This is a genomic window from Bradyrhizobium sp. NBAIM08 (assembly GCF_020193935.1).
In the GTDB taxonomy this organism is placed as follows: domain Bacteria; phylum Pseudomonadota; class Alphaproteobacteria; order Rhizobiales; family Xanthobacteraceae; genus Bradyrhizobium; species Bradyrhizobium yuanmingense.
In genome coordinates this window covers 282634-394857 of record NZ_JADYVR010000005.1, presented here as the reverse complement: position 1 = coordinate 394857, position 112224 = coordinate 282634, and the positions used below count along the sequence as shown (strand labels likewise).

The 112224-nt window shown below is 64.1% G+C and carries 111 protein-coding genes and 3 pseudogenes (1 of these 114 only partly in view); 70 read left to right on the top strand and 44 right to left on the bottom strand.

Annotated features, from left to right (window positions below):
• Positions 1 to 88: 88 nt before the first annotated feature.
• The 3 genes from I6F37_RS19855 to I6F37_RS19845 all read left to right on the top strand — a co-directional run bounded on the left by I6F37_RS19855 (position 89) and on the right by I6F37_RS19845 (position 3065).
• A complete protein-coding gene (locus I6F37_RS19855) occupies positions 89 to 274 on the top strand; it encodes a hypothetical protein (protein ID WP_036007759.1) in 186 nt (61 codons plus the stop codon).
• Positions 275 to 425: 151 nt separating this feature from the next.
• Positions 426 to 1712: an NRAMP family divalent metal transporter gene (locus I6F37_RS19850; RefSeq protein WP_225152380.1), complete on the top strand. Its 1287-nt coding sequence runs from the start codon at positions 426 to 428 to the stop codon at positions 1710 to 1712.
• A gap of 138 nt (positions 1713 to 1850) precedes the next feature.
• A complete protein-coding gene (locus I6F37_RS19845) occupies positions 1851 to 3065 on the top strand; it encodes a mandelate racemase/muconate lactonizing enzyme family protein (RefSeq protein ID WP_225152378.1) in 1215 nt (404 codons plus the stop codon).
• A gap of 94 nt (positions 3066 to 3159) precedes the next feature.
• Here the strand turns inward: I6F37_RS19845 and I6F37_RS19840 are convergent, their stop codons facing one another.
• Together I6F37_RS19840 and I6F37_RS19835 are read right to left on the bottom strand one after the other, a co-directional pair.
• Positions 3160 to 3438, bottom strand: a complete 279-nt coding sequence (locus I6F37_RS19840) for a hypothetical protein (RefSeq protein ID WP_036007648.1) — start codon at positions 3436 to 3438, stop codon at positions 3160 to 3162.
• Positions 3439 to 3733: 295 nt separating this feature from the next.
• Positions 3734 to 3943 (bottom strand): hypothetical protein, encoded by a 210-nt coding sequence (locus I6F37_RS19835; RefSeq protein WP_036007651.1) that lies wholly within the window; start codon positions 3941 to 3943, stop codon positions 3734 to 3736.
• Between the two features lie 333 nt (positions 3944 to 4276).
• Here I6F37_RS19835 and I6F37_RS19830 point away from each other — a divergent pair, with 333 nt between their 5' ends.
• On the top strand, positions 4277 to 4693 hold the full coding sequence (locus tag I6F37_RS19830; RefSeq protein ID WP_036007763.1) for a hypothetical protein: 417 nt from the start codon (positions 4277 to 4279) through the stop codon (positions 4691 to 4693).
• 72 nt (positions 4694 to 4765) lie between these two features.
• Here the strand turns inward: I6F37_RS19830 and rocF are convergent, their stop codons facing one another.
• On the bottom strand, positions 4766 to 5743 hold the full coding sequence (rocF, locus tag I6F37_RS19825; RefSeq protein ID WP_036028853.1) for an arginase: 978 nt from the start codon (positions 5741 to 5743) through the stop codon (positions 4766 to 4768).
• 262 nt (positions 5744 to 6005) lie between these two features.
• On the opposite strand from rocF, the gene I6F37_RS19820 reads away from it, so the two are divergent.
• From I6F37_RS19820 to I6F37_RS19815, 3 genes are all read left to right on the top strand, one after another.
• Positions 6006 to 6266, top strand: coding sequence for a hypothetical protein (locus I6F37_RS19820; protein ID WP_036007657.1), 261 nt, complete (start codon positions 6006 to 6008; stop codon positions 6264 to 6266).
• Between the two features lie 328 nt (positions 6267 to 6594).
• Positions 6595 to 6729, top strand: a complete 135-nt coding sequence (locus I6F37_RS45565; RefSeq protein WP_276573782.1) for a hypothetical protein — start codon at positions 6595 to 6597, stop codon at positions 6727 to 6729.
• A 767-nt stretch (positions 6730 to 7496) separates the two neighbouring features.
• Positions 7497 to 7712 (top strand): hypothetical protein, encoded by a 216-nt coding sequence (locus tag I6F37_RS19815; RefSeq protein ID WP_036028847.1) that lies wholly within the window; start codon positions 7497 to 7499, stop codon positions 7710 to 7712.
• A 613-nt stretch (positions 7713 to 8325) separates the two neighbouring features.
• On the opposite strand, the gene I6F37_RS19810 is transcribed toward I6F37_RS19815, so the two are convergent.
• Positions 8326 to 8514 (bottom strand): hypothetical protein, encoded by a 189-nt coding sequence (locus I6F37_RS19810; RefSeq protein ID WP_225130304.1) that lies wholly within the window; start codon positions 8512 to 8514, stop codon positions 8326 to 8328.
• A gap of 186 nt (positions 8515 to 8700) precedes the next feature.
• Here I6F37_RS19810 and I6F37_RS19805 point away from each other — a divergent pair, with 186 nt between their 5' ends.
• Positions 8701 to 9534: a metal-dependent hydrolase gene (locus I6F37_RS19805; RefSeq protein ID WP_050992072.1), complete on the top strand. Its 834-nt coding sequence runs from the start codon at positions 8701 to 8703 to the stop codon at positions 9532 to 9534.
• A 5-nt stretch (positions 9535 to 9539) separates the two neighbouring features.
• Here I6F37_RS19805 and I6F37_RS19800 read toward each other — a convergent pair whose 3' ends face one another.
• From I6F37_RS19800 to I6F37_RS19780, 5 genes are all read right to left on the bottom strand, one after another.
• Positions 9540 to 11477, bottom strand: coding sequence for an adenylate/guanylate cyclase domain-containing protein (locus I6F37_RS19800; RefSeq protein WP_225152376.1), 1938 nt, complete (start codon positions 11475 to 11477; stop codon positions 9540 to 9542).
• A gap of 457 nt (positions 11478 to 11934) precedes the next feature.
• On the bottom strand, positions 11935 to 13275 hold the full coding sequence (locus tag I6F37_RS19795) for an adenylate/guanylate cyclase domain-containing protein (protein WP_036046399.1): 1341 nt from the start codon (positions 13273 to 13275) through the stop codon (positions 11935 to 11937).
• A 237-nt stretch (positions 13276 to 13512) separates the two neighbouring features.
• Complete coding sequence (locus tag I6F37_RS19790) at positions 13513 to 14493, bottom strand: ABC transporter substrate-binding protein (protein WP_225150506.1); 981 nt, start codon at positions 14491 to 14493, stop codon at positions 13513 to 13515.
• A 341-nt stretch (positions 14494 to 14834) separates the two neighbouring features.
• Positions 14835 to 17576, bottom strand: coding sequence for an EAL domain-containing protein (locus tag I6F37_RS19785; RefSeq protein ID WP_225152374.1), 2742 nt, complete (start codon positions 17574 to 17576; stop codon positions 14835 to 14837).
• 47 nt (positions 17577 to 17623) lie between these two features.
• Positions 17624 to 18865, bottom strand: a complete 1242-nt coding sequence (locus I6F37_RS19780) for a FecR domain-containing protein (protein ID WP_225142906.1) — start codon at positions 18863 to 18865, stop codon at positions 17624 to 17626.
• Positions 18866 to 18996: 131 nt separating this feature from the next.
• Here I6F37_RS19780 and I6F37_RS19775 point away from each other — a divergent pair, with 131 nt between their 5' ends.
• Complete coding sequence (locus I6F37_RS19775) at positions 18997 to 20793, top strand: ShlB/FhaC/HecB family hemolysin secretion/activation protein (RefSeq protein WP_225152372.1); 1797 nt, start codon at positions 18997 to 18999, stop codon at positions 20791 to 20793.
• Between the two features lie 143 nt (positions 20794 to 20936).
• Here I6F37_RS19775 and I6F37_RS45930 read toward each other — a convergent pair whose 3' ends face one another.
• Positions 20937 to 21023, bottom strand: coding sequence for a hypothetical protein (locus I6F37_RS45930; protein ID WP_368736791.1), 87 nt, complete (start codon positions 21021 to 21023; stop codon positions 20937 to 20939).
• Positions 21024 to 21324: 301 nt separating this feature from the next.
• Here I6F37_RS45930 and I6F37_RS19770 point away from each other — a divergent pair, with 301 nt between their 5' ends.
• Positions 21325 to 21642, top strand: a complete 318-nt coding sequence (locus tag I6F37_RS19770) for a cytochrome c (protein WP_036007678.1) — start codon at positions 21325 to 21327, stop codon at positions 21640 to 21642.
• Positions 21643 to 21929: 287 nt separating this feature from the next.
• Here the strand turns inward: I6F37_RS19770 and I6F37_RS19765 are convergent, their stop codons facing one another.
• Both I6F37_RS19765 and I6F37_RS19760 read right to left on the bottom strand, forming a co-directional pair.
• Complete coding sequence (locus I6F37_RS19765; protein WP_036007681.1) at positions 21930 to 22271, bottom strand: phasin; 342 nt, start codon at positions 22269 to 22271, stop codon at positions 21930 to 21932.
• Positions 22272 to 22404: 133 nt separating this feature from the next.
• Positions 22405 to 22590: a hypothetical protein gene (locus tag I6F37_RS19760; RefSeq protein ID WP_036007684.1), complete on the bottom strand. Its 186-nt coding sequence runs from the start codon at positions 22588 to 22590 to the stop codon at positions 22405 to 22407.
• Positions 22591 to 23160: 570 nt separating this feature from the next.
• On the opposite strand from I6F37_RS19760, the gene I6F37_RS19755 reads away from it, so the two are divergent.
• Positions 23161 to 23517, top strand: a complete 357-nt coding sequence (locus I6F37_RS19755; RefSeq protein WP_225152370.1) for a hypothetical protein — start codon at positions 23161 to 23163, stop codon at positions 23515 to 23517.
• 45 nt (positions 23518 to 23562) lie between these two features.
• Here I6F37_RS19755 and I6F37_RS19750 read toward each other — a convergent pair whose 3' ends face one another.
• A complete protein-coding gene (locus I6F37_RS19750; protein ID WP_225152368.1) occupies positions 23563 to 24138 on the bottom strand; it encodes a hypothetical protein in 576 nt (191 codons plus the stop codon).
• A gap of 45 nt (positions 24139 to 24183) precedes the next feature.
• A complete protein-coding gene (locus I6F37_RS19745) occupies positions 24184 to 24720 on the bottom strand; it encodes a GcrA family cell cycle regulator (RefSeq protein ID WP_036007691.1) in 537 nt (178 codons plus the stop codon).
• A gap of 155 nt (positions 24721 to 24875) precedes the next feature.
• Between I6F37_RS19745 and I6F37_RS19740 the strand changes: the two genes are divergently transcribed.
• Together I6F37_RS19740 and I6F37_RS19735 are read left to right on the top strand one after the other, a co-directional pair.
• Positions 24876 to 25484 carry a S24 family peptidase gene (locus I6F37_RS19740; protein ID WP_036045323.1) on the top strand — a complete coding sequence of 203 codons (609 nt, stop codon included), beginning with the start codon at positions 24876 to 24878 and terminating at the stop codon, positions 25482 to 25484.
• 100 nt (positions 25485 to 25584) lie between these two features.
• Complete coding sequence (locus tag I6F37_RS19735; protein WP_036007697.1) at positions 25585 to 25860, top strand: hypothetical protein; 276 nt, start codon at positions 25585 to 25587, stop codon at positions 25858 to 25860.
• A gap of 159 nt (positions 25861 to 26019) precedes the next feature.
• Here the strand turns inward: I6F37_RS19735 and I6F37_RS19730 are convergent, their stop codons facing one another.
• Entirely contained in the window at positions 26020 to 26994 is a 975-nt protein-coding gene (locus I6F37_RS19730; RefSeq protein WP_225152366.1) for a quinone oxidoreductase, read from the bottom strand.
• Positions 26995 to 27217: 223 nt separating this feature from the next.
• On the opposite strand from I6F37_RS19730, the gene I6F37_RS19725 reads away from it, so the two are divergent.
• The 3 genes from I6F37_RS19725 to I6F37_RS19715 all read left to right on the top strand — a co-directional run bounded on the left by I6F37_RS19725 (position 27218) and on the right by I6F37_RS19715 (position 29898).
• Positions 27218 to 27418 (top strand): hypothetical protein, encoded by a 201-nt coding sequence (locus I6F37_RS19725; protein WP_036007702.1) that lies wholly within the window; start codon positions 27218 to 27220, stop codon positions 27416 to 27418.
• A 147-nt stretch (positions 27419 to 27565) separates the two neighbouring features.
• Complete coding sequence (locus I6F37_RS19720) at positions 27566 to 28513, top strand: MoxR family ATPase (RefSeq protein ID WP_036007771.1); 948 nt, start codon at positions 27566 to 27568, stop codon at positions 28511 to 28513.
• Between the two features lie 5 nt (positions 28514 to 28518).
• Positions 28519 to 29898: a VWA domain-containing protein gene (locus I6F37_RS19715; protein ID WP_036007773.1), complete on the top strand. Its 1380-nt coding sequence runs from the start codon at positions 28519 to 28521 to the stop codon at positions 29896 to 29898.
• A gap of 19 nt (positions 29899 to 29917) precedes the next feature.
• Here the strand turns inward: I6F37_RS19715 and I6F37_RS19710 are convergent, their stop codons facing one another.
• Complete coding sequence (locus I6F37_RS19710; RefSeq protein ID WP_192893126.1) at positions 29918 to 30094, bottom strand: hypothetical protein; 177 nt, start codon at positions 30092 to 30094, stop codon at positions 29918 to 29920.
• Between the two features lie 351 nt (positions 30095 to 30445).
• Between I6F37_RS19710 and I6F37_RS19705 the strand changes: the two genes are divergently transcribed.
• The 3 genes and pseudogenes from I6F37_RS19705 to I6F37_RS45760 form a co-directional block, all read left to right on the top strand.
• Entirely contained in the window at positions 30446 to 30667 is a 222-nt protein-coding gene (locus I6F37_RS19705) for a hypothetical protein (RefSeq protein WP_225152364.1), read from the top strand.
• Between the two features lie 135 nt (positions 30668 to 30802).
• Positions 30803 to 31816: a formamidase gene (locus I6F37_RS19700; RefSeq protein WP_225152362.1), complete on the top strand. Its 1014-nt coding sequence runs from the start codon at positions 30803 to 30805 to the stop codon at positions 31814 to 31816.
• Between the two features lie 37 nt (positions 31817 to 31853).
• Positions 31854 to 31990 (top strand): annotated as a pseudogene (locus I6F37_RS45760) (C4-dicarboxylate transporter DctA); the annotation flags it as partial.
• 11 nt (positions 31991 to 32001) lie between these two features.
• On the opposite strand, the gene I6F37_RS19695 reads toward I6F37_RS45760, so the two are convergent.
• Both I6F37_RS19695 and I6F37_RS19690 read right to left on the bottom strand, forming a co-directional pair.
• Positions 32002 to 33375 carry a hypothetical protein gene (locus tag I6F37_RS19695; protein WP_225152360.1) on the bottom strand — a complete coding sequence of 458 codons (1374 nt, stop codon included), beginning with the start codon at positions 33373 to 33375 and terminating at the stop codon, positions 32002 to 32004.
• Positions 33376 to 33482: 107 nt separating this feature from the next.
• A complete protein-coding gene (locus tag I6F37_RS19690; RefSeq protein ID WP_225152358.1) occupies positions 33483 to 34739 on the bottom strand; it encodes an allantoate amidohydrolase in 1257 nt (418 codons plus the stop codon).
• A gap of 395 nt (positions 34740 to 35134) precedes the next feature.
• Between I6F37_RS19690 and I6F37_RS19685 the strand changes: the two genes are divergently transcribed.
• The 10 genes from I6F37_RS19685 (at position 35135) to I6F37_RS19640 (ending at position 46077) form a co-directional block, all read left to right on the top strand.
• Positions 35135 to 36247: a BMP family ABC transporter substrate-binding protein gene (locus I6F37_RS19685; RefSeq protein ID WP_225152356.1), complete on the top strand. Its 1113-nt coding sequence runs from the start codon at positions 35135 to 35137 to the stop codon at positions 36245 to 36247.
• A complete protein-coding gene (locus tag I6F37_RS19680; RefSeq protein WP_225152354.1) occupies positions 36244 to 37356 on the top strand; it encodes an ABC transporter permease in 1113 nt (370 codons plus the stop codon). The genes I6F37_RS19685 and I6F37_RS19680 overlap by 4 nt, the downstream gene beginning before the upstream one ends.
• Before the next feature lies 1 nt (position 37357).
• Entirely contained in the window at positions 37358 to 38284 is a 927-nt protein-coding gene (locus I6F37_RS19675) for an ABC transporter permease (RefSeq protein ID WP_225152352.1), read from the top strand.
• A 17-nt stretch (positions 38285 to 38301) separates the two neighbouring features.
• Complete coding sequence (locus I6F37_RS19670) at positions 38302 to 38985, top strand: cysteine hydrolase family protein (RefSeq protein WP_057028619.1); 684 nt, start codon at positions 38302 to 38304, stop codon at positions 38983 to 38985.
• Positions 38982 to 40514 (top strand): ABC transporter ATP-binding protein, encoded by a 1533-nt coding sequence (locus I6F37_RS19665; RefSeq protein WP_225152350.1) that lies wholly within the window; start codon positions 38982 to 38984, stop codon positions 40512 to 40514. Before I6F37_RS19670 ends, I6F37_RS19665 begins: the two co-directional genes overlap by 4 nt.
• Before the next feature lie 11 nt (positions 40515 to 40525).
• Positions 40526 to 41011, top strand: a complete 486-nt coding sequence (locus I6F37_RS19660) for a nucleoside deaminase (protein WP_225111995.1) — start codon at positions 40526 to 40528, stop codon at positions 41009 to 41011.
• A 359-nt stretch (positions 41012 to 41370) separates the two neighbouring features.
• Positions 41371 to 42942 carry an ABC transporter ATP-binding protein gene (locus I6F37_RS19655; RefSeq protein WP_225152348.1) on the top strand — a complete coding sequence of 524 codons (1572 nt, stop codon included), beginning with the start codon at positions 41371 to 41373 and terminating at the stop codon, positions 42940 to 42942.
• The gene (locus tag I6F37_RS19650; protein WP_225152346.1) at positions 42926 to 44020 is read left to right on the top strand and encodes an ABC transporter permease; all 1095 of its coding nucleotides are present in this window, start codon (positions 42926 to 42928) and stop codon (positions 44018 to 44020) included. Before I6F37_RS19655 ends, I6F37_RS19650 begins: the two co-directional genes overlap by 17 nt.
• Positions 44007 to 44924: an ABC transporter permease gene (locus I6F37_RS19645; protein WP_225152345.1), complete on the top strand. Its 918-nt coding sequence runs from the start codon at positions 44007 to 44009 to the stop codon at positions 44922 to 44924. The genes I6F37_RS19650 and I6F37_RS19645 overlap by 14 nt, the downstream gene beginning before the upstream one ends.
• 76 nt (positions 44925 to 45000) lie before the next feature.
• Entirely contained in the window at positions 45001 to 46077 is a 1077-nt protein-coding gene (locus I6F37_RS19640) for a BMP family ABC transporter substrate-binding protein (protein ID WP_225152343.1), read from the top strand.
• Between the two features lie 110 nt (positions 46078 to 46187).
• Here I6F37_RS19640 and I6F37_RS19635 read toward each other — a convergent pair whose 3' ends face one another.
• Entirely contained in the window at positions 46188 to 47537 is a 1350-nt protein-coding gene (locus I6F37_RS19635) for an 8-oxoguanine deaminase (protein ID WP_225127633.1), read from the bottom strand.
• Positions 47538 to 47683: 146 nt separating this feature from the next.
• Here I6F37_RS19635 and I6F37_RS19630 point away from each other — a divergent pair, with 146 nt between their 5' ends.
• The 3 genes and pseudogenes from I6F37_RS19630 to I6F37_RS19620 all read left to right on the top strand — a co-directional run bounded on the left by I6F37_RS19630 (position 47684) and on the right by I6F37_RS19620 (position 52652).
• Positions 47684 to 48511, top strand: coding sequence for an FAD binding domain-containing protein (locus I6F37_RS19630; protein ID WP_225152342.1), 828 nt, complete (start codon positions 47684 to 47686; stop codon positions 48509 to 48511).
• Positions 48508 to 51231 (top strand): molybdopterin cofactor-binding domain-containing protein, encoded by a 2724-nt coding sequence (locus tag I6F37_RS19625; protein ID WP_225152340.1) that lies wholly within the window; start codon positions 48508 to 48510, stop codon positions 51229 to 51231. The genes I6F37_RS19630 and I6F37_RS19625 overlap by 4 nt, the downstream gene beginning before the upstream one ends.
• A gap of 24 nt (positions 51232 to 51255) precedes the next feature.
• Positions 51256 to 52652 (top strand): annotated as a pseudogene (locus tag I6F37_RS19620) (nucleobase:cation symporter-2 family protein).
• Positions 52653 to 52750: 98 nt separating this feature from the next.
• On the opposite strand, the gene uraD reads toward I6F37_RS19620, so the two are convergent.
• The 4 genes from uraD to I6F37_RS19600 all read right to left on the bottom strand — a co-directional run bounded on the left by uraD (position 52751) and on the right by I6F37_RS19600 (position 56627).
• Positions 52751 to 53638: a 2-oxo-4-hydroxy-4-carboxy-5-ureidoimidazoline decarboxylase gene (gene uraD / locus I6F37_RS19615; protein WP_057028791.1), complete on the bottom strand. Its 888-nt coding sequence runs from the start codon at positions 53636 to 53638 to the stop codon at positions 52751 to 52753.
• A gap of 4 nt (positions 53639 to 53642) precedes the next feature.
• On the bottom strand, positions 53643 to 54578 hold the full coding sequence (gene puuE, locus I6F37_RS19610) for an allantoinase PuuE (protein WP_109142962.1): 936 nt from the start codon (positions 54576 to 54578) through the stop codon (positions 53643 to 53645).
• On the bottom strand, positions 54579 to 54992 hold the full coding sequence (locus I6F37_RS19605) for a DUF3830 family protein (protein WP_036045261.1): 414 nt from the start codon (positions 54990 to 54992) through the stop codon (positions 54579 to 54581).
• A gap of 1224 nt (positions 54993 to 56216) precedes the next feature.
• Positions 56217 to 56627 (bottom strand): hypothetical protein, encoded by a 411-nt coding sequence (locus tag I6F37_RS19600; protein WP_225133400.1) that lies wholly within the window; start codon positions 56625 to 56627, stop codon positions 56217 to 56219.
• Between the two features lie 289 nt (positions 56628 to 56916).
• Between I6F37_RS19600 and I6F37_RS19595 the strand changes: the two genes are divergently transcribed.
• Positions 56917 to 57162: a DUF2798 domain-containing protein gene (locus tag I6F37_RS19595; RefSeq protein WP_225152338.1), complete on the top strand. Its 246-nt coding sequence runs from the start codon at positions 56917 to 56919 to the stop codon at positions 57160 to 57162.
• Between the two features lie 6 nt (positions 57163 to 57168).
• Here I6F37_RS19595 and I6F37_RS19590 read toward each other — a convergent pair whose 3' ends face one another.
• On the bottom strand, positions 57169 to 58956 hold the full coding sequence (locus tag I6F37_RS19590; protein ID WP_109142961.1) for a chloride channel protein: 1788 nt from the start codon (positions 58954 to 58956) through the stop codon (positions 57169 to 57171).
• Positions 58957 to 58969: 13 nt separating this feature from the next.
• Positions 58970 to 59623 (bottom strand): L-fuculose-phosphate aldolase, encoded by a 654-nt coding sequence (locus I6F37_RS19585; protein ID WP_193375084.1) that lies wholly within the window; start codon positions 59621 to 59623, stop codon positions 58970 to 58972.
• Between the two features lie 262 nt (positions 59624 to 59885).
• Here I6F37_RS19585 and I6F37_RS45925 point away from each other — a divergent pair.
• From I6F37_RS45925 to lon, 7 genes and pseudogenes are all read left to right on the top strand, one after another.
• Positions 59886 to 60086, top strand: a pseudogene (locus I6F37_RS45925) (DUF3606 domain-containing protein); the annotation flags it as partial.
• A 6-nt stretch (positions 60087 to 60092) separates the two neighbouring features.
• Entirely contained in the window at positions 60093 to 60911 is an 819-nt protein-coding gene (locus tag I6F37_RS19580) for a gamma-glutamyl-gamma-aminobutyrate hydrolase family protein (protein ID WP_244608944.1), read from the top strand.
• A 3-nt stretch (positions 60912 to 60914) separates the two neighbouring features.
• Positions 60915 to 62102, top strand: a complete 1188-nt coding sequence (locus I6F37_RS19575) for a carboxylate-amine ligase (RefSeq protein ID WP_225152336.1) — start codon at positions 60915 to 60917, stop codon at positions 62100 to 62102.
• A gap of 86 nt (positions 62103 to 62188) precedes the next feature.
• Positions 62189 to 62395: a hypothetical protein gene (locus I6F37_RS19570; protein ID WP_036007833.1), complete on the top strand. Its 207-nt coding sequence runs from the start codon at positions 62189 to 62191 to the stop codon at positions 62393 to 62395.
• A 104-nt stretch (positions 62396 to 62499) separates the two neighbouring features.
• Positions 62500 to 63066 carry a ferritin-like domain-containing protein gene (locus tag I6F37_RS19565; RefSeq protein WP_036042072.1) on the top strand — a complete coding sequence of 189 codons (567 nt, stop codon included), beginning with the start codon at positions 62500 to 62502 and terminating at the stop codon, positions 63064 to 63066.
• 155 nt (positions 63067 to 63221) lie between these two features.
• Positions 63222 to 63605, top strand: coding sequence for an Hsp20/alpha crystallin family protein (locus I6F37_RS19560; RefSeq protein WP_024342525.1), 384 nt, complete (start codon positions 63222 to 63224; stop codon positions 63603 to 63605).
• Between the two features lie 8 nt (positions 63606 to 63613).
• On the top strand, positions 63614 to 65992 hold the full coding sequence (gene lon / locus I6F37_RS19555; protein WP_225152334.1) for an endopeptidase La: 2379 nt from the start codon (positions 63614 to 63616) through the stop codon (positions 65990 to 65992).
• A 231-nt stretch (positions 65993 to 66223) separates the two neighbouring features.
• Here the strand turns inward: lon and I6F37_RS19550 are convergent, their stop codons facing one another.
• The 4 genes from I6F37_RS19550 to I6F37_RS19535 all read right to left on the bottom strand — a co-directional run bounded on the left by I6F37_RS19550 (position 66224) and on the right by I6F37_RS19535 (position 70830).
• Complete coding sequence (locus I6F37_RS19550) at positions 66224 to 66526, bottom strand: HU family DNA-binding protein (RefSeq protein WP_018320691.1); 303 nt, start codon at positions 66524 to 66526, stop codon at positions 66224 to 66226.
• A gap of 345 nt (positions 66527 to 66871) precedes the next feature.
• On the bottom strand, positions 66872 to 68104 hold the full coding sequence (locus I6F37_RS19545) for an acetyl-CoA C-acetyltransferase (RefSeq protein WP_225152333.1): 1233 nt from the start codon (positions 68102 to 68104) through the stop codon (positions 66872 to 66874).
• 236 nt (positions 68105 to 68340) lie between these two features.
• Positions 68341 to 69801, bottom strand: a complete 1461-nt coding sequence (locus tag I6F37_RS19540; RefSeq protein ID WP_225152331.1) for a GH1 family beta-glucosidase — start codon at positions 69799 to 69801, stop codon at positions 68341 to 68343.
• 75 nt (positions 69802 to 69876) lie between these two features.
• Complete coding sequence (locus I6F37_RS19535) at positions 69877 to 70830, bottom strand: LysR family transcriptional regulator (protein ID WP_225152329.1); 954 nt, start codon at positions 70828 to 70830, stop codon at positions 69877 to 69879.
• A 79-nt stretch (positions 70831 to 70909) separates the two neighbouring features.
• Here I6F37_RS19535 and I6F37_RS19530 point away from each other — a divergent pair, with 79 nt between their 5' ends.
• Positions 70910 to 71485, top strand: a complete 576-nt coding sequence (locus tag I6F37_RS19530; protein WP_225152327.1) for a DUF4440 domain-containing protein — start codon at positions 70910 to 70912, stop codon at positions 71483 to 71485.
• Positions 71486 to 71560: 75 nt separating this feature from the next.
• On the opposite strand, the gene I6F37_RS19525 is transcribed toward I6F37_RS19530, so the two are convergent.
• Together I6F37_RS19525 and I6F37_RS19520 are read right to left on the bottom strand one after the other, a co-directional pair.
• A complete protein-coding gene (locus I6F37_RS19525) occupies positions 71561 to 71968 on the bottom strand; it encodes a hypothetical protein (protein WP_036007872.1) in 408 nt (135 codons plus the stop codon).
• Between the two features lie 61 nt (positions 71969 to 72029).
• The gene (locus I6F37_RS19520; RefSeq protein ID WP_192893123.1) at positions 72030 to 72197 is read right to left on the bottom strand and encodes a hypothetical protein; all 168 of its coding nucleotides are present in this window, start codon (positions 72195 to 72197) and stop codon (positions 72030 to 72032) included.
• A 382-nt stretch (positions 72198 to 72579) separates the two neighbouring features.
• Between I6F37_RS19520 and I6F37_RS19515 the strand changes: the two genes are divergently transcribed.
• From I6F37_RS19515 to I6F37_RS19505, 3 genes are read left to right on the top strand one after another with little or no spacing between them, the layout of a single operon-like run.
• Entirely contained in the window at positions 72580 to 73533 is a 954-nt protein-coding gene (locus I6F37_RS19515) for a sugar-binding protein (RefSeq protein WP_036007875.1), read from the top strand.
• A gap of 33 nt (positions 73534 to 73566) precedes the next feature.
• The gene (locus I6F37_RS19510; RefSeq protein WP_225152325.1) at positions 73567 to 75084 is read left to right on the top strand and encodes a sugar ABC transporter ATP-binding protein; all 1518 of its coding nucleotides are present in this window, start codon (positions 73567 to 73569) and stop codon (positions 75082 to 75084) included.
• Positions 75081 to 76106 (top strand): ABC transporter permease, encoded by a 1026-nt coding sequence (locus I6F37_RS19505; RefSeq protein WP_109142951.1) that lies wholly within the window; start codon positions 75081 to 75083, stop codon positions 76104 to 76106. Before I6F37_RS19510 ends, I6F37_RS19505 begins: the two co-directional genes overlap by 4 nt.
• 4 nt (positions 76107 to 76110) lie before the next feature.
• Here I6F37_RS19505 and I6F37_RS19500 read toward each other — a convergent pair whose 3' ends face one another.
• Both I6F37_RS19500 and I6F37_RS19495 read right to left on the bottom strand, forming a co-directional pair.
• Positions 76111 to 78582 (bottom strand): TonB-dependent receptor, encoded by a 2472-nt coding sequence (locus tag I6F37_RS19500; protein WP_225127649.1) that lies wholly within the window; start codon positions 78580 to 78582, stop codon positions 76111 to 76113.
• Between the two features lie 164 nt (positions 78583 to 78746).
• On the bottom strand, positions 78747 to 80099 hold the full coding sequence (locus I6F37_RS19495) for a histidine kinase (protein WP_192893121.1): 1353 nt from the start codon (positions 80097 to 80099) through the stop codon (positions 78747 to 78749).
• A 201-nt stretch (positions 80100 to 80300) separates the two neighbouring features.
• On the opposite strand from I6F37_RS19495, the gene I6F37_RS19490 reads away from it, so the two are divergent.
• Both I6F37_RS19490 and fghA read left to right on the top strand, forming a co-directional pair.
• Entirely contained in the window at positions 80301 to 80921 is a 621-nt protein-coding gene (locus tag I6F37_RS19490) for a response regulator transcription factor (protein WP_036007891.1), read from the top strand.
• A gap of 69 nt (positions 80922 to 80990) precedes the next feature.
• Positions 80991 to 81836 carry an S-formylglutathione hydrolase gene (fghA, locus tag I6F37_RS19485; protein WP_225127650.1) on the top strand — a complete coding sequence of 282 codons (846 nt, stop codon included), beginning with the start codon at positions 80991 to 80993 and terminating at the stop codon, positions 81834 to 81836.
• Positions 81837 to 81995: 159 nt separating this feature from the next.
• On the opposite strand, the gene I6F37_RS19480 is transcribed toward fghA, so the two are convergent.
• On the bottom strand, positions 81996 to 82565 hold the full coding sequence (locus I6F37_RS19480; RefSeq protein WP_225127651.1) for a DUF3280 domain-containing protein: 570 nt from the start codon (positions 82563 to 82565) through the stop codon (positions 81996 to 81998).
• 60 nt (positions 82566 to 82625) lie between these two features.
• Between I6F37_RS19480 and I6F37_RS19475 the strand changes: the two genes are divergently transcribed.
• The 6 genes from I6F37_RS19475 to I6F37_RS19450 all read left to right on the top strand — a co-directional run bounded on the left by I6F37_RS19475 (position 82626) and on the right by I6F37_RS19450 (position 87482).
• Positions 82626 to 83807, top strand: coding sequence for an ABC transporter substrate-binding protein (locus tag I6F37_RS19475; protein ID WP_225127652.1), 1182 nt, complete (start codon positions 82626 to 82628; stop codon positions 83805 to 83807).
• Positions 83808 to 83815: 8 nt separating this feature from the next.
• Positions 83816 to 84784, top strand: a complete 969-nt coding sequence (locus tag I6F37_RS19470; RefSeq protein ID WP_225152522.1) for a YVTN family beta-propeller repeat protein — start codon at positions 83816 to 83818, stop codon at positions 84782 to 84784.
• Positions 84781 to 85587 carry an ABC transporter ATP-binding protein gene (locus I6F37_RS19465; protein ID WP_225131831.1) on the top strand — a complete coding sequence of 269 codons (807 nt, stop codon included), beginning with the start codon at positions 84781 to 84783 and terminating at the stop codon, positions 85585 to 85587. Before I6F37_RS19470 ends, I6F37_RS19465 begins: the two co-directional genes overlap by 4 nt.
• Positions 85584 to 86432, top strand: coding sequence for an ABC transporter permease (locus I6F37_RS19460; RefSeq protein ID WP_225127656.1), 849 nt, complete (start codon positions 85584 to 85586; stop codon positions 86430 to 86432). The genes I6F37_RS19465 and I6F37_RS19460 overlap by 4 nt, the downstream gene beginning before the upstream one ends.
• Positions 86429 to 87043, top strand: coding sequence for a hypothetical protein (locus I6F37_RS19455; protein ID WP_225152323.1), 615 nt, complete (start codon positions 86429 to 86431; stop codon positions 87041 to 87043). The genes I6F37_RS19460 and I6F37_RS19455 overlap by 4 nt, the downstream gene beginning before the upstream one ends.
• Before the next feature lie 136 nt (positions 87044 to 87179).
• Positions 87180 to 87482, top strand: a complete 303-nt coding sequence (locus I6F37_RS19450; RefSeq protein WP_036007909.1) for a copper-binding protein — start codon at positions 87180 to 87182, stop codon at positions 87480 to 87482.
• A 31-nt stretch (positions 87483 to 87513) separates the two neighbouring features.
• Here I6F37_RS19450 and I6F37_RS19445 read toward each other — a convergent pair whose 3' ends face one another.
• Together I6F37_RS19445 and I6F37_RS19440 are read right to left on the bottom strand one after the other, a co-directional pair.
• Positions 87514 to 88074 (bottom strand): PQQ-dependent catabolism-associated CXXCW motif protein, encoded by a 561-nt coding sequence (locus I6F37_RS19445; RefSeq protein ID WP_036029396.1) that lies wholly within the window; start codon positions 88072 to 88074, stop codon positions 87514 to 87516.
• On the bottom strand, positions 88071 to 88955 hold the full coding sequence (locus I6F37_RS19440; protein WP_036007913.1) for a substrate-binding domain-containing protein: 885 nt from the start codon (positions 88953 to 88955) through the stop codon (positions 88071 to 88073). The genes I6F37_RS19445 and I6F37_RS19440 overlap by 4 nt, the downstream gene beginning before the upstream one ends.
• 126 nt (positions 88956 to 89081) lie before the next feature.
• On the opposite strand from I6F37_RS19440, the gene I6F37_RS19435 reads away from it, so the two are divergent.
• Positions 89082 to 90005 carry a quinoprotein relay system zinc metallohydrolase 2 gene (locus I6F37_RS19435; RefSeq protein ID WP_036007915.1) on the top strand — a complete coding sequence of 308 codons (924 nt, stop codon included), beginning with the start codon at positions 89082 to 89084 and terminating at the stop codon, positions 90003 to 90005.
• Positions 90006 to 90059: 54 nt separating this feature from the next.
• A complete protein-coding gene (locus I6F37_RS19430; RefSeq protein WP_036007916.1) occupies positions 90060 to 90875 on the top strand; it encodes a quinoprotein dehydrogenase-associated SoxYZ-like carrier in 816 nt (271 codons plus the stop codon).
• Between the two features lie 203 nt (positions 90876 to 91078).
• Here I6F37_RS19430 and I6F37_RS19425 read toward each other — a convergent pair whose 3' ends face one another.
• Positions 91079 to 91438 (bottom strand): hypothetical protein, encoded by a 360-nt coding sequence (locus tag I6F37_RS19425; RefSeq protein ID WP_036007918.1) that lies wholly within the window; start codon positions 91436 to 91438, stop codon positions 91079 to 91081.
• 87 nt (positions 91439 to 91525) lie between these two features.
• On the opposite strand from I6F37_RS19425, the gene I6F37_RS19420 reads away from it, so the two are divergent.
• The 5 genes from I6F37_RS19420 to I6F37_RS19400 are packed head-to-tail and all read left to right on the top strand — an operon-like array spanning position 91526 to position 95187.
• Positions 91526 to 92500, top strand: a complete 975-nt coding sequence (locus I6F37_RS19420; protein ID WP_036007986.1) for an ABC transporter substrate-binding protein — start codon at positions 91526 to 91528, stop codon at positions 92498 to 92500.
• Between the two features lies 1 nt (position 92501).
• Entirely contained in the window at positions 92502 to 93239 is a 738-nt protein-coding gene (locus I6F37_RS19415; RefSeq protein WP_036007920.1) for an ABC transporter permease, read from the top strand.
• Positions 93229 to 93957 (top strand): ABC transporter ATP-binding protein, encoded by a 729-nt coding sequence (locus I6F37_RS19410; RefSeq protein WP_036007922.1) that lies wholly within the window; start codon positions 93229 to 93231, stop codon positions 93955 to 93957. The genes I6F37_RS19415 and I6F37_RS19410 overlap by 11 nt, the downstream gene beginning before the upstream one ends.
• Before the next feature lie 47 nt (positions 93958 to 94004).
• Positions 94005 to 94814: a pentapeptide repeat-containing protein gene (locus I6F37_RS19405; RefSeq protein WP_036007988.1), complete on the top strand. Its 810-nt coding sequence runs from the start codon at positions 94005 to 94007 to the stop codon at positions 94812 to 94814.
• A 25-nt stretch (positions 94815 to 94839) separates the two neighbouring features.
• On the top strand, positions 94840 to 95187 hold the full coding sequence (locus I6F37_RS19400) for a hypothetical protein (protein WP_085969007.1): 348 nt from the start codon (positions 94840 to 94842) through the stop codon (positions 95185 to 95187).
• A 22-nt stretch (positions 95188 to 95209) separates the two neighbouring features.
• Here the strand turns inward: I6F37_RS19400 and I6F37_RS19395 are convergent, their stop codons facing one another.
• From I6F37_RS19395 to I6F37_RS19375, 5 genes are all read right to left on the bottom strand, one after another.
• Positions 95210 to 95419, bottom strand: coding sequence for a hypothetical protein (locus I6F37_RS19395; protein ID WP_036007926.1), 210 nt, complete (start codon positions 95417 to 95419; stop codon positions 95210 to 95212).
• Between the two features lie 218 nt (positions 95420 to 95637).
• A complete protein-coding gene (locus I6F37_RS19390) occupies positions 95638 to 96507 on the bottom strand; it encodes a hypothetical protein (RefSeq protein ID WP_051056922.1) in 870 nt (289 codons plus the stop codon).
• Between the two features lie 228 nt (positions 96508 to 96735).
• Positions 96736 to 96816: a pyrroloquinoline quinone precursor peptide PqqA gene (gene pqqA / locus I6F37_RS19385; RefSeq protein WP_008562446.1), complete on the bottom strand. Its 81-nt coding sequence runs from the start codon at positions 96814 to 96816 to the stop codon at positions 96736 to 96738.
• A gap of 218 nt (positions 96817 to 97034) precedes the next feature.
• The gene (locus I6F37_RS19380; RefSeq protein WP_225127670.1) at positions 97035 to 97520 is read right to left on the bottom strand and encodes a hypothetical protein; all 486 of its coding nucleotides are present in this window, start codon (positions 97518 to 97520) and stop codon (positions 97035 to 97037) included.
• Positions 97517 to 97909 (bottom strand): EF-hand domain-containing protein, encoded by a 393-nt coding sequence (locus I6F37_RS19375; RefSeq protein ID WP_036007934.1) that lies wholly within the window; start codon positions 97907 to 97909, stop codon positions 97517 to 97519. The genes I6F37_RS19380 and I6F37_RS19375 overlap by 4 nt, the downstream gene beginning before the upstream one ends.
• Before the next feature lie 318 nt (positions 97910 to 98227).
• Here I6F37_RS19375 and I6F37_RS19370 point away from each other — a divergent pair, with 318 nt between their 5' ends.
• The 4 genes from I6F37_RS19370 to I6F37_RS19355 all read left to right on the top strand — a co-directional run bounded on the left by I6F37_RS19370 (position 98228) and on the right by I6F37_RS19355 (position 102284).
• Positions 98228 to 99892 (top strand): methanol/ethanol family PQQ-dependent dehydrogenase, encoded by a 1665-nt coding sequence (locus tag I6F37_RS19370; protein WP_036007936.1) that lies wholly within the window; start codon positions 98228 to 98230, stop codon positions 99890 to 99892.
• 11 nt (positions 99893 to 99903) lie between these two features.
• The gene (locus tag I6F37_RS19365; protein ID WP_036007938.1) at positions 99904 to 100257 is read left to right on the top strand and encodes a cytochrome c; all 354 of its coding nucleotides are present in this window, start codon (positions 99904 to 99906) and stop codon (positions 100255 to 100257) included.
• Positions 100254 to 101183 (top strand): ABC transporter substrate-binding protein, encoded by a 930-nt coding sequence (locus tag I6F37_RS19360; protein WP_036007940.1) that lies wholly within the window; start codon positions 100254 to 100256, stop codon positions 101181 to 101183. Before I6F37_RS19365 ends, I6F37_RS19360 begins: the two co-directional genes overlap by 4 nt.
• Before the next feature lie 111 nt (positions 101184 to 101294).
• Positions 101295 to 102284: a tripartite tricarboxylate transporter substrate binding protein gene (locus tag I6F37_RS19355; protein ID WP_225152320.1), complete on the top strand. Its 990-nt coding sequence runs from the start codon at positions 101295 to 101297 to the stop codon at positions 102282 to 102284.
• Positions 102285 to 102339: 55 nt separating this feature from the next.
• Here I6F37_RS19355 and I6F37_RS19350 read toward each other — a convergent pair whose 3' ends face one another.
• Complete coding sequence (locus I6F37_RS19350) at positions 102340 to 103308, bottom strand: helix-turn-helix domain-containing protein (protein ID WP_025037738.1); 969 nt, start codon at positions 103306 to 103308, stop codon at positions 102340 to 102342.
• A gap of 514 nt (positions 103309 to 103822) precedes the next feature.
• Between I6F37_RS19350 and xoxF5 the strand changes: the two genes are divergently transcribed.
• The 7 genes from xoxF5 to I6F37_RS19315 all read left to right on the top strand — a co-directional run bounded on the left by xoxF5 (position 103823) and on the right by I6F37_RS19315 (position 111742).
• Entirely contained in the window at positions 103823 to 105628 is a 1806-nt protein-coding gene (xoxF5, locus tag I6F37_RS19345; protein ID WP_036029357.1) for a lanthanide-dependent methanol dehydrogenase XoxF5, read from the top strand.
• 113 nt (positions 105629 to 105741) lie between these two features.
• Positions 105742 to 106233: a c-type cytochrome, methanol metabolism-related gene (locus I6F37_RS19340; protein WP_036007993.1), complete on the top strand. Its 492-nt coding sequence runs from the start codon at positions 105742 to 105744 to the stop codon at positions 106231 to 106233.
• A gap of 60 nt (positions 106234 to 106293) precedes the next feature.
• Entirely contained in the window at positions 106294 to 107403 is a 1110-nt protein-coding gene (locus I6F37_RS19335) for an S-(hydroxymethyl)glutathione dehydrogenase/class III alcohol dehydrogenase (protein ID WP_027574628.1), read from the top strand.
• Positions 107404 to 107434: 31 nt separating this feature from the next.
• Positions 107435 to 107998 (top strand): S-(hydroxymethyl)glutathione synthase, encoded by a 564-nt coding sequence (gene gfa, locus I6F37_RS19330; RefSeq protein ID WP_036007953.1) that lies wholly within the window; start codon positions 107435 to 107437, stop codon positions 107996 to 107998.
• A 647-nt stretch (positions 107999 to 108645) separates the two neighbouring features.
• Positions 108646 to 109098: a (2Fe-2S)-binding protein gene (locus I6F37_RS19325; RefSeq protein WP_024342565.1), complete on the top strand. Its 453-nt coding sequence runs from the start codon at positions 108646 to 108648 to the stop codon at positions 109096 to 109098.
• Position 109099: 1 nt separating this feature from the next.
• The gene (locus I6F37_RS19320; RefSeq protein ID WP_225127673.1) at positions 109100 to 111412 is read left to right on the top strand and encodes a molybdopterin cofactor-binding domain-containing protein; all 2313 of its coding nucleotides are present in this window, start codon (positions 109100 to 109102) and stop codon (positions 111410 to 111412) included.
• A gap of 72 nt (positions 111413 to 111484) precedes the next feature.
• On the top strand, positions 111485 to 111742 hold the full coding sequence (locus I6F37_RS19315) for a hypothetical protein (RefSeq protein WP_036041998.1): 258 nt from the start codon (positions 111485 to 111487) through the stop codon (positions 111740 to 111742).
• Positions 111743 to 111836: 94 nt separating this feature from the next.
• Here the strand turns inward: I6F37_RS19315 and I6F37_RS19310 are convergent, their stop codons facing one another.
• Positions 111837 to 112224 carry the 3' portion of a methanol/ethanol family PQQ-dependent dehydrogenase gene (locus I6F37_RS19310; protein WP_225152521.1) on the bottom strand. It continues 1337 nt past the right edge of the window, so the window shows 388 of its 1725 coding nt (coding positions 1338-1725); its start codon lies beyond the right edge, outside the window; it ends in the stop codon at positions 111837 to 111839.

The following is a 112224-nucleotide window of genomic DNA, read 5'->3' as shown; positions in this document are numbered from 1 at the left end:
ATGCCGCAAAGCGGATTGGCCGAAGTGAAATCTCTTCGCCTCATGCTGGGACATGTCGCCTGGACGGGACAAGCCGGAGAGACCTTCGATGTATTACGTCGCCGCTGCATTGCTGGTGCTGTCGGGACTGTTCTATTCCGCCAGCCGTCATGAGCTCGGCCAATTCGGCGCGGACGTGTGCAGGTATGGCGGCACGTTCTGCGACAACCCGGTGGTTCTCTTCACCGGCGCGGCGCTGGCCGCGGCCTGGGGCATGTTCGTCAGCATCAGGTAGGCCGATGATGGCAATATAGCCCTGTTTTGCCCGACGGAGCAAACTCGACTTAGCATTTTCGGAAATCAGCCGCCCGCTTCGGCAGCGGGAACTTATGGTATTCGATTCGCATTTGCTAAAGACGACGTCCCGCACCCGTTCGAGCCCGTTGATGAGCGACAGCGCCCTCACCCCGACGAAATCCGCGCCGACGCTGTTGCAACGGCTGGGCCCCGGCCTCATCACTGGAGCTGCCGACGACGACCCGTCGGGTATCGCCACCTATTCGCAGGCCGGCGCCCAATTCGGCTTCGGTCTCTTGTGGACCGTGTTTCTGACCACGCCGTTCATGATCGCGATCCAGCTCGTCAGCGCGCAGATCGGCCGCGTCACCGGCAAGGGGCTCGCCGCCAACGTCATGCGCGTCGCGCCGCGCTGGGCGGTGCTGGCGCTGGTCTCCATGCTGGTCGCCGCGAACACGTTCAACATCGCCGCCGACATCGCCGCGATGGCCGAGGCGCTCTCGCTCGTCATCGGCGGCCTCAACCACGAGCACGCGCTGAGCTTCGCGGCCGGCTCGACCCTGCTGCAGGTGTTCGTGCCCTATCGCCGCTATTCGCCGGTGCTGAAATTCCTCACGCTGGCGCTGTTCGCCTATGTCGCGACCGCCTTCACGGTGCAGATTCCCTGGAGCACGGCGCTGCTCGCCGCAGTCTGGCCGAAGCCGAATGTCAGCGCCGATTATCTCCTGATGGTGGTCGCCGTGCTCGGCACCACCATCAGCCCCTATCTGTTCTTCTGGCAGGCCTCGCAGGAAGTCGAGGAGATGAACCAGGGCGAGCGCGACAAGCCGCTTCGCCAGCTCAAGCGCGGCGGCGATCACGAGCTCGACCGCATCAAGACGGACACCATCTCGGGCATGCTGCTCTCGAACGGCATCGCCTTCTTCATCATCCTGACCACCGCATCGGTCCTGCACGCAAACGGCATCACCAATATCGGCTCGGCGACGGAAGCGGCCGAAGCGCTGCGGCCGCTGGCCGGCGATTTCACCTTCGCCCTGTTCGCGACCGGCATCATCGGCACGGGCCTGCTCGCCATTCCCGTGCTGGCGGGCTCGGCGGCCTATGGCGTTGCCGAGATTTTCGGCTGGCGCGCCACGCTGGAGGCCAAGCCGGACGAGGCGGCCGGCTTCTACACCATCATCGCCGCGGCAACCCTGATCGGCTTCGGCCTCGGCTTCACCGGCATCGACTCGATCAACATGCTGGTGTGGAGCGCGGTGCTCAACGGCATCGTCGCCGTCCCCATCATGGCGATGATGATGCTGATCGTCTCGAACCGCACCATCATGGGCCGCTTCAGGGCCCGCTCCTGGCTGATCGCGCTGGGCTGGCTCGGCACCGCAGTCATGGCGCTCGCCGTTCTCGCTTTGCTCGGCTCGTCGGTGATCGGCTGACGCAAGGCCTGCTTCGGACGCGCTGCCGCGCCGCATCTCTGCATCTTCCCGCCGCCCCGCGCTTGGCTTAACAATGCGGTCCGGGCCCGGCTCAAGATCGGGCGACAAGAAAAGCCCGGCCGGGCGACAGGGAGCGACATGACCAAATCTTCAAAAGCAACGAGCCTCGAGATCCTCGCCTGCGATGCCGGCTGGAGAAACTATCATTTCGTCAAGCTGACGACCGAGGACGGCATCGTCGGCTGGAGCGAATTCGACGAAGGCTTTGGCTCGCCCGGCGTCGGCGCCGCGATCCAGCGCCTCTCGGCGCGGGTCATCGGGCAGAACGTCTTCCAGCACGAGCGCATCTTTGCCGAATTGTTCGCGGCGACGCGTCCTGCGGCCGGCGGCGTGGTGGCGCAGGCGTTAGGGGCGATCGAGAATGCGCTGCTCGATGCCAAGGCGAAATCGCTCGGCGTCCCCTGCTATGAGCTGCTCGGCGGCAAGATCCGCGACCGCGTCAGGGTCTACTGGTCGCATTGCGCCACGTGGCGCATCAACCACCCGTCCTGGTACAAGCCGGCGATCGAAACTCTCGACGGCGTCAAGGCGATGGGGCGCGAGGTGCGCGAGAAGAAGTTCACCGCGCTCAAGACCAACATCTTTTCCTATGACGAGGGCAAGCCGACCGGCTGGCGTCCCGGATTCGGCTCGCCCTTCGCGCCCGAAATCAACGTCGACCGCAAGATCCTGCGCGACCTGCACATGCATCTGGAAGCGATCCGCGACGGCGCCGGCCCCGACGTCGACATCCTGCTCGACTGCAACTTCAACGCCAAGACCGAAGGCTACTTGAAGATCCTGCGCACCATCGCCGACCTCGACATGTTCTGGGTCGAGATCGACAGCTTCAATCCGGAAGCGCTCGGCTATATCCGCAAGCAGAGCCCGCACCCGATCTCGTCCTGCGAGACGCTGCTCTCCTTGCGTGAATTCCTGCCCTACTTCCACGCGCAGGCCATGGATGTCGCGATCATCGACACGCCCTGGAACGGCGTCTGGCAGTCGATGAAGATCGCCGCGGCGGCCGAAGCCTTCGAGGTCAACGTCGCCCCGCACAATTTCTACGGCCATCTCTGCTCGATGATGAACGCGCATTTCTGCGTCGCGGTGCCGAACCTGCGCATCATGGAGATCGACATCGATCGTCTGTCCTGGGATCGCGAGCTGTTCACGCACGAGCCGGAGATCGAGAACGGCCATCTCATCATCCCGAACCGGCCCGGCTGGGGCACCGAGCCGAACGAGGAAGCCTTGCGGGCCCATCCGCCGAAGACGAGTGGCGGGCTCCTCAACTACGGCCGCAAGAGCTGAGAGGCTGAAGCATGATCCGGAAAAGTGTCTAGCGGTTTTCCGAAAAGATCATGCTCAAACGATAACCTAAAGCGCGATGACGATTCATCGCGCTTTACGGCGTCACGGGATTGACGGTTGGAGACGTCTTCGGCCGCTGCGGCTCGATCGGCGATTTCGGATCGGTCGGGAGCACCAGGGCCCCAGCGGCCCGTGCCGCTTCACCCGTGGTCGCGTACATCGCGACGTGGGCCGGCTGTGTCTTGGCCCGGCTCCACGGGCCGTGGTCGACGATCAGCATGGCCGCAATCGTCACGCCCGCCACGATCAACGCCATCACGCCGGGGTGACGCAGGGCTCTGGACATGGAGTACGCGAAGCGACCGTTTGCCATCGAAGGGTCCGCAATTTTCCTATCGCAGGTTAATTCGGTCGAGCCCCCTCCGGTTCCCCTACTGTTGCGGCTCGTAGCGTTGGGCGATGCCGCGCCGGTCGTGGCCTCGCGCGAGGCGACGGGGTTGCTGGGTGGAGTTCCCGGCTCGGACACTCCGGGCGCAAGCTCTATCCCTCGCACACGACGCGCAAAACCGTCACGATGGTCGCCGAGATGAGACATGAAATCGCAAGCAGGGTCCAACTCGGCCTCGTGCTCGTGCGGGCCACGCGGACAACGAGCATCTTCATGCACGTCAACATTCATCCCTGGGAAGGCGGTGCAGGTAGGCTATCCCGAAAGAGGCGAGCTCTTCGGTATCGCTTGGGTGCTCTTCCCACCTCCTCTGCAGATGGCGTTCCAGCAGACAGCGCCTTGTGTCGTGCGCGGCGACCTCGGGGTGCCGCGCCCGGTACACCGTCCAGGCGGTGTCCGCGGCGTTCTTCAAGACCATGTCGTCGTCCATGCCTGCTCTCCGGAAATCCGAACTCGTGGCGTCCCAACTTAAGGACACGCTCCAAAGTTTCCGGTTTTTCCCGGTGTTCGACCATTTAATGATTCAGGGGCGATTTGATCGGATTCTTTCTCGGCGCGCCGCGCGCCGCTCGGGGCAGTCCCGAACCTCTTGGAGGCATTTGGTCGAACTGATGGGAACTGCAGGCGTCGCCGTCCTAGCCCCGAATTCTCGGTGACGCCGTCCCGACGCCGAGCACCCATTGGCTCTCGCCACCGGCCAGCAGCAACCATTGCTTATTCTTCCCGTTATTCCCTGGGGCAATGCGACGTGAGAGGTATGTTGATGAAGAAGATTGCAATGTCAGCCCTGATGGCCGGCGCTCTAGGCCTGAGCTCGATCGCAGCAACGTCTCCCGCCGAAGCCCATTGGCGAGGTTGGGGACCTGGCATCGCCGGCGGCCTGGTCGCAGGCGCCGTCATCGGTGGCCTTGCCTCCTCCGCCTACGGCTGGGGACCCGGATATGGCTACTATGGCGGTCCCCGCTATTACAGTGCCGGTTACTACGGCGGCCCCTACGCCTACGACTACGGATACGACGAACCCTATCGATGGGGCGGTGGCTACACCACCACTTACTACACGGCGCCTGTATCCTACGGCTATCGCTATCGCCGCGTCGTGCGCCCCGCCTACGCCTATTACGGTGGGTCCTATCCGGTCGTTCGGCACCACTGGCATCGGCACCACCGCCATTGGTGAGAGCAGCCGATCAGGCGCCACGAGAGCCGCGCTCGACCTGGGCGCGGCCTTTCGCTTGCAGACCAGCGGCCATCATTCGCCCGGCGCGATGGCATTGCTCGGCGTCGGCCGGTCGGTGATCTGCTGGCCGAACAGGCTGCCGATCAGCTCGACTGCCGTGCGCGCGGTCCGGCCGCGTTCGTCCAGGAACGGATTGAGCTCGACGATATCGACCGATCCGACCACGCCGGAATCATGCAGCAGCTCCATGATCAGGTGCGCCTCGCGATACGTGGCGCCACCCGGCACGGTAGTGCCGACGCCCGGCGCCACGGAAGGATCGAGGAAATCGACGTCGAAGCTGACATGCAGCACGCCATTGCTTGCCTTGACCCGTTCGATGACACGGCGGATCAGGACGGCGACGCCGAACTCGTCGATCTGGCGCATGTCGACGACCCTGATCCGGCGCGTGCGCATCAGCTCCTTTTCGAGCTTGTCAATCGAACGCGCGCCGAACAGATCGAGCTTGTCCGGGCCGATCGAAGCGCGTGGATCGTCGCCGAGCAGGCCGTCGAGCCCGGGCTCGCCGCACAGGAACGCGGCCGACATGCCATGCATGTTCGCGGTGATCGTCGTTTCCGGCGTGTTGTAGTCGGCATGGGCGTCGAGCCACAGCACGAACAGTTCTCGGCCGCGCTCCTGCCAATGCCGCGCCATGGCATTGACCGACCCCATCGACAACGTGTGATCGCCGCCGAGAAAGATCGGCAGCGCACCTGATGTCGCGATCTCATAGCCTTTGCGGCTGAGGACGCGCGTCCAGCGCTGGATTTCGCGGTAGTGATTGGCCTTTTCGGGCGGCCGGTCGGCGAGGTCCCGGACTTCGGCTATGGACAGATCGCCATAATCGACGACCTCGAAATCGAGGCTTTCCAGCAATGTGGCAAGGCCGGCGGTGCGCAGCGCCGCAGGCCCCATCAAGGTGCCGCGCTGCGAAGCCCCCATGTCGATGGGAGCGCCGAGCAAGGCGATGCGCCGGGGTCGATCCGTCATGGTCCGGTCGGTCACGGCTGCCTCCTGACGTCAGCAAGGTTCACCCAGCCTAACAGAGATTCGCACCCGTCGTTTCCCGGGGAGCGCGCAAGCCGCCGGCATATCATCCGGAACAAAATTCCCTGCGCTGAATTGCTCATCCAAGGCCGGCACCCGCCGTCAATCACGGCGCCTGTCGCGGATAGCCAAAGGTCACCAAGACCCGCTGTTCAAAACGAGCGCTCGCGCGGATAGCCAAAGGTGCCGGCTTCGATCATCACGCCAGGAGGTCGCGTCCTTGAGCACGGAGATACCGCAATCCTCGTCCCAGCCCGGCATGGCCGAGCGTGCCATCGATACGGCCGCGGACGTCTCCCGCACCATTGGTGAAGTCGCCGGAGGCCTGCACGCAGCGGTCGATCGCCTCACCTCCGCAGTCGAGGAATCGCGCAAGCCCGGCGGGGCACTCGCGACGGTTTCCGCGATCACGCGCGAAGCACCGCTTGCCAGCCTGTTCGTCGCCTTCCTGTTTGGCGTCGCGGTGGCGCGCCGGCGGTAGCTGTTCTGCGATCGCCCTCTGGGTGAAACCGTCCTGCGTCAGGCCTGGCTCGGCGCTGCGGTCCGGCCTCGGAGCCGATCTACGTCAGAGCCAAGCGGAGTGCTACTTTTACCAACGAAAGGTCAGCGCCACAGAGTGTGGCGCCAGCATCGCCTTATACGGTCGAGAACGGCTAATCTAGCTGATGCTTCACGAAAGCGGCACTTACGTGAAGCTGCTCGCCCCCGACGAAAATCTCCTCGCTTTATAATAGGAACGTCTCCGTTCCGGATGCCTTCCGGAAAGCAACGAGCCGGAGCTCCGCCAACAGTGCCGTGCTGCTGTTCACTTGCAGGGCAAGCCCGACGGATCGGCCCGCTATGCCGAGCACGTCAATTGCTACGTCCGCAATGGCGCGGAATATCCCAGCCTTGCCGCCCTGCTCCGCGCGATCGAGGCCGAACACGCTTACAACGACACGTGATATGTAGGTGGTCCTCAGAACAGTCCCTACGCTCTTCTTCACTGGCTCAGATCAGACCCACGATCATCAAGACTCCGATCTCAATCATGAGGAGCGTAGCCGTTGCCGCGGAGATGAGAAACAAATCACCTAATGACAGGTGCATGATTTGCCTCACAATTTGCCCTAGAAGCGGCCCTTACATCCTTGGAACGGGGCGACAGGGCGGGATGATGGGGCCGCTTCTAGGAGGTCCTTGACGCGTTCATCCGGCGCCAAGCGGCCCTCATTCTAATCCAAATTTAAATCTCGTCCAGCATTTAATTCATTTAAAATGGCGTATTATATTAATATTTAATTGCGCCAGGACTTGAACGATGCAGTCCGCTGGGGAATTAGTTTCTTTACGGCGAGCTATCTATCTGCCCGAGCATGCGAGGGACACAAGCTGTGGCTGGCGACAGCCGGCAAGCAAGCCTCCTCGGGGCCTGACTGGATCCAAGACGATGACCGAATGCTGGCATGCGTGACAACGAGCGCGTGCGGCTGCTCTCTCTCGCAATGGCACCGAGGGACCAAGCGGTACCTGGATCGATGAGGCGGCTCTGAAGAATCGCCAGACAAGGAACCAGCCCGGCGCCAGCGCAGTGCTCTGCGGGCACAAGCAGCTTTAATCTGCCCGGCGCATGAGATTGGCTTCGGCGAAAAGCGGTGGCGAGCGGGAACGTTGAGACGGAGCTGAGGTTGATCGAAAAAGAAGAGATTGGCGGCGCCAGCTGAGCACACTGATGGACAAGACCTTCGTCTATGATGCGTTGAGGCAGGTCGAGCGCGATGTAGTTGAAGGAGAACGACGCCTTGCAGAGCAAGAGAGAGCGATCCTTCAGTTGAAGCGGGAAGGAAAGGATACCGCTACCGCTGAAATAGAGTTGGACACATTGCGCAGAGCCCAGCGTGTTCTTGATCAGGACCGACAACGCCTCCTTTCGCTGTTACAGCCTTGAACGGGTGACGGCATTCGACGCCTCTGTGCGTTAGAGCATGATCCGGAAAAGTGCGTAGCGGTTTTCCGATAAGATCATACTCAAACAATAACCTAAAGCGCGATGACGATTCATCCTAATCGCATCGCGCTTTGGTGCATCGTGAAAATCGCTGCGGAGCCAAAGCTGACGCGAACCAATGTCCCTCAACGCTGTTGTCTGCGACCGCCCCCTAGTGAGACCATCCTCCGTCAGGACTGGCTCGCGCTGCGGTTCGGTCCCGGAGCCGAGTACCGAAGGCACTATTCGTCGCATTGCCGCGGTGGCACCTGCCAACGGTAGACTTCACCTTGAAGGGTCGAATGCTGAGCGCGGCTCGCGCAAGCGTCCGCCGATTGCGTTCGCGATGTCGCCGTGCTTTAGGCAGCAGCACGGCCGCTTGAGCAACTTGCCAACGCGAACAGCCTAACGTCTGCCGTGGGGTCATAAGCGCGCTTCACGCGCGAGCCGCCCCTTTCCTTGGCACGAATAGCCAGCGCAGGCAGATCATCGCCTTATGCGTAAACGCCGCGCAGTCGTTTGAGGGTGCGTTCTGTCAGAAAGCCGGAAAGCCGGGACGGGTCTGCTGGTGGATTCAGTCTTTTTGTTTCTCGCCTGCGCTTCTTCCATCAGAGCTTTTCGAGCGCTCTTCGAAACGATCAGCGCCCTTAGCTAGATCCTGCCCCATCTTGCTCTCGGTTTTTTCTTCCTCCTTGGAAGCTGCTTCGCGCAAGCCTTCAGCGGCCCGTTTCCCCGCTTTTGATGATTTTCGTTCGTCGTCCATTTTTGGCTCCCTCCTCATCAAGATGCTTACCAGCTGCTGGTCCTCAGCTGAGATGGACAACGTTCCAATTAGATCGTCTGAACATGGTTCCAAGTTCCGCGGGGCTCTCAGTCGGATCGCGTGCGACTCCGTCGAATACCGTGATAGAGTAATCACGAAAGCAGAAGCGGTTGTTCGGAGTTTCCAATGAAAGCCAAGTGGGCTCTCTTTGTGAGCTTCTTTCTCGTGATCGTCCCGGGCTATCCCGCAGCCCAACCGGTGGAAGTGCTTTGGCTTGGGCACGCAACGACCCGCATCACTAGTGTCGCCGGCAAAGTGATAGTGATTGATCCCTTCCTCACCAGAAACCCGAAGACGCCGCCTGAGTACCGGGACTTGAAGGCGATTGGAAAAGTGGACCTGATCCTAGTGACGCACGGCCACCAGGATCATATTTCCGATCTCCTCGATCTGGCACGTCTGACGGGCGCCAAGGTTCTTGCCAATTACGAGTTCGGACGAAATCTTGTCGCGCTGGGTCTCCTTGAAGAGAACAACGTCATTGCCATGAATAGGGGCGGCATGGCCGAGCCGCTCGGCCGGGGCGTCAAGATCCATATGGTGCCGGCCGATCACAGCTCGTCGCTCGACTACAATATTCTCGGCATAAGGAACCCTGACCAGTCAGCATCCATCCGGCAAGGCGGAGGGGCCGGAGTTTCCGTTGGCTACGTGATTGAGATGGAGAACGGCTTCAAGGTCTACCACACGGGCGACACCAGCGCCTTTGGCGACATGGCGCTCATTCGGGAGCTCCACAACCCGGACCTCGCGCTGGTGTGCATCGGGGGCTTTTTCACCATGGGGCCTGACGAAGCCGCTTACGCGGTTCGGGAGCTGATCAAGCCGAAAGCGGTGATACCAATACACTACGGCACCTTTCCGGTGCTGAACCGAACCCCGGCCGAATTCAAGAAGGCTTTAGGATCTACTAGTGTCCAGGTCTTGGACGTCGCCCCAGGTCAGGTAATGAGATTTTGAGGCCGCTAATCGGGCACGTTGGCGAGTCTAAGGCCCGTCGCCATGCGTTCCCAATCCGCTGAATCCTTGAAGGGATACCAGAAAGCAGTTCCTCGAATAGAGAGTGGGTCTAGTCCCTGTCGATTCTTCTCGGCCAACGAAAAGATCCGTTCAGCGTCCGCTTTCCGGCCCAAATGGCCGTAGGCGGCGAGAAGCACACGATAAGCCCATCGGTCGTCTGAATTGAGAGCGATAGCCCGCTCCAAGCTTGCCGCTGCACTTTGAAATTGCTCCAACCCGAATTGGGCCAATCCGAGTTCATAAAAGTAAGAAGGTGGGGAGAATGGATTGAGCCGCATGCCATGGAGGACGAGCTCAAGAGCCTTGGCCGGCTGACCGGCTAAGCTCAACGCTCCAGCGAGCGCGACGTAGGCGTTCGCGTCGTTGGGATCCATGCTGATTGCTCGCTCTCCCTCTTTGATCGCCTTCTCGTGCATTCCTTGCTGAGACAGAATGGCCGAAGCGACCTGATGATTGAGGGAAATCGGAGACTGTTGTGCTTTTGTGATGTACTCTTCAGCCTTCAAGCGCGCATCGTGCACCGATCTTAGCCCGAACCTCTCTTCCTGCCATTGTCTCCTTGCAATCTGCCAGTATGTGGCCGCGAGCGCAGCAAAAGCACGAGAGTAATTCGGCTCGATTTCGATCGCTCGCTCGAAGTGGCCGATCGCCTCGCGCGCGGCCTTCGGATTCTGCTGAAGGTACCTGTTCCAACCCTTCAGGAATTCGTCGTAGGCCACCGGGTTTTCGGTGCGCTTGGTGGCGATTTGCCCCTGCTCCTTGGATGTCAACTGAACCGCCAATGTTCGCGTGATCTTGCCGGCGATTTCGTCTTGCAGCCCGAAAACATCTCCCATCGCGCCCTCGTAGCGATCTGCCCAGAGCTGCCCGCCGCTCGCCGCATCGACCAGTCGAACGTTGATGCGAATCCGGTCCGCGGCTCGGCGCACGCTGCCTTCCACCACGTAGCGGACCCCGAGATCCGCAGCGGCCTTTCGCACGTCCACGGCAGTGTTCTTGAAGGTAAAGGTGGAGTTGCGGGCGACGACGAAGAGCCCGGCCACTTTGGAAAGCTCGTTGATCACATCATCGGTAATCCCATCCGAGAAGTATTCTTGGGCTTTGTCGTCGCTGAGATTGGAGAACGGCAGCACGGCAACTGAGGGTTTGTCGGACCGCACCGGGGTGCTGTCGCCCGCGTTCTGCACCCCGCCTCGCTGCTGGGCCCCCATCCACCACACGGCTCCGCCCGCGCTCGCAAGCACCAGGGAAGCGACGGCGATCGCAGCAAGGGCAATGCTTCGCGCCCGCTGCGACGCGCCATCGTGCGCGGTCGGGTCGGCGAAGCCCGTCCGCGCCGAGCCCAGGCTCTCGCTCGAAACAGCGTAGGCCTGGACCGCTCGGTCGATGTTCTTGAGTTTTTTAAGACCCAGATTCTTGAAAGAGAATGGGAGCGCCTTGTGGACCTGCTCGTAGACGGCGCCCGAGATGCACACGCCCCCTGGCTCGGCGACTTCTTGGAGCCGCGCGCCGACATTGACCCCATCTCCAAGCAGATCTCGCCCGCGCGCTACGACATCCCCCACGTGAATACCGATCCGGAACTGGACACGCCGGTCTCGAGCGATCTCTCGTCCCATTTCTAGCAGTCGACCCTGGACCGCAACGCCGCATTGAACGGCATCGACCGCGCTCGGGAACTCCGCCAGGACGCTGTCACCCGCAGTGTTGGCAATCCGGCCCCCATGCTCCTCAATGAGAGCGTCCATGACCTCACGCGCGCTGGCGAGGCTTTTCAAGGTGCCAAGTTCGTCCAGGCCTACCAATCGCGAGTAGCCCGCGACGTCCGCCGCAAAAATCGCGGCAAGGTGCCGCTCAACCCGTTGTTCCTGCCGCAGCGGCATCCATCGTCAGCCTTTGGGGTGCCTAGCAATTCTGCAGCTTGAGATGCAAGGTTTCAAGGCACAGCGGGGTACGAAGCGAGGCTTTGGTACGTGAGGGTCGGCTGTCCGGCGAGTCGACGCCCAGCGGACGCCACCGCTGACACTCGGACCGGCTTGAATCAGGACTGATGTACTCCGTCCGGACCCCAGTCGCTGACGTCCGACCGGTGATCCGTCGTCAGGCAGGAAAGCCTAGCCGGGTACGTTCGAGTAAGGCCGTGTTGGCTCGGGCAGCTCCTTGTCGTCTGCATTCATTCCATTGCGGCAGGTCGGCTTTGGGGCAAAGGCTGCCCTCGGCGGCTCCGGCGACGGTTTCCCCTCAGCCCTCGGAAGCGGACGCTGCGAGCCTAAGAGGCGAAGTCAGCGGTGGGCCAAAAGCGGTCATCGGTGCGTTGACCGCATGGCGGGTGAAGACGTGCTAGGTCGTTACCGCACGGAACAGACGCCATTTGTCGGGCACGCCTTTGAGAATGTGGCGGCCGCGCTCCTCAAACGTCAATCCAGAGCCTGCCACGAGATCGCGAACCGTCTGTGAGACCAGAACTTCACCCGGGGCAGCTAGCGCGGCCACACGTGCACCAATATGCACGGCAATGCCAACAATATCGTGAGCGACGAATTCGCACTCGCCGGTATGCAAACCGCAACGGACCTTCAGATCGAGTGGGCGCACCGCGTCGCCGATTGCGCTTGCGCAACGCACAGCGCGCGCAGGGCCATCGAACGTGGCAAGGAAACCGTCGCCGGCGGTATTGACTTCGCGGCCGCGATACTGGCCGAGCACGCCCCGAGCTTTGGCATAGAACGCATCCAGCAGCACGCGCCAGGCGCCGTCGCCGAGAGCGGCCGCGCGCTCCGTCGATCCCGCAATGTCGACAAACAGCACAGTTGCAAGCACCCTGTCCGGCTCCGCTGCTTGCCGATGCCCGGTGACGAACTCTTCGACCTCATTGATAATTGCATCCTGATCGCCAACCCAGACCATATGGTCCTGACCGCTGAGCTCAATCAGTTTGGCGCAAGGAATCTGCTGCGCCATGTAGCGCGCATGCTTCACGTCAATGACGCGCTCATCGGTGCGATGCAAAATCAAGGTCGGCACACGCGTCACGGGTAGGATGTCCCTGACATCGATCTCCCGGTTCATGCGCATGATCGCCGATGCCGCGCCTGGGCTTGCCGAGGCCCTGAAGTAGGCGGCGGTTTGCTCAAGTGCCTGCTTATTGCCAGCGAGGCTAGGCGCCCACATCAGCAAACTCATCGCATCTGCCGAACCCCAATGGTGCTCAATGTCATCGAGGAAAGCGCTCCACTGCGCATCGGTCCACGCGAATGCGTAGTCAGGGGCCCACGAGCGTCGCGCATAAGTGCCACAAAGCACCAGAGCTGACGTGCGTTCGGGATACGTAGCTGCATAGAGCAGCGACATCGGACCGCCCTCGGACACGCCAAACAAGGTGGCCCGCTGAGAACCAACCTGGTCCAGCACCGCCTGCACGTCGTGCATCCGCTGTTCAAGCGTGAAGATCTGGGAACCGCGATCGGACATTCCGGTGCCGCGCTTGTCGAACGTGATGACCCGCGCAAACGTTGCAAGCTTGCGGAAAAAGGAAGCGCGTGCCGGCGATTGCCAGAGCGCTTCGACATTGGAGACAAAACCTGGGACGAACAGCAGGTCGCGCGGACCGTCGCCCATCACCTGATAGGCAATATGGACGTCGTCACTTTTGACATAGTGAGTGGCCGGGATGTCAGCCATGGTGGCCTACTGCGTGACAAACCGCGGGCGCGAGTGTCGCACCTCATTCCGCGTCAGGCTAGCGAAATTCGGTGGAGAATTTGGCTGCCGCCCACCCGTAAGTACCGGCGCGACTGGGGAACCAGGTGCGGCCGCGATGTGCGTTTCGGGTCAAACGCGACCGGTCCGGCCGATCTTGCTCACCAATGTGACACGATGGGCCATGAACGGACTCATGCACCGCAGCAAACAACAGCTCTATTCGATCACTTCATCTGCGCGGGCAAGCATCGACGGCAGCAAAGCTAGGCCAAGGGCCTTGGCGGTCCTCAAGTTTACGACGAAGTCGAACTTGGCCGGCTGCTCCACCGGAAGATTAGCGGGTTTTGCTCCACGCAAAATCCTGTCGACGTATTCGGCAGCGCGGCGATACAAATCCGTAAAATTCGGCCCATAAGACATGAGGCCACCCGCTTCGACGTGCTCTCTGGCGTTGTAGATTGTTGGCAGTCGCGCTCCCATTGCTAAAGTCTGGATCCGATCGCGGTGGGTATTCACAAGCGGATCGGCAACTATATACAATGCCCCTGCACCACCTTTTAGCGCCTCGAAGGCAGACGGGATGTCCTCTGCTTGACGAATTGTGAGGATGTCGGTCTCAAGACCAAGCCTCGCCGCCGCCGCTTGCACTTCACTAAGCTCCAGTGCGGACAAGGAATTGCCAATGTTCCCAATAGCTGCCAAACGCCGAAGACTTGGAATGGCCTCGCGCAAAAGTTCTAGGCGCTTGCCGGCAAGATCGGTTGCTACCGTCGAGAGGCCCGTGACGTTGCCGCCAGGTTTCGCCAAACTCGCAACCAGTTTGTTTGCAACTGGGTCTCCCGCCACCGCGAACACGATCGGGATAACCGATGTTGCCTGCATCGCCGCGATAACGTTTGCGGTCCCCGAGGTTACAATGACATCGACTCTAAGCCGAACGAAATCCGTCGCAAATTTAGCGAAGCGTTCACTGTTTCCTTCGCCCCACGCATATTCAATCGCGACTGTTCGCCCCTCGATCCATCCGAGTTCACTCAGTCGCTTCAAGAATGCAGCAAGCCGTTGGCGCTCGACCGAAGGGGTGCTCTGACCCAAGAACCCGATGGTTGGCAATCGAGGGGATTGCTGCGCGCGGCCCGTTACCGGCCGCACGGCCACCAGACCAGCAAGAGCACCAAGCAAATCCCGGCGCCTCATACGTACCTCAACCGCAGACGACGGCATCATATGACTGAGGCCAGCGTTTTGGTAGGGATGAAACCGGCTTCGCCGCGGTCCGATGTCCGAGTTGGGTCAAAAGCTGCCCTGCGCACTTCAAGAGGCCTCTCCGCTCAGCTTTCGAAAGCAGACCATGCGAGGCCAATCCCCGTGGCGCATTTTTCGCGCTCAGATCGCGATGCGAACTCGCGGGAAGCAAGGAATGTGGGCACCGTCACTGGACGCTGAATACCGGATGTTGACCCGCGCGACGGTGCTCGCCAAGACAACCAGCCTCCATTCGGAGTGCTGGTGTCAACGCGCAGGCCAAAGCCGCTCGCTCAGGCGGCGCTGACAGTCTCGAGCTCAGCCGCCAGGAACTGTCTCTCGAATGCCTCGCCGGGCATCGGACGGCCGAAGAAATAGCCCTGCCCTTCCTCGCATCCCATGCTGACCAGGAAGTCGGCCGTTGCGCGGTTCTCGATGCCTTCGGCGACGACGGTGAGACCGAGCTGCTTGCTGAGGCCGATGGTCGACCCGACGATGGCGGCGTCGTCGGAATTCGACAGAAGACCGAAGACGAACGACCGGTCGATCTTGAGGCCGTCGAGCGGAAATTTCTTGAGATAGCTCAGGCTCGCATAACCGGTGCCGAAATCATCGAACAGGATCCGGACGCCGAGCTCCTGAATTCGCTTGAACATTTCAAGCACGCGGCGCTCGTCATGCAGCAGGATGTCTTCGGTGACTTCGATCTCGAGCAGCGACGGCGTCAGCCCGGTCTCTTCGAGCAGCGCTGCAACGGAATGCGCGAGGTCGCCGGACTGAAGCTGCGAGGGTGAGAGGTTGATCGCGACGCGCACATCGCTGCCGGACAATTCCCAAGCTCGCGCCTGGCGGCAGGCGGTCTCCATCACCCAGTTCGCGATCCGCTCCGACAGCGCAGAGGTGTTGACAACAGGCATGAATTCGGCCGGCGAGACGTAGCCGCGCAACGGATGCCGCCAGCGGATCAGCGCCTCGGCCCCGACCAGGCTGCCGTCGATCAGACGAACTTGCGGCTGGTAGAACAGCTCGAATTCGCTGCGGTCGGCGGCAAGCGCCAGCTCGCCCTCCAGCCTCAAGCGGTTCTCGAGCTCCTGCCGGATCGCGGCTTCGAATACGACGTGGCCGCCGCGCCTGGTCGCCTTGGCTTTCGTCAGCGCGAGATGGCCGTTGCTCAGGAGGTCATCGGCGTTGCTCCCGCCTTCAGGATAGACGGCGACGCCAACGCTGATCTTGACCCGGTGCTGGCGCGTGCCGGTTGCGAGAGGGGCTTCGAACGCGCGCGCGATTCGTTCGGTCACCGCCGCGACCGGCTCGGTGATCTCTGCGCAATCGATCGCGATGGCAAATTCGTCCCCGCTGAGCCGGGCGACGATCGCCTTGCCACCGACCTCGCTCCGGAGCCGCTCGGCGACCGCGCGCAGCACCAGATCGCCGGCGGAGTGCCCTAGCATGTTGTTGATCTCTTGGAAGCCGTCGAGCCCGAGCACGAGCAACGCGACGCTCGAAGACCGTCGCTCCGCCGCGGCGATCAGATCGGTCAGGCCCACATGCAGCATGTTCCGGTTGGCCAGCCCCGTCAGCGCGTCATGTTCGGCGAGATATCGAATGCGTTCGGCTTCACGTTTGCGCACGGAGATATCGCGCAGGATGGCACCATATTGAAAGCCGTCCGTTCCCTGCCAGCCCGAAAAGCTCGCCTCGACCGGGAAGGTTTCGCCGTTCTTGCGCCGGCCTTCGAACTCGACGACGACGGCGCCGCCCGGAACCAGGAGCGCCTGGCGCGCGGCGTCGTGCATGGACGGTCTTGCACCGGCGTGTGCCGGCAAAGCGCACAGCGTTTCGAACGGGCGGCCGATGATCTCGGCCGGCATGTAGCCGAAGATCGCGCTGGCGCCGGGATTCCAGACCGTGATGCGGTGATCCTCGTCGGTGCAGACCAGCCCGTCGCCGAGCGACATCGCGATGCGATGAAAGCGGCTCTCGGCGATGCGTCCGAGCAGGCTGCGGAAGTCGATTTCGTCGAGCGCAATCGCGGTCAGGTAAGCGACGATGGCGATGTGGAACAGCGACGTATCGATGACCAGGGGCCATCTTGCCTGCACAAGGATTGCGGCCAGCTCGACCACCGCCCCGGCTGCGATCAGGATTGCGACGCGAAGTCCTGGCGCGATACGGCGCCACGAATACAGCATCAGCAGGCAGATTGCGCCCAGTCCGACCACCATGCCGACATCGGAGGTCCAGCGCAGGGTCCGGTTCTGAAGGATCGATTCAGCGGCGAGCGCCTGGAGGACTGGCCCCGAGATGATACTGCCGTTGGGAACGCTGAAACGGTCGCCGAGCTCGAGCGCCGTGGCGCCAATGATGACCTTCTTGCCTTTCAGCTTGTCGAGCGTGGCGCGATCGCCGCGCAGCACGTCGACATAGGAGACGGCGGGAATGGAGGGTGCGCGAATGCTGAAATCGATCAGAAAGGGCGGTCGCCGATTGGCGTCCTGTCCCGCCAGCACGACGGCCATCGAAGGCATGAAAGCATCGCCGAGCTTCTCGCCGAACGGATAGCGGCGAACCAGCCCGTCGGATTCGATTGCGACATTGACGAGAGCCGGCCACGACTGGTTGCTGAACGCCTTCAGCGGCCGGTTGACGTGGGCCGGGCCGCCCCTCGGTGTCGGCTGCTTGAAGGATGGCAGGATCGTCGAACCGCCGGCGTCTCGCAATGCCTTGGCGAAGGCCGCGTCGGAGGCGGGATCCGACGGCGTGCTGAAATCGACATCGAAGGCAACCTCCTGCGCGCCTGCCGCTTCCAGCCTTTGCAGCATTTCGGCATGGAGACGCCGTGGCCAGGGCCACACCCCGATCTGGTCGATCGACGGCGCATCGATACCGACCACGACGATGTCACCGGTGGCCGCACGCGTTTGCCACTTGAATCGAAGATCGGTGAGCGCATTGCGAAGCGCAGCGTGCCAGCCCGTGGACAACACCACCGCGAGCGCGATCACGACAAGAACATGCGGCCGATAGCGTTTCACCCGAGCCTCCCCCCACACCCGCCCCGACGGACGCGTCCACCTAGAGTTCAGCGTCTGCCGTGCCCATTGCTGCCATTTCCATGGCCGTGGCCGTTGTTGCCTCTGCCATTGCCGGTGGCGCCGTTGTCGGCATGGCTGCTGTTACCGTGACCGTTGCTGCCGCCGTTACCGCTATTGTTTGGATTGCCGCCGTTGCCGCTGTTGCCGCCGTTGCCGTTGTTGTTACCCGAATTACCGTTGCCACCGTCCTTTCCGTTGTTTGCTCGCGGGGCATCGCTGGATGCGCCGGCCGTCGTTGCGGCGATCGTGGCGTTCGCGCTGGCGGCACCGCTGCTTGCCGCGCCGTTGGATGCAGCCGGGCTCGTCTTGCCATCGTTCCAGATCGTCTGACTGTCGCCCCTGGCATTCGCGTTACGTGCCTGCCCCGGCGGAACGCCGCCGTGCGCAAGGCCGCGCGTCGCCTTGTGGACGTTCAGCTTGACCTCTCCCAGCGCGGCCGAAATGCGCACGGCTCCTGCCTTGGGGGCATGCCCCCCGGCCGCCTGCCCCGAGGCCTTGGGTGCGCCGGCTGCCTTGCTTCCCTTGTCGATGGGGCCGAGCGCATGGATGGCATGGCCATTGGCCGCATGGCGCGGCGCCGACAGGCCCGACTTCGGCACTGGGACACGCTCGATCGTGGGTGCGCGGGGCTTGCCCTGCTCGATCGGATTGAGCGTCCCCGCACCGCTGAGGCTGAGACCGGGCTTGCCGTGTTCGAACACGGTGGCCGCTTGTCCGGGCATCACTTGCGCAATCTGTCCCGTCTTGAAATCGGAGACTTCGACCTGGCCGCGGAGCACGCCGACCTTGGTGCTACCGGCACCGACCGTGACGCTGAACTGCGTTCCCTTGACCACGGCGGCGAGATAGGGCGTCTCGACCTCGAAATGCTTGACGTTGCGCTTCTCGACCTCGAGCAGGATCGAACCCGCCTGCTGGATGATGGTGGTCGACAGGCCGTCCTTCTTCTCGGCCGGCAGGCCCACCACCGAATTGGGGGAGATCAGGATCGTTTCCTCGCCGCGGACGAGGAGGACGCGCCCGTTGCGACCGGTGCGAATGGTATCGCCAGGTTTCAGCGTTCCTTCTGACGTCAACGACACCTGCTGGGCGCCGCTCGTCGCAAGCCAGACCTCGCCCGAGGATTTGCTGACGGACCACACACCGTCGTCCGCCGCGAATGCGCTGGAGGCCGATCCCAGGATCAGCGCCGCCGCCAGGGCGCGCCGCATTCCAACTCTGCCGAACATGATGATCCTCAGCCCGCGTTTACAGCCAAGCCTGAGGGGTATCCGAAATCACTCAAGATAGGATTATCGGAAAGCGGCCAGCGGAGCGGCCGGATTAACCAATCGTTGACCATAAAAACCTATGAAAAATCATGCGGCTAACGAACCCTTACCGTCCCGTGGCAGATCCTCCGTTGAACTACGGAGACAAAGTCGACGCGCGCGGTGAGACGCGGCATCGCCTTACCGCATTGGTATCGGCGGCAGTAATTTTGGCGGCAACTCCAGCGGCATTTGCTCAACAGGCGAACCAGCCGGGTTTCGACCCGCGCCAGCCCGAGAAATATTTTGATAACCAGACCGAGCAGGAATCGCTCGGCCGGCCGCCGGTCCGGTTGCCGAGCGTCGGACAGCCCACGACGGGCGGCGATACCAAGCCGCAATTCGTGCTGCGCGGCGTCAGCGTCGGCGGCGCCCATGCGGTTTCCCCTGATCGCATCGCCGCTGTCTACCAGCCTTATCTCGGCCGGAAGGTCTCGCAGGCGGATCTGGCCGCGATCGCAGGCGCCATCAGCGACCTCTACCGCGAAGCCGGCTTTCATCTGAGCCGCGCCATCGTGCCACCACAAGACATCGCCGACGGCCGTGTCCGGATTCAGGTCCTGGAAGGTGCGATCGTGCAGGCCGAGTTGAAGGGCGACGGTGCAGAGCGGTTCGGCATAAGGCCGATGCTGGCGCCGGTTCTGACCGAACATCCTTCGCGACTGGCAACGCTCGAACGCCAGCTCTTCCTGATCAATGGCAGGCCGGGCGTCCGGATCACCGACACTGCGCTGGAGGAGATCGGCGGTACGACGGGCCGCTTCCGCCTGACCATCTACTTGAAAACCTGGCACGTCTTCACCTCGTTCGGCCTCGACAATCTCGGATCCTCGTCGGTCGGTCCCTGGCAGACCTACGCCACCGGCGCGTTCAACTCCTACCTCGCGCCCGGCGATGCATTGGCGGTCAACCTGTCGACCATTGCCAACGACCCCCGCCAGCTCGGCTTCGCACGGCTGTCGTACGATGCGCCCGTCGGCGTCGACGGTGTCCGCCTGGGTGCTTCCGTGCTGTACAGCGCGGTAAGGCCGGGCGATATGCGCCGGCTCGATAGCGACATCACCACGACCCACGCGTTCGAGCTGCGTGCCAGCATGGTCCCGTTGCAGTCGCAATCCTCCACGCTCACGCTGACCGCCGCCACGACCTTCAGCAATGTGTCCGAGCATGACCTTTACGGGCCCTGGTACAACGACCACATCAGGACGGCGAGCCTGACCGCCGACTACCGGCTGTTGGATCCTTTTGGCGGCACCAATTTTGCGACTCTGACCTACCGTCAGGGGCTCGACGTTTTTGGCGCCTCACATTTCGAGGACGATCTGTTGTCACGCGACGGAGCCTCCTCGAACTTCTCGGTCCTGAACCTCTGGTTCACGCGCTACCAGACACTCAACGATGTCTGGTCGCTCAAGCTCGCTGCCGCGAGCCAGACGGCGTCGCGCCCGCTGTTCACTTCGCAACAATTCTATCTCGGCGGCGCGGCCTTCGGCCGTGGCTATGGCGCAGCCGAGATCAGCGGCGACAACGGCCTTGCCGGCTCGCTCGAGCTGCGCTTCGACCAGAAGCTCAATTTCCGCTATTGGACCGGCTACCAGCTCTATGCCTTTGGCGACGCTGGCGCAGTCTGGAACCACGGTTATCGCCTGAGCGACGGGCTGTCGCTGACATCGGCCGGAGCCGGTGTGCGCTTCTTCCTGCCGGACGACCTCCAGGCCGATTTCGGCGTCGCCGTCCCCTTAAGCTACCGGGCGCCGGACAACGAGCGTCGCAGCCCACGCTTTCTTTTCACGCTGTCGAGCGCGTTCCGGCTCTGCCCCGAACGCGGCCGGGCGAGCTGTCTCTAGCCGCCCGGTCCTTCGGGCGGGATGTCGCATCCTGACAGCTTTTCCCCGCGGCCATCCTTCGAGACTCCCGCTTGAGGCGGGCTCCTCAGAATGAGGCCGGAGTGCGCGGCCGGAGTTTCCACGGGCACAGACGCTGATGACCCTCATCGTGAGGAGACGCTCGACCGCTTCCTGCGTGACAGCGCCAGCAGCGCGCTCACGCCTGCGGATACGAAGAGCCCAATGATCATGAACCCGGGCGACTATTGGCCGGGACGCTTTGCGGCAGATCAAGGCGGCTCCGACACGGCACGGTAAGAAACCACATGCTGTCGGAGAGACACGTGTCGCACTATACCGGAAGTCTTGGTACGAAAAGCCTTGTTCCGAAGGGCCTGCCCGCGGCGAGAGTGCCGGCATTCATGCGGCATCTCTATCGTTCGACCCGCAGGCTGCTGCGCTCGATCGTCGCTCGCATCGATCTCTCGCAATTTCCAGGATCCTGCTGCGGATGAGCGCGGCAGCCGCAAGCGAATGCAGAAAGATTGCCCTATGCTCCGACATGTGAGACGGATTTTCCTGCTGCTTGGCCTCGTCTCTGGCTTCGGCTCGTCGTCCGCTCTCGGTGCTGATGCCGGTCACGGCGCCGAACTCGCCAGGCGCTGGTGCGCGAGCTGCCATGTCGTGGCGAACGGACAGGCTCAGGCGAGCGCCGACGTCCCTTCCTTTGCGTCCGTCGCGCGCAGGCCGGATTTCAGTGCGGAAAGGCTCGCATTCTTCCTGCTCGATCCGCACCCGAAGATGCCGAATTTTCCCCTGAGCCGAACCGAAGCCGGCGATATCGCGGCCTACATCGCATCGCTGCGTTAGATGCCTGATCGGCCGCCGAAGGCCGCGCTCGCGCAAACCGAGCGGCGCGCTTTTCCGAAGGTCATACTTCAGCAATAGTCTGAGCTTCATCCCGGATGGTCACGCCGGGCTGCACGAAGGCTGCAAATGCAAATCCCTGCCGGTGGACCGGCAGGGATCAGCAGAAAGGATGACAGACGGCGAATGAGATCATTCGGTGGCCCATCATGGACCTGCACCGGTATCGAAGCGCGGATCTTCACGTCATACAAGATCAATTTGTGGGCACGCTGTACACAGACCGAAAATCAGGACTTGCCCTTGCCGGGTTGCATGAGACTGCCGGTCATCTGACGCATGTGATCTCCGGCGCTGGTGAACTGACTGCGGAGGAAATCGGATTGGATTCGCATCGCCTCCTGGAGGTCGGTGGCATGCACCAGCTTGCGCGCATGCTCGAAGGCCGACTTCATGTTCTGCTCCGTGAAAGCCAACGCCTGCTTCGACACCTCTGTCCCCGCCCCCGGAACGGACGACATCGATTTGGTCGCCGCTTCAAAGAACATGCCGAAGGCCTTTTCGGCCTGGTCGATGGTCTTCTCGGCCAAATCACGCAGTTCGGCCGGAACTTCGATTTTCGGTTCGATCATGGTCTCACTCCTCCCTTTTTCCGTCTGAATACCACATTTGCCTGACCGCCATCCAGCCGCCAGCGTTCCGGCGAACGATGCCGGGGAGCCTGCTCTGGCAGGAAAATGGGCAGGATGGGCGCGCGGCCGGGCTCTAGGATAAGGGGTGCTCGGGAAGAGCTTCGTCGGTGGCGAGATCTTCGACCAGCTTGATCACCTCGAAGCGCTGTCGCGGCGCGAGCTTCAGGAAGGCCCGGAGCAGACGCAGACTTTCCACGGTGCTGCCTGCAGGCACACCGAGCTTGAGATGCAGCTCAGCCGCGAAATTGAGGTTTTTCATCTCGCACCTATGACAAGCATCGGTCGTGATCCGCTCGAGAACCGAACGCCGCAACAGAACTATGGCGACGAACGTTCGGCCGAAGGGACCCGCCGGGTTGCAGGCTGAACCGCGTCCAAACGACGGCTTCCATCTGGTTGCAACTATGCCAAGCAACAACCCATCCGGCAAGCCCAACCGTGGGTATAGCGATGCTTGGTCTGCATCGCGCCACAGCGTTTTCCGGATAACAGGAATATCGATCGCCGTCACCCACCTGCGTCAAGAAGCGTCATCAATCACGCGCACAGCCCCTCTTGCTGTCAATCAACACGGGGTTTCGTCGTGTTTCCGATGTTAAATGCACGTTAGCGCGCACGAATTGGCGATTCTTCAGCAAGATACACGCATTTGTTGAATCCGTCCCGGCGGTTGCATTAAGCGCGTGAAAGTCGATCTCGCGGCCGGTCCACCGTGAACCGCCGTCCACGCGCGAGCGACCAAGCCGTTGCGGCACGGCCACGCAGACACGGGCGCCATGGCTGAAAACTCTTCGATTTGGGCGCGCCTCAGCACCAAAAGGACGACGGCATGCTTTCTCGCTGCGATCTCATCAAGGGCGCCGCAATCGCGCTTCTCACCGTCTCGACACAAGGCGCATGGGCGCAGGAGACCAAGATGAACCTGTTCAAGATCGTCACCGTCAAGGACGAAATCGTCGTCGGACTGTCGGCGCAGGAGCTTCAGGCGCTCGGCGGCAATGATGCGAGCGCCGTTGCACACGCGCTGGCACAGAAGGGCGATCTCACCGTCTGGCAATACAACGTGCATCGTGGCCCCAACGGCGAATTACAGCAGGCACCGACAGCCAAGATCGGGCTGCTGGCCCATGCCTCGCTGCGCGTCGAGCCCTACACCACGCCTTACCAGATCGTCCCTCACCCGTAAGCAATGGGCGGAGCGCCGGCGGCCGAGACCGCCGGCGCTCCGCAATCATCCACGTCGGCCCCCGCGCGCCGTTCCCGTCTCCGTCGCGAAGCCGTAGATCAGCGCCAGCCGGTCCAGGCATTCGCGAAAACGCCGCGCGAAGTAATCGTTCCAGCGTTGCGTGCGGACGGCACGACGCTGCCCAACCTGATCCATGGTCAGACCCAGCACCAGCACGTCGTGCACCAGCGCGGCGCCGTCGGTGCCGAGCTCTCGTTCGATCCTGTTGAGCCGCAGCACCGCCTGGCGCTGGGTTTCGGTGACGGGCTCACGCGTGCCCGTCCCATCGACATATTCGCGCGTCGTATCCACCGCCTGCGGGCCGCGCTCCGCCCGCTCCCAATCGTTCTGGAAGGCGCGGCCGCCGCGGTACTGCGCCTCATCGATCTGATGGTGCGCGTGCAGCCGGCCAAGCGGATCGCCGCGGACCGATCGGATCGCCAGGATCTTCTCGCCGGAATCGAGCGCGAGCGGATTGTCGACCTCCACCTCCGCGATCTCGGCGTTGAACGGCACCTCCCGCGACCGCCGGTCGTAGATCTGCGCCAATTTGTAGGATTTGTTGCGTCGGGCACGAGCCACTCGGATCTCCTTGCAAGACTGAGAGTTGAACGGAGGGCGGCACCGTCAGAGCGCCGAGACCAGCTTCAGCACGACCGGGCCTGCGGCACGGGCCGCCGACGCAGCCTCGGAACGGCGCGTCAGACGGCCATGCGGCGCGCAATAGCTCGAGCCCGGCTGGCGCGGGTGGCCGCAGAAGGTGATCTCCTCACCGTCCTTGTCGCCGCCATAGGGATAGCGGCAGTCGGCCGGCTCGAGCTCGACCAATTGGATCAGGCGCGGCTGGATGCCGACACAGCGCAACTTCACCCGCGCCGCAGGCTTCATGGCGGACTTCGGCGGCAGATTGAGGCTCGGCCACGCCACCCGGCGCGGCGAAAGCAGGCTGGGTTCACCCGGCAAGGGCGGCGCGAGCGCCGGGCTCGTCATCCATTGCGGCACGATGAGCCGGAGCCGCTTGGCGCGGCCGACCACCGCGCTGCGCGTATAAGCCGTTCCAAACCTTGCGTTTATCTGTCTTCCGATCTCCGCATAAGACATGCCTTTGTGAAAATAGTCGCGAAGCGCGTCGGAGTGCTCCGACGGCCAATGGCCCGGTTCCATGCTGCTGTCCTGTGATGCGCCTCCACCCGGGAGGCGAGACGCACATTCCGTTATTCCGAATACAGAGTCAAGCCGTATTTCTGATATTCATAATTGCATCAATTCCGAATTTCGGATTACAAGAGGCGAGACGGTGCGCAATCGAGGGAATCACCATGTTGGACGTAGCAATGATCGAGCGGGGCCTGGAGAAGACGGGCAAGAGCAAGGGCGGCCTGGCTGCGGCCATGGGCGTGCGGCCCGGCGCGGTCTCGGAGATTCTCGGCGGCGAGCGCCTGGTGAAGGCCTCGGAGATCATTCCGATCATGGAATATCTCGAGCTCAATCTCGCGCCGATCATGGGGCGCGTCGGAGCCGGCGCCGTGATCGAGCCGGACTACGAACAGGTTCCGCCGGAAGGTCTCGGCGACGTCGCGTTGCCCTTCCCGATCATGGAAGAGACGATCGCATTCGAGATCGTGGGCGATTCGATGCTGCCCAAATACGAAAGCGGCGACGTGATCGTCGTCTACAAGGACCAGCGCCACCCGCTGTCGAGCTTCTACGGCGAAGAGGCAGTGGTCCGCCTCAAGACCGGCGAGCGCTATCTGAAGACCATCGAGCGGGGCAAATCTCCCTCAGTGGTCAACCTCACGAGCTTCAATGCCAAGCCGATCGTCGGCGTCAAGCTTGACTGGGTCGGGGAGATCTGCCTGTCCATGCCCAAGGGACAGCTTGAGCGGCTGCGCGCGAAGTCGGCGCGGCCGCGCAAGAAGGGCAAATGAGAGCTGCCACTTCTGATTAAAAGAAATCACACTTGACATAGTTCCGATTTTCGGAAATAATCTGCCGCGTCCCGACCATGGGGCGCGGCAGGGTCGTTTCATGCAATACTTCGTCGTGATGATCGATTATGGACGGCGGGGCCGCGAGGCGGTCGTCGATCCCGAAATCACCCGGCGCGAGGTCATTTCCCGCCTCGCCTCGGGTGAGTATCGGAACGTCTCGTTCATCCACGAGATCGTGGAGAACTCGGTCGAAGATGTCACCGCGGCCATCCTGGCCGAGGCGGCCCTCCCACAGATCGAGCCCGAGGACGTCGATCTCCAGGCAATCCGCCTCGACCACATCCACGACCTGCGCAAGCACGAGAGGACGTGACTCAGGCCTAGAGCATGATCCGGACCTGAAGGGCCGCGTTAGCGCAAAGTGTGCAGCGGTTTTCCGAAACGATCATGATCAATCAACAGCCTAAAGCGAGATGACGATTCATCCTAATCGCATCGCGCTTTAGAGCTCGCGCCACCATCCCGTTGGGCATTACACCAGGAGAACGGTCGATCCCGTGGTCTTGCGTGCCGCAAGATCGGCATGCGCCTTGGCGGCGTCCTTCAGCGGGTAGGTCTGGTGCACCTCGATCTTGACCGCGCCGGACTTGACGACGTCGAACAGCTCATTCGCCATCGCCACCAGATTTTCGCGTTTGACGGCGTAGGTAAACAGCGTCGGACGCGTGACGTAGAGCGAGCCCTTCTGGGCGAGCAGGCCAAGATTAAGCGGCTCCACCGCGCCGGAGGACTGGCCGAACAGCGCGGCGACGCCGAGCGGGGCGAGGCAATCCAGCGATTTCAGGAACGTGTCCTTGCCGACGGAGTCGTAAACCACTGGCACTTTGTTGCCGCCGGTGATCTCGTCGACCCGCTTCACGAAATCTTCCCTTGTATAGATGATGACATGGTCGCAGCCATGCGCCTTGGCGAGCTTCGCCTTCTCGTCGTTGCTGACGGTGCCGATCACGGTCGCGCCGAGATGCTTGGCCCACTGGCTCAAGATCAGGCCGACACCGCCGGCGGCCGCATGCAGCAGGATGGTATCGCCGGCTTTCACCCGATAGGTCTGGCGGATCAGATATTGCGTGGTGAGCCCCTTGAGCATCATCGCCGCCGCCGTCTTGTCGTCGACGCCGTCGGGCAATTTCAACAGCCGGTCGGCGGGGATCAGCCGCGCCTCCGAATAGGCCCCGAGCGGCGAGGCGCCATAAGCGACGCGATCGCCCGGCTTCAGATCGGTGACGTTAGGCCCGACCTCCTCGACGACGCCAGCCGCCTCGCTGCCGAGCCCGCTCGGCAGTTGCGCCGGATAGAGGCCGGAACGGTTATAGATGTCGACGAAATTGAGGCCGACCGCGGTGTGGCGGATGCGCGCCTCGCCGGGCCCAGGTTTGCCGACGCTGACCTCCTCCCAGACCAGGACTTCCGGACCGCCGGTTTTGTGAAAGCGAATGGCATGCGTCATGGGCGTGCTCCTTTATCGTTGAAATGAAAGTTCGAACACCGGATCGGCCTGTGAAATAGGCATTTGGTCCGCCCGTTACAGTATAGAAGCCGTAACAAGAATGTCACAGCGAACCACAAACAGCCGCCGTTCCGCCTCCGTTCGAAAGAGTTGATGAGGGCCCCGCGGCGACCCGCAGTAGCCTTGCGCGGGGTTTGATGGTCGCCTGCGAAGGAGAGCCGAGATGCCAGCTTACGTTCAGCATCATCAGGACGTCGAAATCGCGCCAGTGAATTGCCCTACCTGTATGGGGTTCCTGCCGATGTATGTGCGCGAGGTCGAGCCGCATTGGAGCCTAGCCAAGATCGACTTCGTCTATGAATGCGCCGATTGCGGCGCCGAGCTGAGGCAGACGATCCGCAAGCCGGAGCTGCTGCGGCACTGATCGCGCCAACAGCGAAGCGCTTGACTATTTGCGCTTAGCGGAAAAAACGCCGTTCACGCGGGTCAGATGTCTCCCAAACGTGGCTTGTCCTTTGCCTGGAACGCAGGCAGAACAAGCCTCACGCAAGACCTTTGGGAGCGCCCTTTCGTGGCTGATCAGAAGGCCTCGACCTCGATCGAGGCAGTGGAGAGCGGCCTCGCCGCGCAGGGCTACATCGCGAGCCGGCAGATCGCGACTGCCGTCTATTTGTCGCAGCAGATCGAGAAGCCGATCCTGGTCGAGGGCCCCGCGGGCGTCGGCAAGACCGAGCTCGCCAAGGCGATCGCGGCTTGGCGCGGCATGAAGATGATCCGCCTGCAATGCTATGAGGGCCTCGACGAGGCCAAGGCGCTCTACGAGTGGAAATACGCCAAGCAGCTTCTCTACACGCAGATCCTCAAGGACAAGCTCGGCGAGGTTCTCGGCGGCGCGCAGACGCTGCATGCCGCGCTCGACCAGCTCCACGATTTCGGCGACGTGTTCTTCTCCAAGGAATTCGTCGAGCCGCGGCCGCTGCTCCAGGCGCTTGAGCAGCCGGGCGGCTGCGTGCTCCTGATCGACGAGATCGACAAGTCGGACGCCGAATTCGAATCGCTGCTGCTGGAAATCCTGTCCGACTTCCAGGTCACGATCCCCGAGCTCGGAACCGTTTCGGCGATCACGCCGCCGACGGTGATCCTCACCTCCAACAGCGAGCGCGACCTCGGCGATGCCCTGAAGCGACGCTGCCTGCATCTGCATATCGGCTTTCCCGAGCAGCGGCTCGAGGAGCGCATCGTCGAAAGCCGCGTGCCCGGCATCTCGCAGACGCTGCGGCGGCAGATGGTCGGCTTCATCCACGAGATCCGCTCGCTCGACCTGAAGAAGCTGCCCTCGGTCAGCGAGACCATCGACTGGGCGCGTGTGCTGGTGCTGCTCCAGGCTTCCGAACTCGATACTGAGATCGTCAAGGACACGCTCAACGTGCTCCTGAAATACGAAGCCGACATCGAGGCCGCGACGCCGCAGGTGACGACCTTCATTGCCAAGGCGGCCCGGTCCAACGTCTTCGGTTGACGCCGATGCGCGAAAATCTCCATCGCTTCTTTCGGGCGGCACGCGGGGCTGGCGTTCACGTCTCGCCGGCCGAAAGCATCGATGCGATGCGCGCCGTCGCGCAGGTCGGCATCTCCGACCGCGCCGTGCTACGCGATGCGCTGCTGCTGACGCTCGCCAAGTCGCAGGACGAGAAGCTCGCGCTCGGCGACTGCTTTGATCTGTTCTTCAGCCAGCCGGAGCCGCGACAGGAGCAGCCTGAGGCTGCCGGCGAAGACGATGCTGCGCAAGGCGAGGATCAGCCGCCCTCCGCCGGCTCGGCGAGCGAGGCGGGCGAAGGTCAGCCTTCCCAGGGCCTGGGTCCCTTGGCGCAGATGCTATTGTCGCAGGATCGCAACGCGATCGCTGCCGCGATTGCCAGCGCCTCCGGCGCGGCCTCCCTGTCCGACATCCGCTACTCCACCCAGCGCGGCATATTCTCCAGCCGCATCCTCGACGCCATGGGCCTCCAGCGCCTGCGCGACGATCTCGACCAACTGACCGCGACCAACCCGTCGCTGGCCGAGCGCCTGCGCGCCGCGCTCGATGCCTTGCGCGAAGCCGTGCGCGATACGGTCTCGCAAGGGCTCGCACTCTATGCCCGCGAGGAGGCCGAAAACCTCCGCAACGAGATCCTGCGCAACGCGCCGCTTGCCCGCATCGAGCGGCGCCAGGTCGCCGAGATGCGTGCCCTCATCCGCCAGATCGCACGCCGGCTGCGCGAGCGCTATTCCAAGCCGCGCAAGCGCCAGCGCCGCGGCCATCTCGACGTTCGCCGAACGCTCCGCCGCAACGCGGCCTGGGGCGGCGTGCCCTTCCTCACGGCATGGAAGCGCAAGCATCGCGACCGGCCGAAGATCGTCGCGCTGTGCGACGTCTCGGGCTCCGTTGCGCAAGTCTCGGACTTCTTCCTGCTGCTGATCCACTCGCTGCACGAGGTGGTCGACGACGTCCGCTCCTTCGCCTTCTCTTCGCACCTGATCGAGGTCAGCGAGATCCTGGAGACGAAGTCGCCGGAGGAGGCGATGTCCGAGATCATGTCCAAGGTCGGTTTCGGCTCGTCGGATTACGGCGCCTCGTTGGTCGATTTCGAGAAGGAGTTCATGAGCGCGCTGACGCCGCAGACCACGGTGATCGTGCTCGGCGATGCCCGCAGCAACAATCTCGACCCACGCGCCGACATTTTGCGCCGGATCTCCGAGCGTTCGAAGCGGTTGGTCTGGCTCAATCCCGAGGGGCGGCTCGCCTGGGGCTTTGGCGATTCCGAGATGCCGCGCTACGCAACCTTTTGCAGCGTCGTGCGCCAATGCGCCACCGCGCAACAGCTCGAACGCGCTGTTTCCGATATTGTGGCGACTTATCAATAAGCAATAACAGCCGCCTCCGTCAGGCGGCGTTCAGCTCGGCCTGATTGCATTCCCGAAAGTGACGCGCGATTTCATCGAGCGCGCGCTGCTCCCATTCTTCTGCCTGCGCCAGCCAGAACGGCCGGCGCTTCGAATCGAGCGCCGCGCGCTCTCGGCAAAGGAATTCCTGACTGCGAATTTCCACCAGCCTGTTCATGCACTCCACTCCGGCCGTGTGAAGCCATTCCCCGCAGGCCAAGGTAACAGAGTCCTCAATCTCCCGCCTCATCATTTCTGTGCATATCGCGACGCCAAATAGGACAGTGATGCTTGCCGTGCACTGCGGCAGCTCGCATCGCAACATCAAGTGCGGATCATCAATTAGTGATCGGAGAACGTGACGGTAGTCGTGCACTAACGACGTTAACTCTTGTGGCGCAACGAAGTGCCGCAATTTGTGAAGAGATGTTCTAAACAGCTGACCGAATTCCCGACTCATTGTCGTCGCATGGTCTTCATGCGGCGCCGCTAACAGGGGCACGCGAACCGGACGATCGGCTGAGGCACCATGAGCAACGATTTCGACGTTGATCTATCGACCGACCAGTGGGAAGCGCTAAAGGCGCTTCGCAACCCGGTGTCGAACGGTCGCCTCGCGAAGGCCTATCTCGTCGAAAGCCTCGCCAAGCTCGGCCTCGTTGTCATGAATGACGGCGTGCCTGCGATAACATCCACAGGACGCAAGGTGCTGGTGCGCGGCTCATGCCGGCTGCTCGATCTCGTGGCGTGACGAGATCGCCTGCTGCCGCGTAACTGCGCCATCGCCTGAAAAATAACCTTTAGCTCTTCATCGAAATCGGATTTGCTTCTTGCGACAAGATCTGGCTCGCAACGACGCTGCGCCAGACAGGCAAGGGAGCTGATCATGAACGGGCTTGGCGGGCTGAACAAATCCCCCAACGGTGTGGTTATCGGACTTGTGCAGCTGCAGCTGCCTAGCGTGGTGAGCGCGGCCGATCTCGCCAGGCAGACCGAGCGCATCGTCTGGATGGTCGGCAAGGCCCGCCGCAATCTCTCCACCATGGATCTGGTGGTCTTCCCCGAATACTCGCTGCACGGCCTGTCGATGGACACCAATCCGGAGATCATGTGTCGGCTTGACGGACCGGAGGTTGCGGCCTTCAAGCAGGCCTGTGTCGATAACAAGATCTGGGGCTGCTTCTCCATCATGGAGTTCAACCCGCATGGCAATCCCTACAACTCGGGCCTGATCATCGACGATCACGGCGAGATCAAGCTCTACTATCGCAAACTTCATCCCTGGATTCCGGTCGAGCCGTGGGAGCCCGGCGACATCGGCATTCCCGTGATCGAGGGACCGAAGGGCGCGAAGATCGCGCTGATCATCTGCCATGACGGCATGTTCCCGGAGATGGCACGGGAATGCGCCTACAAAGGCGCGGAGATCATGATCCGCACCGCCGGCTACACCGCGCCGATCCGCGAAGCCTGGCGCTTCACCAACCAGGCCAATTCGTTTCAGAATCTGATGATCACCACAAATGTCTGCATGTGCGGCTCGGACGGCTCGTTCGATTCCATGGGCGAAGGCATGATCGTCAATTTCGACGGCACCGTCCTGGCGCATGGTACGACCGGCCGTGCCGACGAGATCATCACCGCAGAGGTCCGGCCGGATCTCGTGCGCGAAGCCCGCATCAACTGGGGCGTCGAAAACAACATCTACCAGCTCTGGCACCGCGGCTATGTCGCGGTGAAGGGCGGCGCGATGGACTGCCCCTACACCTTCATGCAGGACATGGTCGCCGGCACCTTCCGACTGCCGTGGGAAAATCAGGTCAAGGTCACCGACGGCACCTCGTGCGGCTTCCCGGCCCCGACGCGGATGTTCGGCAAGACGGCGAAGGCGGCGGAATAAGCCGGTTTCTCGGGTGAAACCGCGACAATCTGGCACCGTGGCCTGCGCGCTCGGCAACCTCGTCGGCAATTGCGTCGCAACCGTCGTGGTCGCGGCCCGGGAAGGCGATCTCGACCGGCCAAGGCGGCCAAGGTGCTGGAGGGCGGCGAGGTGGTCGACGTGACGGCGGGATAGAGGTTCGGCGATCAATCGTTCCACTGGAGGAGTGGCGTGCCGTAGGCCCTCCTCCAGACCGACAGAAAGCGCGGAAACCACGAGTGGGCCACGGCACCCTTATAGGCCCAGGTGCGATACTTCAGACCTTGCTCCGAAATCAGCTCCTGATAGCCGCCGTGGAGTTCGGTCGCGGCGCGAATGTCCTTCAGGATTCCTTGCGCGCAGGCCCGATAGGTATCGCCACCCGAGAACTCATCGTAATCCAGCATGCGGTCGGCAAATTCGACGTTGAACGTCGGCCAGGAGGAACGCCCCTGATATGCGGGAGCTGCAATCTTGTGGATCATCTTGGTCCGCGGGTTGTCCGCCGAAACCAGGAAGTGGAACGTGCTCGGAATGCGAAACCGTGGCTCGGCGATGATCAGATCCGTCGTGGCCGCGAACAGCGCGCGCTCGCTCGCCTCGCTCATATCCCAGAAGCCCCGATGCACGCTGACGAAATCCAATGCGACCGACGATGCCGGTGAGCTCGCCGGGCCGTCCAGGGAATGCCTGATGTAGCCGTTCTTGCCGAAGAGGCGGAGCAGATCCCTCTTGTACTGCGCAAGGTCGCGCCCGAGCAGCCGCTTCAGCTCGTTCTCGCCGACGATCCCGAGCTGCACGCCCCACACGAAGGTCGTGCAGACGCAGGCATTGGTGACGAAACGCCGGCGCTCGGCGCGGGTATCCGTCGCCGCGGAGCGCGGGCCGTTGGCGTCGCACAGCAAGTATCTGGTGCCGTCAGCGTCGAAGGACTCCAGCTCGCTCGCAAGCTTCAGGATCGCGCGCTTCAGGTCTCCGCCATATTCGGCCAGCAACAAGCGGCCGGCGTGCGCGCATTGCGACATCGCAAGGTAAGACGACGCCCTCTCCTCGGCAGAGATCATCTGCTGCAGACCGGCGAGAATGCCGAGCAGCGTATCCGAGGGTCGCGAAAAATAGTTCACGCCGAGATACCGGCCGCGCCCGGCCGGTACGATGGTCGTGGTGACCACGTCGGCGCGAACGGCCTCCAGCAGCAGGCGCACGCTCTTCTCGAGCAGACGGACCCGTCGCACCGCGTCCTGCGCATCCATGATGGTTTCAGGATCGAGAACGTCGGGATAGAACCAGGCGAAGTCGCGGGGGTAATAGGCGGAGGCGTGCGGTGCGCCGGTGACGAGGAAGGCCTCGGTCACCGAAAAGGCGCTGTCCATCGAGTGCCGATAGAGGTCCTCGATCGCCGACAACGAATGATGCGATTGTCTCAGGAATCGATCACCGAGGAAATTGACCGCCTGAAGGGCGTTGGCGACGAAGGTCGCAGCCATCCCCTGATAGAACCGGTTTTCACGATGTGATGGAAAAGAGATGTCGCTGTTCATGTCCGTCAATCGGCTGATTGTCTCGTGACCCTCGCGATGATGGCCACCGTTTTAAGCATGACTGATTCGTATCTCTACCCGGTGACTTGCGGGTTCGTGACGCTCGCCTAGGCCTTACGCGGCCTGAAATTCTCGATCACCCTGAGCAGCACACGCGCGCCGGCGTCGGCATCGGCGAGCGCGACATGCTCGTCCGGGTGATGGCTGATGCCGCCGCGGCAGCGGACGAAGATCATGCCGACATCGGCGATGTCGATCATGGCCATGCCGTCGTGCCCTGCCCCGCTCGGCAGCTCGAACACGGAGACGCCTTCGGCTTCGATCGCCTGCGCGATCTGCTGCTTCAGCCAAGGCGCACAGGGTGCGGTGCGGTTCTCGTGGGTAACGTCGAGCTGAAGCGCCAGCTGTCGCCGCTTGGCGATCGCCTCGATCTGGCGGACGATATCGGCCACCGCGCGCTTGCGATGCATGTCGGTCGGCGCGCGCATGTCGATGGTGAAAGATACTTCGCCCGGAATGACGTTGGTCGCGCCGGGCCTCGCCTGGATGTAGCCGACGGTGCCGACGAGGCCGCCCTCGTCGGTGCGGCAAAATTGCTCGATCGCATTGATGCATTCGGCCGCACCGGCGAGCGCGTCACGGCGCAGCGCCATCGGCACGGTGCCGGCGTGACCGGCCATACCGGAGAGCCGTGCCGCAAGGCGCGTGGCCCCGGCAATGGCGGTGACGACGCCCACGGGCAGGTTCTGCGCTTCCAGCACCGGGCCCTGTTCGATGTGCAATTCGAGATAGGCAAGCAGTTCGCGCCGCGCGCGCGCGGCCGCATCGACATGGTCGGGATCGAGACCGAACTGCACGAGCGCCTCGCGCATCGACACCCCGTTGCTGTCGCGCGTATTCAACACGCTCTCATCAAAGGTGCCGGCCACCGCACGGCTGCCGAGCAAGGTCGAAGCGAACCGCACCCCCTCCTCGTCGGCAAAACCGATCACCTCGATCGCAAATGGCAGGCGCTTGCCGCGGCGGTTCAGATCAGCGACGCAAGAGATCGCCGTGATCACACCCAGCGGTCCATCCCATTTGCCGGCATCGCGCACGGTGTCGTAATGCGACCCGAGCATCAGGCAGGGCATGCCCGGCCGGTCGCCTTCGTACCGTCCGCAGACATTGCCGATGGCATCGAGATGGGCGCTCATGCCGGCCTCGCGCATCCACCCCATGATGAGGTCCGCGGCCTTGCGTAGCTCCTTGCTGAGGAAGATGCGGGTGAGTTTTTCGGGCTCTTCCGAGATCGCGCCGAGCTCGTTGATCCGGCGAACGATCTCATTGCCGAGCGATGCATCGTGAACGGTACCAGCGCCCATCTCGGCGAGCTTTCCATCTTTGAGGACACGGCGGTCCTGACGACAATCGATACAAGTTCGGTGCCAGCGAACATCCTCCGGCGCCGTCCCAGTCAGCGCGTGGTTAGCATGAATGCGCCTTGCCGGCCGACCGTCCGACGACCGTCATGCACATGCGCGAGCAGGTTCGGCTGCTCAACTCCACTGCATACAATGCTTTTATATTGCCCATAAATTAGTCTGCCGCCTTCCTCGCCAAGTTCAGCACACTGATTATTTCATGTTTATTTCAAATACTTATCGCAAACTGCATGCTTCATAGTCTCTGGCACGAAGCTTGCGACATCTGACCCCGGCTCCGCCACGCCGGCGCAGCCGTGAGATCAAGGCGGAACATCCGCCAAGGGGAGCGAGCAATGGATTCTGGCAGGATTTCACGACGTCATGTGTTGCAGGGCGGCGCGGCCCTCACCCTCGGCGCGGCAGCGGGCCTGCGCCCGGCCGTCGCGGCCGAGACCACCATCGGCTTCATTTATGTCGGCTCGCGCGACGACTACGGCTACAATCAGGCGCACGCGCAGGGCGCGGCGGCGCTGAAGAAGATTCCCGGCCTCAAGGTGGTCGAGGAGGAGAAGGTGCCGGAGACCGATGCGGTCGAGAAGACGATCGAGTCCATGATCAATCTCGATGGCGCCACCCTGCTCTTCCCGACCTCGTTCGGGTACTACAATCCGCACATGATCAAGATGGCCAACAAGTACCCGAAGCTCCGCTTCGAGCATTGCGGCGGCCTCTGGAGCGAGAAGGACCCCAAGAACGCCGGCAGCTATTTCGGCTATATCGACGAGGCTCAGTACATCTCCGGCATCGTCGCCGGCCTGACATCGAAGAGCAGCAAGCTCGGCTTTGTCGCGGCCAAGCCGATCCCTCAAGTGCTGCGCAACATCAACGCCTTCACGCTTGGCGCCAAGTCGGTCAATCCAAAGGCCACCACGCAGGTGATCTTCACTGGCGACTGGTCGATGCCGGTCAAGGAGGCCGAAGCCACCAACAGCCTGATCGATCAGGGCGTGGACGTGCTCACCTGCCACGTCGATGGGCCCAAGACCATGGTCGAGAACGCGGCGCGGCGCGGCGCCTTCGTCTGCGGCTATCACACCAACCAGTCGGCGTTGGCACCCAAGGCCTATCTCACCGGCGCGGAGTGGAACTGGGAAGCGCTCTATCCGAAGTTCGTCAAGATGATCGCCTCCGGCGAAGGCATCCCGAATTTCTACCGCGGCGGCCTGAAGGAAGAGATCGTCAAGACCTCGCCCTATGGCGAAGCGGTCTCGGCCGAAGCGCGCAAGGCGGCCGACGCGGCCAAGGCAAAATTCCTGTCGGCAGAAGGCTTCGCCATCTTCAAGGGTGGGCTGGTCGACAACAAGGGCAAGACGGTGATCCCTGTCGGTACCGACCGCGGCCAGAAGGATCCTGAACTGGAGAAGATGGACTACCTGGTCGAGGGCGTGCTCGGAGCCACTTCGTGACGACGGAAGCGGCGGATTCCACGGAGGCGGTCGGGACAGTCGCCCCGGCCGCCGATCCCGGTTTCCTCCAGCGTCACGGCGGCACGATCGAATATGTCCTGATCCCGGGCGCGGCGCTGGTCGGCGCGCTCGCGGTGTTCGGCATCTTCGTCGCGATGTTCGGCAAGAATCCGCTCGATCTCTATTTCTACATGTATTACGGCGCGTTCGGCACCTGGTTCTCCTGGCAGAACACGCTGACGCGCGCAGCGCCCCTGATCCTCACCGCACTCTGTACCGCGCTGCCGGCGCAGCTCGGCATGGTCATCATCGGTGGCGAAGGCGCGCTGCTGATGGGCGCATTGTCCGCAACCAGCGCCGCACTCGCGCTTCAAGGCATGCCGCCGCTCGTCGTCCAGGTCGCCATGGTCTGCGCCGGCGTGATCGGCGGCGGGCTGTGGATCATGCTCTCAGGCGGCTTGCGGCAATATCGCGGCGTCAACGAGACCATCTCGAGCCTGCTGCTCGTCTACATCGCGCTCGCGATCCTCAACCATCTCGTCGAGGGGCTGATGCGCGACCCCGCCAGCCTCAACAAGCCGTCCACCCGCGAGATCGGCGCCGCCAACATGATCGGCTCCATTCCCGGCACCGACGTGCATTGGGGGCTCGTGTTCGGCCTGATCGCCGCGATCGCCTCTTACATCCTGATCTATCACACCGTGTTCGGCTTCGCCGCGCGCGTGGCGGGCGGCAACATCCGTGCTGCGAAGATCGTCGGTCTCGGCGTCGACAAGCTGATCCTGACCGTCTGCTTCCTTGCCGGCGGCGCGGCTGGCCTCGCCGGCATGGTCGAGGTCGCCGCCGTGCAGGGACGCACCAACGCCAACCTCGCCGCCGGCTACGGCTTCACCGGCATTCTCGTCGCCTTTCTGGCGCGGCAGAATCCGCTCGCCATCATTCCCGTCGCGATCCTGCTCGGCGGCATCAGCGCCAGCGGCGGCCTGCTGCAACGCCGCCTGGGGCTGCCCGATGCGTCCGTGCTGGTGCTGCAGGGCATCATCTTCGTCTTCGTTCTCGCCAGCGATGCGCTCTACGGCCGCATCGGATTCCTGAAGGGAAAATCCTGAGATGGCAGACGGATCGATTGGCCTCTGGACCGTCCCGCTCGCCGTCCTCGGCGGCGCCATTCGCGTCTCCACCCCCTTCCTGTTCGTGAGCCTGGGCGAATGCATCACCGAGCGCGCGGGCCGCATCAATCTCGGCCTGGAAGGCACGCTGGTGATGGGCGCGATGAGCGCCTATGGCATCTCCTATCTCACCGGCTCTCCGTGGCTCGGGGTGCTTGCCGCCGGCATCACCGGCGCGCTGCTGGGTGCGCTGCATGCCGGCATTTGCTCGCTGCCGCGCGTCAACGACGTTGCCGTGGGCATCGCCTTGATGCTGTTCGGCACTGGCCTTGCGTTCTATCTCGGCAAGCCGCTGATCGAGCCGACAGCGCCGCGGCTGCCCGCCGTCGACTTCGGCTGGTGGAGCGACATCCCGCAAGTCCAGGCAGCGCTGCGCATCAACGTGCTGTTCCTGATCGGCGTGGCGCTGGCGCCAATCCTCTATTGGGCCTTCCGCACCACCCGCTGGGGCTTGCTCATCCGCACCGCCGGCGAGAGCGCGGATGCCGCACGCGCGATGGGCCATTCCGTGCTGCTGATCCGCCTGCGCGCCACCATGGCCGGTGGTTTCCTCGCGGGCATCGGCGGCTCGTTTCTGTCCCTGTTCTACCCCGGAAGCTGGAACGAGGGCCTTTCCTCGGGCCAGGGCATCACCGCCGTGGCGCTCCTGATCTTCGCGCGCTGGGATCCCCTGCTCTGCCTGTGGGCCTCGCTCGCCTTCGGCGGCGCGGCGGCGCTGGGTCCGGCGTTGCAATCGGTCGGCGTCACCTCTGGCTATCACCTATTCAACGCCGCGCCCTACATCCTGACGCTGGCGATCATGATCATCACCTGCTCGCCGAAGCGGACGCTGACCGGCGCGCCCGCCGAACTCTCGATCACACGGTAACACGCACGAGGTCGTCCATGCCCGAGCGCTACATCAAGTCCGAGCCCTATGCCTGGCCCTACAATGGTGATCTCCGCCCCGAGAACACGGCGCTGATCATCATCGACATGCAGACCGATTTCTGCGGCGTCGGCGGCTATGTCGACAAGATGGGCTACGACCTCTCGCTGACACGGGCACCTATCGAGCCGATCAAGCGGCTGCTCGCAGTGATGCGCAAGCAAGGCTTCCATATCATCCATACCCGCGAGGGCCACCGCCCCGATCTCTCCGACCTGCCCGCCAACAAGCGCTGGCGCTCGCGCCAGATCGGCGCCGGCATCGGCGATCCCGGCCCGTGCGGACGCATCCTGGTGCGCGGCGAGCCCGGCTGGGACATCATCGAAGAACTCGCGCCGCTACCGGGCGAGCCGATCATCGACAAGCCCGGCAAGGGCTCGTTCTGCGCCACCGATCTGGAGCTGATCCTGCGCGTGCGCGGCATCGAGAACATCGTGTTGACCGGGATCACGACCGACGTCTGCGTCCACACCACGATGCGCGAGGCCAACGACCGCGGCTTCGAATGCGTCCTGCTGCACGATTGCTGCGGCGCGACCGACAAGAGCAACCACGACCACGCGCTGAAGATGATCAAGATGCAGGGCGGCGTGTTCGGCGCAGTCTCGACCTCTGATGCCTTCATCGGAGCAATTTCGTGATCATCGGCGAAACGCCGCCGCCATCGGGCGCCTTCGGCGTCGATGCCATCGCCATGACCATGCGCTTCGGCGACTTCCTGGCGCTGGACAATGTCGAGCTGAAGGTGCGGCCGGGCTCGTTCCATGCGCTGCTCGGCGAGAATGGCGCCGGCAAATCCACCCTCGTCAAATGCATCATGGGCTATTACCACGCGACCGAAGGCGACATTCTCGTCGGCGGCCGCGAGCAGGCGATCGCCAACCCGAAGGATGCCCACGCGCTCGGCCTCGGCATGGTCTATCAGCATTTTACGCTGGTGCCGGCGATGACCGTTGCCGAAAATCTCGTGCTGGCGCGCGACGACGTGCCAGCCGTGGTGAACTGGCCGAAGGAGATGAAGGAGCTGGAGGCGTTCTTGGGCCGCATGCCTTTCAAGGTACCGCTCTCCGGAAAGGTCTCCGACATCTCTGCCGGCGAACGGCAGAAGTGCGAGATCCTCAAGCAGCTCTATCTGAAGCGGCGCTTCCTGATCCTGGACGAGCCGACCTCGGTGCTGACCCCGGCGGAAGCCGACGAGGTGCTCGGCATGCTCCGCGACATGGTTGTGGAGGGCGAGCTGACCATCCTGATGATCACGCACAAGTTCCGCGAGGTCATGGCGTTTGCCGATGACGTCACCATCCTGCGCCGCGGCAAGCTCGCTGGAGCCGGCAAGGTTTCCGAGCTGACGCCGGACGCGATGGCCCGCACCATGATCGGTGCCGAGGAGTTGACGGTGCAGCCGCCGCGCACCGGCGAAGCCGGTCAGGCCAGGCTGGAGCTCCAAAAGCTCCGCGCCCTGGACGATGCGGGTGCCGTTGCCGTGCACGATGTCTCGCTCACCGTTCGCGCCGGCGAGATCGTCGGCATCGCCGGCGTTTCCGGGAATGGCCAGCGCCAGCTCGTCGAGGTGCTGGCCGGCCAGCGCGAGGCCGAGAGCGGGGAGGTGCGCGTCGCCGGCGATCCCTATCACGCAAGCCGCGAGGAGATGCGGCGGCACAGGATGTCGCTGCTGCCCGAGGAGCCGCTGAAGAATGCCTGCGTCGGCGGCATGAGCGTCGCCGAAAACGTCGCCTTCCGGGAATTCGACCGTGCCCCCTTCGCCCGCGGCGGCTGGTGGCTCAACCCTCGCGCCTTTCGCGACGACGCGAGGACGAAGATCGCCCGGTACAAGATCAAGACCCGCACGCCCGATACGCCGATCTCGGCGCTGTCGGGCGGCAATGTGCAGCGGGCTGTGCTGGCCCGCGAGCTCGGCGGCGACGTCGAGGTGCTGATCGCCGCCAATCCCTGCTTCGGCCTCGATTTCGCGGCGGTGGCGCAGATCCATGCCGAGATCATGGCCGCGCGCAACCGCGGCGCCGCCGTCCTGCTCGTCAGCGAGGACCTCGACGAACTGCTCGAACTGTCAGATCGGCTGGTGGTGATGTTCCACGGCGAACTCGTGTATGAAGCGCGGACCAGCGAAGCCGATCTCACGGTGGTCGGCCGCCACATGGCAGGGCACTGAACGGAGGATCGATGGGCGACGCATCCGGGCGGGACGAGCACTTTCTGCGCCTGTCTTTCGCGGTCGCCGGCCGTTCCCTCACCCATGGCAACCATCCCTTCGGCTGTATCGTCGTCGATGCCGACGGCAAGGTGCTGATCGAGACTGAGAACGGCTACATGCCGGATCGCGACGGCACCGCGCATGCCGAGCGTCTCGCAGCCACCCAGGCCTGCCGTACGCTCGATCGCGAGGTGCTGGCGAAGGCCACGCTCTATTCCTCAGCCGAACCCTGCGCGATGTGTGCCGGCGCGATCTACTGGGCCGGTATTGGCCGTGTCGTCTATGGCCTCAGCGAGCATCGCCTGCGCGGCATCACCGGCAACCATCCGGAAAATCCGACGCTCAACCTGCCATGCCGCGAGGTCTTTGCCAGCGGCCAGCGGCCGACGGAGGTCGTCGGCCCACTGCTCGAAGACGAAGCCGAAGCGCTGCACGACGGCGTTTGGACGAAGTAGCAGCACATCCCAAAGGGGACGACACCGTGGAGTGCCGCATTGAGGCAGCCATTGCGGCCGCTGCGCTCCCCGCGATGGACGACCGACGCGTCCGTTGCTCAACATGGCGTCAGGTCTGCGCAGCGGGTTCCGATTTGCCTTGGACCGTCACAAATTTGCAACAGGCACCGCTCGCAGACGCGATCGCCCCCAACCGTCCGGGTGCTGTTTGCGGGATATGATTGCTCGGAATCGATGACCGGCGCTGGGCCGAGAGCCTGCCGACGCGTTGAGCAAGGGATGATGCTTTTTCACATCTTACGCCGGGGTCCAAACTGGCCCAGTATTGAGGCACGTCACCCATGCAAGCGCATCAACGAATGTTAGATCCGACATCCAACGGCCAGCATTCCGGCGAGTCCCCGCTCCTGAGGACCATCGGCCTCACCAAACGCTATGGCGATTTCCTCGCCAACGATTGCATCGATATCGAGATCCGGCCGAGGGAAATCCACGCCCTGCTGGGCGAGAACGGCGCCGGCAAGTCGACGCTGGTCAAGGCGATCTACGGACTGATCCAGCCCAGCGCCGGCGAGATTCACTGGCAGGGCGAGCGGATCGTGCTGTCCGGTCCGTCCGAAGCGCGCATCCGCGGCATCGGCATGGTGTTCCAGCACTTCTCGCTGTTCGACAATCTCACGGTTGCCGAGAACGTCGCGCTCGGCCTCGACGGCAAGGAATCCTTCAAGGACATGTCGGCCCGGTTGGAACAGGTGTCGAAGACTTACGGTCTGCCGCTCGATCCCAGGCGTGAGGTGTGGCAACTCTCCGTCGGCGAGCGTCAGCGCATCGAGATCGTCCGCGCCCTGATGCAGGATCCGAAATTCCTGATCCTGGACGAGCCCACCGCGGTGCTGACGCCGCAGGAGGCTGACCAGCTCTTCATCGTGCTGGATCGCCTCAAGGCCGAGGGCCGCGCCATCCTCTATATCAGCCACAAGCTGGAGGAGGTGAAGCGGCTCTGCGACACCGCGACGATCCTGCGCGGCGGCAGGAAGGTCGAGACCTGCAACCCGCGGCTCGAAACCGCCGCCTCACTTGCGCGGATGATGGTCGGCGGCGAGGTCAAGGAGGTGAAGGGCGCATCCGGCCGCAAGACCACCGTGCCGCGGCTCGTCGTCAACGATCTCTCGCTGGCTCCCGTCGAAGCGCACGGCGTACGGCTCGAGCACATCTCATTCGAGCTGAAGGGCGGCGAGATTCTCGGCATCGCCGGCGTCGCCGGTAACGGCCAGGACGAATTGTTCGCAGCGCTCTCCGGCGAGCGCCTCGCGAAGGCCCCCGGGACGGTGGTGATCGAGGGCATCGCCGCCGGTCACCTTTCGATCACCCAGCGGCGCAAGCTGGGGGCGGCCTTCGTTCCCGAGGAGCGACTCGGCCACGGCACCGCGCCGCGGATGAGACTGTCGGAGAACGCGCTGCTCACCGGCCATGCCGCCAGCGGCATGGTCCGTCGCGGATTCATCGATACGGCGGCTACGCTGAGAACGGTCGACCGCGCCACCGAAACCTTCGACGTCCGCAAGGCCAAGCGCGATCCCGAGGCCGCCAGCCTGTCCGGCGGCAATCTGCAGAAGTTCATCGTGGGACGCGAGATCCTGCGCAATCCCGCGGTACTGGTGGTGAGCCAGCCGACCTGGGGCGTCGATGCCGGCGCCGCCGCCGTCATCCGTCAGGCGCTGCTTGATCTCGCCACCGCAGGCGCCGCGGTACTCGTGACCAGCCAGGATCTCGACGAGCTCGCCGAGATTGCCGACCGCATCGCCGTGATGTTCCACGGCGAGCTGTCGGCTCCGCTCTCGGCACGCGAAGCAAGCCGCGAGAAGCTGGGCCTTCTGATGGGCGGCAGCAGCCTGCAGCCAAAGGAGATCGCGCATGCAGCTGGTGCTTGAGAAGCGTGCCGAGCGCTCTGGCACGATCGCGCTGGTGTCCCCCCTGATCGCGATTGGCCTCACGATCGTGACCATGGTCATCCTGTTCGCGATCCTTGGCAAGAATCCACTGCTTGCCCTGCACGCCTATTTCATTGCGCCCCTCACCGATGGCTATTCGCTCCAGGAGATCGCGGTGAAGGCGACGCCGCTGGTGATGATCGCGATCGGCCTGTCGCTGTGCTATCTCGCCAACGCCTGGAACATCGGCGCCGAAGGGCAATTCCTGATCGGCGCAGTCGCGGGAAGCTGGATCGCGGTGAAGACGCAAGGTACTGATGCCGGCGCCTGGGTGCTGCCGGCTATGCTCGTCCTCGCCGCCGCTGCGGGCGCGCTCTATGCGCTGATCCCGGCGATCTGCAAGGTGAAATTCGGCGCCAGCGAGATCCTGACCAGCCTGATGCTGGTCTATGTCGCCGACCTCTTCCTCGACTATCTCGTGCGCGGCCCCTGGCGCGATCCGCACGGCTTCAATTTCCCGACCACGGCCGAGTTCGATCCGGTAGCGACCGTGCCGTTGCTGATCGAAGGCGGCCGGCTGCATCTCGGCTCGATCATCGCCCTGCTCGTCGTCGCGGCAGCCGCGATCCTGCTCGGGCGCACCATCAAGGGTTTCGAGATCCGCGTGGTCGGCGCTGCGCCGCGCGCCGCGCGGTTCGGCGGCTTCAACGCCAACCAGCTGATCATCCTGACCTTCGCCGTCTCCGGGGCGCTGGCCGGGCTTGCCGGCATCATCGAGGTGGCGGGTCCAGTCGGGCATCTCCAGCCCGGCATCTCGCCAGGCTACGGCTTTACCGCGATCATCGTCGCTTTCCTCGGCCGGCTGAACCCGCTTGGAATATTAATTGCAGGCCTCTTCCTCGCGTTGACCTTTATCGGCAGCGAGCAGGCGCAGATCGCGATGAAGATTCCGCTTGATGTCACCAAGGTCTTTCAGGGCATTCTGCTGTTTTACGTGCTCGCCTGCGACTCCCTCATTCTCTACCGCTTCAAGCTGGTGTTCCCGAACCGAAAGGTGATGGCCCGTGGAGCTGGTTGAGGCCATCATCCTGGCGGTGCTTGCCGCATCGACGCCGCTGTTGATTGCGGCGACCGGCGAGCTCGTGGCCGAGCGTTCCGGCGTGCTCAACCTCGGGGTCGAGGGCATGATGATCGTCGGCGCGGCCTGTGGCTTTGCCGGCGCCTGGCTGACCGGATCGATCTTTATCGGCGCGCTGTTCGGCATCGCCGCCGGCACGCTGATGTCGCTCGTCTTCGCGCTGATGGCACTCGGGCTCGCCGTCAACCAGGTCGCAACCGGCCTTGCGCTGACCATCTTGGGTGTTGGCCTCTCGGGTCTGATCGGCGCCGGCTTCGTCGGCGAGCGCATCACGCCGGCCGTGCAACTCTCTATTCCCGTCCTGACGGATATTCCGCTGATCGGCCGCGTGCTGTTCGGCGAGAATGGCTTCGTCTATTTCTCGATCGCGCTGATCGTCGCCGTGTGGTGGTTCCTGTACCGCACGCGAGCGGGATTGATCCTGCGCGCCTGCGGCGACAATCACGTTTCCGCACATGCGCTCGGCTATCACGTCCTGCGCATCCGCACCCTCGCCGTGATGTTCGGCGGCGCCTGCGCGGGTCTTGCGGGCGCCTATCTGCCGCTCGCCTATACGCCGTTCTTCATTCCGGGCATGACCGCAGGCCGCGGTTGGATCGCACTGGCACTGGTGGTGTTCTCGTCCTGGCGGCCGGGCCGGCTCGTCGTCGGCGCCTATCTGTTCGGCGCGGTGACGATCCTGCAACTGCATGCGCAGGGATGGGGCGTCGGCATTCCCTCGCAATTCATGTCGGCACTGCCTTATCTCGCGACCGTCATCGTGCTGGTCCTGCTCTCCCGCGCGCGCACGGGCGGCTCGACCGCACCGGCCGCGCTCGGCACGGTGTTCGTGCCCGACCGCTAGATTTCGTTTCCGCAGTGTGCACGATGGGGCGCGCATGCTGCGGATCGTGGCTTCCCCCGAAGTTTGGAGATCGATGATGAGGAAATCACTTCTTGCACTGGCTGCCGGGCTCTTGCTCGCTGGGAGCGTCAGTGCGGCCTCCGCCGCCGACAAGCTGAAAGTCGGCTTCGTTTATCTCGGTCCGATTGGAGACCTCGGCTGGACCTATCAGCACGACCTCGGTCGCCAGGCGCTGGTGAAAGAATTGGGCGACAAGATCGAGACCACTTATCTCGAGAACGTGCCCGAAGGCCCGGACTCCGAGCGCGCGATCGAGCAGCTCGTCCGCGCCGGCAACAAACTGATCTTCACCACATCGTTCGGCTACATGGATCCGACGCTGAAGGTCGCCAAGAAATATCCGAACGTGCATTTCGAGCACGCTACCGGCTACAAGCGCAACCCGAACATGTCGACCTACTCGGCGAAATGGTATCAGGGCCGCTACATTCAAGGCCTGATTGCGGCGAAGATGACGAAGTCGGGCGTGCTCGGCTATATCGGCTCGTTCCCGATTCCGGAGGTCGTCTCCGGCATCAACGCGACGATACTGGCGGCGCAGACCATCAATCCGAACATCAAGGTCAAGATCATCTGGGCCAACACTTGGTTCGACCCAGGCAAGGAGGCCGACGCTGCCAAGGCGCTGATCGACCAGGGTGCCGACGTCATCATGCAGCACACGGATTCGCCCGCCGCCATGCAGATCGCCAGCGAACGTGGCAAGCTGGCCTTCGGCCAGGATTCCGAAATGATCCAGTTCGGGCCAAAGGCTCAGCTGACCTCGATCATCAACAACTGGGGGCCCTACTATATCGAGCGCGTCAAGGCCGAGCTCGCCGGCACCTGGAAGTCCGAGGACACCTGGGGTGGCCTCGACAGCCGCATGTTCGCGATGGCGCCCTACACCAACATGCCTGACGATGTGAAAAAAATGGCTGAGGATGCCCAGGCCGCGATCACCGCGGGCAAGCTGCATCCGTTCAAATGCCCGATCGTTGGGCAGGACGGCAAGCCGGTCGAATGCAAGGGCGGCGCTCACCTGGATGACGGCCAGATCCTCGGCATGAATTTCTACGTGAAAGGCATCGACGACAAGCTGCCGGGCAAGTAGCACGCTTCTTGCATTGACTAAATCACCTGCTCCTCCCGGAGGAGGTTCGGAGGGGGTGGCCAGAAGCACCCGGCACTTGTGGCTGCCCCCTCTTTCTCTATTTCGCCCGGCTATCCAGCCTGCATGGCCCGCGCCGCGGAACTGTGGCGGCGGATGAGGTCTGCCACATCGAGACCCGGGATCGCACCGTCGATCACCGCCCATTTTCCAGCCACCATCACCCGGTCGGCGCGATGCGCCCCGCACAGTACGAGCGCAGCCAGCGGATCGCCGTGGCCGGAGAAGCGCAGCTCGTCGAGCCGGAACAGCGCAAGATCGGCGGCCTTGCCGACGGCGATGTCGCCGAGTTCCGGCCGGCCCACACATGCCGCCGAGCCCTTGGTGGCCCAGCGCAACGCATCCTTGTGGCTGACCTTCGTGACGCCATAACGCGCGCGTTGCAGCAGGAACGCGGCCCGCACCTCCTGCATGAGGTTGGATCCGTCGTTGGAGGCCGAGCCGTCGACACCAATGCCGATCCCGACGCCGGCCTCTTCCATGTCGCACACCGGGCAACAGCCCGACGCGAGCAGCTGGTTGCTGCACGCACAATGGCTGACGGTCGTGCCGGCCTTGCCGAGCCGTCTCATCTCGTCCGGATTGAAGAAGATTCCATGGGCGAGCCAGGTGCGCGCATTGAGCCAACCGCATTGCTCGAGATAGTCGAGCGGACGGCAGCCATACATCTGCTGGCAGAAGCTGTTCTCGTCCTCGGTTTCGGCGAGATGGGTGTGCAGGCGCACGTCGAGCTTGTCGGCGAGATCGGCCGTGGCGCGCATCAGCGACGTCGTCACCGAGAACGGCGAGCATGGCGCGAGCGCAATCTGCACCATCGCATCCGCGCCGCGCTGGTGATGCTTGGCGACCACGCGGGCGCTATCGGCGAGAATGGTGTCCTCGTCCTGCACGACACTGTCGGGCGGCAAGCCGCCGTCGCGCTGTGACAGGTTCATCGAGCCGCGCGTGAGCAGCACGCGCACGCCGAGGCGCTTCGCCACCGCCACCTCGATATCGACGGCGTCTTCGAGTCCGGGCGGGAAGACGTAGTGGTGATCCGTCGTGGTGGTGCAGCCGGAGAGCAACAGCTCGGACATCGCCACGGTGACGCCGAGCTCGAGCGCTTCCGGCGTCAGCTTCGCCCACACCGGATAGAGCGCCTGGAGCCAGGGGAACAGCTCGCGGTCCATTGCGGCCGGCAGCGCCCGCGTCAGCGTCTGGTAGAAGTGATGATGGGTATTGATCAGGCCCGGCAGCACGACGTGTTCGCCCGCATCGAACACTGCGACATCGGCGGTTGCGGGCACACCGCCCGCCGGCACGAGCTCGACGATCCGGCCGTCCTTCACGACAATGCCGCGCTCGGCCCCGTCGGCGAGGATGGCCAGGGGATCCCTGATCCAGGTCGAACTTGCCTCAGTCATGATCCTGCTTCTCCTCGCCCACCCTGACGGCGGACCTGCAAGGCCGAGGACGATCGCGTCCTTGCTTCGACTTGTTGTTGCCACTTGGCTCCCGTCTTGCAACACTTCGCTCGGACCATTCAACCGTCGGAAGCGTTGGCGCAGCCATGGACTTGAATACCATCACAGCCGTCGCCCATCCGCAAACGCGCGCCCAGCTGCCCGTTTGGACGGCAGGTGATGCTTGGCTCGCGGGCGGCACCTGGCTGTTCTCGGAGCCGCAAACGCATCTGACGCGACTGATCGATCTCACCGATCTGAAATGGCCGGCACTTGCGATCACAGAGAGCCACCTCTCGATCGCCGCCACTTGCACCATCGCAGAGCTCGATGGACTCGCCTGCCCCTCTGATTGGCTCGCAGCGCCGCTGATCAACCAGTGCTGCCGGGCCTTCCTTGCCTCGTTCAAGATCTGGAAGACCGCGACCGTCGGCGGCAATCTCTGCATGTCGCTGCCGGCGGGACCGATGATCTCGCTGACGTCGGCACTCGACGGCGTCTGCACCATCTGGAAGGCCGGCGGCGGTGAACAGAGGCTTCCGGTCACCGAATTCGTCACCGGCAACCAGCGCAATCGCCTGACGCCAGGCGACCTGCTCCGGCAGATCGACATCCCGCTTCCCGCGCTGAAGCGCCGCACGGCCTTCCGCCAGATCTCGCTGGCGCCCGTCGGCCGCTCCGCGGCGCTGCTGATCGGCAGTCTCGAAGCCGATGATACGCTGACACTCACGGTCACCGCGTCGACGGTGCGGCCGATCCAGCTGCGCTTCCGCAAAGCCCCGGACGCAGGCGCGCTGCGCGCCGCGCTCATTCAGGAGATTACCGATGATCTGTACCACACGGACATCCATGGCGCGCCACTCTGGCGCAAGCACATGACGCTGCGCCTGGCCGAGGACATTCGCGTCGAGCTGCTGGGAGCGATACCCGCATGAGCCTGGAGGTCAATGGCAAGGGATTTTCCCAGGAGCCGCGCGCCGGCCAGTGCCTGCGCACGTTCCTGCGCGAGCTCGGCCATTTCGGCGTGAAAAAGGGCTGCGATGCCGGCGACTGCGGCGCCTGCACAGTGCTGCTCGACGGTGAGCCCGTGCACAGCTGCCTGATCCCGGCGTTCCGGGCCGAGGGCCGCAGCGTGACCACGATCGAAGGCCTTGGCGGCGATCACGGCACGCATCCGATGCAGCAGGCCTTCCTCGATGCGCAGGGCTTTCAATGCGGATTCTGCACCGCCGGCATGATCCTGACCTGCGCCTCGCTGAACCAGGCGCAGCGCACCGATCTCGGCACGGCGCTGAAAGGCAATATCTGCCGCTGCACCGGCTATCGGTCGATCGAGGACGCGATCCTCGGCAAGACCAATGTCGAGGCGAGCGTCGAGGCCGGCGCCGCCTTCGGCCGCAGCTTGCCCGCCCCCGCAGGCCCCGACGTGGTCCGCGGCACGGCACGCTACACCTTCGACACCGCAATCGATGGTCTGCTGCACATCAAGCTGCTGCGCTCGCCGCATGCGCACGCCAGGATCGTCGCGATCGACAAGTCGGACGCGCTGAGCATCCCCGGAGTGCACGCCGTGCTGACGCACGAGGATGCGCCGTCCGTCCTGATCTCGACGGCGCGGCACGAAAAGGACTGGATGGACCCGGAGGATACTCGCGTCCTCGACGCTGTCGTCCGCTTCATCGGCCAGAAGGTTGCCGCGGTCGTTGCCGAGACCGAAGCCGCCGCCGAGGCGGCATGCCGCAAGCTGAAAGTCAGTTACGAGGTCCTGCCGGCGCTGATCGATCCGGAGCTGGCGATGGCCCCGGGTGCGCCGGTCATCCATCCCGACCGCACCACTGCGAACCGTGTTGCCGATGCCCAGCGCAACCTGGTCGCGGAGACGCATGGCGAGTTCGGCGATGTCGCATCGGCCCTCGTCACATCTGCCGCCACCTATGAGGCCACTTTCCACAGTCACCGTGTGCAGCACGCTGCGCTCGAGATCCATGGTGGCCTTGCCTGGCTCGATGATTCCGGCGTTCTCACCGTCCGCACCTCGACGCAGGTGCCGTTCCTGACCCGGCGTGCGCTGTCGGACATCTTCCAGCTTCCCATGGACAAGGTCCGCGTGTTCTGCGAACGCGTCGGCGGCGGTTTTGGCGGCAAGCAGGAGATGTTCGTCGAGGACATCCTGGCGCTTGCCGCGCTGAAGACCGGGCGGCCGGTCAAGCTGGAGCTGACACGCGAGGAGCAGTTCATCGCGACCTCGACGCGGCATCCGATGCGGATCCACGTCAAGGCCGGCGCGGACAGCAACGGCAAGCTCACCGCGCTTCAGCTCGACGTGCTCTCCAACACCGGCGCCTACGGCAATCATGCCGGCCCGGTGATGTTCCACGCGCTGGCGGAGTCCATCGCCGTCTACAATTGCCCGAACAAGCGGGTCGACGGCGTCGCCGTCTACACCAACACCGTGCCGGCAGGCGCGTTTCGCGGCTATGGCCTGCCGCAGGCGCTGATCGCGGTGGAAGCGGCGATCGACGAACTGGCGGGGCAGCTCGGCATCAGTCCCTACGAGATGCGCCGGCGCAATATCGTGAGGCCCGGCGATCCCATGCTGTCGCCGCCGCCGTCCGAATATCACGACGTGCTCTACGGCTCCTACGGGCTCGACCAGTGCCTCGATCTCGTCGAGCGCGCGATGCAGGCCGATGGCCCGCAGCCGGAGCTGTCGCCGGATTGGCTGATCGGCGACGGCATCGCGCTGACCATGATCGACACCGTGCCGCCGGCCGGCCACTTCGCCGATGCGACGATCGCACTCAACGACGACGGAGGCTTCGACCTCACCGTAGGCACGGCCGAGTTCGGCAACGGCACCAGCACCGTGCATCGCCAGATCGCGGCGACCACGCTGGCGACCACCGTCGACAAGATTCGTCTGCGCCAGTCCGACACCGCCCATGGCGGCCACGACACCGGCGCGTATGGCAGCGCCGGCACCTTCGTTGCGGGCAAGGCGACGCATGCGGCCTCCATGCAGCTTGCGAGCGAGCTGAAGGCGGCAGCCGCCGACGCCTGGCTGTGCGATGTGGAGACTTGTGCGCTCGATGCGGACTCCGTCGTCAGCGGCGTCCGCCGCATGCCTTTTACGGAGCTGGCGAAGCTCGCCCGCGAGCGCGACCGGCCGTTCGCAGGCAGCGGCACGTCCGGCGGCACGCCGCGATCGGTGGGGTTCAACGTGCAGGGCTTTCGCGTCGCGGTGAACAAGGCGACCGGCGAGCTCCGGATTCTCAGGAGCGTGCACGCCGCGGACGCGGGCGTCGTCGCCAATCCCATGCAGTGCCGCGGACAGGTCGAAGGCGGCGTGGCGCAGGCGCTCGGCGCTGCGCTCTACGAGGAGATGGTGATCGACGCGAGCGGGCGCGTCACCAATCCGAAATTCCGCGACTACCACCTGCCCTCTTTCGCCGACGTGCCGCGCACGGAGGTCCTCTTCGCCGAGACGTCCGACACGATCGGCCCGCTCGGCGCGAAGTCCATGAGCGAGAGCCCTTACAATCCGGTCGCCGCCGCGCTCGGCAACGCGATCGCAGACGCCACCGGCATTCGCTTTACTGCGCCGCCCTTCAAGCCGGACCGGCTGTTTCCGGCGCTCCATGACAAATTTGGCTAGATAGATGTTTCGGGGGATACATCCATGAGCAACGACGTCCATCCCGTCGACGAGGTCCTGCCGGTCCCGCGCCTGCTCGCGCTCGGGCTCCAGCACGTGCTGGTGATGTATGCCGGCGCGGTCGCGGTCCCCCTCATCATCGGCCGCGCGCTGAAGCTGCCGCCAGAGGACGTCGCCTTCCTGATCAGCGCCGACCTGTTCGCCTGCGGACTTGTGACGCTGGTCCAGTGCCTCGGCTTCCCCGGCGTCGGCATCCGCCTGCCCGTGATGATGGGCGTGACCTTTGCTTCGGTCGGCCCGATGCTGTCGATGGCAGCTTCACCGGAAATCGGCCTGCTCGGCATCTACGGCTCCGTGATCGCCGCCGGCCTGTTCGGCATCGTCGTTGCGCCGTTCGTCAGCCGGCTGCTGCCGCTGTTTCCTCCCGTCGTCACCGGCACCATCATTCTCATCATCGGCATCTCCCTGATGCGCGTCGGCATCAACTGGGCCGGCGGCGGCCTACCGACGTTGACGAAGGTGGTCGACGGCGTTCCCGGCAGCTTTCCCAATCCAGCCTATGGGCAATTGCAGGGGCTCGGCATCTCGCTGTTCGTGCTGCTCGTCATCCTCGGCCTGATCAAATGGGGCAGCGGGTTTCTCGCCAACGTCGCCGTGCTGCTCGGCATCATTGCCGGCGCGGTGCTCGCGAGCATTCTGGGCGTGATGCATTTCGACAAGGTCGCCGCCGCCTCCTGGGGCGCACTCGTGCTTCCCTTCCGCTTCGGCATGCCGCATTCCACCTGGTGCCTGTCATCACCATGTGCATCGTCATGATCGTGGTGATGATCGAATCGCTCGGTATGTTCCTGGCGCTCGGCGAGATCACCGGCAAGGCCGTCGACCGCGAAGCCCTGAGCCGCGGCTTGCGCGCCGACGGGCTCGGCACGCTGCTCGGCGGCATCTTCAACACGTTTCCCTATACCTCGTTTTCGCAGAACGTCGGCCTCGTCTCGGTCACGGCCGTGCGCTCGCGCTGGGTGACGGTGACGGGCGGCTGCATCCTGCTCGTGCTCGGGCTCTTGCCGAAGCTCGCTGCGCTGGTGGAGGCGGTGCCGCTGGTCGTGCTCGGCGGCGCCGGCCTCGTGATGTTCGGCATGGTGGCGGCCACCGGCGCACGCATCCTGGCCTCGGTCGATTTCCGCAACAACCGCTACAATCTGTTCATTGTCGCGATCTCGATCAGCTTTGGACTGATACCGCTCGTTGCTCCCGGTTTTTTCCGCAATCTGCCGCACGATCTGCACCCGCTGCTGGAGTCCGGCATTCTGCTCTGCGCGGTCGTGTCGGTGCTGCTCAATGCCTTCTTCAACGGATTGAGCGGTGGCGCTGCCGCGGAGGCCGACGCGGCGTCAGCCGCCGCATCGGCACAGCATGTCTAAAGCGCGATGCGACTAGGATGAATCGTCATCGCGCTTTAGGTTATTGTTTTGAGCATGATCTTGTCGGAAAACCGCTACGCACTTTTCCGGATCGTGCTCTAGCTGCCGCGATAGGTCGAGTAACTCCAGGGCGTGACCAGCAGCGGCACGTGGTAATGGCTTTCCGGCTCGCTGATCGCAAAGCGCAGCGGGATCTCGTCGAGGAACGGCGGATCGGACAGCGGCACGTTGCGCGCGGCGTAATATTTCGCGACGCTGAAGCGCAGCTCGTAGCGGCCGATCGGCAGCGGACGGCCGCCGATCAGCGGCTGGTCGGTGCGGCCATCGGCATTGGTCACCGTGCGCGCGATGACACGGTTCTCGCCAAGGCTCGCGAGCTCCACGAGCTCGATCGGGATGCTAGGTGCGGGCTTGCCGATCTGGTTGTCCAGCACATGGGTCGAGAGCCGGCCGTGCACCTTCAGCCTGTCGTCGGCGGCGACCAGCTGGTCGAGCCGCAGCGCCGAGATGCGGCCGATCTCCTCGATCGCACGCCTTATCTCGGTCTTGGCGATGTTGAGCAGCCGCGCCTCGAAGTCGCGCAGCACGGAATCCTTGGTGTGACGGCGCACACAGACGATGTAGGGGAAGCCGAACTTGTCGCGGTAGGCGTTGTTGGCCCGCTCGAACGCGGAATATTCGGCATCCGACAGCCGGTCGAGCCCGGCGCTGTTCTGCTCGTCGGTCGATTCCGCGGTGAGGCCCGCGGCGCGCTGCGTCTTGTTGGCGAGATCGGGATGCGCCCGGATCAGCGCCAGCTGCACGTCAGGCTCGGCACTCTGGATCGCGGCCATCAGCGCGGCGTGCAGCTCGTTGATGCCGGCGAACGGCCGCTTTGCCGCGAGCTGCTCGGCGATCCACGGCGAATATTCGACGACGTTGGCGAGCGCCGCGACGAAGTCGGCCGTGCTTGCAGCGTTGAGATCGGCGAGTGAAATCTGCGACATCATCTCACCCGATCTCGAATGCGTCGGCGGCAAGATGGGCGTGCTTCTCGTGCCAGTGCTGCGCGATCTGAAGCCGCGTCGGCACCCAGACGCGCTCGTGCTTGCCGATATAGTCGAGGAAGCGGATCAAGCCCGCTGCGCGGCCGGGCCGGCCCGCGAGGCGGCAATGCAGACCGACCGACATCATTTTTGGCGCGGTTTCGCCTTCCGCATAGAGCACATCGAAGGCGTCCTTCAGATAGGTGTAGAACTGCTCGCCCTCGGCAAATCCTTGCGGGTTGATGAACCGCATGTCGTTGGCATCGAGCGTATAGGGAATGATGAGCTGCTTGCCGCTGGCGCCCTTGACCCAATAGGGCAGATCGTCGGCATAGGAGTCGCAGAGATAGAGGAAGCCGCCCTCCTCCATCAGCAGACGGTTGGTGTTGATCGAGGAGCGCCCGGTGTACCAGCCGAGCGGACGTGCGCCGGTCGCCTCGGTATGCACGCGGATGGCCTCGGCGATCTCGGCGCGCTCCTGCGCCTCGGTCATGTCCTTGTGCTCGATCCATTTCAGGCTGTGGCTGGCGATATCCCAGCCCGCCTCCTTCATCGCAGCGACAATCTCGGGATTGCGCTTGAGCGCGGTGGCGACGCCGAACACCGTGGTCGGCCAGCTCCGCTCGTTGAACATCCGCCACAGCCGCCAGAAGCCGGCGCGCGAGCCATATTCGAACATGGATTCGATGTTGGCGTGGCGCTGGCCGGGCCAGGGCTGCGCGCCGAGCACGTCGGACAGGAAGGCTTCCGAGGCGCGGTCGCCGTGCAGGATGTTGTTCTCGCCACCCTCCTCGAAATTGACGACGAACTGCACCGCGACCCGCGCGTCACCAGGCCATTGCGGATGCGGCGGGTTGCGGCCGTAGCCGCGGAGATCGCGCGGGTAGCGGGGCTCGGTCACTCAGACTTCCTCGAAGCGGATCGGCAGCGCGCCCTTCCACAGCACGCTCTTGCCCAGCGTTGCGAGGTTCTCCAGGCCCGAGGTCAGCGTGATGAAATGGTTGCCGGCGAGCTGGCCCATCTTGCTCGCGAAGTGCACGCCGCCATAGGCCAGCAGGATCTCGGTTTCGCTGATGCCGCCGGGATAGAGGATGATCTGGCCGGGCGCGGGATAGCTGGTGTGGTTCTCGTAGCCGACGCCGAAGTCGAGGTCGCCGAGCGGCATCCACACGCCCTCGCCGCTCCAGCGCACATGGATGATGTGGCTTTCGAACGGCAGCGCCTTGCGGAAGGCGGCGACAGTCTTGGGCGCCGCCTGCTCCTCGAAACGGGCATCGAAGGTGAAGTCGCCGGCGCGGATAACGAGTTTGCTCATCTCATCTCTCTGGATCGGGGGCGATGCGCGCCCCACGGGGAACTTTCAGCAAAAAGCACTCCGTCGGGCTTCGCGCAAGGGGCGCGAGAGGCTCTCGCATGAGTTGGGCACGCCACCCGGCCTGCTCGATCGCCTCAAAACTCGTCCATTGAACCGGATTGCAGGAGGTGAGTCCACCGACGGTTTTGCGGGGCAAAGGGCGCCGGCGCGGATGCGCTGCGTCCGGGGCACGAGAGCTGAGCGTGGTGCTGCGTTCGGAACGACGAAGATGAGGCGATGGTGCGTTCTCCAAGTAACACTGTCATTCCCCGCCTTGTACGCAATCGCGCACTGGAGCGGGGAATCCAGTACGCCGCGGCCTCTCGATTCAATCACTGGCGTCTCGGAGTACTGGATCGCCCGGTCAAGCCGGGCGATGACACCGAATGTGTGGACGCAGACGTGCGTACTCGGCCTCGCGGCTGCTTCGCCCGAGCTTTGCTTCGTCTCGCCGCCCTCAGATGCAAGAGGGCGCAGGGAAGGCCGGGTGCCGGCGGCACCCGCGGTCCGCTGCGCGAAAAGCACACGCAGGAAGAACCGCACAGCAGCATACAGGTGAAGCCCAACACACGGCCTTCCCTGCGCGATGGTCGGACGGCTTATGCCGCGCTCTCCCGGGAGCCGAGTTCCCCCTGGCCTCCCTCGCTCCCGCGAAAGTCGCCGGCACCGCGCCGGTTGACGCCAATGCCGCATTCGCCAGAGCTTGACCGTAGCAACGACGGCCAGGACCACACGGTTTTGCCGTACGCGCGGTTCGTTGGCGCCGCAGGGTTCGACGGCGTTGTGCACGTTGCCATCGAAATGCCGGCGCGACGAACCTGACAGCGCCGCTCGTCCGTACGAAGCTTAGGGGCTCACGGAGAGCAATCCGCCCTGCCCTCAGCTCTCGTACACGACGCTGCCGCGTCCACCGCAAGCCCGGCTCGCGACAATGACGACCTCATGATCGCCCCTCGAGATTGAGCCGGGATGGGCGACACATACGTCATTTCCGAATTTCGGTAAAGCGGAATATTTTCGCGCGAGCGGGTTGACAGCGCCGCGACACACCTCGGTCCCGTAGCCTGGATGGAGCGAAAGCGTAATCCGGGACAGCGCAAGATGCCGAGCGCGCAGCCCCGGATTACGCTTTCGCTCCATCCGGGCTACGAGAGACGAGATTGAGCTCGTCGAGACCTGGAGCGCTCAGTACGGTGCGTAACGATAGCCCGGATCGTAGTAGTAGCCGGAACCGCCGTAGTAACCAGGGCCGCCGTAGTAACGCGGGCCATAGCCATAATAATAGCGGTTTTCATAATATTCGCGGCGGCGGCTCTCGGCGATCGCGCCTCCGATCAGACCTGCGGCCATGCCCATGAAGGCGAGACCCGCGGCATTCGGCCCGCGTCGATAGTAACGCCGCCGGTGCGAGCTAAAATCGGTGACGTCGGAGGCAGCCTGGCCGGCAACGACCGCCTTGACAGCCGACTTGGCGGCCGGTGTCCCGGCCGAAGCCGCTGCGGACGGGGATGCGGAAGCCGCAATCAGGGCGAGGCCAGCGAGCGCGACCACGATCGTGTTGCGGCCGGCTGCGGAAATCACGGGTCCAATACTCATGTTCGAATTTCCTCTGTTCTCGCCCAAAGAAACATAAGCAAACGATCTATAATCCGCAAACCACTGAAATGGTTTCATGATCGCGGCGATCTGCCACGCTTTGAACGATTGTAAATCCCGAACGATCAGACCCAGCTTGAACCAGCCAACCTGAGCGGTTAATGAACGGCCGCGCCGTTTTCGGTCGCCGTAAGCGTTTACGTGAACCAACGCATCAACCGACGCCGTCGGGATCGATGCCATTTTCCAGGTTCACCGAGATCGACGCGCCCTTTCCTAGAGAAACCAGATGATTGTGGTTCGCAAACTGCCGGCGCGCTATGCGCCGATCGTGATGCCATTCGTGCTGTCCATCCTCATGACGGCGGTGGTATCGGTCATTTCGACGCTGCGGAGCCTGGGGGCAACGCCGGCGTTCCTGGCGGCCTGGCCGGGCGCCTGGGGACTGTCTTGGCTCGTCGCCTTCCCGACCCTGGTGCTGCCGCTGGTCCGCCGGATCGTGGCCTCGCTCGTCGCAGCACCACCCGGCCGGTAACCGCGCCTACGACAGCGCCCCCAGCACGCCTCTCGTCGCCTTGTCGATTTCCTCGACATAGCGGCGGCGGGCGAAGCTCTCGGTGAGGAAGCCGACCACCTTGCGGCTGTCGGTGGAATCGACCACCGCCAGCATCTCCGCCTCGGCTTCGTCGAACACCGCCATCGCCGACTTCACGTTCATTTCCGGGATCAGCACGATGTCGATCAGGCGGGCAAGCTCGACCACCTGGATGTCGTCGGCGATGGTGTCGAGGTCGCTGGAGAACAAATCGGGCAGCAGGACGAGGCCGATATATTCGTCAGCATTGTTGACGATGACGATTCCCGGCCGCGAGCCGAGCGCGAATTCGCGGCGCGCGGCGGCGATCGTCGTGGTCGAGGGCACCTTGCCGACGTCCGAGCGCATCAGGCGCTCGACCGTGAGATTGCGCAGCCAGCCGACGTCGTTGGCGCTGCGGATGGTCTCGCCGCGCAGATGCAGGCGCCAGGTCGAGAAGGAATGGCCGAACATGAAGCGCACGCAGATCGAGGTCACGATGCAGCCGGCCAGCACCACGGCGGTGACGTCGACGTTACGTGTCATCTCGAGCACGAGGAACGACATCGTGAGCGGGCCACCGACGATGGCGACGCCGAGCGTCGCCATGCCGGTCAACATCGCCACCAGCGGATCGATCGCGAAGTTCGGGCTGATGAGCAGCAGCACCGCGGCAAAGAACTTTCCGATCAGGCTGCCGACGAACAGCGAGGCGAAGAACAGGCCGCCGCGAAAGCCGGAGGCGAGCGAGATCAGGCAGGCCGTCACCTTCAAGGCGATGATCAGCGCGATCAGGCCGATCGTCATGTCGTGGAAGAGATCGAGCACCATGGCGCCATGGCCGGCCGCGAGAACCTGCGGCGTGATGATGGCGAACCCGCCGACGATGAGCCCGCCGATCACAGGACGCAGCCAGACCGGCATCCAGGCGAACAGCCGCTCGAACATCGGCGAGGAGCGCATCACGGCGATGCCGACGCCGCTGGTGATGAGGGCGAGCCCGATCAGTGCCAGATATTGCTCGACGCCGACGGCGCTGACCTTGGGTATCTCCAGCGAGTATGGCGCGCCGCCCAGCCATTGCGCGGTCAAGGCGCCCGCAAGGGAGGCGGCGAGGATCGGCGCGGCACTGCCTACGGCATAGACGCCGACGATCAGCTCGCAGGCATAGAAGGCGCCGGTGATTGGCGCGCCGAACGCCGCCGCGATCGCCGCCGCGGCCCCGCAGCCGACCATCAGGCGCAGATCGTTGCGGCGGAGATTGAAGAATTTGCCGATCAACGAGGCGATGCCCGAACCGATCTGGGTGTAGCCCGCCTCGAGGCCGACGGAGGCGCCGCAGCCGTTCGAGATCAGGGTCTGGCCTGCGACCACCCCGCTGTCGCGCATCGACAGATTGCCGCCCCGCAGCGCGTTTGCCTCGATCGGATCGACCGCGTTCGATATCTTCATGCGCCGCCGCGACCATTCCATGATTCCGAGCACCAGCCCGCCGAGCGCAGGCGCGATCAGTGCCGCCCATGGGCTGACGCTCGCGTGGGCCGACAGGTGGACGTCAATGGGAATGCCGTAGATCACGACATGCGCGATCTGCGCGATGTGGGCCATCAGCGTCACGACCGCGCCCGCGAGCGTGCCGATCACGAGCGCCAGCGGGATCAGGTAGAACTCGTTGCTGCGCAGCAGGGCGCGCAGCCGAACCATGGTGCGGTTCGTCTTCTTGCGATCGACGAGATGTTTGATCCGCACTAACACCGTCTGGCCCGCCCTACCGTTCCGACAGGCCGTAGCCGGCCATGCGCTGACGGACCCGCTCGATCTCGTCGCTCGGGAGCAGCGGCGGTTGTCCGATCTGCAGACAGCCGTGATATTGCCGCGCCAGCGTCTCGACCTCGACCGCCAGCCACATCGCCTTGTCCAGGGTCTTGCCGATCGCGATCATGCCGTGATGATCGAGCAGGCAGGCGAGCCGGCCCTCCAGCGCCCGCACGGCGTGCTCGGACAGCTCCGCCGTTCCGAACGTCGCGTAGGGCGCGCAGCGGATGCTGTCGCCGCCCGCCGCCGCGATCATGTAATGCACGGGCGGGATCTCCATGCCCATGATCGCCAGGATGGTGCAATAGGTCGGATGGGCGTGCACGACGGCGTTGACGTCGGGCCGCGACTTCAGGATGTCGCGATGAAAGCGCCATTCGCTCGACGGCTTCTGGTCGGGCGCGTGCGAGCCGTCCATGGCCATGAAGACGATCTGGTCCGGACGCATGGCCTCATAGGGCACGCTGGTCGGCGTGACCAGGAGGCCGTCCACATGCCGGACGCTGATATTGCCCGATGTGCCCTGGTTGATGCCGAGCGCGTTCATGCGCCGGCAGGCGTCGATAATGGCCTGTCTCTTGCCGAGCTCGTCCGCTGTCATCGACATGTCGATTTCCTGTCGAGGGCTTGTTGGACCGAGTTACGTCAAAGCAACATGACAGTGCAAGCGAAAGCGTCCCGGATCCCGTGACACTCCGGCCGAACGGGATAGCGACAGGTTAACAGATTGTCGCAGCTACTGGGGCAGGCCGATCCGGACCGACCCCGTTGATGACGAACTGCACGGAATAGGCGGCGAGCAGCATGCCGAGGACGCGCGAGAGCCATAACAAAAGTTAAGGCTGGTGCGGAGGCAATGAGATCGAACGGTGCAATCGCAAAGCAACCATTCCCGACGATTGCCGTTTCACTGTGCATCGATACACGAACAGAAGCAGCCGAAGCAATTGCACGAGCCCCGTTCCAGAATTGATCCGCACGATCCCGTTGCCTGCAGCCGTTGGGCACTTCGATTAGGGACAAACGTCAGAGAGCTCAAGGCGGCGATTCATCAATTCGGCAGCGCAGCGGATGCCGTGGCGTACGGCCTTCAGCAGTGGCGGCGTAGCGCCTCGCGCGGGCAGTGGCAGGGGCGCAGCGGCGCACCGCAGATCGGCATTCTCTCCGATTCCATGGTCGCGCGCGGCGAACAGCTCGCCGCCGTTTCGATGGTCTGCGTCAATGCGATCGGCCTCGTCGCCGGCGCCGTGCCGCGGATTCTGCCCGCGGCGCCGGAGGCTGACATCGATGCCTATCTGGACAGGCTCGACGGCCTCTTCGTCGGCGGCGGACAGACCAACGTCCATCCGTCCCGCTATGGACAAACGGTCGACGAGAAGCGTGACGGCCCGTTCGACGAATTCCGCGACGAGGTCGCGCTGCGCCTGATCCCGCGGGCGCTGGCGCGGGGCATCCCCGCTCTGTTCATCTGTCGCGGCTTCCAGGAGCTGAACGTCGCTTTCGGCGGCACGCTGGCGAAAGAGCCAGACGATTTGCCCGAGGAGCAACGCCATGGCACGCCCGACGCGGACAACGAGGATGCCCGCTATCGGCTGCGGCAGAAGGTGGCCTTGCGCAAGGGCGGCGTCCTGCAGCAGATCTGCGGCGCGGATTCGATTCTAGTGAATTCGCTGCACAGCTTCCTGATCGCCGATCTCGCACCGGGTCTCGTCGCGGAGGCCGTCGCTGACGACGGCTCGATCGAGGCCGTCAGCGTCGAGGGCGCCAGCGATTTTGCGCTCGGCACGCTTTTCCATCCCGATTATTGGGCGAGCTCCGACCACGCCTCGGCGCGCATTCTGGCGGCTTTTGGAGACGCGGTTCGCCGCCACGCCAAGGCACAAGGGGCGGCGTAGGCGATGCACCGCTACCGCTTCGGCATCGAGGAGGAATATTTTCTGGTCAACCGCCAGTCCGCGGCGCCGCGATCCGAGCTGCCCAAGCCCTACATGGCCGCGGCGCAAAAGCGGCTCGGCGAGCGGCTGACCACCGAGATCCTGCAATCGCAGATCGAGGTGGCGACCCCGCCGCTGACGTCTTCGGCCGATGCGTTGGCCGAGCTCACGCATTATCGCGCGGTGCTCACCGAGGTCGGCAAGGACCACGGCGTCGGCATCATCGCGGCCGGCACACACCCGCTGGCGCAGCCGCAGCAGCAGCGCATGACGCGCAAGCGTCGCTACAGCAAGGTCATCAGCGATCTCGGGATGGTCGGCCTCGGCAACCCGATCAGCGGACTGCACGTCCATGTCGAGGTCCCCGAGCCCGATTTGCGCGTCGAGATCATGCACCGCCTGGTGCCGTTCCTGCCGCTGCTGCTGGCGCTCTCGACCTCCTCACCGTTCTGGTGCGGCTACCCGACAGGATTGCTGGGCTACCGCAATGCCGCCAACGATGCCCTGCCCCGGACCGGCTTTCCCGAGATGTTTCGGAACCTTTCCGAATACGAGACCTACGTGAAGACCTTGGTCGATGCCGGCATCGTCCCCAACGCCACCTATGTCTGGTGGGCGTTGCGGCCCTCGCTGCAGCATCCGACGCTCGAGCTGCGCATCACCGATTGCTGCACGGCGATCGCGGATTCGGTGGCGATCGCGGCGCTGTTCCGCGCGCTGGTCCGCCACGCCGTCCACCATCCCGAGCTGAACGCCACCTATTCGGCCGTGCACCGCGCGCTGGTGGAGGAGAATCGCTGGCGCGCCCAGCGCTACGGAACCGACGGCACCTATATCGACCTGGTCTCGTTCGAGCCGGTCTCGTTCAGAAGCTGGCTCGATTCGGTGATCGCCATGGTGGCACCCCACGTCGACCATCTCGGCATCGAAAACGACATCCAGCATCTGAAGTCGATCCCCAAGCGCGGCACGTCGGCCCACCTTCAGCTCGAATATTTTCGCGGCTTGCGCAAGTTCGGCCACTCGCCGCGGGAAGCAATCAGCGACGTGACGAAATGGCTGCGGACCTCGACCGAAGCCGGAGACTTCACCGCCCGGGGCGGCGAGCCGAAAGCGCAAGCGGTGCGGCAACCGCTGACCGACCTGGTCTGACGTCGCCGGCTGCGGTCGCATGGAACGAGGTTTCGACCGCCGACTTAGCTCAGCGTGATAGCAATGGACAATCGTGGAGACCAATCATGAGCGACAGCGGCATTAGCATGCTCCTGGGCCACGCCTCGGCCCAGATGCTTTGGCTCTGGTTCATCGGCGCGTTCGTGCTCGGCGGGGCGCTCGTTTACGGCGTGATGAAGGCGGGCAACTTGCGCCGCAGCGAGCGGGCGCAGCTCGATCGCAACACCGAGGCACGGCAGCGCCAGGAAGATCCCTACAAGCGCCCGACCTGAGCCTTCGCCGGTTGCAGTTTGGAACTTTCATTCATGGCGCGGCTTTGATCGCCTGAGGATTGAGGAGGGCGAGGCCTTCCCGTGTTACCTCATGAGGAGGACGTATGGCTAAACGAGCGAAGAAACGCACGACCAAGAAGACCGCGGCGCGCCGGCCGCGTCAGGCGCCGAAGATGCTCAGCGACCTGTTTCTGGAGACGCTGAAGGACATCTATTTCGCCGAGAACAAGATCATCAAGACCCTGCCCAAGATGGCCAAGGCCGCGAATTCCAAGGAGCTTACGGCCGCCTTCAACAAGCATTTGCGTGAGACCCAGGGCCAGGTCAAACGGCTCGACCAGATCTTCAAGATGCTGGGCAAGCCGGCACGCGGCAAGCCCTGCGAGGCCATCAACGGCATTGCCGACGAGGGCGCCGAGATCATGAAGGAGTTCAAGGGCGCGCCGGCGCTCGATGCCGGACTGCTCGCGGCAGCGCAGGCGGTCGAGCACTACGAGATCTCCCGCTACGGCACGCTGCGCACCTGGGCCGAAGAGCTCGGCATGCAGGACGCCGCAAGGCTGCTCCAGGAGACGTTGGACGAGGAAGAGGCGACCGATCAGACGCTGACCGAGCTCGCCACCTCCGTGATCAACCTCGAAGCGGAACAAGAGTACCGCGCGGCGGCCTGAGCCCGCGCCCTGCCAATGAACGGAACGTCGCGGCCGCATGCCGCGGCGTTCGCTTGTCTTGATCGCACGGCGGCGCATGGCACGTGCGCGCCACCGTACTGGATTTCCTTGGAACCGGCCCCATATGCAGGCTTTCCCACCCCAGAGCCCGCATCATGCAACCCAAAAATCCCCTCGACTGGATGCTGTCCGAAGCCCTGGACTCGCTGACCCGCGCCGATCGGCTGCGCCAGCAGTTCGGCCGCCAGGAAGCCTGCTGGGAGCCGCCGATCGACGTGCTCGAGACCGAGCGTGAGCTCCTGATCCTGGTCGCGCTTCCCGGCGTCAATCCGGACAATGTCGAGACCGTCATCCATGACGGCGTGCTCGTCATCTCGGGTCAGCGCACCCTCCCGCCGGAGCTTCGCAACGCCCGCATCCATCGGCTCGAGCTGCCGCAAGGGCGTTTTGAGCGCCGCATTGCATTGCCCCTCGGCCGTTACGCCATCAGCCGCTTCGTGATGGACGGCTGCGTCGCACTGCGCCTCGCGAAATCCTGAGGTCGATCATGGCCACCGAACAGATGAACAACGAACAAAGCAATAACGACGTGAAGATCCCCGACGACGCGCTGATCATCGTCCCCGTGCGCGAGATGGTGCTGTTTCCCGGCGCGATCGCGCCGATCACGATCGGCCGGGCGAAGTCCATTGCCGCCGCGCAGCAGGCGCTGCGCGAGCAGCGGCCGATTGGCATCGTCCTGCAGCGCAGCCCCGAGACCAATGACCCCGGGCCGGACGACCTCTACAGGGTCGCAACCATCGCCAACATCGTGCGCTACATCACCGCGCCCGACGGCACCCATCACATCGTCTGCCAGGGCGTGCAGCGCGCGCGCATCCTCGACTTCCTGCCGGGGACGCCGTTCCCGGCCGCGCGCTTCCAGCAGATCCCCGAGCCGACCACGACCTCGCCCGAGATCGAGGCCCGCGCGCTGAACCTGCAGCGCCAGGCCATCGAGGCGATCGAGCTGCTGCCGCAGGCGCCGCCCGAGCTCGCCGCGATGTTCCAGGGCACCAGCGCGCCCGGCGCGCTGGCGGATCTGGCAACCTCGTTCATGGACATCAAGCCGCAGGACAAGCAGGAGGTGCTGGAGACCATCGACCTGGCTCTTCGCGTGGAGAAGGTGTCGAAGCACCTGGCCGAGCGGCTGGAGGTGCTGCGCATCAGCAACGAAATCGGCCAGCAGACCAAGGCCTCCTTCGACGAGCGGCAGCGCGAGGCGATCCTGCGCGAGCAGATGGCGACGATCCAGCGCCAACTGGGCGAAGGCGACGGCAAGCAGGCCGAGGTCACCGAGCTGACGGCTGCGATCGCCAAGGCCAACATGCCGCCGGAAGCGGAAGCGCATGCCAAGAAGGAGCTGCGCCGCTACGAGCGCATGCCGGAGGCTGCCGGCGAGGCCGGCATGGTCCGCACCTATCTGGACTGGCTGATCGAGCTGCCCTGGGCGCTGCCCGCGGAGAAGCCGATCGACATCAAGGAGGCGCGAGCCATCCTGGATGCCGACCATTTCGGCCTGGAGAAGATCAAGAGCCGGATCATCGAATATCTGGCGGTGCGCAAGCTCGCCCCGCAGGGCAAGGCGCCGATCCTGTGCTTCGTCGGCCCGCCCGGCGTCGGCAAGACCTCGCTCGGCCAATCCATCGCGCGCGCGATGGATCGCCCTTTCGTGCGCGTCAGCCTCGGCGGCGTGCATGACGAGGCCGAGATCCGCGGTCACCGCCGCACCTATATCGGCGCGTTGCCCGGCAACATCATCCAGGGCATCAAGAAGGCGGGCGCGCGGAATTGCGTCATGATGCTGGACGAGATCGACAAGATGGGCCGTGGCGTGCAGGGCGATCCGTCCGCCGCGATGCTGGAGGTGCTCGACCCCGAGCAGAACGGGACGTTCCGGGACAATTACCTGGGCGTGCCCTTCGACCTGTCGCGCGTCGTGTTCATCGCGACCGCCAACATGCTCGACCAGATCCCGGGTCCGCTGCTGGACCGCATGGAGCTGATCAGCCTCGCCGGCTACACCGAGGACGAGAAGCTGGAGATCGCGCGGCGCTATCTGGTACGGCGGCAGCTGGAGGCCAACGGCCTCTCGGCCGAGCAGGCCGAGATCGAGCCGGAGGCCTTGAAGCTGATCGTCAAGGGCTACACCCGCGAGGCCGGCGTGCGTAACCTCGAGCGCGAGATCGGCAAGGTGCTCCGCCATGCCGCGGTGCAGGTCGCCGAAGGCACGGCCGCGAAGGTCGTGGTGACGGCAAAGGACATCGCCACCGTGCTCGGCCAGCCGCGCTTCGAGGGCGAGATCGCACTGCGCACCAGCGTTCCGGGCGTTGCCACCGGCCTTGCCTGGACGCCGGTCGGCGGTGACATCCTGTTCATCGAAGCCACGCGCGTGCCCGGCAAGGGCGGGCTGATTTTGACCGGCCAGCTCGGCGACGTCATGCGCGAGAGCGTGCAGGCTGCGCTGACGCTGGTGAAGAGCCGGTCCTCTCAGCTCGGCATCGATCCGCAAGCGTTCGAGAAGAGCGACATCCACGTTCACGTCCCCGCGGGCGCAACACCGAAGGACGGGCCGAGCGCGGGCGTTGCGATGTTCACGGCGCTGACCTCCCTGCTCACCAACCGCACGGTGAGGAGTGACACCGCGATGACCGGCGAGATCTCGCTGCGCGGCCTGGTGCTGCCGGTCGGCGGCATCAAGGAGAAGGTGGTGGCTGCGGCTGCTGCCGGCCTGAAACGGGTGATGCTGCCGGCGCGCAACAAGCGGGACTATGACGACATCCCGAAGAGCGCGCGGGACACCCTCGAGTTCATCTGGCTGGAGCGCGTCGACGAAGCCATCGCCGCGGCGCTCGAGCCGGCTGAAGCCAAGGAAGCGGCGGAGTAAAGGCGATGAAGAAACTGCTGGAAAGAGCGAAGCGGTCGCGGAAGACGCAGCGGCTGCGCCAATTGCTCGATCGCGCGATCGACCGGATTCGCGATGGGCTCGCAGGACCCGAGCCGCGGCTTCAGCCTGCTACGGTCCGAGTGAAGCGCCGCAAGGGTTGAGCCCTCCGTCTCGAACCCTCGCGGCAGCCCCAGACAAAAGGCCCCCTCGTTCGAGGGGGCCTTTGCGTTGTTAGCCCACGGCGTCCTTGGCGGCCTTGACCGGGCGGGCGCGGACGATCTTCCGGGCCGGCTTGGCCTTGAACATCATCTCTTCACCCGTGAACGGGTTGGTGCCCTTGCGCGCCTTGGTCGCGGGCTTCTTGATGACCACGAACTTGGCGAAGCCCGGCACCAGGAACAGGCCGTTCTTCTTGAGCTCCTTGTGGCCGACGTCGGTCAGCGTCTCCATGACGTTCTTGACGTCACGCTTGGAAAGCTCGGTGGCGGTCGCAATCTTTTCGATCAATTGCGATTTGGACATCTGGGTCGGCATCGTGTCTCCTCTGATTCGTTGCCGGTTGCATATTAGACCAACCGTTGAAGGCCTATAGCCTTCTGCACAGTTTTGTCGCGAAATTACGGGCTTTTCTGGCCTGCTGTGACAAAAAACCCTGCTTTTTAGCTACTTCCGGAGCGGATGAAGCCTCGGGCAGCAGTTTTTGCCTTGTTTCAAAGGCCCGCACGCAACCTTGCTAGAACTGATTCGCCGCTTTCGACAAGCGACGACCGGCCTCTTTATGAGAGGCCGGTCGTGTTTCACCCTGAAAAATAAGGGTCGGATCGCTGGTCGCCGGTCTTCTTCCCCGTAAAAATGGGGAGAAAGTCAGTGGGCGATTGGCTAGACGCGCTCGATGATGATGGCCGGCGCCATGCCGCCGGCGGCGCACATGGTGACAAGACCGCGCTTGAGGTCGCGCCGTTCGAGCTCGTCGAGCACGGTGCCGATCAGGATCGAGCCGGTGGCGCCGATGGGGTGGCCGAGCGCGATCGAGCCGCCGTTGACGTTGACCTTGGCCCGATCGAGCTTGAGGTCGCGGATATATTTTTCCGCCACCACGGCGAAGGCCTCGTTGATCTCGAACAGGTCGATATCGTCGATGGTGAGCCCCGCCTTGGCCAGCACCTTGCGCGTTGCCGGCACCGGTGCGTTCAGCATGAGGGTCGGCGAGTCCCCCATGTTGGCCATCGCGACCACGCGGGCCCGGGCTTTAAGGCCATGGGCCTTGGCGTAAGCGGGCGAGGCCAAAAGGATCGCAGCAGCGCCGTCGACGACGCCGGAGGAGTTGCCGGCGTGATGCACGAAGTCGATCTTCAGATCGGGGTACTTTTGCAGGATCAGGCCGCGATAGGTCGTGCCCTTGTCGTCGAGCGCGTAGTCCGCGATGGCCGGAAACGCGGGCTTCAGGCTGCTGAGGCCTTCCATCGTGGTCTGCGGCCGTGGGTATTCTTCATGATCCAGCGCCAGACTGCCGTCCTCGCGGTGGACCGGCACGAGGCTGTTCTTGAAGTGGCCGTTCGCGATCGCATGCGCGGCGCGCTTCTGGCTCTCCAGCCCGAGCGCGTCGACGTCGCTTCGGGTGATGCCTTCCAGCGTCGCGATCGCATCGGCGCAGACGCCCTGATGCGACTGCGGATGCCGTGCCCGCAGACGCAGATTGCCGCCGTCCATCATCATCGGACCGCCGCCGCGGCGTCCCTCCATCGACATCATCTCGCAGCCGCCGGCGATGACGAGGTCTTCCGCACCCGCCATGATCGAGCTTGCCGCCATGTTGACGCTGGTGATGCCGCTGCCGCAAAAGCGGTCGAGCGTCACCGCGCTGGCGCGCACGTCGTAGCCGGCATCGAGCGCCGACATGCGGCCGAGATCGCCGCTTTGCGTTGCCACCTGCGCGCTGCAGCCCCAGACGATGTCGTCGACATCGGCGGTATCGATGCCGGTGCGGTCGGCGAGTGCGCGCAGCACGGTCGCCCCGAGCTGCTGCGGATGAATGCCCGACAGGGCTCCCTTGCCGGCCTTGCCGATGCCCCGCGGCGTGCGGCAGGCATCAATGATCAGCGCGTCAGGCATTGGCGTCGTCCTCTTGTTTATGGGTGTTGAGAACGGTTTTGAATAAGGGGGAGAAGAGAGTCAATGTGCGGCGCTCGCCTCTCCCCGCGTGCGGGGAGAGGCCGGATTTTACGCGCAGCGGAAAATCCGGGTGAGGGGGAGCCTCAGCAAGAACGGTGACAGGGTGACAGATGGACTCGCGGAGAGAGCCCCTCACCCCTGCCCTCTCCCCGTAAGAACGGGGAGAGGGAGAAGAGCTACGCCCCCGCCGCGTTCTTCGCGATCACGTTGCGGTAGAAGCTGGCGCTGAGTTTTGCCGTGCGGACCTGGGTGTCGAAATTGACGTGGTACAGCCCGAAACGCTTGTTAAGGCCGTACACCCACTCGAAATTGTCCATTAGGCTCCAGAGGAAATAGCCGCGCACCGGCACGCCTTCGTCGGTGGCGCGCTGGAGCTGGGCGAGATAGTTGCGCAGATACATGATGCGATCGGTGTCGTAGATCTTGCCGTCGGGCGACACCACATCGTCGCCGGAGGTGCCGTTCTCGCTGATATAGATCGCATCCGTCTTCCAGATCTTCGCCGCCAGCTTCGGCACCCAGTAGATCGTCTCGGGCCCGACGCGCAGCCAGTCCGAATTCATGTGCGGGAACGATTTCGGGATCGGCAGCGGCTTGAAGCCCGCGCCCTGGTCGGAGGCCACCACGTAGTTCTGCGGCGCATAGATGTTGAGACCGAGAAAATCGACCGGCGAAGAGATGATCTTGAGCTCCGCATCGGTGTATTTCGGCGCGTTGGACCCGGCGTATTTCAGGAAGGGGTCGGTATAGCGGCCCGTCATGATGACGTTGAGGTAGCCGGCATTCATCTCGCGCAGCGCGATCTCCGCGGCCCGCACGTTTTCCGGCGTGTCGAAGGCAGGCGCGCAGGCATCGATGTTCTCCGCCGGCCCCACCCTGGTGCCGCGGCGGCCATGGGCGCGCACCGCCTGCACCGCGAGCCCGTGCGCCAGCGCGCTGTTGTGCCTGATCTGATTGACATCGGCTTGCGGCAGCTTCAAGCCCGGCGCGTCGATGCCGACGCCGTAACCGAAATAGACGAAGCGCCCGCTCTCGTTCAACGTGAACACGTTCCTGACGCGGTCAGTGAGGTGCGCGGCGACATAGGCCGCGTAGTCGCCGAAGATCTTGCAGGTCTCGGTCGAACGCCAACCGCCGAAGCGGTCCTGGAGCGATTGGGGCAGGTCCCAATGATAGAGGGTCAGCCACGGCTCGATGCCGTTCTTCAGGAGCTCGTCGACGAGACGGTTGTAGAAGTCGAGCCCCTTCGGATTGGGCTTGCCGTCGCCGTCCGGGAACAGCCGCGGCCAGGCCACCGAGAAGCGATAGGCCTTGCAGCCGAGCTCCTTGATGAGGGCGATGTCCTCCTTGTAGCGGTGATAGTGCTCGTTGGCGCGGTCGCCGGTGGTGCCGTCCTCGATCTTTCCGGGGATGCGGACGAACTTGTCCCAGATCGAGGCCCCTCGCCCGTCCTCCTCGACCGCGCCCTCGACCTGATAGGACGAGGTCGCCGTGCCCCAGAGAAAGCCCGCCGGAAAACCGCCTGCATTGCGCGGCGGCCGAGCCGGCTTGGCTTCGGCGACAAGGGGACTCGCAATCCCAGCTGCGGACAATCCCGCCAGCTTGGCAAACCGGCGGCGCGAGACCCCCTCCGTCATTGATGCTGCTCCACTTCTTTTCGTTTCGGGCCGGCACAATGAACAGTTCCGGGCGATTTGAGAAGCGGGTGGATTCTAGCGTCGACTTGCTCCGATTGAACCGACCAAGACCTGCATCAGCCACTCAATGCCGGCGTCTCTCATCGCCGCCTTGGTCGCGATGGCCCGGATCGTGTCCGGTTTGCGCGCGAAAGGCAGCTCGACGAACACCAAGCCGAAACGGCGCGCGTGGTGCTCCACCAATCGGCGCGGCAAGGCTGCGATCAGATCAGACCCGGAAAGCTGGGCAAGCGCCATCATGAAATTCGGGACCGTCAACGCGATGCGGCGATGGAGGCCGCGCTTAGCCAACATGTCGTCGACGAAACCACGCGGTTCACCACTGAGAGAGACCAGCAGATGTTGCGATTGCGCGAAGGCCGCATGGGTTGGCGCTTTTGACAAGCGATGTCCCTTGCGCATGGCCAGCACAAACTCCTCCTCATAAAGGCTGCGCGCTTCGAACCGCGGTGATACCGAAGGCAGCGGCAACATTGCGACGTCCAGCTCGCGTCTTTCCAGCATGTCGAGGCATTGCTGCCAAGGCTCTCCGATCGCGCCGTCGCGCGGCGCGGGCATCAGGTGGATCAACCCGATGTCAATGTGCGGCGCAGCAGCTGCCATCGATCGCAACAGCGGACCGGTAGCCGAGACCAGCACCGCATCGGGTGCGCCAATGGTGAACCTGCGGCTGCTCTTTTCGGGGTCGAACGGTGTGGCCGAGCCGATCAGCTGTTCGACGCGCGCGATGATCTCGGCCACCGGCTCTCCAAGCTCCAAGGCCCGCTCCGTTGGAACGACCCCCTTCGGGGTCCGCAGAAACAGCGGATCGTTCAGTAGAAGACGGAGCCGGCCAAGCGCATGGCTGACAGCCGACGGCGTCAGGCTCAGCCGAGCGGCTGCACGCGCGACATGGCGCTCTTCCAGGACCACGCGGAAGAGCACGAGGAGATTCAGATCAATCCTGGATAGATCAATTTGGTTCAGCATGTTGCTGAAATCATATCGCTGGATTCATTGGGATCAAGGCTTCATGCATGGGGCTCGTCGTTCGATCAGGAGCTGAGAAATGACAAACAAACCGTCCGGGCTGAACAGGTGGCCATGCGAGCAGGAAAAGATATCGCGGCGCTCGATGATGGCCGCTACCGCAGCAATTCCCCTGTCCGGTCAGCTTTCGGCCGATGCGGCCGCTGGAAGCGACGCGATAGCAGGCCTCGTCGAACGCGCCCGCGAGAAGAATGCCGCCTTCATGCGTGGCGATGTGGACCGCTGGTCCCAGCTTGTCCGCATCGCGCCCGATTTCACGCTGATGCAGCCCTTTGGCGGGCCTACGAGTCGGGGATTCGACGCTAGTCCCCAGCGTCTGGCTGCCCTCTCCCGATACTTCAGGGAAGGCCAAACCGAACTTGAGGTTTTGCAAACCTATGCATACGACGCGCTCGTCGCTCTCGTCATGGTCGAGCGCCAGCGCGCCGAGGTGGGCGGGTTGCCGGCTCAAGACTGGTCGCTGCGCGTGACCGAAGTCTACCGCAAGGACGGCACGGATTGGCAACTCGTGCACCGTCATGCGGACCCGCTGGTCCGAAGCATCACCTTGCAACAGGCGGCGATACTCGCCCGGGGATGGCCGGAGGAAAAATGACGAAGCGCTGCAGATGAGCTGGATTCGGAGCCGGCCGGCGGTCAGTCGAGACGACGTGCGATTTCGTCGCGATGATCAGCGCGAGCGCTTCGGCAATTTCGGCAGCTTGTCGGGATTGAATGCCGGCATCTGCCCTGGTGGTTCAGGTGGGGGCGGCTGTTGTTCCCTGAGGATGAGCGTTCCGTGGAGGATCATGCCCGGCGCCTGAGGTGCTGTCGCGGTGTAGGTCGCGATCTTGCCAGGGCAGCTTCCCTCGATCGTCAACGTCAGCTCTTGATCGTTGCCGAACACGGTGGCGCGTCCGTCGGTGTGACGCTTCGTCAATACGGTTGCGGTGAAGCGATCTCCATCGATCTGGCAGGTGCCGTGATAGGTCATCAGGCTGTCACGGCCCCAGATCTGGCCGTCTGCGACATGGACGATCCCGGTACCCTGGTCGATGGGCGTCTTGTACCAAGCGGCGTAGGTGCCGTCCTTCAGCATGGGAGCAGCCTCCCCTGGTATTCCCACGCCGACAATTGGCATCATTAGCGCCAACAAACGGTTAATGACCGGGCCCGTGCCAATCCGGTCTTTCCTTGCGCAGCTCGGCCTCGAGCTCCTCGATGATGCTGTGAAGCAGACACGCTGCAAGCGGATCGGTCACCTCGCGCTCCAGATGCCGGTACCGCGCAATCTGGAATTCCTGTTCTCTCAACTGCTGCTCAGTCATCACAGGCCCTCCGGCGAACCGACGCGGAGACGGCCGGAGAGTTTCGTTACAATTTTCAGATCATTTGCGATGGTTTCCAATCGGTTAAAGGCGCGGCCGGCTTGCGGATTGCCCGAAAAGGCTGCCGTGGGACCGGCGACACCAGCCTGAGCGCGGCGGTTGACGTCCAGACCGTTGCTTCCAATTGCGTGCGCGGCGGGCTTCTGCTAGCTTGAGGTACGTGCCTCATTTCACCTCGCCGGCCGGGTCGGTGACCCGCCTCTGCCGCAACGATGCGGGTAGCGGCTGATTGCCGTGCCGCTGGGGGTGAGGCATGCGCCCAATCTGGGCTCAAGCAGAGTTGGCCATCAAAAAGGGCCGACCGCCTTAGGGGAGGAATGATATGCAGCGTCTCTTGGTTGCAGGTGTGTCTGTTGCCTTCGCGATCGCAGCGGGTGTCGGCCCGACGGATGCGGCGGACAAGAAGGTTCTGGCCTTCGTCGTCAACGGGGCGTCCGACTTCTGGAAGATCGCCGAGGCCGGGATGAAGAAGGCGCAGGGCGAGCTGCCCAACTACGAGCTCCAGTTCAAATATCCGGAACAGGCTGCAGCCGCCGTGCAGCAGCGCGTGATGGACGACCTCGTCGCCGCCGGTGCCGCCGGCATCATGGTCAGCGCAGTCGATCCGAAGAACCAGACCGAGCATCTCAACAAGGTTGCGTCCCAGACGGTGCTGTTCACCACCGACAGCGACGCGCCGAAATCCAAGCGCGTGGCCTATATCGGCTCCTCCAACACCGACCTCGGCAAGGAGGCAGGAAAGCTGATGGTCAAGGCGCTGCCGAACGGCGGCAAATGCGTCGGCTTCGTCGGCCTACCCGGCGCCGACAACGCACGCGAGCGCATCGAAGGCGTGAAGGAGACGCTCAAAGGCTCGAAGGTCGAGCTCGTCGACGTTCGCGGCGACGAGATCGACCAGACCCGCGCCAAGCGCAACGTCGAGGACATCCTCGCCGCCATGCCCGATGTGAGCTGCCTCGTCGGCTTCTACTCCTACAACACGCCGCGGATCTACGAGGTGCTCAAGGAGGCTGGCAAGCTCGGCAAGATCAAGATCATCGGCTTCGACGAGGATCCGATTACGCTCGGCGGCGTCAAGGAAGGCAGCATCGTCGGCACGGTGGTGCAGCAGCCGTTCGAATGGGGCTATCAGGGCATGAAGCTGATGGCGAACTACATCGGCGGCAACAAGTCCGGCATTCCGGCCAACGGTATCATCATCGTGCCCGGCAAGGTCATCGAAAAGGCGAATGTCGACGAGTTCATGGCCTCGATGAAGCAGATGCTGAAGAAATAGGAGAGATCCGCGCTGCCCGCCGCGCAGCCTGCCATGCCAGAACCGTTCCTCGAGCTGGTCGACATCAGCAAGAGCTATCCAGGCGTGGTCGCCCTCGACCACGTCGGTCTGCAGGTGTCGCCCGGCGAGGTCGTTGCGCTGATCGGCGAGAACGGCGCCGGCAAGTCGACGCTGATGCGCGTGCTCGGCGGGGTCGTGGAGCCCAGCGGCGGCTTCATCCGTGTCGACGGGGCCGCGCGATCTTCGCTCACCGTGGCGGATGCGATCAAGGCGGGCATCGCCTTCGTCCATCAGGAACTGAACCTGTTCGACAATCTCGATGTCGCCGGCAATGTCTTCATCGGCCGCGAGCCCGTGCACGGCGGGCCCTTGCGGCTGATCGATCGTAAACGGATGTATGCCGATGTCGCGCCGCTGCTGGAGCGGCTGGGCTGCGATTTCGCGGCCGATGCGCCGCTCGCCGACCTGTCGCTGGCGCAGCGCCAGCTGGTCGAGATCATGAAGGCGCTTTCGCTCGACGCTCGTCTCGTCATCATGGACGAGCCGACCTCGAGCCTGACGCTCGCCGAGACGGACCGCCTGATGCGCACCGTGGCCGGCCTGAAAGCCCACGGCGTCAGCATCATCTTCATCACGCATCGGCTCAACGAGGTGATGCAGTGCGCCGACCGTGCGGTCGTGCTGCGCGACGGTCGCGTGGTCGGCGCGCTGACGCGTGCGGAGCTCTCTCCGGCGGCGATGATCCGCTTGATGATCGGCCGCGACCTGAAATCGCTCTACGTTCCGCCGGCCGCGCCGCCCGGCGACAGCGTGCTGGAGATCGTCGATGCGGTCACCGACACCTATCCCGGCCGCGCCGTGAGCCTGTCGGTCCGCCGCGGCGAGATCCTCGGGCTTGCCGGTCTCGTCGGGTCCGGCCGCACCGAGCTCGCCCGCGCCGTCTTCGGCATCGACCCACTGCGTGGCGGCACGATACGACTCGATGGCGAGCCGATCCGTATCGCAAGCCCACGGGCCGCCATCAAGCAAGGCATCTATCTCGTTCCGGAGGACCGCAAGGGCGCGGGCCTGCTGCTCGACGTCTCGATCGCCGAAAACATCTCGCTGCCGGATCTGGCGTCCTATATGCGCTTCTGGCTGGTGGATACCGATCGCGAGAACGAGAACGCGGTGCGTCAGCGGGAGCGCCTAAAAATCCGCGCGCCCGACGTCAAGACCGCCGTCGGCTCGCTGTCGGGAGGCAACCAGCAGAAGGTCGTGCTCGCCAAATGGCTGTCGATGCGGCCGAAGGTGCTGATCGTCGACGAGCCGACGCGTGGGGTCGACGTCGGAGCCAAGCAGGAAATCTACGGCATGCTGCGCCGCCTGACCGATGCCGGGGTGGCGATCCTGATGATCTCCAGCGACATGGAGGAGGTGATCGGGGTCAGCGACCGGCTCGCGGTGATGCATGAAGGCGCGATCTCGGGCTTCCTTGATCGCAGCCAGTTCAGTGAGCACAATGTGCTGCAGCTTGCCGTTGGCCACACAATCACGGCGGAGGGACCTTGAGCAAGAAAGACCTGAGCCTTCTCGTTCTGATTCTGGTGGTCGGGACCGTTGTCGCCCTGATCAATCCGAGATTCCTGTACGTTGGCAATCTCTCGAACACCGCCAACCAGATCGGGTTGTTCGGCATCTTCTCCATCGCCGAAGCCTTCATCATCATCATCGGCGGGATCGAGCTGTCGGTGGGTTCGGTAATCGCACTGCTGGGCGTCCTGTTCATCGACCTGATCGTCAATCACGACGTCAACTGGGTCGTAGCCCTCGCGATGATCGTCGCGGCCGGGCTCGTGATCGGCCTCATTCATGGCACGCTGGTGACCAGGATGCGGATCCAGGCTTTCGTGGTCACGCTGTGCGGCCTTCTGATCTATCGCGGCGCGGCGCGCTATTACACCGAGGACGCGACGGCGGGCTTCGGCTTCGGCGCGAGCTTTCCGATGCTGGAATGGCTGGCCGCCGGCCGCACAAACGTGCTCGGATTCCCGCTGCCGCACAGCGTGGTGGCGCTCGCCGTGGTGGCCGTGATCGCCTGGGTGGTGCTTCACCGCTCGGTGTTCGGCCGCTATCTCCTTGCCGTCGGCAAGAACGAGGAAGCCGCACGCTACTCCGGCATTCGCACCAACCGCGTGATCATCTCGGCCTATGTCATCTGTGGCGGGCTGACTGCGTTTTCGGCGATCCTGATCGCGATGTACACCCGTTCGATTTCGCCGGCGGTGCACGGCTCGTTCTACGAGCTCTACGCCATCGCCGCCGCCGTGCTCGGCGGCTGCTCCTTGCGCGGCGGCGAAGGCTCGATCATCGGCGTCGTGCTCGGCACCGTGCTGCTCCAGGTGTTGCAGAATCTCGTCAACCTGCTGGGCATTCCGAGCTCGCTCAATTTCGCGGTGATGGGAACGGTGATCCTGGTCGGCGTGCTCGGCGATCAATATCTGGTGCAGCGACGCCACCGCGCGAGTGCGGCCAAAGGCCGGGAGCAGGCGAGCGTCGCTGCGGCTCCGCTCGAGCGCGTGAAGGTGGAGTGAAAATCTAGAACGTCACCCGCAACCCCGCGTAAAACGCGCGCGGCCTTGCCGGGCTCAGCGAGCGCGGGTCGGTGAAATCCGCGCCGCCATTGGTGAAGTTGGGCAAGGCGTCGCGGTCGAAGAACTGGCCGTAGGTCACGTAACGCTTGTCGAAGATGTTGTCGACGCGGCCGTAGAGCTGGACGTTCTTCGCGACCTGATAGGAGGTGTGGAGATTGAACACCGTGTAGGACGGCAGCTTCGCGAACTGGTTGGACTCGTCGCCGACCAGATACTGGCTGGAGACGAACAGCGCGTTGCCGCCGACCTTCCAGACGTCGGTCACGGCATAGTCGACGCCGACCTTGACGCGGTGGCGCGGGACTGCCGGGATCTGGTTTCCGGGCCTGACCTGAATGGTCTCGGAGGTATCGTCGGCAAACGGGCTTTCCGAGCCGAGCTCGAGCGGATCAAGGAAGCGGGCATCGACGAACGCGTAACTCGCCTGGAACTGCAGCGTCGGAGACTTGATGTTGACTTCGGCTTCGAGCCCCTGCCGCCGGGTGCGGCCTACGTTCGAAAAATAGCCGAAACCAGTCCGGCCAACGACCGGCACCGCCATGATGTCGTCGTGGTTGGTGGCGCGAAAGCCGCCGATCTTCCATCCGAGGGTGCCGATGTTCAACTCCTTGGTGCCCCGGAAACCGGCCTCCACGGTCTTGGAGACGACCTGCTTCAACGGTGGATCCGCAACCAGGAAGGCCGCGATGAGACAGGGCCTGGCGGGATCGGCGCAGCCGAGCTCGAGCGGTGTCGGTACGCGGTTGGCCTCGGAATAGCCGGCATAGGCGGTCAATTCCGGCGTGATCCTGTAGGTGCCGCCGATGATCGGATTGAAACGCGTGAAGGTGTGATCGCCGTTGAGCGCAGTCCCGAGCTGATCTTCCAACGTGATCCGCGCCGCATTGAAGCGGCCGCCCCCCGTGATGGCGAAGGCTTCCGTGACGTTGAACGTATCCATCGCGTAGAGGCCGTTATACTGATTGACGGTCCGCAGCGAGACCGGGCCGGCGACGGGGTCCGCCACAGGAGTCGGTCCCAGGAAAACGCCGCTGCCGCTGACGACGTAGTTCTCTCCCATCGAGCCGATTTCGGAGGAGGCGTTGTAGCGCGTGACGCTGGCGTCATAGGTTGCGCCCACCACAAAGCGGTTGTCATGACCGAACAACTGGTCGGTGTTGGTGGCCTGCCCCGACACGCCGAACGTGGTCGAACGGATCGAGCCGCGGTCGATCGCGCCGAGGATCGTGCCCGGCGCAAATGGGTTGGCAAGCTGCACGCCGCCCGCGCCGTAGGCGGGTGAGGTGTCGTCGCCAAAGCAGAGCAGCGCCGGATCTGCAGCGCACTCCTCCACATCGGTCGGGTTGCCGTCGACCACCTTTTGCTCGTACCTGCGCACACGCGCGATGCCTTCGAGCGTCCAGGTCGGCGTCGCGTCGACCTTGCCGGTCAGGTTGAGATAGCCGACGCGATTGGAGGTGGTCTGCGGCGTGGTGTAGGTCGCGCCCCAATATCTGTCGAGCAGCTCGGCCGGGACCGTGGCGCTGGCGCCGAAATCGTTCTTGGCCACGCCCATATTGGCGTGGAATTCGCTGTCGCCGGCCCTGTAGCCGACATCGCCGTAGAAGCGCCGCACGGTCGATTGGGAAAAATTGCGGAAGCCGTTGTCGCGCAGTCCTTCGAGCGCACCGTAGACGGCGAAGTTCTGGTCGACCTGCTTGCCCCATTGCGCCGAGCCCTGGATGCGGCCGAACGATCCGCCCATGAGGTCGAGCTCGGCGCCCTGATAGGTGAAGCCGTCCTTCATTTGCAAGTTGATCGCGCCGCCGAGTGCATTGAGGCCGAAGGCCGGATTGTTGGTCACCAGCGTCACCGACCTGATCGCGGCCGTCGGAATCAGGTCCCAATTGACGGCGTCCGAGAAGGCCTCGTTGATGCGGACGCCGTTCTGGTACACCGCAAGGCCTTGCGGCGTGCCCGTCACGGGCGAAGCGACGAAGCCGCGGAATTCGACATCCGGCTGGAACGGATTGCCGGTGACTTCGCTGATGTTGATGCCGGCGATGTTGTCGCGCAGCGCGTCCGTGACGTTCAGCGAACCGGTGCGCCTGATCTGGTTGGCATCGACGGCATTGATCGCCGACGGAACCTTGTCGACATCGAGACCCCGGCCGGTGCCCGGCGAGGTCGGATAGACGTAAAGGCGTGTCCTCGGCGCGGCCGATCCCGGCGCCCCCACGCGCGCAACAGGTCGCGACGGCGCCGCGCGCCGCGCTGCCGAAGGTGGTGCGGTCACCTCGACCGGCGGCAGGTTCTGGACGTTGGTCTCCTCGTCCGGCGCGGCCCCGGCAGGGGTCGCATAGACCAAGCCCGATACCAGCCCGGTCGACACCGAAGCCATCAACAAAGCACGCTTGAACGAAACAACCTTGCCCATCCCCGCCTTCCCATCCGTGACCACCGGCTGTTTTGATGTTCCGCCGATTGGTCGGGACGAGTTTATTCGGCCGCAATGGGGACGCCAGCCACAAAAGGTCGGACCCTATCCACACCCATTTTCCCGACCAAATCGGGAATTTTTCCCGATCGCTTTGGATGCGATCAGGTTGCCGCTGTCGGCACCAGCGCTTCCACGGTCACACCGCCCTCACCCGAGACCACATTGAGCGTGCCGCCGAGCGCCAGGATCCGCTCGCGCATGCCGACGAGGCCGAAGCCGAGCTTCTGGCCTGGCTCCATGCCGCGGCCGTCGTCGCTGACCCGCACCCGGGCGCAGAAGCGGCCGCCGGCCTGCTCGACCGGCTCGATGACGACGCTGACCGAGGTCGCACCGGCGTGGCGGAACACATTGGTGAGCGCCTCCTGCACGATGCGGTAGATGGTGAGATCGGCGGTCTCGCCGGTGGGGCCCAGCGCCGGCGAGATCGAGGTCTCGATCGCAACGTCGGGATGCGACTCCCGCCACAGCCGCGACAGGGATTCGAGCGCCTGGCGCAGGCCGAGCTCGGCAAGGCCCACGGGCCGAAGACGCTCCAGCACGCGGCGATTGAACTGCTGGAGTGCATTGATCTGCTCCAGCATGGCGCTGCCATGTTTGCGCACGGCATCCGCACTCGGCTCGCGTCCGTCCGCCTGCTTCGCCAGCGCGCTCGCATGTGCGCGCAGCGAGAACAGATAGGGTCCGAACTCGTCGTGCAATTCGCGCGCGATCTCCTTGCGCTCGATGTCCTGCAGCGACACCGCGCGCTCGGCGAGGCGCCGCTTGTCCTCGACCGCTTCACCAAGCGTCGCGGCAAGATGGTTGAGCCTGGTGCAGATCGCCGCGAGCTCCGGCGCGCCGCCCGGCGCGACGCGGGCCTCGTAATGTCCGCTTTCGAGCTTCCCCATGGCGTCCGCCAGCGACTGTAACGGTGCCAGGGCACGGCCGACCACCTTCATCATCAGGAAAAACAGCGCAAGCGCGATCACCGAGCCGACCTCGAGCTGGGTCACGATGCCGTCCCAGATCTCGGCGATCTCGTCGTCGGGATGCGAGGTGATCACGAGCGAGCCGGGTTTGCCGCGAATCGAGACCGGCACGCTGACCGCGGTCTGCTCGGGATGGACAAGGCTGACGAACCAGGCCGGCGGGGCACGCGTGTCGACATCGGAGCCAAGCCGGCGGGGCGTCAGCGGGTTCCCACCGGAATCGTGCAGCGCGATGCTGACATGGCGCAGGCGGCTGAGATCGCGGGCGATCTGGTTCAGCCTGGCATCAGGATCGGGTGCCTCGTTGAGATCGGCAACGATCATCTCGATGAATTCGCGCGCGAGGCGGATCACGCTCTGGTCCTCGGCCTGCACGCGCGGGCCGGCCTCGGCGATCTGCCGGCCGATATTGACCGCGAGCCCCAGCGCCAGCAGCAGCGCCAGCAAGAGATTGATGCGCCCGCGCAAGGAAAGATTCTGCCACATTGGTCTCGCTCGTGCCTCGCGAAGGGTTGGCGCCTGTCCGACGACGTTGACAGAGGCGAACCGCCCGATATCTAATCGGAAGCGTACAGCAATCCCAGCCGGGTTGCATGAGCCGACACGAGACGCGCGTCTTGCCTGGTCAGTCTCATGCGGCGCAGAACAGGCAAGCTCCAAGGGAACGGGCTGTCGCGGGGAACGCCTATGCGCATTCTGATCGTCGACGATCATCCCATCGTCGCCTCCGGCTGCCGTGCCGTGCTGGCCGACGAAGGCGAGATCGAAATCTTGGAAGCCGCCGATGCCGAGGACGGCGAGTGCGTCTTCATCGTCGAACGTCCCGACCTCTGCATCATCGACATAAATTTGCCGACCGTCTCCGGATTCGAGCTCGCGCGCCGCATCCTCGAGCGCGCGCCCGAGGCCCGCATCATCATGTTCAGCATGAACGACGACCCCGCTTTCGCTGCGCGCGCGATCGAGTGCGGCGCCAAGGGCTACGTCTCCAAGACCGGCGACCCCGACGACCTCGTCGAGGCGATCCGCGCCGTCGGAAGCGGCGGCACCTATCTTCCGACCGCGATCGCGCGCAGCATCGCCTTCGCCGGGCCGACGCTGGCACAAAACCCGCTGTCGAAGCTGAACGCGCGCGAGATGGAGATTCTGCGGCTGCTCAGCGCCGGCAAGAGCCTGTCCGAAATCGCATGGCTGGTGCAATCGTCCTACAAGACGGTGGCCAATACCTCGTCCATCATGCGCCAGAAGCTCGGGGTGAAGACCTCGGTGGAGCTGGTGCGGCTGGCGATCGACAGCGGCGTCGCCTGACCACGCCACGAATTCGGTCACACAAGCGTTGCAATCTTGGTGTGGTGAGATGCCACGGAGTCAATGGGCATGACGATTCAGACTGTCTCGACCAACAAATCCCACGGCGGCGTGCAGGGCGTCTATCGCCATGCCAGCCAGGCGACCGGAACCGACATGGTGTTTTCGGTCTATGTCCCGCCGCATGCGGACGGGGCCAGGCTGCCCGTGGTCTGGTATCTCTCCGGCCTCACCTGCACGCATGCCAACGTCACCGAGAAGGGCGAATTCCGCAAGGCCTGTGCCGAGCTCGGCCTGATCTTCGTCGCGCCCGACACCTCACCGCGCGGGCCCGATGTGCCGGGCGATGCCAACAACGCCTATGATTTTGGCCTCGGGGCCGGCTTCTATGTGGACGCCACGCAAGAGCCGTTCGCGCGCAATTATCGCATGTGGAGCTACGTCACGGACGAGCTGCCGAAGCTGGTTGCGGAGAGCTTTCCGGTCGATGCCAAGCGGCAATCGGTGATGGGCCACTCGATGGGCGGCCACGGCGCGCTGACGGTGGCGCTGCGCAACCCGCACCGCTTTCGCGCAGCCAGCGCCTTTGCCCCGATCGTGGCGCCTTCGCTCGTGCCCTGGGGCATCAAGGCGCTGACCGGCTATCTCGGACCGAACAAGGAGGCCTGGCGCAATCACGACACGGTGGCGCTGATCGAGGACGGCGCCAAGTTCTCCGGCTTCCTGGTCGACGTCGGCGAGGCCGACAATTTCCTGAAGGAGCAGCTCAGGCCGGAGCTGCTCGAGGCCGCCTGCGCCAAGGCCGGCATCCCGCTGACGCTGCGGCGCCAGGCGGGCTACGACCACAGCTATTATTTCATCTCGACCTTCATGAGCGATCACCTGCACTGGCATGCGGAGAGGCTGAAGGGGTGATGTCTTTCTCCTTCTCCCCTTGCGGGAGAAGGTGGCGCGAAGCGCCGGATGAGGGGTTCTCTCCGCTCGCACGACCATTCGTGGGGATGGAAACCCCTCACCCGTCTCGCCGCTACGCGGCGAGCCACCCTCTCCCACAAGGGGAGAGGGAAAACCTCTTCACGGCTTCCCGTAATTCGGCGCCAGCAGGCGGTTGCGGATGAGATAGCTCATCGTGCGCGACCAGGATTCATCCGTGTTGCCGCGCATGTCGGCGCTGGCGACCGCGATCATGTTGCCGGTCTTCACGTCGCGCAGATAGATGTTGAGATTGATGATCAGGTTGGAGACCTTTTGCACGAGGCCGGTGATCTCCAGATCGGCGCCGAGCTGCCCGGCGAGCTTGAGGTCGCAGCCGCCGCAGGCCTGCAGGTTCGCGCGACGGGCGGCCTCCCGTACCGGCGCGATGTCGAGCACCTGGAACTTGCCCGACTCTGCCAGCTCCTTGCGCAGCTGCTCGCTGATGCGCATGAGCCGCGCCTCTTCCGGCTTGGAGCCGTAGAACTCGCCCGGCAGGCTGGTGTCGACCAACTCGAAATCGAACACCGCGAGCTTCGGTGGATCGGCGAGCGCGCCCGCCCCCGTCCACAGCAATGCTGCGGTTGCCAACAATGCTCGCATGATCGTGATGCCCGGCTTCGCGCGCGCGGGGACGAAATGCGGGGTTGCACGGCCTGACAAATTGGTCATGCTTGAAGCAGAGACAATTCTTCACCGGCGGTCAAGCCGGGGAGATCGTCTGGAGGAAACATGATCCGATGGTTGGCCGGCCTGATCGGCTTTGGTCTTGCCGCGACGAGCGCGCTTGCGGCCGATCCCGTCACGATCGGCGTCGGCTATCTCGCAATCGCCGGCACCCGATCAACGCTGTCGCTGGCCGAGCAGCCTGCCGAGAACGACGGCCTCGCCGGCGCGCGCCTTGCCATCGAGGACAACAACACCACCGGGAGATTCACCGGCCAGCGCTTCACGCTGGAGGAGCGCCGCATCAGGGAAGGCGAGGACGTGGCGCAGGCTGCGACCGCGCTCGCCGAGAAGAACGGCTTCATCATCGCCGACCTGCCCGCCGATGCGCTGTTGAAGGTCGCGGACGCCTTGCGCGACCGCGGCACGCTGCTGTTCAACGCCGGCGCGATCGACGAGCGGCTGCGCGAGACCGATTGCCGCGCCAACGTCATCCACACCGCGCCGACGCGTGCGATGCTGGCGGATGCGCTCGGCCAATATCTGGTGTGGAAGAAGTGGTCGCGCTGGCTGCTGGTGGTCGGCTCGCACGACGAGGACAAGCTGTTCGCGGATGCTATCAGGCGCACCGCGGCGCGGTTCGGCGCCAAGATCGTGCAGGAGCGGACCTTCGAGGACAAGGGCGGCGCGCGGCGCACCGATAGCGGCGTGGCGCAGATCCAGCGTCAGATCCCCGTCTTCACGCAGCAGGCACCGGCCTATGACGTGCTGGTCGCCGCCGACGAGAGCGAGGTGTTCGGCGCCTATCTGCCCTATCGCACCTGGGATCCGCGCCCGGTCGCCGGCTCCGCCGGCCTCGTGCCGCGCAGCTGGGACGCATCGCAGGATCAGTGGGGCGCGATCCAGATGCAGAACCGCTTCATCAAGCTGAATTTGCGCCGGATGACCGCGCGCGACATGCAGGCCTGGACGGCGGTGCGCATGATCGGCGAAGCCACCTCGCGCACCAATTCCGGCGAGGTCAGGAAGGTCACCGATTTCATCAAGGGCCCGGATTTCTCGGTCGCCGCCTTCAAGGGCACGCGGCTGACCTTGCGCGACTGGAACCTGCAGCTGCGCCAGCCGATCCTCCTGGTCGACGGCCGCATGGTGGTGTCGGTGTCGCCGCAGGAAGGATTCCTGCACCAGGTTTCCGAGCTCGACACGCTCGGCTACGATCGCCCGGAGAGCAAATGCAAGCTGAAATGAGGATGCAGATGTCGCGGATGTGGCGTGTTGGACTTCTCTCCGCATTGGCGCTGGCGGCAGCCCCAGCGCATGCGTTCATCGCCTATGTCTCGAACGAGAAGAGCAATACGGTCTCGGTGATCGATACCGACAGCTGGACCGTGACCAAGACCATCAAGGTCGGCCAGCGTCCGCGCGGCATCGACCTTACCCGCGACGGCAAGTTCGTGATGGTCGCGGTCGGCGACGATGACACCATCCAGGTGATCGACGCCAAGACCCAAACCCTGGTGGACAGCCTGCCCTCCGGACCCGACCCCGAGCTGTTCGCGCAGGATGCCGCCGGCAAGATGCTCTATGTCGCCAACGAGAACGACAACACGGTGACGGTGATCGACCTCGAGAAGCGCGCCCGGCTCGGCGACATCCAGGTCGGTGTCGAGCCCGAGGGCATGACCATCAGTCCGGACGGCAAGACGCTGATCAACACCTCGGAAACCACCAACATGGCGCATTTCATCGACACCGCCTCGCGCCAGATCGTCGCCAACGTGCTGGTGGACGCGCGGCCGCGCTACGCCGAGTACAAGCATGATTCTTCCGAGGTGTGGGTGTCCTCGGAGATCGGCGGCACCGTCTCGATCATCGACCCCAAAAAGCACGAGGTGATCGGCAAGGTCACGTTCGAGATTCCGGGCTTGCGCAAAGAGGCGATCCAGCCGGTCGGCATCGGCATGACCAGGGACGACAAAACCGCGTTCGTCGCGCTCGGCCCCGCCAACCGCATCGCCGTGGTCGACGTCGCCTCGCGCAAGGTGACGAAATATCTCCTGGTCGGGCAGCGGGTCTGGCACATGGCGTTCACGCCGGACGAGAAATATTTGCTCACCACCAACGGTGTGTCGAACGACGTCTCCGTCATCGACGTCGCCGCGCAGAAGGTGATCAAGACCATTCAGGTCGGCGAGCTGCCCTGGGGCGTCGCGATCGCGCCATGACCAGCCCCGCCCCGATCGCCGAAGCCCAGGAGACGCCGAGACCCGAAGAGGCCGCGGTGCCGGCATTGTCGATCGACGGTGTCAGCCATGCCTATGGTCCGCGGCGCGCATTGACGAACGTGTCTTTCAATGTGCAGCCCGCGAGCTTCACGGCGCTGCTGGGACTCAACGGCGCCGGCAAGAGCACGCTGTTCTCGCTGATCACGCGGCTGTTCGGCATCCAGTCCGGCCGCGTCGGCATTTTCGGGCACGACGTCAGCAAGAGCCCGGGCGAGGCGCTGCGGCTGCTCGGGGTCGTATTCCAGCCGCGCACGCTCGATCTCGATCTGTCGCTGACGCAGAACCTGCTCTACCACGCCGCGCTGCACGGCATCGGCCGCCGCGAGGCCTCGGCGCGCAGCGCCGAGCTGCTCGGCCGGATCGGCCTTGCCGATCGCGCCGCAAGCAAGGTGCGCGACCTCTCGGGCGGACAGATGCGGCGGCTGGAGATCGCCCGGGCGCTGCTGCACCGGCCGCGCCTCTTGCTGCTCGACGAGCCGACCGTCGGCCTCGACGTCAAGGCGCGCGCCGACATCATCAGCCACGTGCGGCAGCTCGTGACCGAGCAAGGCATCGGCGTGCTCTGGGCCACGCACCTGTTCGACGAGATCATGCCCGATGACGATCTCGTGGTGCTGCACCAGGGCAAGGTGCTGGCGCAGGGACCGATGAACCGCGTCGTCGCGGAAGCCGGCGCGCAGGACGTCAACACCGCCTTCATGCGCCTGACCGGCGCGCAAACCATGCCTGGAGGCGGCGCATGAGCAGCATCGCGACGCGCGAGGCGCCGCGCGGCTTCTCGTTCGCCGAGTACATGACCTGCCTCAGCGGCATCGTCTGGCGCGAGGGCCTGCGCTTCCTGCATCAGCGCGAGCGCTTCGTCTCGGCGCTCGTGCGGCCTCTGGTGTGGCTGTTCATCTTTGCCGCCGGCTTCCGCCAGGTGCTCGGCATCTCCATCATCCCGCCCTACGAGACCTACATCCTCTACGAGGTCTATATAGCGCCGGGACTGATGGCGATGATCCAGCTCTTCAACGGCATGCAGTCCTCGCTCTCGATGGTCTATGACCGCGAGATGGGAAACATGCGCACGCTCCTGGTGAGCCCGCTGCCGCGGGGGTTCCTGTTGTTCTGCAAGCTGCTCGCGGGCACCGCGGTATCGCTGCTCCAGGTCTATGCGTTCCTGCTGATCGCCTGGCTCTGGGACATCACCCCGCCGCCCCAGGGCTATCTCACCGTGCTGCCGGCGCTGATCCTGTCGGGGCTGATGCTGGGCTCGCTCGGCATGCTGATCTCGTCGGGCATCAAGCAGCTGGAGAACTTCGCCGGTGTCATGAACTTCGTGATCTTCCCGATGTTCTTCGCCTCCTCCGCGCTCTACCCGCTCTGGCGCGTGCAGGAGGGCAACCCCTATCTCTATTATCTGTGCGAGGCCAATCCGTTCACCCATGCGGTCGAGCTGATCCGTTTCGCGCTGTATGGCCAGATCAACTGGATCTCGCTGGCGGTGGTCGCGGTTTGCACAATCGTCTTCATGATCGGTGCGATCCTGGCCTATGATCCCTCGCGCGGGTTGGCGCGACGCGGGCCTGCGGGAGGCGAAGGATGATTGTTCGGGTTCTGGTCACCTCTGTACTGGTGCTCGCTGTCGCGAGCACGACGGCGCACGCCGCCGATCCGCGCTATCCGGACTGGCCGTGCACCCAGGCGAAGGTGCCCGAGATCTCGCTGGCGGCCGTGTGGGGCGGTCCGCCGCTCGACGACGTCCAGAACAGATGGAAGGACGACGCCAGGATCAGCGCGCTCGTTGCGAAACTGGCGGCGCGCAAGACGCCGCTGGATGAGGCGGAAAAGCTGGTGAAGGAGTTTCTCGCGGGTTCCGCTGCCGACAAGACCGCGAACGCAAAGCTGCTGTTCGCCGGCCTGTTCGACACGCTCAACGCCCAGCGCTCCCAGGTCATGAACGGACTCGAGCGCGTCAGCCGCAAGCAGCGCGATGCCGCCGACAAGATCCGCGAGGAGGCAATTCAGCTCCAGGCCCTGCAAGGGGCCACACCGCGTGACGAGGCCAAGGTCCAGGCGCTCAGCAACGAGCTGATCTGGAAGACCCGGATTTTTGAGGACCGCCACAAGGTGGTGCGCTTCGTCTGCGAAGTTCCAACCTCGATCGACCAGCGCCTGTTCGCGCTCGGACGCGTCATCCAGCAGGAAATGGAATAGCGTCAGTTACGCTGACCGCTCACGAAAAGTTCCCACAATCGCCCCGGCAACGTTAACCTTTCGCCGCGCTATGTGCCGGAACCAAATCGATTTATGATGGCTTGTCGACGTGAACTCAAGACGTCGGGAGGCCTCGATGGGAACCACAAGAATCATGTTTGCGGGCGCTGCGGTCCTCAGCATGCTCGCAACCAGCGCCTTTGCTGACGACATGACCGGGATGATCACGCGGATCGATCGGCTCAACGGCACGATTTCGATCCAGCAGACCCAGAAGGGCACGGTCGGCGCCAGCACAGGCAGCGCCGGCGCGCTCCAGGAGTACAAGGCCAAGGATGCGGCGATGCTGGATGCCGTCCATGCCGGCGACAGGGTGAGCTATTCTGCGACCGAGACCAACGGTACGGGCACCTTGACGAAGCTGCAGAAGCAGAAGTAACGGCGCTGGCGCCTGATCTCTCCTGCTTGCATCAATGTTGCTCCGGCCGCGGCTCCGGCTGCGCCTCTTCCGTCGGCAGCTTCGCGCCCTCCCAGCCGTCGGTGCCGTCAGGATACCAGGCGATGTTGGCATAGCCGTAAGCGAGCGCACGCTTCGCCGCGTTCCAGGACATCCAGCAATCGGCGAGGCAATAGATCACCAGCAGCGCGGCCTTGTCGCCGCGTGAGGCGCGCGCGAGGCCACGCTGAAGATAATCGTCCATGGCGGGCGGCAAGTTGCCGTAGCCGGTGTCCGGCAGCCAGAAGCTGCCCGGAATGTTCCTGCGCGGCGCGTCACGCCACACCGTGCTCACAGGAAGGTTCTTTGGTTTCGGCGCGCGCGGCATCACGTCAACGAAGGTGCCGCTGTTCGCACGCCAGATCGCCTCCGCCTCGCCGGTCGTGAGCACGCGCGCGCCAGCGAGCGTCGCCGGCACCGGCGCGCGATAATTGTCGGTACGATATCCCTCGGGCTCGAACGGCTCCTGCTGCTGCGCCGACGCCGGGGCCACGAGCAAGGCAACGACGAACGCAGCGGCAAGCGGCCGGCTCATGGCGCCTTCTTGGCCGTCTCCGCGCCGAGCGGCCGGTTGTTCTCGTCCAGCAGCGGCACGCCGAAATCGAGCAGGATCTTGTTGATCTCGCCCTGGTTCTCCTGGATCACCCGGTTGAGCTGCCGCTTCCAGTTCTGGTCGGCGGGTCGCACGCCCATGCCGATGCGATAGACCAGCTTGGACCCGGTGGTCTCCTTGACCAGCGGCATGACGCGCAGCGAGGGGCCGGCTTTCTTCGCATAATAGCCGGCCATCGGTCCCCAGAGCACGCCGGCGTCGATCTTGCCGGCAGCGAGGTCGTCGATCATCGCCTGCGCCGAATTGTCGAAGCGCGTGTCGATCATCAGCTGATAGGGCTTTGCATCGCCCATCAGGCCTGCCAACGCCATATTGGTCGCCGGCGGCGTGCCGGCGACGATGCCGATATGCTTACCTTTCAGGCGTGCGTCCTGCAGCGTGTCGACGTCCTCGAGCCCGCTGCCAGTCTTCGCAACCAGTGCATAGGTCGTGCGGTAGTAGGGATTGGTGCCCTGCACGAGGTCGTCGCCCTGCGGGTAGCCCATGATGACGTCGCAGCGATGCGCACCCAGCGTCATGCGCACGAAGCCGGCGGCCTGCGGGAAGAACACGTAGTCCAGCTTCTTCTGCAGCTTGTCCGCCAGAAACTCGGCGAGCTTGTTCTCGAAGCCCTCGCCCTTCTCGTTCGAGAACGGCAGGTTGCGCGGGTCGGCGCAGACGCGCAGCACCTTCGGGTCGACCAGCTCGAATGAGAGATCTCCGGTCTCGTTGGTCTGCGCGATGGCGAGATCGCCATAGGCACACGATGCGATCACGATCCAGAGTGAAAACCACCAGCGACGATGTCGTCCGGCCTGCGTCATCGCGCTTCCTCCTCGTTTTGTTTGAATGTTATCCATGCAACGCATGACGCGCCACGTGTGCCAACTTTTGCCGGCTTTGCTTTGTTGCAGTGCAATGAGGCCAATCCTTTGAACTGAGGCGGAAAAGTGTCTCGCATCGCTCTCGTGATCGCAGCCTTGTCCCTGGTAGCAGCTACGCTAGCACGCGCCGGGGCGGCCGAATTGCCTGTGAGCGAAGTCGCGCCGGGAATCTTCGTACACTCCGGGGCCATCGCGCTGATGAGCCGCGAGAATGAAGGCGGCATCGCCAATGTCGGCTTCATCATCGGAGGTGACGCGGTGGCCGTGATCGACACTGGCGGCAGCCTGCGCGAAGGCGAGGCGCTGCTGGCGGCGGTACGAGCGCGCACGCAAAAGCCGATCCGCTATGTCATCAACACCCATGGCCATCCCGACCATGTCTTCGGCAATGCTGCCTTCATGGCAGAGGGAACCAGCTTCGTCGGCCACAGCAAGCTGCCGCAGGCGCTGGCGAGCCGCGGGCCCTTCTATCTCGACAATTTCAGGCGCCTCATGGGCCCCGAGCTGATCGATCCCGTGAAGATCGTACCGCCGACCCTGCTCGTAACGGACACGCTCACGCTCGATCTGGGCTCGCGCCGCTTGACCTTGCGCGCTTGGCCGGCCGGGCACAGCGACAACGATCTGACCGTGTTCGACGAGAGCACCAAAACCCTGCTTGCCGGCGATCTCGTCTTTCTCGGCCACATTCCGGTGATGGACGGCAGCATTCGCGGCTGGCTCGCCACGCTGAAAGAGTTGGAGACGATCCCGGCGCTGCGCGTTGTTCCCGGTCACGGTCCTGTGAGCGACTGGCCAGCGGCGCTGAGCGATCAACGACGTTACCTGTCAACGCTGCTGTCCGACGTCCGCGCCCTGAACAAGAGGGGCGCGCCGATCCGCGCCGCTGCGGACAAGGCGGCGGCGGACGAGCGGCCGCACTGGCAGCTGTTCGAGGACTACAACGCCCGCAACGCAACTGCAGCATTTTCGGAAATTGAATGGGAATAGCGGGCGCGCTACGCTGGCAGGAGATCAGCTTCACGTAAACCGAGGAGCATAACCATGACGGCATGCACACGCCGCCTGCCCCTGATCGCCCTGCTCCTCGGCATCGCCTTCGCCGTGCCGGCGCAGGCGGAGGCCTACGATCCCTGGCCGGGCCTGGTGCAGGACATCTTCAGCAACCGGCCGATGAACGACGGCGCCGAGGTCATCGGCATCGAGATGCCCTATCGCGCCGAGGATGCCGCCATCGTGCCGGTGACGCTGCGCAGCAAGCTGTCGCCCGGCGACAGCAGACGCATCCGTTCGATCACGCTGGTGATCGACCGCAACCCTGCGCCGATGGCCGCGAAGTTCGAACTCGGCCCGGACGCCAATGTCACGGAAATCTCGACCCGCGTGCGCGTCAACAATTACACTGATGTGCACGCGGTGGCCGAGCTCAGCGACGGCCAGCTCTACGTCTCGAAAGTCTATGTGAAGGCCTCCGGCGGCTGCTCGGCGCCGGCTGCAAAGAACGTGGAGGAAGCCAAGAACCGGCTCGGCCAGATACGCTACCGGCAATTCGCCCGTGAAGAGGGTCCGGCAAGCCGGTTGCGCGAAGCGCAGATCATGATCGGCCATCCCAACAATTCCGGCCTGCAGATGGACCAGGTCACGCAGCTCTATATCCCCGCCTTCTTCATCAACCAGCTCAGATTGACGCAGGACGACAGCCCCGTGCTGTCGATGGAAGGCGGCATCTCGATCTCGGAAGATCCCAACCTGCGCTTCACCTATGTCTCCAACGGCGCCAAGCGCTTTCGTGCGGAGGCCCGGGATACGGACGGGCATGTGTTCCGCAATGAATGGGAGGTGGAGAAGCCGGGAACTTAGTTTCGTCAGACTTTCGCTGAAGCCCCCTCTCCCCTTGCGGGAGAGGGTGGATCGCCGCGTAGCGGCGAGACGGGTGAGGGGTATGTTTCCGCGCCCACCTGCCTCTCATGCTGGAATATGCCGATAGAACCCCTCATCCGGCGCATCGCGCCACCTTCTCCCACAAGGGGAGAAGGAAGATCGCACCGTCTGTGCCGCGATAGCTAAAAACACCTCACCTCGGCTTCCGCCTGCGCGCGCCTTAAGTCATTCACCGCCGAGTTGGCCTGCTCCGAGGTGCGAAACTGCACGCCGAGATCGCCGCGCACTTGCGACATGCTGAGCGCGGTCTCGGCGGTAACATAGCGCTCGTAGGGTATGATCGAGGCGACCACGTCGATGGAGCAGGAACATTGCTCGATCGCGGAGCGCGTCTCGCCGTTGGCCTTCATGCAGCCATAGACGTATTCCGCGCGCGCCGCGGTGGGATAATCATTGGCCTCTTCGGCCCGTGCCACGCATACGCTCGCAGCGAGCGCCGTCAATGCGGCGACAATCGGTCGTAGCCGTCCGGCCAGATTCATGCGCGTCCTCCCGCTGGTTGCGACCAAGGCTATGCTATGCGTATTGTGCTGAAAAGCACTCTGTCAGAGGAAACGGCTCACAAGGTGATGACAGTTTTGGCGCGAATATGGGCGCTCGCAACGGTGCTGGCGCTAGCCGCACCTGCCGGCGCCGCGGACACGATCCGCCTTGCAGTGCAGAAGACCGGAACGTTCTCGTGGGAGCTGGCCGCCATCCGCAGCGCCGGCCTCGACAAGGAGGCCGGCCTGGCGCTGGAGGTCACCGAGCTCGCGAGCACCGAGGCCGGCAAGATCGCGATGCGCGCCGGCAGCGCCGACATCATCCTGTCGGACTGGCTGTGGGTGTCGCGCGAGCGCACGCTCGGTGCGAAGCTCACCTTCTATCCCTATTCCAGCGCGCTCGGCGCCGTGATGGTGCCGGCCTCATCGCCGATCAAGACGCTCGCCGACCTCAAGGGCCGCAAGCTCGCGGTCGCCGGCGGGGCGATCGACAAGAGCTGGCTGCTGCTGCAGGCGCGGATGAAGCAGGACGGCATCGACCTGAAGTCGGAAGCAACCATCGTCTACGGCGCCCCGCCGCTGATCGCCGCCAAGGCGCTGGACGGGGAGATGGATGCGAGCCTCAACTTCTGGAATTTCTGCGCCCAGCTCGAGGCCAAGGGTTTCAGGCGCCTGACCGGCATCGAGGACATCTTGCCGAAGCTGGGTGCCAAAGGCGCGGTCGCCGCGGTCGGCTATGTCTTCGATGAGAGCTGGGCGGCGAGCCATAAGGAGGCCGTCGCGCGCTTCATCGCGATGACCCGCAAGGCCAAGGAGTTGCTGGCGACCTCAGATGCGGCCTGGGACAAGGTCGCGCCGCTTACCGGCACGACCGATCCTGCCCTGCTCAAGACTTACCGCGACCGCTACCGCGACGGCATTCCGCGCCGGAGCATCGATGACGAGGAAAAGGACGCGCGCGTGCTCTACCGCGTGCTGGCCGAGATCGGCGGCCGCGACCTCGTCGGCCCCGCAGCCGAGCTCGACCCCGGCACCTTCTATCACGCAGTCCCCGGAGACTGAGGTGCTGCGCCTGCTGTCGTTCGCCCTGTTCCTCGCGATCTGGTGGATTGCCGCGCTCGCGGTCGGCGGCGCAAAGCTGCCCTCCCCGCCGGCGGTGCTTCAGGTGATGATCGCGGAAGCATCAAGCGGCGCGCTGTTCCTGCATCTCGGCGCCACGCTGGCGCGCGTCGCGCTCGCCTTCACACTCGCGATGTCGCTCGGCAGTGCCATCGGCTATTTGATGGGCCGGGTGAAGCTCGCCGACCGGCTCGGCGATCCCTGGCTGATCCTGCTGCTCAACCTGCCCGCCTTGGTCGTGATCGTGCTGGCCTATATCTGGGCTGGCCTCACCGAGGCCGCCGCGATCGCGGCGATTGCCATCAACAAGCTGCCGACCGCCATCGTCACCTTGCGCGAGGGCACGCGCGCGCTCGACCGTTCGCTCGACGAGATGGCGAGCGTGTTCGCAATGCCGCGCTGGCGCGCCTTCCGCCACGTCGTGCTGCCGCAACTGGCGCCCTATATCGCGGCCTCGGCCCGCTCCGGCCTGTCGCTGGTGTGGAAGATCGTGCTCGTCGCCGAGCTGCTGGGGCGGCCGAACGGCGTCGGCTTCGAGATCGGCGTCGCCTTCCAGCTGTTCGACACGCCGCGGCTGCTGGCCTATTCCCTCACCTTCGCCGCCGTCGTGCTCGTCATCGAAACCTTGCTGGTGCAGCCGTTCGAAGCCCGCGCAAACCGGTGGCGGCCCCGTGCGGCTTGAGGTCGATATCACGGGCAAGACTTTCAGGAGTGCCGCGGGCGGAACGCACGAGGTGCTGGCGCCCGTCAAGTTCGCGCTGCAATCCGGCGAGGTCGGCGTGCTGATCGGCCCCTCGGGCTGCGGCAAGAGCACGATGCTGCGTATCATCCTGGGACTGGACCACGACTTTGCGGGCCACGTCGCGCGACCGCCGGAGGCACGGATCGGCATGGTGTTCCAGGAGCCGCGCCTGCTGCCGTGGCGCTCGGTCGAGCAGAATGTGCGGCTGGCTGCGCCCGATGTCGCTGATGCCAAGCTCGCCGAGCTCTTCAGGATTTTGGAGCTGGAAGCGCATCGCGACCACTATCCCGGTGAGCTCTCGCTGGGTTTGGCCCGGCGCGTGGCGCTCGCCCGCGCCTTTGCCGTCGAGCCGGATATTCTGGTGCTCGACGAACCGCTGGCATCGCTCGATGACGCTCTCGCCGGACGCCTGCGCGATGAGATTGCAACGCTCGTCGCGAGCCGGCCGGTGATGACGCTTTTGGTGACACACAGCCTGGACGATGCCGTGCGCCTGGGCGACCGGCTGTTCTTCCTATCGCCGCGACCAGCGCGGATCGTGGCCGAGGTGCCTATCGGCATCCCGCGCGACACACGCGGCGAAGCCGAAATTGCGGCGATAAAGGCCGGCCTCGCGCAACGAACTCAAGGCGACCGCACTGAGCGAGATGCCTCATAGCCGGTCGCCTGGCGGACGTGCTAGATTAGCGGGCGGCGGAGCTGATGATGACACGAACAGTCGCCTTCGCAACGCTTGGTCTTGCAGCGCTTAGCCTCGCACTCGTTGCGGTGACGGCGGGCGCGCAGGACATGATGCGTGGCGTCGACCTCACCTCCCCCGCGATGGTCTCGGCTGAAATGACGAGGCCGGAGGTCGAGGCCATGTTGGCCAAAGCGAGCCCAAAGCAGCCTGCCGATTTCACCGGCAAACGCCTGTCGGGTCTCGATCTCTCGGGGCTGGACCTGTCCAACACGGTTCTCCGCGCCGCGCGGCTCAACAAGACAATACTTCGAGACGCCCGGCTGGACGGTGCGATCCTCGATCAGGCGTGGCTGCTGGATGCGGATCTTACCGGCGCAAGCCTGAAGGGCGCCAATCTATTCGCCTCGCAAATGGCCCGCGCGCGTCTCGACGGTGCGAACCTGTCAGGAGCGCGCATCGCTGCCGACCTCACCGGCGCAAGCCTGGTCGGCGCCTCGATCGCGGACGCGAATCTCGGCGCCGATATGCGCAACCAGTCGATGGGACTGATGCGCGCGGTGCTGAGATCCGCCAAGCTGGAACGGCTGAACGCGCGCAACGCCGATTTGTCGCGCGTCGACCTCGAATTCGCAGTCCTCAGGGGCGCCGATCTGAGCGGCGCATCACTGAAAAACGCCCAACTCGGCGGAGCCGATCTGACCGGCGCCATCGTCATCGACGCCGATTTCGACGGCGCCGATCTCGTCTCGGCGAAGCTGATCGCACCAAACGGCCTTGACCGCGCCAAGAATTTCGACAAGGCAAAGAACCGCGAGCGCCTGATCAGGGAATGACGGCGCCCTTTGGGAGGACTGGCTGATGCGTGGGGTTCTTGCTTTGACCGCGTTGTTGACGCTTGCCGGCGAAGCCGCCGCGCAGACCAAGGGCAAGGGCATAAGGCTCTGGAATCTCACGACGGAGACCATCTCCGGCTTCCAGCTCGCACCCGCCGGCAAGACCGACTGGGGTCCGAACCAGTGCCTGAATGACAAGGACAAGGAGGTCGACCACGACGAGCGGTTGCGCATCACCGGCGTCGAGCCCGGCCGCTACGACGCCAGGGTCAGTTACCCCAATGCACGGCAGTGCGTCGTCCGCGATATCGAGATCAAGGCGGATGCAGTGTTCTCGATTGCGGACAAGGATCTGAAGGACTGCACCAAGTAGCGTTCGAACCGATTCTGGCAGCTCACGCCTTGTCGTTCGGGTGCGGATATTCGCAGCGCCACTTCACCGCGTGCCACTTCGGATGCTCACCGACCCATTGCGCGATATAGGGCGGCGCGGCCATCGCGCATTGCCGCGGCGACCCGGAATAGTGGAACACCAGATGCCGCTCCTCGCAGGTCGCAGGCGAGAGCACCGCGCACACAGTCACCACCAGGTCAATCGGGTTCATGCCGGGATCCTCTCGCAAGGGGGCGATGGAGAGATTAGCACATGAAGCTACGCGCGAAGGAGGGGGAAGTTTCATAGCGCCGAAGCCTCGTCATGGCCGGGCTCGGCCATCCACGCCTTGCCTCGTGGAACAAAGAACGTTGATGCCCGGGCCGTCGCCTCGCCGAAGCGGCTTCGGCCGCGTAGCCGGGAGAAGCCCGAGCATGACGACCTTCCGTGTTAGAAGTTCACGCCGAACACCAATCGCGCCTGATGCCGCTCGAAATTGACGAGGTCGAGATTGCCGCCTGAGCCGGCCGGGCGCCCCCAGGCCTGCATGCTCCAGCTTGCGGTGAGCCGGGAACGCTCGGAGAGCTGGAAATAGGCGGTGGGGCCGACAAACAGGGCCTGGCCTGAGAACTCGCTAAGGCCGATGCCCTCATATTGCCGGAAGTAGCGCATCTCGCCGCCAAGCAGCACATTGGGCCGCACGCGAACCAGGCCGGCAAACGCGGCCCCGATCGTCGAGCTCTTCTCGGATGCCCCTCCAATCTCGAAGCGCGCCCATTCCGGCTGGTAGATCAGGTTGAGGGCGCCGATGGCGAAGTTCGGAATGAGTTCGCGATCGAAGGCGAGCGTAAATTCGGTGCCGTACATCCGCCCTTTCGCGCCGCTGGTCTCGTCGATGCGGTCGCCGTGGAGCTCGGCCGCAATCGTGAAGCCGAATGGTGCGCGCTCACGGTCGAGCAGGCGATAGCGCAGGTCAAGCGAGATGCCCTGGAAGTTGAACTGGCGGCGGTCGTCGATGTCAGGGACGCCGGTAATGTGGTGCAAGCTGGCGGTGCCGCCGACTTCGACACGAAAATTCGGCAGCGGCACCACCTCGATCTCGACCTCATGTTCAAGGGCGCGATAAGCGCCCCCGCCTTTGCCGAAGCGCCCCGTCGTCTGGGTCTGGAATTCGCGCTCGCCGACATTGCCGATATCGGTGCCGATCATGAAGCCGAAGATGTGCTCGGTATCAAAACCTGCCTCGGCGCTGCTGCGCGCCGGCGCCAGCACGATCGCGCACACGATCACCGTCCAGAACTTGCAGGCTCTGCCGCCCATCCCGTGCCCCAAAGGCGCGCGCCGCTGTGATGCGGCAGCAGCGCTGACCGGGCGTCAGCGTAACACACTGCCGCAGAGCACGGTCGAAATTTTGCGGGGAAAGAATTGAAGCCCCTCCACGTGCGGCTTTCGCGCGATCCGCAAAGCATGGAGCACGGCGAGGCGCAGATCCGACACTGCCACGGCTCCGACGGCGTTTGCCATCGAAGCCGCGGCAGGTCGTCGGTCTTACTTGCGCGAGGCGCAGGCGTACATGTTGATTTCCATGCCGACCGGCACTTCCACGATCTTCGGAGCTTTCCAAGCCATTCGGGTCTCCCAAGGTATTGAGCGCGACATCGCGCGGCGAAAAACCTAGGGCTGCGTCGAGTGCAGTTCAAGCCTCGATTCGACTGCCGTCACGTCTGTGCCGATACTTCGCGGCCGCAATTTCTCTCTCGGACAAAGCAAGTTCCCTCCTGGTCAAACACGACCAGCGAGACACCGCCTTGTGCAATGCACCGCGCGTCCAATCGACAACGGTGCCGTCAGCAGTCCTTGTCGGCCATTTCGGCATTCGGCTTGGCGCCCGCGGCGCGCTGAGCCGCCGTCGGCTCGCTCTGCATTTGCCGCTGCGCATCCTCGGACGACGCCGGCGATTCACCGCTGGCCCGGTTCATCGTGCTGGTCGGCGGATGCTGGCTGCTATCGCTCGCCGAACCGGACGTGTGCGATTGCGCGGAGCCCACGGTGACAGGGCCAGAACCGGCATCCTTGTCGGTCTTGTCGGTGCTGGCGCTGCCGGTGTTGCAGGGACCGGCGACCGCAACCCCGGCGCTCAGCGTCAGGATTGCGCAGGCAGCAAGAAGGGAACGCTTCGTATTCATTTGCATCTCCTTTTCTCCCGCAGCGCAGCCCCGGCGCCGGCAGGACATGCGGAGAAACAGGCCGAGCAGCCCGATGTTCCCGAGCGTCAGGCCGGAATGATCGCAAACGTTACGCCCGTCATGCCCGTTCCGCTTGCGGCGCTTCACCGGAGCAATCGTACGAGCGCGCGCCCGGCACGCGAATTCAGCTCCTTCGCATCCAGCGTTCCATCCTTGTCGGGATTGGCTGCATTGAAACGCTGCTCGACCACCGACAGATATTCGTCGAGGGTGAGGGTCCCGTCGCGGTCGGGGTCTGCCGCGGCGAGTTCTTTCGCGCTCAACCGTCCACGCAATTCGCGCGCATCGAGTGTGCCGTCGCGATCGGGATCGAGCTTTGCGAACGAGGCGGCGGCCACCTTCTTCACCTCGGCAAGATCGAGCGTGCCGTCATTGTCGGTGTCGAACAACTTGACCGCATTGCCGGAGGCCGACCACGCCGGACCGGCCGAAAGTGCAATCACAAGTGCAAGGGCAATCGAGCGAGCCGAAATCATCGAGACCTCCCTGACATAGCCCCCAGATCAATGGGGCAGAGCCGAGATAAACCCGCAAGCGGCCCTCGGTTCAAGTCCGGACCTGCAACTTGCGCGCGCCACAACCGGTAGAGATGCATTGCCCTGCTCCCAATAGTGCTTCGCGTCGCGGAATTTCTCAGCGTCTGCGCACAAGTTGGAGTTGCCTTTGTCAGGTTTCCGTCAGGTGACCGCCGACGATATCGGCACGGCAGTTACGACTTTCGTATTGACGCGTTTTGGTTTCCGACGGAGTGTTGCAGCCGCAGCGTCAAAAGGCGCGCATTTTGGGAGGAACGGATGAAACGCTTTGCGATGGCCGCGAGCCTCGTCATGCTTGCGTCAACCTGTGCAAATGCACAAACCACCGAGCAGCTGGTCAAGGGTGCGACCGACACATCGAACGTTCTCAATTACGGAATGGGCTACAATCTCCAGCGCTTCTCGACGCTGAAGCAGATCAACAAGGATACGGTCAAGAATCTCGTCCCAATCTGGAATTACAGCTTCAATGACGATCGGAGCGAGGAATCACAGCCAATCGTCTATCAGGGCGTCATCTACGTCACCTCGCACAATGCCACGATGGCGGTCGATGCCAAGACCGGCAAGCAGATCTGGAAGAGCAAGATCGAATATCCGGCGGAGACGCCGCGAATCGTCTGCTGCGGCATCATTAACCGCGGCGTCGCGATTCACGAGGGCAAGCTGTTCCGTACGACGCTCGATGCCCACGTGGTTGCCATCGACGCCAAGAACGGCAAGGAGCTGTGGCGGCAGAAGGCAGCCGACATCAAGGAAGGCTATTCGATGACGGTGGCCCCGCTCGTTGCCGACGGCGTCGTCATCACCGGCATTTCCGGCGCCGAATTCGGCACCCGCGGCTTCATCGACGGCTGGGATCCGGCGACTGGCAAGCATCTCTGGCGAACCCACTCGATCCCCTCGCCGGACGAGCCCGGCGGCGACACCTGGAAGGGCGACACCTGGAAGCTCGGCGGCGGCTCGACCTGGATCACCGGCTCTTATGACCCCGAGCTGAACACGATCTATTGGGGCACCGGCAATCCCGGCCCGTTCAACTCGGCGGTGCGCCCCGGCGACAATCTCTACACCTGCTCCGTCCTGGCGTTGGATCCCAAGACCGGCAAGATCAAGTGGCACTACCAGTTCTCGCCGAACAATCCGTTCGACTACGACGCCGTGGCCGAGATGGTGCTCGCCGACGTGAACATCGAGGGCAAGCCGACCAAGACGCTGATGAATGCCAACCGCAACGGCTTCTTCTACGTGCTCGACCGCACCAACGGGAAGCTGCTCGCGGCTAATCCTTACGTGAAGGTGAATTGGGCGACCGGCATCGACATGAAGACCGGACGTCCGATCGAGACCGACATCTCGAAGGACGCACGCGAGGGCAAGAAGGTGACGGTCTATCCCTCGATCCTCGGCGGCAAGAACTGGGAGCCGATGTCGTTCAATCCGCAGACCGGCCTTGCCTATGCCAACACGCTCGCCTTCGGCGGCAGGTACAAGACCGAGCCGGTCACCTACAAGCAGGGCGAATGGTACCTCGGCATGGACCTGACCGACCTCTGGGAATACGGCGACGGGCCGCGCGGCCATCTCAAGGCTATCGATCCCATGACCGGCAAATCGAAATGGGAAGCGCCGAGCGACATTCCGCGCTTCTCCGGCGTGCTCTCGACGGCCGGAGGCGTCGTATTCTCTGGCGCGCTGACCGGCGAGTTCGAGGCCTTCGACGCCGACACCGGCAAGAAGCTCTGGCAGTTCCAGACCGGCTCCGGCATCGAGGGACAGCCGGTGACTTGGCAGCAGGACGGCGTGCAGTATGTCGCCGTGACGAGCGGCTATGGCGGCGTCTACTCGCTGTTCTCCGGCGACGAGCGGCTTGCCAACGTGCCGCCCGGCGGCTCGCTGTGGGTCTTTGCGGTCAAGCAGTAAACACGGGTACGATGCTGAAAGTGATCTCTCACAAGACGGCGGCGATGATCGCCGCCGTCGCGGTGCTCTCGGTCGCGCATGCGGCGACCGCCCGCGCCGATGACACCACCGGCAATACCATGCAGGCGCAGATCGACCATGGTAAGTCGACCTACGCCTCGAAATGCTCCCACTGCCACGGCCCCAATCTGATGAATTCCGGCACCGTCACGCCGGATCTGCGTGCCATTCCCGACGACAAGACGCGCTTCGTCACCACGGTGAAGAACGGCAAGAACAACAAGATGCCACCCTGGGCCGACATTCTCAGCGACGACGAGATCGGAAACCTCTGGGCGTTCGTCTCCAGCCGGAGGAAGCCATGAGGGGCCGGCGCGTTGCCTGGAGCGTTGCGGCCGTTCTGTCCGCGATGGCGTCGGTCGCTCTCGCAGCCGACGATCCTCTGAAGGTCTGTCTCGACGAGGACCGGCCGCCGCTCTCGGTGCATCGCCGCGACAAGCCGGATGCCGGCTTCGACGTGCTGCTGGCGCAGGCGATCGCCGAGCGGATGGGACGCCCGCTGAAGATCCAGTGGTTCGAGAGCAGGCTGGATGAGGATTCGAGCCCGCAGCTCGAGGCCAATGCGTTGCTCTCGGACGGGCGCTGCTCGCTGGTCGGCGGCTACGCGCTGACGCAGGATTCGCTTGTCGCACCCGGGATGAAGACGGCGCGCTTGCCGGGTTTCGCCGGCGCCACGCGCGACGATCGGCGGCGCCGCGTCCCGCTCGGCGTGCTCGCGCCGAGCCAGCCCTACATCTATTCGCCGATGACGGTGGTGCTGGGGCCAAAGGCCCGCGGGCGCAAGGTCGGCGACATCGGCGATCTCGCCGGCCTTCGTCTCGCCATCGAAAGCGGATCGCTCGGCGACGCCATCCTGATGACCTTCGACAAGGGGCGCCTGATCGACAACATCACCCATCTCGTCCCCGGCCGCGACGATCTCCTCGGCGGACTCGAGCGCGGCGACCATGACGCGACGCTGATCGATCTTGCCCGCTTCGACGCCCATCGCGCCGCGCACCCGGACACGGCGATCACGGCGTCCGGCTACTATTATCCGATCGGAGCCAATCGCGGCTATGTCGGGCTCGCCAGCGATGGCGCGCTGATCGCGGCCGTCAACAAGGCGCTGACGGAGCTCACGGCTTCGGGCAAGATCGCCGAATTCGGCAAGCAGGCCGGCCTCACCTATCTGCCGCCGCGCGAGCCCGCGATCCTCGGCGATGTCTGGACGAAGATCATCCAGCGGTGAGGCTCCCGCGGCCCGAACGCAGTGCGAGCCAATGCGCCAATCTGTCTCGCCTGCGGCCCATGGCAGCGACGGCCTGATGCAGTAGGTTCGGCAAAAATCAGGGAGAGAATCATGTCCGCCAAGCTCGATCGCCGCCACTTCATCGCCGCCGGTACCGGTGCACTGGCGATGCCGTTCGTCGCGCGCGGCGCATCGGCACAGGGCGGCTGGCCGGCGCGGCAGATTCGCATGATCTGCAGCTATCCCGCCGGCGGCCAGACCGACCTGCTCGCGCGCGCCTATGGCGAGTTCATCTCCAAGCAGGTCGGCAAGACCGTCGTCATCGAGAACAAGCCCGGCGCCTCCGGCGCGATCGGGACGGCGGAAGTCGCCCGCGCCGAGCCCGACGGCCACACCATCCTGTGCTCGATCTCGACCACCTACATCATGAACCGGGTGGTGATGAAAAATCCCGGCTACGACATGGACAAGGATCTGACGCTCGTCAGCGTCATTCCCGGCGCGGGCCTGTTGCTGGTCGCGAACCCGAAAACCGGGGTCAAGACGCTGGAGGATTTCGTCGCCTTCGCGCGCAATAGCGGCAAGGTGAATTTCGGCACCTACAGCGCGGGCTCGGCCCCGCACATGACCGTCAACGAGCTCAACAAGCAGTATGGTCTCAACATCGAGCCGGTGCATTATCGCGGCGAGGCGCCGATGTGGACGGGAATGCTGGAAGGCACCCTCGATGCCGCGATGGGCAGCTACACGGCCGCGCAGTCGGTCCTGCAAAGCGACCGCGGCACGGTGTTCGCCGTGCATTCGAAGAAGGTCGATGCGATCCCCGCGATCAAGACCCTTCCCGAGCAGGGCGCGACGTCGAAATTCTTCACCGTGAGCGGATTTACCGGCTGGGCCGTGCCCAAGGCGACGCCGCAAGCCGTCGTCGACCGCCTGGCCGAGCTCTGCGTCGCCGCCAACACCGATCCGAAAGTGAAGGAGGTTCTCTCGACTTTCGTGCTCGAGCCCGCGATCGGCTTCAAGGAGACTAATGCGCTGTACCAGCGCGAGCTGCCGATCTGGATCGAGAGCGCGAAGTCGTTGGGCCTCGAGCCGGCCTGATCAGAAAGTTGGGCGCATCGGAAGGACGGCCTCGCCGCTTCTGGAAAAACCGCGTCTAATGCTCGCCCGAGCTCGCCGCGCCCTGCTGTGCCTTGTGGATCGAGGACGGCACCACGCCGAAGTATTTTCGGAACACCCGGCTGAAATGCGATGAGCTGGAGAACCCCCAGGAGAAGGCGACGTCGGTAATAGTCTTGCCGGCGTGGGCCTCGAGCTCCTGGCGGCAGTTCTGCAGCCGCGCCTGCCAGATGTAGTCGCTCACCGTGGTGCCGCGCTCCGAGAACAGCATGTGCAGATAGCGCTTGGAGCAACCGAGCTCGGCCGAGATCTGGTCGATGCACAGATCCGGGTCGCGCAAGTGCTCCCGGATGAAGAACTGGGCGCGCACATACATCGCTTCGGGCCCGACACGATCGAACATCGTGTCGGCTTCGCGCAGCGGCAGCAGCAACAGGTCGATCAGCGAATCGGCGACGCCGACCGCGCTGTTGGCCGACAGCTTTGCCGCCTCGTCGAAGGTGGCATGGACGAAATCGTGGGCGATCCGCCCGGTCCCCGTCTTCGCCGTCAATTTGCACGCCGGCATCCGCTGCGACGGGAATCCGCGGTCGCGCAGCAGCGCCTTCGGCACGATCACCACGTCGTGACGGGTAAAGGCGGGACTGATGATCGAATGTGGACAGGAGACGTCATAGGCGATGATGTCGCCCGGATTGATCTCGATGTGACGGCCTTCTTGTTCGAAATAAGACACGCCGTAGGTCTGGAAGTGGATTTTTATGTACGGGTGTTCATTGGCCTTGGCGCGCGCCAGCGTGTGCGCGATGCGATGCTGGCTGACCTCGATCTGGCAGAGCTTCAGGCGCGAGACCGTGGTGTAATCGATGCGACCTTCGAGCGAGGACGCTTCCAGCGGATCGACGTCGAAATGCCCGCACAGGCTCGTGAGCCCGTCGATCCAGCTCTGGATCTGCCGCTTCGGCGTCATTCCGGTCGTCGAGAGCGTGTGAATGGTGTCGGACATTAATCCAGCCACTGATTTGATCCGGAGGTTCGGCGCGAATCGCAACCAGCGCTGCCGGAGCCCTCAGCCGTGATTGCGTGACGTTTACCTCGCATTTGAGCGGTCTCTTGCAACGAGCGCCATCGTTCCATTGCCACTCTTGAAACTTAATCCTCCGCCTTAGTTGCAGCGCCGTCAAGGGGAACCTGAGCGCCGAGGCCGGCCTCGAGGGCGCACCGAAGCCGCTGAATTCGCTACTGCAAAATCAAAATCTTCACCTCCGTGCGCTGTCGAGCAAACCGCCTTCGCTCTTGGGCAAGTTTCCCGATGGCGAAGCCGTTAGGGATTGCGGCAGGAACAACAAGAACGGGCCGCTCCTGCACGTGGACCCGTGGCTCTCATCAGGAGGAGGAAACAGCACAGCATCGTTTCTGGTCCCCATCGTGACCGCCCTGCACGAGCAGACGCCGGACGAGAAGCCCGGCGATTGAGCAATGCTTCGGAAATAATAAACGAGACCAACGGAGGAATGACTATGCGCAAGGTGCTTCTGGCGACCTGTCTTGGTTCGGCGGCGGCTCTCGCCGTCGGCAGCGCTTCAGCAAATGACGAGCTGATCAAGATGTCGCAAAACCCGAAAGACTGGGTGATGCCGGCGGGCGACTACGCCAATACCCGCTATTCGAAGCTAAACCAGATCAACGCACAGAATGTCGGGAAACTCCAAGTTGCCTGGACCTTCTCGACTGGCGTACTGCGTGGCCACGAAGGCGGCCCGCTGATCATCGGCAACATGATGTACGTCCATACGCCGTTCCCGAACAAGGTCTACGCCATTGACCTTTCGCAAGAGAACAAGATCGTTTGGAAATACGAGCCGAAGCAGGATCCCAACGTCATCCCCGTTATGTGCTGCGACACCGTCAACCGCGGCCTGTCCTATGGCGACGGCAAGATCATCCTGCATCAGGCCGACACCAACCTCGTCGCGCTCGACGCCAAGACCGGCCAGGTGGCCTGGTCGGCGACCAACGGCAATCCCGCGAAGGGCGAGACCGGCACGTCGTCTGCGCTGGTCGTCAAGGACAAGGTCCTGGTCGGCATCTCCGGCGGCGAGTTCGGCGTGCAGTGCCATGTCACCGCATACGACCTCAAATCCGGCAAGCAGGTCTGGCGCGCCTATTCCACAGGCCCGGATGATCAGATCAAGGTCGATCCGGCGAAGACGACCTCGCTCGGCAAGCCGGTCGGCCCGGACTCTTCGCTGAAGAGCTGGCAGGGCGATCAGTGGAAGATCGGCGGCGGCTGCACCTGGGGCTGGATCTCCTACGATCCCGCTCTGAACCTCGTCTATTACGGGTCGGGCAATCCCTCGACCTGGAACCCGAAGCAGCGTCCCGGCGACAACAAATGGTCGATGGCGATCTTCGCCCGCGATGCCGACACCGGCATGGCGAAGTGGGTCTACCAGATGACGCCCCACGACGAATGGGACTATGACGGCGTCAACGAAATGATCCTCAGCGATCAGCAGATCAACGGTCAGAACCGCAAGCTGCTGACGCACTTCGACCGCAACGGCCTCGCCTACACGATGGACCGCGAGAGCGGCGAACTGCTGGTCGCCGAGAAGTACGACCCGAAGGTGAACTGGACCAGCGGCGTCGACATGGACAAGAACTCGCCGACCTACGGCCGTCCCAAGGTCGTCGCACAATACTCGACCGAGCACGGCGGAGAGGACAAGAACACAAAGGGCATCTGCCCGGCCGCGCTCGGCACCAAGGACCAGCAGCCGGCAGCCTACTCGCCGGACACGCAGCTGTTCTACGTTCCGACCAACCACGTCTGCATGGACTATGAGCCGTTCAAGGTGAGCTACACCGCGGGTCAGCCCTATGTGGGTGCGACGCTCTCGATGTATCCGCCGCAGGGCGAAAGCCACATGGGCAACTTCATCGCCTGGGACAACAAGACCGGCAAGATCGTCTGGTCGAACAAGGAGCAGTTCTCGGTCTGGTCGGGTGCGCTCGCAACCGCCGGGGGCGTGGTGTTCTACGGCACGCTCGAAGGCTACCTGAAGGCGGTCGACGCCAAGACCGGCAAGGAGCTCTACAAGTTCAAGACTCCCTCGGGCATCATCGGCAACGTCACCACCTATGAGAACAATGGCAAGCAATACATTGCCATTCTCTCCGGCGTGGGCGGCTGGGCCGGCATCGGACTGGCGGCAGGCCTGACCGACCCGACCGCAGGCCTCGGTGCGGTCGGCGGCTACGCGGCCCTCAGCAACTACACGGCGCTCGGCGGTACCCTGACCGTGTTCTCGCTGCCGAACTAAACCCGTCAGCATCGCTCCGGCGCGTGGATCGCTCCACGCGCCGGCTCGTCTCCACCGAATGCCGACCGAGGAACAATCTCTTGCGTCAAATCTGCTCTGTCATTGCTGTGATGATGATCTTCGTTGTGTCCGGAGGAAGCGCGGTCGCAGAGGGTCCGGGCGACCCGACCGCCGTGAAGAAGGAAGACGACGGAAAGTGGCTCGATAAGGACGGAAACCCGACCTACAAGATTTCGGCCGACGGCACCGTGGACTGGTTCACCTATTCCGGATACCGCCGCTATCATTCGGACTGTCACGTGTGTCACGGCCCCGACGGCATGGGATCGACATACGCGCCGGCGCTGAGGGATTCCGTGAAGTCGATGAGCTACGGCGACTTCCTCGGCGTGGTCGCCTCCGGCCGCAAGAACATCTCGGCCGCGCAGGAGAACGTCATGCCGGCCTTCGGCGACAACCCGAACGTCGCCTGCTACATGGACGATCTCTACGTCTATCTCCGCGCGCGCTCCACCGACGCCTTGGGCCGGCAGCGTCCTGCGAAAAAGGAGGAGAAGACGGAGGCCTATACCCAGGCTGAAGACGCCTGCATGGGCAAGAAATGAACGTTACGAGGGCTGCCAGGACTACTTCTTGGCGCCTGATGAGAATTTGAGGAGCTACCGATGAAGACACGTGCCGCCGTTGCTTTCGAAGCCAAGAAGCCGCTCGAGATCGTCGAGGTCGATCTGGAAGGCCCGAAGGCCGGCGAAGTCCTGGTCGAGATCAAGGCGACGGGCATCTGCCATACCGACGCCTACACGCTCGACGGCTTCGACAGCGAGGGAATCTTCCCGTCGATCCTGGGACATGAGGGAGCCGGCATCATCCGCGAGATCGGCCCCGGCGTGACCTCGGTGAAACCGGGCGATCACGTCATCCCGCTCTACACGCCGGAATGCCGGCAGTGCAAAAGCTGCCTCAGCCAGAAAACCAATCTCTGCACCGCGATCCGCGCGACGCAGGGCAAGGGCGTGATGCCCGACGGCACCAGCCGTTTCTCCTACAAGGGCAAGCCGATCTACCACTACATGGGTTGCTCGACCTTCTCGAACTTCACCGTGCTGCCCGAGATCGCGGTCGCCAAGATCCGCGAGGACGCGCCGTTCGACAAGAGCTGCTACATCGGCTGCGGCGTCACCACCGGCGTCGGCGCCGTCGTCAACACCGCCAAGGTGACGCCAGGCTCCAACGTGGTCGTGTTCGGCCTCGGCGGCATCGGCCTCAACGTCATCCAGGGCGCCAAGATGGCCGGCGCCGACAAGATCATCGGCGTCGACATCAACGATTCCAAGGAGGAATGGGGTCGCAGGTTCGGCATGACCGACTTCGTCAACCCGAAGAAGATCACCGGCGACATCGTTCAGCACCTCGTCGGCCTCACCGACGGCGGCGCCGACTACACCTTCGACTGCACCGGCAACACCACCGTGATGCGCCAGGCACTGGAGGCCTGCCATCGCGGCTGGGGCACCTCGATCATCATCGGCGTCGCCGAGGCCGGCAAGGAGATCGCCACCCGCCCGTTCCAGCTCGTCACCGGCCGCAACTGGCGCGGCACGGCCTTCGGCGGCGCGCGCGGGCGCACCGACGTGCCGAAGATCGTCGACTGGTACATGAACGGAAAGATCCAGATCGATCCGATGATCACCCACGTGCTCAAGCTCGAGGAGATCAACAAGGGCTTTGACCTCATGCACGAGGGCAAATCCATCCGTTCAGTCGTCGTGTTCTAGCTCGAAAACGTCACACCAAGGAGGATCGACCATGACTGTTGCACTCCATCCCTCGATCGACAACGGCATCAAGCAAGGCAGCGGCAGCTTCGCCGGCGGCACGCTGGCCTGCAAATGCAGCGACCACCCGGTGAAGGTCGGCATCAAGGGCGACGTCGCCCACAATCACGCCTGTGGCTGCACCAAGTGCTGGAAGCCGCAGGGCGCGACCTTCTCCGTCGTCGCCGTCGTGCCGCGCCAGAACGTCACCGTGCTCGAGAACGGCGACAAGCTCCAGATCGTCGACCCCTCCGCGGTGATCCAGCGTTACGCCTGCAAGGCCTGCGGCACGCACATGTACGGCCGGATCGAGAACAAGAACCATCCGTTCTACGGCCTCGACTTCATCCATCCCGAACTGTTCCAGGAGCAGGGCTCGCAGGCGCCGCAATTCGCCGCCTTCGTTTCCTCCGTGATCGAATCGGGTGTGAAGCCCGAGCAGATGGCCGGCATCCGTTCGCGGCTGAAGGAGATCGGCCTCGAGCCCTATGACTGCCTGTCCCCGCCCCTGATGGACGCGATCGCGACCCATGTCGCGAAGGCCAAAGCCGCTTAGGAAGACTGCCTGGACGCCCGCCTGAACTGGCCGGCCGCCGGATCTTGGCTACACCATCTGCAACTCGCTGGCGTTCGTTGCCGCCAGCGAGCCTCACGGGCCCCGCTGCCGGGACCACCGCGGCGCGATGCCGCCGCTTCTGCACCACGCGTGGGTGAGGACCATCGGCTCCTCAGTCCTGGTCTCTGAATGACTGCGCAGGACCGTCCGCTTCCTGCTTGAAGTTCGCGGTGCTCTGCGTTCTCCCTCCCTCGACTGAGGCCTACTGCTTCGTCCGTTCGGTGCAGCCGGCGGACGAAGCTTTTTTCGTTGCGTCCATTTGATAGGCAACGTGGCGGATGACGCGCCCTGCTTTTGACAAACCGTCGATGCAATCTTTTCCCGGTGAGAACACTCGGCTGTGAACGCCGGGTCGGCGCGATCTCTGCTAGGGTCGCGCCGTCACGATGCCGCACGACGTACAATCAATTAAGAAGAAAACGGGAGGTATCGAGCACATCCAGACATCGCTACCTGCGTTCCTGCCTCCCTCCGGGATTTGCCCGCGCGGGACTACGGCGGGATGTGGCGAGACGACGCACGAGCGGTCGCCGACCGGCGTCGGCGGACTTTGAATTTGGCATGCTTATGAAGAGCGAGGCACGATCATGATCAAGGTGAAGATCAACGGCCAGGAGCAGAGCTGGGACGGTGACCCGGATCTCCCGCTACTCTGGTTCCTGCGTGACGAGGCCGGTCTCACCGGCACCAAATACGGCTGCGGCCAGGCCCTGTGCGGCTCCTGCACGGTCATCGTCGACAAGCAAGCGGTGCGCGCCTGCATCACGTCCGTCAACGACGTCGCCGGACGCGAGGTCACCACGATCGAAGGGCTGCATCCGAACGGCGATCACCCGGTGCAGAAGGCGTGGCGTCAGGTCAACGTGCCCCAATGCGGCTTCTGCCAGGCCGGCCAGATCATGCAGGCCGCGGCGCTTCTGATGGAGAATCCCAAACCCTCGCACGACCAGATCCGCGAGGCGATGTCCGGCAACATCTGCCGTTGCGGCTGCTATCAGCGCATCGAGAATGCCGTCCATCTCGCATCGACGGGAGTGTGACATGAACTTCATCGACAATCCCCGCAAGCTTCGCGGCTTCGAAAAGCACATCAAGGTCGAGAAGGTGTCGCGCCGCAGCATCCTGAAGGGGCTCGGCGTCACCGGCGGCTTCGTGCTCGCCGCCCCCGTGATGTCGCGCCAGGCGCTCGCCTATGAGACCGGCGCCGGCAAGATGCCGCACGGCGTCGTGGTCGATCCGCGCGTGTTCGTTTCGGTAGGCGCGGATGGCATCGTCACCATCGTCGGGCATCGTTCGGAAATGGGCACCGGCGTGCGCACCAGCCTGCCGCTGATCGTGGCCGAGGAGATGGAGGCCGACTGGTCCAGGGTCAAGGTGCAGCAAGCCCATGGCGACGAGGTCAAGTTCGGCAACCAGGACACCGACGGCTCGCGCAGCACGCGGCATTATCTGATCCCGATGCGCCAGATCGGCGCCTCCGCCCGCACAATGCTGGAGCAGGCCGCGGCCAAGCGCTGGGGCGTGCCGGCGACCGAGGTCAAGGCGGTCAACCACGAGGTCGTGCACAGCGCCAGCGGGCGCAAGCTCGGCTTCGGCGAGCTCGCTGCCGACGCCGCCAAGGAATCGGTGCCCAGCATCGAGGGCCTCAAGCTGAAGGACCCCAAGAACTTCCGTTATCTCGGCAAGGGCCAGATCGGCATCGTCGATCTCCACGACATCACCACCGGCAAGGCGAACTACGGCGCCGACGTGCGGCTGCCCGGCATGAAATATGCCGTGATCGCCCGTCCGCCGGTGACCGGCGGCAAGCTGGTCAAGTTCGAGCCGGCGGAGGCGCTGAAGGTCCCCGGTGTCGAGAAGGTGATGCAGGTGCGCGGCTGGCCGTGGCCCTCGAAATTCCAGCCGCTCGGCGGCGTCGCGGTGATCGCGCGCAACACAGGCGCGGCGATCAAGGGCCGCGACGCGCTGAAGCTGACCTGGGACGACGGTCCCAACGGCAAATACGACTCCGTCGCCTACCGCAAGGAGCTCGAGGAGGCCTCGCGCAAGCCGGGGCTCGTGCTGCGCAAGGAGGGCGATGCGGACGCTGCCCTGAAGAGCGCCGACAAGGTGATCGTCGGCGAATACTACCTTCCGCATCTCGCCCATGTCGCCATGGAGACGCCGGTGGCGGTCGCGGACGTCAAGGGCGACAAGGCCGAGATCTGGGCGCCGGTTCAGAGCCCCGGCGGCACCCGCGAGGACGTCGCCAAGACGCTCGGCATTCCCGAGGCCAACGTCACGGTCAACGTGACGCTGCTCGGCGGCGGGTTCGGACGCAAGTCGAAATGCGACTTTGCGCTCGAAGCCGCGCTGCTCTCGAAGGAGCTCGGCGCGCCGGTGAAGGTGCAGTGGACGCGGGAGGACGACATCCACAACGGCTTCCTGCACACCGTCTCGGTCGAGCGGATCGAGGCCGGCCTCGACAAGAGCGGCAAGGTGATCGCCTGGCGCCACCGCAGCGTGGCTCCCAGCATCGCCTCGACCTTTGCCGCCGGCACGGTGCATCAGGCGCCGTTCGAGATCGGCATGGGCCTGGTCGATATGCCGTTCGAGATCGCGAACATCTCGTGTGAGAACCCGCAAGCCGCGGCGTTCACCCGCATCGGCTGGTTCCGCGCGGTCTCGAACATCCCGCGCGCCTTCGCCGTCCAGTCGATGGTCGGCGAGATCGCGCAGGCAACGGGCCGCGACCAGAAAGACATGCTGCTCGAGCTGATCGGCTCGCCTCGCATCGTCAAGCCCAACGTGAAGGACCTCTGGAATTACGGCGAGCCCCAGGACAGCTACCCGATCGACACCGCGCGCCTGCGCAAGGTGGTCGAGCTGGTCGCCGAGAAGGGCGAATGGGGACGAAAGGTGCCGAAGGGCCACGGTCTCGGCATCGCCGTGCACCGCAGCTTCGTCAGCTACATCGCGACCATCGTCGAGGTCGCCGTCGACGACAAGGGCAAGCTGACGGTGCCGCGGGTCGACACGGCGATCGATTGCGGCACCTATGTCAACCCCGAGCGCATCGCTTCGCAGATCGAGGGCGCGGCGATCATGGGGCTCAGTCTCGCCAAATACGGCGAGATCACCTTCAAGGACGGCAAGGTGCAGCAGAAGAATTTTGACGACTTCCAGGTCGTCAGGATGGACGACTCGCCTGTGGTGACCAATGTCTACATCGTGCCGCCCGGACCCGACACGCCGCCGAGCGGCGTCGGCGAGCCCGGCGTCCCTCCGTTCGCGCCAGCCCTGATCAACGCGATCTTCGCAGCGACGGGAAAACGCATCCGCGCGCTTCCGATCGGCAAGCAATTGGAGGCGTGAGACGGAACCGAAGTGCGAGGCGGAACAGAAGCCGCCTCGCGCCGTTTCCATCGATCTGACAGGAGCAGATCGATGACCAACATCTCAAGGGCGCTCGCAGTCTCGCTGTCGGGCGCCTTTCTTTTGACCGCCGCGGGCGCATTCGCCCAGAGCAACACGACGCCGCCGACCACCGCGACGCGCCCCACCGGCCCCGACCAGACTTCGCTGCCGAACGCCAACGCCCCACCCGCCTCCGCCACCCAGACCACCGGGCAGCACAATCCGGATCCCAAGATTCGCGAGATGAACCAGAAGGAGAAGGACAAGGTCGAGCGCGAGGGGAAGTAGTTATCTGGCGCTGCGCAAACAAATGCGGCGGATGTTGCCATCCGCCGCATTCGCCACCCCCCGCTGCTCCGCTTCTTTCGATCCGCCCGCGGAGCTATTTCTTCAGCGCGAAGACCCAGACGACGCCGCCCTGCGGCACGTTGGCTTCGATGCCGATATTGTTGGTCACGAGCGCATCCTGGATGCGCTGCGCGTCGACGCCCCAGCCCGACTGGATCGCGATGTACTGCGTGCCGTCGATCTCATATGACACCGGCATGCCGACGATGCCGGAGTTGGTCTTCTGCTCCCACAGCAGTTCGCCCGTCTTGGCGTGGAAGGCGCGGAAATAGCGGTCGTTGGTCCCGCCGACGAAGACGAGATCGCCAGCGGTCGCGGTGACCGATCCGAACAGATGCGACTTGGGGAAGTTGTGCTGCCAGACCTTCTTTCCGGTTGCGGGATCCCAGGCCTGGAGCTCGCCAAAATGATCCGCGCCCGGC

Coding starts and splice junctions, on each gene's coding strand:
- I6F37_RS19740 (WP_036045323.1), top strand. CDS start 24,876: ATGTTGGACGTAGCAATGATCGAGCGGGGCCTGGAGAAGACGGGCAAG.
- I6F37_RS19780 (WP_225142906.1), bottom strand. CDS start 18,865: ATGTTCGGCAGAGTTGGAATGCGGCGCGCCCTGGCGGCGGCGCTGATC.
- I6F37_RS19445 (WP_036029396.1), bottom strand. CDS start 88,074: ATGAGCCGGCCGCTTGCCGCTGCGTTCGTCGTTGCCTTGCTCGTGGCC.
- I6F37_RS19745 (WP_036007691.1), bottom strand. CDS start 24,720: ATGGAACCGGGCCATTGGCCGTCGGAGCACTCCGACGCGCTTCGCGAC.
- I6F37_RS19405 (WP_036007988.1), top strand. CDS start 94,005: ATGACACGAACAGTCGCCTTCGCAACGCTTGGTCTTGCAGCGCTTAGC.
- I6F37_RS19420 (WP_036007986.1), top strand. CDS start 91,526: ATGACAGTTTTGGCGCGAATATGGGCGCTCGCAACGGTGCTGGCGCTA.
- I6F37_RS19850 (WP_225152380.1), top strand. CDS start 426: ATGAGCGACAGCGCCCTCACCCCGACGAAATCCGCGCCGACGCTGTTG.
- I6F37_RS19655 (WP_225152348.1), top strand. CDS start 41,371: ATGTTAGATCCGACATCCAACGGCCAGCATTCCGGCGAGTCCCCGCTC.
- I6F37_RS19480 (WP_225127651.1), bottom strand. CDS start 82,565: ATGACCAATTTGTCAGGCCGTGCAACCCCGCATTTCGTCCCCGCGCGC.
- I6F37_RS19840 (WP_036007648.1), bottom strand. CDS start 3,438: ATGGCAAACGGTCGCTTCGCGTACTCCATGTCCAGAGCCCTGCGTCAC.
- I6F37_RS19715 (WP_036007773.1), top strand. CDS start 28,519: ATGCGCGAAAATCTCCATCGCTTCTTTCGGGCGGCACGCGGGGCTGGC.
- I6F37_RS19375 (WP_036007934.1), bottom strand. CDS start 97,909: ATGATTTCGGCTCGCTCGATTGCCCTTGCACTTGTGATTGCACTTTCG.
- I6F37_RS19685 (WP_225152356.1), top strand. CDS start 35,135: ATGGATTCTGGCAGGATTTCACGACGTCATGTGTTGCAGGGCGGCGCG.
- I6F37_RS19365 (WP_036007938.1), top strand. CDS start 99,904: ATGCTGAAAGTGATCTCTCACAAGACGGCGGCGATGATCGCCGCCGTC.
- I6F37_RS19360 (WP_036007940.1), top strand. CDS start 100,254: ATGAGGGGCCGGCGCGTTGCCTGGAGCGTTGCGGCCGTTCTGTCCGCG.
- I6F37_RS19390 (WP_051056922.1), bottom strand. CDS start 96,507: ATGGGCGGCAGAGCCTGCAAGTTCTGGACGGTGATCGTGTGCGCGATC.
- I6F37_RS19535 (WP_225152329.1), bottom strand. CDS start 70,830: ATGCTGAACCAAATTGATCTATCCAGGATTGATCTGAATCTCCTCGTG.
- xoxF5 (WP_036029357.1), top strand. CDS start 103,823: ATGCGCAAGGTGCTTCTGGCGACCTGTCTTGGTTCGGCGGCGGCTCTC.
- I6F37_RS19675 (WP_225152352.1), top strand. CDS start 37,358: ATGGCAGACGGATCGATTGGCCTCTGGACCGTCCCGCTCGCCGTCCTC.
- I6F37_RS19710 (WP_192893126.1), bottom strand. CDS start 30,094: ATGAACAGGCTGGTGGAAATTCGCAGTCAGGAATTCCTTTGCCGAGAG.
- I6F37_RS19695 (WP_225152360.1), bottom strand. CDS start 33,375: ATGAACAGCGACATCTCTTTTCCATCACATCGTGAAAACCGGTTCTAT.
- I6F37_RS19465 (WP_225131831.1), top strand. CDS start 84,781: ATGACCAGCCCCGCCCCGATCGCCGAAGCCCAGGAGACGCCGAGACCC.
- I6F37_RS19670 (WP_057028619.1), top strand. CDS start 38,302: ATGCCCGAGCGCTACATCAAGTCCGAGCCCTATGCCTGGCCCTACAAT.
- I6F37_RS19335 (WP_027574628.1), top strand. CDS start 106,294: ATGAAGACACGTGCCGCCGTTGCTTTCGAAGCCAAGAAGCCGCTCGAG.
- I6F37_RS19730 (WP_225152366.1), bottom strand. CDS start 26,994: ATGACGCATGCCATTCGCTTTCACAAAACCGGCGGTCCGGAAGTCCTG.
- I6F37_RS19770 (WP_036007678.1), top strand. CDS start 21,325: ATGCTCCGACATGTGAGACGGATTTTCCTGCTGCTTGGCCTCGTCTCT.
- I6F37_RS19725 (WP_036007702.1), top strand. CDS start 27,218: ATGCCAGCTTACGTTCAGCATCATCAGGACGTCGAAATCGCGCCAGTG.
- I6F37_RS19495 (WP_192893121.1), bottom strand. CDS start 80,099: ATGTGGCAGAATCTTTCCTTGCGCGGGCGCATCAATCTCTTGCTGGCG.
- I6F37_RS19795 (WP_036046399.1), bottom strand. CDS start 13,275: ATGGCTGACATCCCGGCCACTCACTATGTCAAAAGTGACGACGTCCAT.
- I6F37_RS19425 (WP_036007918.1), bottom strand. CDS start 91,438: ATGAATCTGGCCGGACGGCTACGACCGATTGTCGCCGCATTGACGGCG.
- lon (WP_225152334.1), top strand. CDS start 63,614: ATGGCCACCGAACAGATGAACAACGAACAAAGCAATAACGACGTGAAG.
- I6F37_RS19855 (WP_036007759.1), top strand. CDS start 89: ATGTATTACGTCGCCGCTGCATTGCTGGTGCTGTCGGGACTGTTCTAT.
- I6F37_RS19525 (WP_036007872.1), bottom strand. CDS start 71,968: ATGCTGAAGGACGGCACCTACGCCGCTTGGTACAAGACGCCCATCGAC.
- I6F37_RS19430 (WP_036007916.1), top strand. CDS start 90,060: ATGACGGCATGCACACGCCGCCTGCCCCTGATCGCCCTGCTCCTCGGC.
- I6F37_RS19600 (WP_225133400.1), bottom strand. CDS start 56,627: ATGAGTATTGGACCCGTGATTTCCGCAGCCGGCCGCAACACGATCGTG.
- I6F37_RS19650 (WP_225152346.1), top strand. CDS start 42,926: ATGCAGCTGGTGCTTGAGAAGCGTGCCGAGCGCTCTGGCACGATCGCG.
- I6F37_RS19490 (WP_036007891.1), top strand. CDS start 80,301: ATGCGCATTCTGATCGTCGACGATCATCCCATCGTCGCCTCCGGCTGC.
- I6F37_RS19815 (WP_036028847.1), top strand. CDS start 7,497: ATGGACAAGACCTTCGTCTATGATGCGTTGAGGCAGGTCGAGCGCGAT.
- I6F37_RS19515 (WP_036007875.1), top strand. CDS start 72,580: ATGCAGCGTCTCTTGGTTGCAGGTGTGTCTGTTGCCTTCGCGATCGCA.
- I6F37_RS19355 (WP_225152320.1), top strand. CDS start 101,295: ATGTCCGCCAAGCTCGATCGCCGCCACTTCATCGCCGCCGGTACCGGT.
- I6F37_RS19805 (WP_050992072.1), top strand. CDS start 8,701: ATGAAAGCCAAGTGGGCTCTCTTTGTGAGCTTCTTTCTCGTGATCGTC.
- I6F37_RS19475 (WP_225127652.1), top strand. CDS start 82,626: ATGATCCGATGGTTGGCCGGCCTGATCGGCTTTGGTCTTGCCGCGACG.
- I6F37_RS19325 (WP_024342565.1), top strand. CDS start 108,646: ATGATCAAGGTGAAGATCAACGGCCAGGAGCAGAGCTGGGACGGTGAC.
- I6F37_RS19520 (WP_192893123.1), bottom strand. CDS start 72,197: ATGACTGAGCAGCAGTTGAGAGAACAGGAATTCCAGATTGCGCGGTAC.
- I6F37_RS19450 (WP_036007909.1), top strand. CDS start 87,180: ATGGGAACCACAAGAATCATGTTTGCGGGCGCTGCGGTCCTCAGCATG.
- I6F37_RS19500 (WP_225127649.1), bottom strand. CDS start 78,582: ATGGGCAAGGTTGTTTCGTTCAAGCGTGCTTTGTTGATGGCTTCGGTG.
- I6F37_RS19460 (WP_225127656.1), top strand. CDS start 85,584: ATGAGCAGCATCGCGACGCGCGAGGCGCCGCGCGGCTTCTCGTTCGCC.
- I6F37_RS45930 (WP_368736791.1), bottom strand. CDS start 21,023: ATGATCATTGGGCTCTTCGTATCCGCAGGCGTGAGCGCGCTGCTGGCG.
- I6F37_RS19395 (WP_036007926.1), bottom strand. CDS start 95,419: ATGAACCCGATTGACCTGGTGGTGACTGTGTGCGCGGTGCTCTCGCCT.
- I6F37_RS19470 (WP_225152522.1), top strand. CDS start 83,816: ATGTCGCGGATGTGGCGTGTTGGACTTCTCTCCGCATTGGCGCTGGCG.
- I6F37_RS19340 (WP_036007993.1), top strand. CDS start 105,742: ATGATCTTCGTTGTGTCCGGAGGAAGCGCGGTCGCAGAGGGTCCGGGC.
- I6F37_RS19350 (WP_025037738.1), bottom strand. CDS start 103,308: ATGTCCGACACCATTCACACGCTCTCGACGACCGGAATGACGCCGAAG.
- I6F37_RS19705 (WP_225152364.1), top strand. CDS start 30,446: ATGAGCAACGATTTCGACGTTGATCTATCGACCGACCAGTGGGAAGCG.
- I6F37_RS19800 (WP_225152376.1), bottom strand. CDS start 11,477: ATGCCGCTGCGGCAGGAACAACGGGTTGAGCGGCACCTTGCCGCGATT.
- I6F37_RS19635 (WP_225127633.1), bottom strand. CDS start 47,537: ATGACTGAGGCAAGTTCGACCTGGATCAGGGATCCCCTGGCCATCCTC.
- I6F37_RS19320 (WP_225127673.1), top strand. CDS start 109,100: ATGAACTTCATCGACAATCCCCGCAAGCTTCGCGGCTTCGAAAAGCAC.
- I6F37_RS19370 (WP_036007936.1), top strand. CDS start 98,228: ATGAAACGCTTTGCGATGGCCGCGAGCCTCGTCATGCTTGCGTCAACC.
- I6F37_RS19810 (WP_225130304.1), bottom strand. CDS start 8,514: ATGGACGACGAACGAAAATCATCAAAAGCGGGGAAACGGGCCGCTGAA.
- I6F37_RS19830 (WP_036007763.1), top strand. CDS start 4,277: ATGAAGAAGATTGCAATGTCAGCCCTGATGGCCGGCGCTCTAGGCCTG.
- I6F37_RS19690 (WP_225152358.1), bottom strand. CDS start 34,739: ATGGGCGCTGGTACCGTTCACGATGCATCGCTCGGCAATGAGATCGTT.
- I6F37_RS19605 (WP_036045261.1), bottom strand. CDS start 54,992: ATGAGCAAACTCGTTATCCGCGCCGGCGACTTCACCTTCGATGCCCGT.
- I6F37_RS19775 (WP_225152372.1), top strand. CDS start 18,997: ATGCGGCTAACGAACCCTTACCGTCCCGTGGCAGATCCTCCGTTGAAC.
- I6F37_RS19540 (WP_225152331.1), bottom strand. CDS start 69,801: ATGACGGAGGGGGTCTCGCGCCGCCGGTTTGCCAAGCTGGCGGGATTG.
- uraD (WP_057028791.1), bottom strand. CDS start 53,638: ATGTCGCAGATTTCACTCGCCGATCTCAACGCTGCAAGCACGGCCGAC.
- I6F37_RS19545 (WP_225152333.1), bottom strand. CDS start 68,104: ATGCCTGACGCGCTGATCATTGATGCCTGCCGCACGCCGCGGGGCATC.
- I6F37_RS19700 (WP_225152362.1), top strand. CDS start 30,803: ATGAACGGGCTTGGCGGGCTGAACAAATCCCCCAACGGTGTGGTTATC.
- I6F37_RS19455 (WP_225152323.1), top strand. CDS start 86,429: ATGATTGTTCGGGTTCTGGTCACCTCTGTACTGGTGCTCGCTGTCGCG.
- I6F37_RS19575 (WP_225152336.1), top strand. CDS start 60,915: ATGCACCGCTACCGCTTCGGCATCGAGGAGGAATATTTTCTGGTCAAC.
- I6F37_RS19660 (WP_225111995.1), top strand. CDS start 40,526: ATGGGCGACGCATCCGGGCGGGACGAGCACTTTCTGCGCCTGTCTTTC.
- I6F37_RS19640 (WP_225152343.1), top strand. CDS start 45,001: ATGAGGAAATCACTTCTTGCACTGGCTGCCGGGCTCTTGCTCGCTGGG.
- I6F37_RS19595 (WP_225152338.1), top strand. CDS start 56,917: ATGATTGTGGTTCGCAAACTGCCGGCGCGCTATGCGCCGATCGTGATG.
- I6F37_RS19565 (WP_036042072.1), top strand. CDS start 62,500: ATGGCTAAACGAGCGAAGAAACGCACGACCAAGAAGACCGCGGCGCGC.
- I6F37_RS19760 (WP_036007684.1), bottom strand. CDS start 22,590: ATGAAAAACCTCAATTTCGCGGCTGAGCTGCATCTCAAGCTCGGTGTG.
- I6F37_RS19790 (WP_225150506.1), bottom strand. CDS start 14,493: ATGAGGCGCCGGGATTTGCTTGGTGCTCTTGCTGGTCTGGTGGCCGTG.
- I6F37_RS19845 (WP_225152378.1), top strand. CDS start 1,851: ATGACCAAATCTTCAAAAGCAACGAGCCTCGAGATCCTCGCCTGCGAT.
- I6F37_RS19630 (WP_225152342.1), top strand. CDS start 47,684: ATGGACTTGAATACCATCACAGCCGTCGCCCATCCGCAAACGCGCGCC.
- I6F37_RS19530 (WP_225152327.1), top strand. CDS start 70,910: ATGACAAACAAACCGTCCGGGCTGAACAGGTGGCCATGCGAGCAGGAA.
- I6F37_RS19400 (WP_085969007.1), top strand. CDS start 94,840: ATGCGTGGGGTTCTTGCTTTGACCGCGTTGTTGACGCTTGCCGGCGAA.
- I6F37_RS19570 (WP_036007833.1), top strand. CDS start 62,189: ATGAGCGACAGCGGCATTAGCATGCTCCTGGGCCACGCCTCGGCCCAG.
- I6F37_RS19765 (WP_036007681.1), bottom strand. CDS start 22,271: ATGATCGAACCGAAAATCGAAGTTCCGGCCGAACTGCGTGATTTGGCC.
- I6F37_RS19315 (WP_036041998.1), top strand. CDS start 111,485: ATGACCAACATCTCAAGGGCGCTCGCAGTCTCGCTGTCGGGCGCCTTT.
- I6F37_RS19585 (WP_193375084.1), bottom strand. CDS start 59,623: ATGTCGATGACAGCGGACGAGCTCGGCAAGAGACAGGCCATTATCGAC.
- I6F37_RS19560 (WP_024342525.1), top strand. CDS start 63,222: ATGCAACCCAAAAATCCCCTCGACTGGATGCTGTCCGAAGCCCTGGAC.
- fghA (WP_225127650.1), top strand. CDS start 80,991: ATGACGATTCAGACTGTCTCGACCAACAAATCCCACGGCGGCGTGCAG.
- I6F37_RS19625 (WP_225152340.1), top strand. CDS start 48,508: ATGAGCCTGGAGGTCAATGGCAAGGGATTTTCCCAGGAGCCGCGCGCC.
- I6F37_RS19735 (WP_036007697.1), top strand. CDS start 25,585: ATGCAATACTTCGTCGTGATGATCGATTATGGACGGCGGGGCCGCGAG.
- I6F37_RS19550 (WP_018320691.1), bottom strand. CDS start 66,526: ATGCCGACCCAGATGTCCAAATCGCAATTGATCGAAAAGATTGCGACC.
- pqqA (WP_008562446.1), bottom strand. CDS start 96,816: ATGGCTTGGAAAGCTCCGAAGATCGTGGAAGTGCCGGTCGGCATGGAA.
- I6F37_RS19440 (WP_036007913.1), bottom strand. CDS start 88,955: ATGACGCAGGCCGGACGACATCGTCGCTGGTGGTTTTCACTCTGGATC.
- I6F37_RS19510 (WP_225152325.1), top strand. CDS start 73,567: ATGCCAGAACCGTTCCTCGAGCTGGTCGACATCAGCAAGAGCTATCCA.
- gfa (WP_036007953.1), top strand. CDS start 107,435: ATGACTGTTGCACTCCATCCCTCGATCGACAACGGCATCAAGCAAGGC.
- I6F37_RS19835 (WP_036007651.1), bottom strand. CDS start 3,943: ATGGACGACGACATGGTCTTGAAGAACGCCGCGGACACCGCCTGGACG.
- I6F37_RS19755 (WP_225152370.1), top strand. CDS start 23,161: ATGCTTTCTCGCTGCGATCTCATCAAGGGCGCCGCAATCGCGCTTCTC.